This is a genomic window from Sphingobacterium siyangense, from assembly GCF_007830445.1.
GTDB lineage: Bacteria > Bacteroidota > Bacteroidia > Sphingobacteriales > Sphingobacteriaceae > Sphingobacterium > Sphingobacterium siyangense.
In genome coordinates, this window is record NZ_VLKR01000023.1 from 1 (window position 1) to 113,612 (window position 113,612).

Here is a 113,612-nt window from a genome sequence, read left to right on the forward strand (position 1 = left end):
ATAAGATTAAGATAATCGTTACCGCAAGTGCGCATAGAACACTTCTCATTTATCTCAGTTTATATAATTCATAATTGATCTATCTACTGCGTATTACGCTAAAGTAGGACGTATTTTAATATATGATGATCATTTTTTCTTTTTCCATAAAAAATTACACAAAAAAAATTAGAAATATAACATGACAATAAAAAGGCGGTTAAGTGAGTATAACACTTAACCGCCTTCTTGCTTGCTTGCTTGCTTGCTTGCTTGCTTGCTTGCTTGCTTGCTTGCTTGCTTGCTTGCTTGCTTGCTTGCTTGCTTCGTAAAAAATATAGCAGGAGAAAATTAATACCCTACATTTTGCTTCAACGTTCCTTTGCTATTATCGATGACAGCTTGTGGAATTGGCCACAATTCATTTTTTCCAGCTTTGAACGATCTATTTTCAGAGAAAAAACGATCAGTTAACGAAGTATAGGTAACCTTGCCTGTTTTAGGATCCACCGTACCTTTCGACAGCGCGCCATTTACAGGACCGTTCATTACGTCTTTGGCTATTCCCCAACGAATAATATCAAAGCGACGGCGTCCTTCTCCGGCGAATTCTACACGGAGCTCACGACGTACCAATTCACGCAGTTTGCTCTGGCCACTGTATACGGCTTTATCTACTTTTGGCATCTTAGCGCGCTGGCGAACTAGATCGATATTATCATATACGGTATTATCGATAATCCCCAATTCAATCTTTGCTTCCGCATTTAACAAAAGCATTTCGGCATAACGCATCACAATAATGTTGGTACCTACGTTCCAAATGTTCGCATAACTGCTCGGATTTTGGATATATTTTTTATAGTTGTAAGCTGTGCTAGATGCATTATCTGGACCAGATGGATAATCTTCCGATTTCGGATTTAATGGATCGAAATATTTACCATTGTACAGTGCTCCTGGGTAAACAATTGTTGCGCCCAGGCGTGGATCTCTTTTTTCATATGGACTGGCAGGGTCATAAGATTTTGACTCGCCAATAGTCTGTCCATCGGCAGTTTCGTAAGCATCTACCAGACTCTGTGTTGGTACAATAGACCCCCATCCCCCCATTGAATTGGGCAGCATAATACCAAGTGAAGTATATCCTTGAATATTTACCAAATATTCGATATTCATCATGACCTCACTGTTATTTTCATTTGCCTCTTCAAATAAGGTCGCATAATCATCGAATAATTTATAATTAGCCGAAGAAATGATCTCCTGTGTTGTATTGATGACATCCTGGTATTTCTTCTCAAAAGCATAACAGCGCGCCAATAAACCAAGGGCAGCACCTTTGGACATACGGCCGCCACCCTTAGCAAACGACAAATCTGCAGCAGCTTCTTTCAATTCTTTTTCCACAAATTCCAATACTTCCTTTTGCGTATTTGCAGGCACAAACGAATTTTCTGTCGTCAAAGTTTTCGTAATGATAGGCACTCCCCCAAATAAGGTCGCCAAATCAAAATACTTGTATGCTCGTATAACGCGTACCTCGGCGGTCAGCCGCTTCTTCTTTTCAGCATTAACCGGTGATTTTTCAATATTTTCAAGGATGTAATTGGCTCGACGGATATGCTCGTACGTATAGCGTGCCTCTGCATTTCCAGCGTTTGTCGGTGTTGCGGTGCCATTTCCTAAAGCCTGGAATCCTTCCCAAGGGAAATCACTATTGGAGTTATCCGACGTACAGTCCATGTAAAAGATCTGGGTACCGTCTTCCCAAGCAGATCCTTCGGCCAGCTTACCGTCGCTTCCCCTTGTACCGCTGTACAAACCTGTTACAGCAAAATCGGTTTCTGCTTCCGTTTTCCAAAAATTATCGGCATTATAGGCATCCAACGGTTCCTGATCGAGTTTTTGACAAGAGAACAGTAAGGTGGCTACGCTCAATGCAATCGTTATATTTCTAAGTTTCATGATTTTCAATTAAAAGTTTACGTTAAGACCAAACACATTTGTTTTCACCTGTGGGTAGTAATTACCTCTAGAATCCGCTGGCGCCTCCGGATCAAATCCTTTAGCAAATCCGGTAAAAGTCAAGAGATTTTGTCCACTATAGTATACTTTAGCCCCCTTAATACCGATTCTATCCGTAAACGTTTTTGGTAAGGTATAACCGAAGGTGATATTCTTCAAGCGGACATAACTTGCATTCTGGATCCAGAAATCAGAAGGTGTGCCTGAAGGACTATTTTGTGACCAACTGGTCAACGCCCTCGGCATAGATCCGTTTGGATTGGTCTCTGCATTGAAACGATCTGCAAAAATGGTTGTCGGTTTATCCGATCCCGAGATCCCGCCAATGGCTTCGCCCCAAAGATATCCCTGTACTTTAGCCGCACCTTGGAAGAATAGGCTCAGATCAAAGTTTTTATAACTCATATTGGAGGTCAGACCAAAGATAAATTTTGGATCGGGCGAACCTAGATATACACGGTCATTTCCATCGATTTTTTTATCGCCATTCTGATCTTTGTAGATAATATCACCAGCACCTACAGTTCCGTTCACACCTTGAATACCACTGTTTTTATATTCTTCGTCCGAATGATAGATTCCAGCAGTTTCGTAGCCATAAAACGAACGGATTGGTCGTCCCTGCTCATAGATATAGAAAGTTCCATTGACCTGTGGTTCGTCACTGGCCCATTTTTTAATCTGGTTGTTGATATAAGAACCGTTTGCTGCAATGCTATATTTGAAATCTCCGATGCTATTTTGATAATTTACTTGTAGCTCTACCCCATTATTTTGCACTTTTCCTGCATTTTGGTAAGGCGCTGGAAGACCATATAAGTTCGATACAGGCAGTTTTAACAACACCCCATCCGTTTTACGGTCAAAGTATTCAAATACAAAGCCCAGATTATTTTTGAAGTTCAGATCCAAACCAATGTTGGTACTTGTCGTTGACTCCCATTTTAATATTGGATTTGCCGATTCTACGATGGCTCCACCGGAACTAATCTCACCACCAAAAGAATAGTTATAACCAGGAGAAATGGTAAATAAGCCTGGATAATAAGCGTCGGAAGAAGGATATGAATTGTCTGATGTTGCCGCTAATTGTTGGTTTCCTAGTTTACCCCAACCGCCTCTTAATTTCAATTCTGAGATTACATCGGACAAAGAAGATTCTTTAAAGAAATCTTCCTGAGAAATACGCCAGCCGGCTGAGAACGACGGGAATGTACTCCAACGATTGCTTCCCAAGAATCGCGATGTTCCATCACGTCTCACATTGGCTTCCAATAGGTACTTATCCGCAAATGCATAATTGATACGACCGAAGAAAGAGCGTAATATTAGCTTTTTGGCTCCTCCATCGACTTTCATTCCGTCCTTGCTACCCAAATTCAGTTCCGAAAAATCATTATTTAAGAAACCTTGTGCATAAGCACTGGAGTAATCCGCACGGAATGTTTCATCCATAAAACCGCCTAAAACATTGATCTGATGGTTACCAATCTTTTTGTCATAGGTCATCAAGGTTTGAAAAGTCAATCGTTCGGATTGGAAGTTATAAACAGTCAAATTATTCACCCCTTGTTTAGGTCCCAAATCACCATTTGGCGCATAGTATTGGATGTCTTTGACAAATTTGGAAGACATATTGTCAATCGGTTGAAAGCCTACAACCTGTTTGATCTTCAGTCCATCCATAATCTGAAATTCACCGGAGAAATTGACCTGTGTATGTTTATAGGTCATATTATCCTTGGCTTCGAGATCCATCCATGCAATTGGGTTACCATCGCTACCACGACCATATACACCATTACTGTATTTATAAGGAATAAAACTAGGAATACGGTTTACCTGTCTAAAGATCTGCGCCATATCACCGGTATAAGGATTTACAGGTTCGGTGATACGTTGATAATTATACGCCAGTCCTAGATCAAATCGAAGTCTTGAAGATACTTTTGCACCAACATTTGTGCGTAAATTATAACGGTCCGAGCTCGCTACCTTGATAACGCCTTTTTGTCCTAAGTAGCCTCCCGAAGCCATATATTGCACACCTTCTGTTCCACCTGTAACTTGCAAATTATGCGATTGTTGAAAGCCCGATCCCTTGTAGAGCAGTCCTAACCAATCCGTATTGGGATGACCGTCCGGATCAGATCCATTTTTGAAAAGTTCAAGATCCTGCTGGGAAAAACGCTGTGTCTTCCCTTCATTTTTAAGGGCCTCATTTAAGATAACAGCATGGTCATAAGAGTTCATATATTCCGGTAGACGTGTTGGATCCTGAATACCGGCATAGCCTGTATAATTCAATTGCGGCTTGCCACTACCGCCCTTTTTGGTCGTAATCAAGATAACCCCGTTTGCAGCCTTAGAGCCGTAAATTGCTGCACTAGGTCCGTCTTTCAATACCGAAACACTTTCGATATCGTTGGGGTTGATATTATTCATCGAGCTTTCTATTCCATCAACAATAACAAGCGGATTCGCATTATTGATGGTACCCAGCCCACGAATACGGATCGTACCGTTGTCTTTACCGGGCTGTCCTGAATTTTGGGTAATCGTTACACCCGAAAATTTACCCTGGATCGCAGAAGATACATTGGTAACCGGACGATCCTGTAGATCTTTTGACGTGATCGCTTGTACCGCACCGGTTAAATTTACCTTCTTTTGTTTAGCGAATCCCACAACGACCACTTCCTCCAATGCCTCATTATTACTTTCCAGCTGAATTGATAGGGTCGTTCCTGTAACTGTCACTTCTTTGGTTTTGTAGCCAACGCTACTAACAAGCAAAATATCTCCAGCTTTAGCTCGAATTGCAAATGTTCCCTTTGCATCTGTAGATGTCGATACCGATGTTCCTTTGACCGAAACAGTCGCAGACGCAAGAGGACCATCTTCTGCGGTTACTTTCCCGGTAACTTGGTTCTGAGCGACCTCTTTTGCTGTATGTTTAAATGCAATCGGCATTTCTTCGGCCCACAAATTTTGCGAAGACGCAACAAGAAGAGCAATAGCAAGCAGGCTTACCTTTTGGTTACTTGTAAATTTTGAAATCATAATTAAATAGTTAGTAAAATTGAGTCTGTCAGTTTAGTATTAGAGTGACTGGTTCAGTACGTTAAATTAGAGGGATATTTTATGGGAACAAAACAATGGTGTCACGAAATCGATTGCGCAAATAACGCAATCGATTGTCTTTTATTTATTGAAATTCACTTTGTCACTTTTTTAGTATAAAAAACAATGCAACCGGCTGCATCCAAGCTGAAACGCTGTTGTTATATTAAAAACAAATACTTATATGTTCCATTAATACTTTATTAATGAACTATTAATTGGGTTAATTGTAAATAGCTAATGGAAAACAACTATCTATAACAAAAGCGCTGTTGATCGATGATCAACAGCGCTTTTTACTTTTTTACTTTCTGGCGTGATTATGCTGGTAAGCAAGCTATGTTAGTTTCCCCAATTTCGATTTGCTCTATCCCCCATCACAAATTCCAATGTGCCACCTTTCAGCACATCGGCATGGGTCAGCTGTGGAACGTTCAGCGGCTGCCCGTTTAATTTCACCGATTGAATGTATTTGTTTTTTGCAGATGCATTCTTGCCGATAATTACAAAAGACTTGCCATTAGGAAGCTGTATGCTCACTTTCTGAAAAAATGGAGATCCGATGCTGTAGGAAGTCAGACCTGGTGTTACAGGATAGAAGCCCATTTGGGAAAAGACCACAAAAGCAGACATCCCGCCACCGTCTTCATCACCCGGTACCCCCATTAGATCGTTTCTAAACCACTCACCGATCAGTTTATGTATCCGTTTCTGTGTCATCCAAGGTTGTCCGGCGTAATTGTAGAGATAAGGAATATGCAAAGCCGGCTCGTTCGCCATGGAAAATTGTCCAACATTACCTGTATGATCTGGAAGCTGTGCATAAAAATCAAATTTCGACCGACCCAAAGGCTGCTGAAACATCTCATCGAGGTACTTGACAAACAATTCATTTCCCCCCATCAATTTGATCAGATCCGGAATGTTGTGTTGTACATCCCAGCGATAGATCCAGGCATTGTTTTCACCATAATACTCCCGTGCTCCTTGTCCGCCAGAAAACACATAATCAAAAGGCATGATGAAATTTCCCTTGTCATCTTTGGGATGGAAAAATTTGGTCTGTTCGTTGAAAAGATTTCGATAATTGAAAGATTGCTTCATAAAGAGATCATAATCAGCCTGAATACCCAATTCTTGAGCAAGCTGTGCCAAGCACCATAAGTCGTAAGAGGTACCCAAGGTTACAGCGACCGGTTGTCTCCGTTCAAAACCGTTTACTTCTGGTATCGTTTCTTTTTCACCTGGATATAATGCTGGAATATAGCCTTTCTCCTTAAAAAATTCGTCTAATTTCCCCGCGGCTTTTCCCGACCAAGGAGCTAGCGTCTTTTCTGTAATCGCACCTTTTGCTGCCAGATAGGCTTTCTTGATATCAAAATTACGTACTCCTTTGCGGTAAGCATCCAACAAAGTTGCTACACCATGATTGGAATTCATCCGTCTACTATCACCCGTAATCTCAGGGAAAGTAGGTAACCAAGGCTGCTCCATCTGTTCAGACATCCGGACAAAAGAATTGAGGATCAAGGATTCTGTGCCAGGCTCTAACAGTACCCGCAATGGATGATGTGCCCGGTAGGAGTCCCAGATCCAGTCATCGGTAAAAAAAGGTTTGCCCTCGTCCTGATGGACCTTACCGTCGAACGCACTATAATAACGGCCATCCTCAGAAATATTGACTGGCCTTTCGTAGGTGCGGTATAAGGAGGTATAAAACACATGTTTATTGGACTCATTGTCGCCTTCCACGGCAATTTTACCTAAAGCGTCGTTCCATATTTTACGGCCTTTTTCAGCCAGCTTCTTTTGATCAAAGTCGCTGATTTCACGCTTTAAATTGGCTTTTGCCTGTGCGACATCGATAAATGAAACACCATATTTCATGCGCAAGCTAGTCCCTGCCTGATTGAACTCCAATACCATACACGAATTCTTACCAACAGCTTCTGTTGCATTTTCAAGTTGTTGGCCTTGCAGTCGCTTTACCGCAACAGGCTTGGATTCGGGAATAGCATAAATATACACATGCGTTCCATTACCAATATCCTGTGTACCCGAAAGTCCCTGTCCGTCCCATTGAAGTTTTCCTTCCTGCGAGTTGAACTGAAGATATTTTGTAGAAGTTGTTGGAAACGTAAAGGTATACATCCCCGACTGATGCGACAGCGCATAGTCTACCTGAATATTCTCCTGATCCAACAGCACCGAATAGGCATACGGATGTATTTCCTCCTGATCGTAACTATACAGTTGTACCGGTTTCAAACTGCCTGGCAATTTCACCATGGGACTAAGATTGAATGCCGATTTTCCACGATGGCTGGTAACGATAAGCGGCAGACCGAACAGACGGTCTGACGTATAGTCTCCACGCTCAGGATAAACGCGCAAAAGGCTGTTTGGCAAGTGGACCGTTGGGTAGGTTGGCACCAATAAATGGCTGATGTTTCCCATATAAGGATTGACATAGTCAACATAATCTTTCGTCATTTTAGCTTGGGAAAAACCTTTTAGCATATTGACCGAAAGAAGAGAACAACAACATATTGTGCGTAACAATGTATTGGTTTTACGTTTGATATTCTTCGTTAGCATTTTAAACAATTAAGTATTTGATGGTTTAAGGGCGAAACAGTTGTTCCGCCCCCTAAAGTTAATTTTTTTTGGCAACATATTGTCTTCGCGCCCATCGATTATTTGGGACCTGTCAATAAATCAGTCTGCTTTACCTTCTTGATACTGCCGTCCTTGTTGTACTCCAAGCGGTCTACGCAGATGGAATGAAGCCCATCGTTGAATTCGCCATTTTTTTGTGACAATTCACTGTGATGGTAAAAAGCATACCATTTACCTTTGAACTGCAAGATAAATGTTGATTGATGTAGTGCGTAAAAAAAACGCTACGCTTTACGACTTAATTTGGATGTTGAACGATTATCCCTATATTCGACAAGCCAATCCCATAGGGAACTTGTGCGATATAAACCAATTTATCAATAGCAGGACATCATGAACATCCTAAAACCTTATTTACTTATCCTTCTCCTACCATTTATTTATTTTGACAGCCTTGCACAGTCCGCAACGAAGAGTATCGATCTTTCCACCTATGGTGTTGTTCCCAACACGGGCACAAATAGTACGGCATTGGTCAATAAAGCTATTCAATCCATCTTCAGCAAGATTGGCAAGAAACAACCTATTATTTTAAAATTCAAAAAGGGACGTTATGACTTTCATCCAGAAGGGGCGCTAACCCGCGAATACTACATCTCCAATCACGATCAGGACAACCCCAAAACCGTAGGTATGGCATTTGAAAATTGCGACAACATCACAATTGATGGACAAGGATCAGACTTTATCTATCATGGACGCATGTTACCTATCGCATTGATCGAGAATAAAAACCTCACGTTGAAAAATATCCACATCGATTTTGAGCGCCCTCAGATCTGCCAGGTCAAGATTTTACAAAACGATACAATCAACGGTACAATTACTTATCAAACTGCACCTTGGGTAACCTATACGATCAAAGACAGCATATTTTACAATACCGGTGAAGGCTGGCAACTGAGACCGACATCGGGGATTGCCTTTGAAGAAAAGACCAAACGGATAGTCTATAATACAAGCGATATCCGCGTGGGCACAACCAAAGTGAAAGAGCTCTCTCAGGGTATTATTCAAGCGCAGCAATGGAAGAACAGCAAGCTTATACCGGGTACCGTCGTTGCCATGCGCGCGGGATTTCGTCCCAGTCCGGGCGTATTTGTCCATAAAGGAAAAAATATACGACTTGAAAATATCGCCGTCCATTACGCCGAAGGCATGGGTTTGCTAGCTCAATTAACGGACAACATCACATTGGAAGGTTTCCGAATTGCACTTCGCAGCGATCAGGATCCGCGTTATTTTACAGCTCAGGCCGACGCAACACATTTTTCGGGTTGCAAGGGTGTTATTGTATCGAAGAATGGACTGTATGAAAATATGATGGATGATGCCATCAATATCCATGGCACCTACCTGAAGATCACCAAACGACTAGACGACAAAACATTGATCGGTCGTTATATGCACGATCAATCCTACGGATTTGACTGGGGCTACCAGGGGGATACGGTCCAATTTATCCGATCCAGTACAATGGAACTCTGGGACCAGAAAAATAAGATCCAATCCATTAGCGTTTTACGCGAGAAAGCCTCAGATCCAATCCGCGAATTCATGATTACATTAAGTAATGCTTTGGACCCAGCTATTGACCCAACAAAAATGGATATTGGCATCGAAAACCTCACATGGACGCCACGTGTGCTATTTAGCGGGAATACCATACGCCACAATCGAGCACGAGGTGCTTTATTCAGCACGCCAAAAAAGACCCTGGTAGAAAACAACCGCTTTGATCATACTTCAGGTACAGCTATTCTCCTGTGTGGCGATGCCAATGGTTGGTACGAAACGGGTAGCTGCCACGATATTCAAATCCGGAACAATACTTTTATCAATGCCTTGACCAATATGTTCCAATTTACCAATGCGATTATATCGATCTATCCAGAAATTCCGGATTTAAAAAATCAGCAGAAATACTTCCATAGCCATATCGTCATCGAAGACAACCGCTTTGAAACCTTCGATAAGCCTATTCTTTATGCCAAATCAGTCAATGGATTGGTCTTTCGCAACAACCAAATCAAGACCAATAAGGAATACCCTGCTTTTCATTGGAATAAAAAGCCCTTATTTTTTGAACGTGTCGCAAATAGCAGTATTTCAAACAATACGGTAAATGGCAAACAAAGTGATTTACAAAGTTTAGATCAATAGCAAATCCCGATATTCAAACTATAAACTGTCCCTATGTTATTTCGCAAAAACAATTTATCATTCACCCTTGTGGTATTATTTATGGGTATGTATGTAGGAGGTCATGCGCAAACTGTCAACCGAACTAAAGTTAAGCAGAAGCACCAATCGGTATCCACAACAGAACGCCCCAATATTGTCGTGTTTTTTGTGGATGACCTCGGTTGGCAGGACATGTCCGAACCATTTTACAAGGTCAAAACGCCGATCAACGAAAAGTTTCATACCCCCTATCTGGAAACATTGGCCAAAGAAGCCATTAAATTTACCAATGCGTATGCAACACCGGTGTGCACACCTTCCCGAGTGAGCTTTCTGACCGGCTTAAATGCTGCTCATCATCGTGTCACCAATTGGACCCATCCCAAGGCTGACACCCCGACCGATAGCAGAGATGAATTGTTGAATCCACCGGATTGGAATATCAACGGACTAAGCCCTGTGCCCAATATACCACATACGATATATGCTACTCCATTTCCAAGCATCCTTAAGGCCAATGGTTACTATACCATTCATGTGGGTAAAGCACATTGGGGATCTGCCGGAACTCCTGGTGCCAGCCCTTTAAATTTGGGCTTTATGGTCAATATTGCAGGACACTCCGCTGGGCACCCACAAAACTACTATGGCGAGCAGAATTACGGTAACCTTCCTGGCAAAGCAGGTTATCAGGCAGTTCCCGACCTTATGGAATATCATGGCACATCCACATTTCTAACGGAAGCCTTAACCCGGGAGGCGCTGAAGGCACTGGAGGAGCCTATACGCCGTAAGGAGCCTTTTTTCCTTAATTTTTCCAACTATGCGGTGCATGTCCCGATCCAACCCGATCCACGTTTTGTGCAAAAATACCTCGATCGTGGCTTAGATTCCACTGAAGCAGCTTATGCTTCACTGGTCGAAGGTTATGACAAAAGTGTGGGTGATATCGTTCAATTTCTTAAAGACAAAAACCTATACGATAACACCGTCATTATTTTCCTTAGCGACAATGGCGGACTTAGCCTCAGCCCAATGCGCTCCGGACCAAGCCATACACAGAACCTACCATTAAAAGCTGGGAAAGGGTCGGTTTACGAAGGTGGAATCCGGGTTCCTCTGTTGATCAAACAGGCCAAGCAGCACTCTGCAAGCACAGATGCTACCCCTGTTATGGTCGAAGATCTCTTTCCAACGATTCTCAGTTTAGCCAAAATAGATCGCTATCGGCTCGTACAGGAAAAACCAGATGGAAAAAATCTTTTGCCATTAATGGAAGGTAATAGGTCCGACAATTGGAACAGCCGTCCATTGGTATGGAATATCCCCAACAAGTGGACAGTGCCAGACGGCCCTGGAATCAACTTTTTCTCGGCAATAAGACAAGGTGATTATAAGTTGCTTTACGATATGAAAAATGGGAAGCTTGAACTTTATAACCTCCAGCAAGATATCGGTGAGCTCAACAATCTTGCCCCAAAAATGAAAGGAAAAACCAGCGAGCTCAGCAAGTTACTTTCGGATATGCTCCGCACGTGGAAGGCTCAGTTACCGACCTACAAAGCTACAGGACAGCAGATCCCCTATCCTGATCAAATAAGATAACCCAAGTCCAATGATAAACAGCAGATTTTTAAAATTGACCGAAAGCTCTGCTGTTTATTATTGAGCCATACAGCAGATAAATTTGAGCTACCAGCAAAAACAGATCTATCTCAGCAGTCATACCTTTGTTGTATTACAACAAGCAGATGACAACAAGAAACAACAGCAATAAGTGGCTTCGGTTTTTGAAAAGAACAATCTTAGGACTGACTGTTTTCATCGCTCTTATCGCACTATATATGATGCATCCACAATTCGGCAAAAGACCCTCGGGTGAAAGACTTCAACGCATACAGCTATCGAAACAGTTTAAAGACGGAAAATTCCAGAATAGCAGCCCTACACCACAGCTCACGCAGCCCTGGACCGTAGCCCTATACGATTATTTTTTTAAGCGCTCGAACGAAACAAGTCCCAAATACACTATACCAACAGTGGATATCGACTGGGAAAAGTTGTTAAGTCAGCCTCATGGGCTTGTTTGGTTTGGTCACTCCTCTTATTTCCTTCGTCTCGATGGTAAGAACATACTCGTCGATCCTGTCCTTAGTGGCAGTGCTTCCCCTATTCCAGGAAGTGTAAAAGCGTTTAAAGGAGCCGATGTCTCTACCGTATCTGCTCTACCGCCGATTGACTATCTATTTATATCACATGACCATTATGATCACATGGATTATAAGACGTTAAAGGCACTACAACCCCGGGTTGGAAAAGTCATTGTTGGCCTTGGTGTTGGCTCCCATCTTGAATATTGGGGATATCGTCCTGAGCAGATCATCGAAAAAGATTGGTGGGACGAAATCAACTTGGATGATGGTTTCAGTGTAACAGTTGCGCCTGCCAGGCATTTTTCAGGCCGCAGTATATTTACAGCCAATACATTATGGGCATCCTATGTCCTCCAGACACCTTCCATGCGACTCTATTTAGGCGGGGACAGCGGATACGATAGCCATTTCAAAGAGATAGGCAATCAATTGGGTCCTTTTGACCTGGCTATACTGGAAAACGGCCAATACGACCTCAGCTGGAAACATATTCACATGATGCCGGAGGAGGTTGTCCAAGCGGCACATGATCTCAAAGCTACCTTACTGTTTCCGGTTCATTCGTCCAAGTTTGTATTGGCCAATCATGCCTGGAATGAACCTTTAGAACGCATTTCTAAGGAAGCAACACAACAACAACAGCCTTTGCTTACCCCCATAATCGGCCAGGTCATCGACCTCGATCAGCCCCCTTTACCACCTAGTTATTGGTGGCGGAAATAATTTTAAGCAACGGAATTGATAGTCGCTGGTGTTATGCCAAACTTCTCCTTGAAAGAAGCATAGAAATGAGAAAGGTTTTCAAAACCCAGATCAAGATAAAAATCTGCAGGTTTTTGTCGCTTATTTTCAATTAGATAATAAGCCTCAGAAAGACGTCTTTCTTGTAGCCATTTTCGGGGAGACGTCTGGAATATTTTCTCAAAATCACGTTTAAAGCTTGCTAAACTACGCCCTGTTAGTTTCGCAAAGTTTTCTAAAGGTACATTGTACCGATAGTTTTTAACCATAAATTGTTCGAGATCAATTTTATGCGGCTCCGAAAAGTCAAAAAGCAGGTCTTTTAACTGTGGATAGCTTTCCAACAACAAAGTGATCAACTCGTAGATCTTGATATTTTCCATCTGCGGGCTCACTCGGTCGGTGGCTTCCGCATAGGGGGTCAATGACTCAAAATAACTTTTTATAAACAGGTTACTTTCCAGTACAACATTGGACTCACCCTGATACTTTTTGTCCGAACTGAGGTGATGGTCCATCGCGTATTGCTTCAGCCGATCAGCCCGCAGGAATACTGAAACAGATTTGTAAACATTATTTTTCGCGGGATATTTAAAAGCTTTGGCCAGTTGGTTTCTACGGGCAACCACAATCTGCCCTTCTGTCGCCACCAATTTTCCTTTCTGATGGTCCAGATGTGTTTCACCAGATAGCTGAAAAAAAACGACATGTTCGGGAATGAACTGTTCGTGCCCAAATGCTTTCTCGACATAACAGGAATACAAAAAGGCATTCCCAAAATCTTTCTCTTCCATGCTCAATACGATTTATTTTAAACGGCTCTGCGATTATGGGTACCGATAGCTAAAATCAGTCCCAGCCTAAAGGTAGCAAATATCTCATACCTTTTGCAAAGTCTAGTTGTCCGAAAGCTCAAAATATAGTTGGTACACAGCTCAAATCAAATCGCAAAAAAAACTCAACGCATAGTCACCTATGTGTTTCAATATGGTTCCATTCGAACTGCCCATTACTTCTTTGCAGCAAGGCGCTTACGTATAATACTGACAAATTCGGGTGAAACCCCCAGGTAGGATGCAATATAGTATTGCGGTACCCTTTGGGAGATAGTCGGGTATAGTTCAATAAATTCGAGATAGCGATCGGCGGCTGGTTTGGCCATTGTATGGATCAGCCTATTTTGCAGAACAGCGAGCCGACGTTGCACCAACATACGAAAAACTCGCTCAAACTTTGGAACAGTCTCTAATAATCTCTCTTTCGTCTCTGGTGTTAACATCAAAAACTCACTGTCTTCTAATGTTTCCATGTATAAACTGGATGGTGTATGATAATGAAATGAAGCAATATCACTAATCCACCAATCTTCGACAGCAAATGCCAGCGTTACTTCAAAACCATTTTCATCCAGATAATAAATCCGGACACACCCTTTTTGAAGATATCCTTCAAACTGACAAATTTCCCCCTCCCCCAATAGCATTGTTTTTTTGGGAACCTTCTTTGTTATCAGTAAACCAGTAAACTGTTCGGTTTCTTCGGCTGTCAAAGTAATGCACTTGGACACATTTTTAAGAATATTTTCGTATAATATAGGATTTCTTTAAATAGATCCGGTCGTCAAACGCCTTCATTTTCGTGTAAAATATAACCCGCTCCATAGATACTTTCGATATGAAGTTTGCGATCCATCTGCAGCAATTTACGAAGTCGGGAGATAAAAACCTCTAGACTCTTACCGTTAAAAAAATCCGTATTACCCCAAAACTGCAACAGGAGATCTTTTTTATTGACCAATAGATTTTTATGAAGGACCAGATGTCGCAGCAACTCAGCTTCACGGACTGTGAGCTTTTGTATGTTTCCCATTCCATCATGCAAACTATAGCGTTCCATGTTGAGCAACAGACAACCGATAGCGAGTTCGATTTCCGGATTTGTCTGCACTTCGGGCGCATTTGCCACGGTCAATAAATTGCGAATCTTGAGCAGTATTTCGTCCATGTCAAAAGGTTTCGCAATGTAATCAACAGCGCCCAGACTAAGTCCTCTGAGTCGCGATGTGCGTTCATGAAGTGCTGTCAAAAAGAAAATAGGTTGCCCAGGATTCAATTGTATCATTTGTTGCGCCAGGTCAAAACCATTACCATCGGGCAACTGCACATCAATAATTAGTAATTTGACGGCACAGGACTGAAAAGCCGTCCAGCCTCCTTGCGCCGTGCTTTCCCAGCGTACCCTCAAGCCTTTGTATCGCAAATAACGTGAGAAAACTTCGCCCAAATCAGGTTCGTCTTCAATCAAAAGGATGTCAATCTTATCTTTTGCCATTGAATGCCACATTACTCATGTAAATATAAAAAATTGTACCGGAACCAGACTTACTGCCTGCTACACGGATCGTCCAACCCAGCCTATCCAAATAAGATTTGACATAGTAAAGCCCCAGTCCCAGTCCGGGTTTATTACCGGATAGTTCCCCCCTATAAAATGCTGTAAATATCGCTTCCTGATCTGCAGCGGCGATTCCAACTCCATTATCCACTATTTTGAGGTTATAATGATGATATTGCTGCTCCCAGCTAAACTGAATCGTCTTCTTACTATTATCGTTAAATTTTATCGCATTGGATACCAGGTTATCTAAGATTGAGAAATAATAATCTTCATCGAGATTCATCGCTACATCGGCAGCTAAAGGTTCATATTGAATTTCAATTTCACCCCGGTAGCGCAAATGAAGTTCTTTCAGTATTTGCTGTGTCAGCCGATCAATAGAAACGGATACAATTTTCGCCTCTTGTTCCTGTAATGCCACAGATCCCATGACCTGTTCAAAATAAGCTTTGAGCCGTTTGGCTTGCCTTTCTACGATGCGCCCAAGTTGTGCCACCTCCTTATCGTCTTTTCCTGTTTCACGATCGATCAAACTATGTGCACTGATCAAAATTGTCGTCAGTGGCGTATTAAATTCATGGCGCATATGATTTAGAAAACTCGTTTTCAGGTCTGCCAATTTACGCTGGTTGATCCAATTACGATAGGTTCGATAACTCAATAATACGATCACAACAATACAAGCTAAGGAGAGTAAAAACACGGGCAACATACGTTGGAAAATGCGCCAATCCCTATTTTCATAATCAACATACAGGCTATAGGTAAAACGATAAGGAATGGGATTCTTGTCGCTAACAGACAGTTGGAATACCCTATTATTATTTGTTCCGCGCTTGAGTGTTCCACTGATTAAACCTGCGCGATCATCGGCAGCTAACGTATAGAAAGTCGTCCAGGCACGGTCTCCTGCATTATATATTTCTAATTTATCAAAATGGAATAGGTAAACAAGTGTCGTATCGAGCCCTTGCTGATATACGATCCGACGAAAAATACTGTCTAACGACTGCTGCCTCCGCATCTGATCGAGAAAGCCATTCATACAATGGTTACCGTACTGGTCTACGTCTGCGGACTTATTTATTTTTTTTTCATACCATTTCGGCAAACAGGGTACCAATGTTGTCTGGAATATGGCATCTCCCCCAGGGAATATCTTATCATCCATAATAACAGCTCCATAAGCATTCTGGATCCGGTTGAGCTGTCCAATCTGATAATTCTTGTCTTCAAGCTTATACGTATTGAAGATCAGAAAACCGATCAGCCCTGTTAAGATCAAGAAGCTTGTTCCGAATGCCCAAGGATATATATTTTTACCGGTACTCTTCATGGTTTAAAAATAACATCAATTTGTCGAATCAAGATAGCTATTAGGCTTTTATTAGGCTTTCGTTAGGTTTCCATTAGGCTTAAATAACACAACCTTGACCTATCTTTACAACATAACAACTTCATAAATTATGTCCAAAATTTCACAGCCCCTACTTTACTGCCTATCCTTTCTTTTACTGGGCAACACGCTATTGGCACAATCCAGTTTTTCAAAGAAGGTCCTTGAGCAGAGCCAGCTCGACTTTGTCAATCTTGGATTCGGTATGTTCATCCACTATGGCATGCCTACTTTTATGGAACAAGACTGGTCCGATCCTAATGCCGCGCTTGAACTGTTCAAATCTCCGAGGCTCAACGCCGATCAATGGGCCAAAGCTGCCAAGTCGGCCAACATGAGCTATGGTTGCCTAACCACTAAGCACCATAGTGGCTTTCCGATCTGGAATACCAAAACAACAGATTATAATGTAATGAACACGCCTTTACATCGTGATGTTGTTAAAGAATTTACGGATGCCTTCCGCAAAAATGGTTTGCGTGTTATGCTGTATTATTCCATTTTGGATATGCATCAAGGCATACGTCCACATACCATTACGAAAGCACATATCCAATTGATCAAAGATCAGTTGACCGAATTACTGACTCAATACGGCGAAATCGACGCCTTGGTCATCGATGGATGGGACGCCCCTTGGTCGCGAATTTCGTACGATGACGTTCCTTTCGATGACATCTACTATCTTGTCAAGTCACTCCAACCGAAATGTTTGTTGATGGATCTCAATTCGGCAAAATATCCAGGTGATGCGTTGTTTTACACCGATATCAAATCGTACGAACAAGGCGCAGGTCAATTTATCTCCAAGGAACATAACAAATTGCCGGCAATGGCCTGTCTTCCCTTACAGCAAAATTGGTTCTGGAAAACATCGTTTCCGAACACCCCAGTTAAAAACGTCAATGAATTGGTCGAGAAATTTGTAATTCCTTACAACAACGCCTATTGCAACTTTATGCTCAATGTAGCACCCAATAGTGATGGTCTGATGGATCAAAATGCACTTGATGCACTGAAGACAATCGGTACATTATACAAAAATAAACCCAACTACAGCTCATTACCAAGTTACCAGGCACCAATAGTCGACCACAATATGGCCAAGCAGGTACCTTCCTACAGTAGCTGGAGCGAAGATATGAACATTATGGATTTTGCCAACGACGATAACTTTGGCAGTGCCTGGGTCTCCAATCCGGCAGTCAAAGGTGAAGTATGGTATGAATTGGATTTTGAACGTAGTAAAGCTTTCAATAGTGTTGTTATTACCGAAGGAAAAGACAATCCTTCACAGTATCACTTATCCTATCTGAAAGATGGAAAATGGCATCCTATCGCGGTTACAGCCGTACAACAGGGCCGCATCAAGATCTTCCGCTTTGATGAAGTACTGGGACAAAAATTACGCTTCAGCATTAAACCTGAAAAAGGCCATGCCGTCGTAAACGAAATCGGCGTTTACCAAGAAAGACGTTAACAAACCAAAAAAAACTTCAATCAAACAGCCCCCTTAGTAGTAAAAACGGCTCCTTGCAATGCAAGAAGCCGTTTTTACGAGGACTAATAAATTAAATTCCTATTTACTCCAACCTGGGTTTTGTGTCAGATTTCCGTTCAGCACAATCGCTGCAGACGGAATTGGGTAAAGGTATTGCTTGTTATTGTCATCCCAAGTACGCTTCACAGCTTTAAACCATTCCAGGTGATTGTCCGAAGTCATTGTCTGGAAATTGGTACTTTTACCCCCTATAGCCACCTTGGCTACTCCTGCAGGAACAGTTATCGAAGGAGCTGATTTACTTCCATCATAGAACACGACATCTGGCGTTCCATTGTGGTCGATATCAATCAGCTTATCTAAAGCAGGGATATAAATTCCCGTCCAAGGCAAATTTGCCATAAGCGGTCCAAGTTTCCATCGCTTCAAATCATTGAAACGGAAACCCTCCAGAGCTAATTCCACCTGTCTTTCCCGACGTATTTCTAAAAGCACGGGGCTATTGACTTCGGGGAAGAAGGTATTTTTCAAGTAGGTATCCACTTTGGTTGGCAGTGTATTCGTTCCACTTGTTATTCCTGCCCTTGAACGTAATGCTCCAATAGTTTTCGACCAATCCGCATCATTGAACGTACCTAGTTCCTGTTTCGCTTCAGCATAATTTAATAGTATTTCAGCATAACGCATTAAAGGAACTGCATTAGTATTGTAACCGCCATTGTCGTAATAGGGATCGTCTAAAGTATACTTGATCGGTTGATACCCCGTATAAGTAAAACTTGCAAAATTTGGGGGAGCAGGCTGTCCATTACGGGAATATCCTGGCGTCCGGATCAACTGCGCCAAGCGCAAGTCGCGATTTTGACACTCCTCATAGAATTCCTCAGTCTGAAAGTTCGGTCTATCCGTATAAGGAGTACCGTCAACATTCAAAAAACTATTGATAAAAGGCCTTACCAAACTTAAACGTGGACCGTAGGTTGCTGATGTCCACCACCAGTTGGCGTCGTTCAAAAGCGCAAGATCTTTACTGAAAGTTACGGCCAACATAACCTCTTTTGTCACTGGAGTATTACTGGTAAACAACTGTCGCTGTGATGTTTTAGGGTCTGCGGAGATATTAAGCCCATAAGGACCATTTTCCATTAAAATCTTGCCAGCGTCTACCGCCATCTGGAAAAATACTTCCGGCTGTGTAGCCAAATTGAGCTTTTGGTATTTACGAAATGTTCCTTCGAACAGCGCGATTCGCGTCTTCAAACCCAGTGCTGTCCATTTATTAACCGTACTACCGTCGCCCGCCGTATTTGTGATATTGGCGTAGGCAAAGTCCAGATCTTCCATGATGTGCTTCATGACCACTTCGCGCGAATCCCGTGGTGCTTTAAGAATATCCGTCTCATCAACAGCCAAAGGGTGATCTACCCAAGGCACATCGCCAAAACGAACTACTTTCTCATAATAGAACCAAGCTCTGAAAAAGCGGGCTAAGCCGATATAATTATTTTTGATGGCATCGCTCAATTTGGGACTATTACATTTAGCTATCAATTGGTTGATATTACGCAGGGTAGTCCAGGACCACCCCGAACTGATCTCAGCACTGTAAGCGCCGCCGACCATAAAATCATTGAGGCTATTTACGGCCGAATAGTCAGCCATAGCGTCACCTTTATAAGCGTCACTACCAGAGGTAATATTCCGATAGAATGAGTTGCTGTAATTTTTTAATCCACTTTCGCTCCCGAAGATATCCTCCTCGGTGGCACCTGCCTTCGGCAGCTCGTTTAGTTCACAGGAGGAGAACAAAAGCGCAACAATAGGTATATAAAATAATTTTTTCATGATAATAAAAAACTATAAGCCAATAGATAAATTAAAACTAACACTCTTCATAATCGGATAGTTAAATCCGTCGCCAGAACCCGTTCCGATCTCCGGATCAGATTTGCCCAGATTACCGACATCGAGATCCTTCGTTTTTTTGTAAAGAGGCGACCAGGTCCATAAGTTTTCGCCCGAAAGTCCAGCCCGAAGACTACTAATTTTTAACCTGTTGGTTACAGATTTAGGAAAACTATATCCGATCTGTATATTTTTCATCCGTATATAGGCAACGTTCTGAAGATATCTTGTCTGTGGCGTTGTTTTGATAGATTCATTGTACCCAGCATAACGAGGAAAATAACCGTTTGGATTGTCTTCAGTCCAATAATTGTTGAGGTGCCATTCCGGCAAGTTGTTGTAAGGTCGATTGTATTGTCCCCAAAAAATAGATTCATTGCTCGGGTACCAATTCTGCTTACCTACACCCTGGAAGAAAGACGAGAAATAAATACCTTGCCAATCCAGATTAAGGTTAAAACTATAGATATATCGTGGATCGGCATTACCGATTACAGTTCTGTCACCATGGCTATAAATCGTATTATTTCCATAATCAATTACACCATCACCATTTAGATCCGCAAAACGTACGTCACCTGGATATATTGTACCATTGTTTGACGATTTGATCAATTTTTGTTTTGCAGCACCATCAATTTCCGCCTGATTCTGAAATAAACCCTGCGTTACATAGCCCCATATTTCACCGATTCGCTGACCTTCATAATACGATCCATCTTTGATTAAACCCTCCTTATTTTCGTAACGGTCTATATTGGATCTATAATCAGCCAAAGTACCCCTTACGGACCAATTGAAAGGACTACCGTTCAGATCGAATCTATCCTTATAAGTCAAGCTCACTTCAAAACCTTTTGTGGTCATGTCAGCATAGTTCCCTTTCGGCGACTCCGCACCAAAGATATCAGGCAAAGCTACACCTAAGGTATACATATTTAAGGTCTTGCGTTGATAGATATCGCCCGTAAAAGTCAGTTTTCCATTTAAAGACGATAGATCAAGACCTAAGTTTGCTGTGCGCGCTGTTTCCCAAGTTAAGTTATCCGGGATCACCTTAGGCACCGAAGTATATGCCGGCTTCTGTCCGTTCAATACCCGATCCATAATCTTGATCTCGTAAATATCCAAATAGGAATACGGATCGACATTACCATTACCCAATGAGCCATAGGACGCTCTTAGCTTTAGATCAGAAAGTGCTCTTTTGTCCACCTGGAAGAATGGCTCTTCAGAAATACGCCAGCCTACGGATGCGGAAGGGAATAGTCCCCATCGTTGGTTTGTCGGAAATTTGGACGAACCATCGTAGCGGCCATTGAATTCAAAAAGGTAACGGTCCTTGAAAATATAATTGGCACGCATAAATACCCCGACATTACGGTACTTGTTATATCCCGCTGTCGCTGTGGTATTCTGCCCTACTGCGAGGTTGATATTTTCAACATCATCATTGAGTAGACCTGTTTTGGTAATATAGGTTGAATTGTAGGTACGCTGCTCATAATTGTATCCGAGCAAACCTTTAAAATAATGATCGCCAATTGTGCGTTCATATTCACTGTAGAGATTTCCAAACAAGTAACGGTAGCGTTGGTCTACTTGATAAATATTGTCGTTCATACTTGTTTCCAACCGCAACATCTTTCCCTCCTGTGTGCTATACGGAACAGGTACACGGACTCTTACCGAATTAAAATCGCGATTTCTAAAAGTCAGATCCCCTTTAACGCGGAACGTGTTGTTGAAAAACTTAGTCTCGAAAGAAGTTGTGTTGCGGAGATCCTGATTTGCCGTATTCGTACCATTTTTACCGTAGATAAAATCCCCTACTGTATAGGCTGCAGAGAAGCTCATAGATCCATCAGGGTTAAAGATCGGCGAAGAAGGGTGTCCCTCATCGGCAATATTGCGCCAGATATTTCCACCTTCGCCAGCAGTCGATGGGTCTCTGTATTTGGCATAATTAAAATCGATGTTATTGCTTATCCGTAACCAGTCGGTGACCTGAAGTCCCGCTTTTGCACGTGTATTATAGGTCTTATATTTATCACTGTTGTAGCGGTACATGCCATTGTAGTCGTAAGCACGTCCAGAAATATAGTAATCCATTTTTTCTGAATTACCACTGATGGACAGGTTGTGATCCTGGACAAACGTATTGTCCTTGATCAACGTACCGTAATAATCTTCATTACCGTAGTATACATAATTACCTTTATCGTCGACAGTGACCTGTTCGGTAATGCCCTGTTCTTTTCTTCTCTTAAATTCTTCCAGCCAATCTGTTGTAAAGATCTGTGTCTTGTTGAGCTTGCTCGGAATCGATGAATAATTGTTCCAGGCATTATAGGCTGTAAAGAAATGCGAAGCATATTCGTAACCATCTGTCACGAATTTAGGCAAGGTTACAGGTTTTTGAAAAGAGCCACTTCCTGAATAGTTGATCGAAGTTTTTCCGGACTTGGCACGTTTCGTTGTAACCAAAACTACCCCGAAGGTACCGCGGGAGCCGTAAATCGCAGATGAAGCCGCATCTTTGAGTGTAGTTACACTTTCAATATCATTGGGATTGATCGCCGAAAGGTCACCCTCGACACCATCAATAAGCACAAGTGCACTTCCACCCTGACCAATGGAAGTTGTCCCACGGATATTGAAACTTGGTGCACGATTGGGCTTACCATCTGCTGGGGTTACATTCAAGTTGGGAATTACACCTTGGAGCATCTGGCTTGCATTACCCAGTACGCGTCCCTCAAAAGCTTCCGATCCCACTTGGTCTACTGCACCGGTAAGATTCACTTTTTTCTGCGTACCATAACCGACCACCACAACTTCCTCCAGTTCGGTATCTTTAGATTCCATGATGATATCGATCTGCCCTGCCGTCACGCTGACGATCTTTTCACTATAGCCTATCCCTGTCAATTTGAGTCTTTGCCCTATAGTGGCTTCAATCGTGAACTGACCCGCTACATTCGTTGAGGTTGTTTTTTGGCTGGTTAAATTGGTAATGGTAATTCCGGACAAGGTTGTTCCGTTTTTGTCTTTCACCACCCCTTTCACGGTAGATTGAACTGCAATACTGTGCACCTCTTGATTCAATTTGACATAATCGCGCTCTACATTAGCCCAAGTGGGGTATGAGAGACCCAATGCCATACTGATTAGTAATGTTTTTTGCATTTTTAGTCTGGTTTAGAATTTTGCTTCAAAGTTGATGCTTTGACTTGGTTTATAATTTACCGTAATGTTAACAAATATTTAATTAATATCAACAACATTACTACCTAAACAGGTTTAGCACACCATTAAATAATCAAAATTTATCTTTTATGTAACATAAATTATAAAAACAAGTATTGACACACCTAAAATTTAATCCATTCAATTCAAAAACCTAAAGTCCCCTTTTTCATAATCCAGAAATACGTTAATGGACCGCGAAGGGATTCCGCAAGATCCATTGTTTAGTACATTTTTTCTTTCCCGTTTTTCTTGAACTAGTTCAATGAACAGCTAGACACTGGAAAGATGGAAATACTTCAAAAACTTTTTACACCGATTTGGGCAATACGGACAATAACATTGCCATACTGGATTTTTTGCTGGCTGTCTGGCAGGAGCCTATTTAGGTAAAGAACTTGGGTTAAGCTCAATTGCATTTGCCGGAATAGCAATGCTCATCTGTCACTTTCTTTCCAGCCCAAGCGACCAATAGATATAGTTCTAAGATAGGATAACAAAAAGATGCTGTCCTGATCGTATATCAAGGCAGCATCTTTTGTTATCGCTTTTTAGTGTATGCGTTTATTTTCCGCTAATAAAAGCCAAAATATCCTTATTAATGGTCTCCGCTTCTGTAGTAGGCATTCCATGTGGAAAACCGGGATAGGTAATTAAAGTACCATTTTGGACTAACTTAGCCGCTCTTCTACCCGTTATATCAATCGGTACGATCTGATCATCTTCACCATGCAATACTAAGACAGGAATCTCGACTTTTTTAAGTTCTTCTGTAAAATCAGTTTCAGAGAACGCTTTGATACAATCATAGTGTGCCTTAATACCGCCCATCATACCTTGCCGCCACCAGTTGTCCATCACGCCTTGCTGTACATTCGCTCCATCGCGGTTATAGCCATAAAAAGCGAGGGTAAAATCTTGAAAATACTGTTGTCTGCGTGTTGCCGTATTCAATCTTATTTCGTCAAAAACCTCCATTGGTACACCATCGGGATTTGTAGCACTCTTAGCCATGGTCGGGGTAACCGCACTGATCAATACAGCTTTTGAAACCCGAGAAGTACTGTGATTGGTTATGTAGCGAACGACCTCGCCACCACCTGTTGAGTGACCAATATGGATGGCATCTTTTAAATCCAATGCTTCTACCAATTGTGCAATATCCGACGCATAGGTATCCATCTCATTTCCCGTTGCCGTCTGTGTCGAGCGACCATGACCCCGGCGATCGTGTGCGATCACACGGTATCCTTTTTCGAGGAAGTACATCAACTGCGCGTCCCAATCGTCGCTGGATAAAGGCCAACCATGATGAAATACGATCGGTTGTCCTGTTCCCCAGTCCTTGTAATAAATTTCTGTTCCGTCTTGAACTTTGAATGTTGCCATGATGAATAGTTTAAGAATTTTATTGTTTACATGATATGTTAATTGGATTGCAATTCATAGTCCAACAAACATATACAACTGTATTTAAGTATATTAAAAAATTAAAAGTCAATTTAAAAACAACGATATTTCGTTATTTATACAACAGATTCATTCGTTTTTACGATATGATCTATTATCCTGCAAGAGACTTCTCGTCGTGTGCTCACCTGTGTTTAAATAGTATTCATATATTCAGTTTTCACCTAATATTTGAACCAAATCTTCCGCTCCACCGTCAAATTTCTGTCCATTAACAAAAAATGTCGGTGTCCCATTAACGCCGCTCAGCATACCACTTTCAAAATCGCCATCCACGCGATCCTGCAACGCTTCGTCCTGCAAATCAGATTTGAACTTCGACATGTCCAAATCCAGTTGCTCGGCGATATCCAGCAGCAATCTTTCGCTCAGCAAGTTTTGGTTTTCAAAAATGGCATCATGCATCTCCCAAAATTTCCCTTGCAGTGCTGCAGCCTCCGCCGCCAATGCTGCGGGTTTTGCATAGGGGTGCATCTCCGAAAGCGGAAAATTGCGGAATACAAACCTGATCTGGCTTCCCAGTTCGGCCATCATTTCTTTTATAATTGGATGAGCTGCACCACAATGCGGACATTGGTAATCCCCATATTCAACAATGGTCAGATCGGCCTGGCCATTTCCCAATATATGGTCAGCATTGCTGACCTTCGGTTTCAATGACATAATTATTTTGATTTAAGATTCTCCAATGCTTCGATGATACCGTCTGCACCCGGATTGACCGCAGTCGGAGACAGATAACTCCAAGCGATAACGCCCTCCTTATCAATCACAAAAAGTGCGCGCTTGCACTCCCCTTCCTCTTCATCGTAAACACCATACTTCTTGGCGACCTCGCCTTTAGCTTCAAAATCGGCTAAAAGTGGAAAATGCAGCTTTCGGGATTGCGCAAAGGCCATATGGCACCATTTGCTGTCAACGGAGATACCCATAATCTCCGCATCATATTTCTTGAAATATTTGAGCATTTCATTATATAAGGCCATCTGATCGCTACATACCGGACTCCAATCTGCCGGATAAAATGCCAAGATCACATTATGCCCCTTGAATTCTGATAAGCTAATTTTTTGATCGGGTGTCGCATACAAGGTAAAATCAGGGGCAACATCATTTTTGTTTAACATATCAACGTCTTTAAAGTTTAACTACCATTCATGCTGCACAACCTTAAAATAGATCTGCATCACCTTTAAATAAAGCACTTAAAAGCAAAAATTGTTTTAAAGAAAAAATAGCTTATCCACGATCTGACTACAAGATCCGTTGATCTGCCTACCTCCAAAATCGGTGGATCGGCCATCTTTGTATCATCAATTTATTTAAAAACAAAAAAACATGAAATCACAAAAGGTATGGTTCATCACTGGCGCTTCCAAAGGGCAAGGTCTCAGTCTCGAACATCCACAGTCGTTCAGTAAGCTCTTCAAAAAGAATGTCCAACAAAGCCCTTAGAGTTTAGGCAACTTTTCAGTAGATTATTTATCTTTATTCCGCGTAATATCCCGCTACGCCAATGCCAATCGTCCAAAAGAACTTTGACTTTTTAAGGTCCTCCAGCAGCATATCCGCATTGTCTTCGTATTCGCCATCGGCTTTGATTTCCTCAATCTCCTCCTGAACATCCTCTTCAGTAATCTGTCTCCAGACACCAACAGAGCTATTTAAAAATGTATAGCAATATCCCGCTTCGGCATCATCAACCTCACCCGCATTTTTATCACGCAGGATACTTACAAGTTCGGTCGCTTCGACCTGAAACGGATTAACACCATAGATACTGATTTCAGTTTTTTCTGGATAGGGTCCATTGATGCTTTCTATAAATTCCAATGTTCCCTGATCATTAAAATCAAGTCTCAATTCGAGTTCATCATAATAATATTGGTCGTCCAGCGCATCTGAAGGAGCACCAAGTACATTTTGAACTTCAGCACGGCCCGCACCGAGATTAACCTGACCAATACCTTCAATTTGAATCCCAACACGTGGGACTAGTTCGATCTTTTTCATCCGTATTCAGTAAATTATAAAAAGGATACCTGCATAAATAACACTTGAAGATCCGTTATCGTTTTATCCAATGATGAACATAGCTACAGCTTTATGCTGACATAAATTTACACTAATTCCCATTAAATAATTATTAACATTTTTAACTTTTCTTACGATCCTTAGCGCACATGATAATTCGCATACTCAGCCAATTATGACTAACTTTAGGAATGCATCAAAAATCGACGATTATGCAACAGACGCTAGCGACATTAGACAGTTATATCCAAAATCTAAGACCTGAACTGTATACCTATCTACAATCCCCGTTATCGGCAGAAGATTTTAGGGCCCTTGAACAGAAATATGATATTGAAATACCTCATGATCTTAAAGCACTCTATCGCTGGAAAAATGGGCAGCGCAATACAAGTTATGAAGCCTTTGTTAACAATTCGACTTTCATCCCACTAGAAGAGGCGCTGGATACAGCGCAGGAATTGACCAATATGATTGGTATGGACTTTGAAATCGAAAACTGGTGGAATGAACGTTGGATCCCTATATTCCACAACGGCGGTGGAAGTTATATCTGCTATGATCTAGGTGGCATCTTTACCGGACAGGCAGGTCAATTGATTGAATACTGGAATAAAGAAAATGACCGGAATGTTATTGCACCTAACCTCGAAGGTTTTTTAGGGCTACTTAACGACTATTATGCCCATACGCCTAAAGAAAAATTCGATGATTTTTTTAGCCTAGATACCACAGGCGAATATCCCAAACGGTTTAAGGTGGACTAACAGAAACTCATCGCCCTCATTTTTTTCTCTCGATGAATTTTTAAATTTATTATACCTTTTCCCGCTGTTTCTCTTTGGAACCACAGGATAAAAACAGCGTCAACATACAATAAAGAGTAACAAAAATTAAATAAATCCTTAGCTTCATCATACTATTGGTCTTTACACTAAACCGAAGAAAACAATAAATGCTGATTTCAAATGACAGCATCAACAAGATGCCAACCATAATGGAGATGCAAAATTTCATCCAGTTCCACACATTAATAAGTTAAAATCAAAAGATATACTGTTTTTATAGAAGGTAAAATAGGAATTTAAACGAATAGATAATAACTTTGGACAGATAACACACCGTCCGTTATACGAATCAGGCCTTCATGAAATCGAAAAAAGTAAATACTTGCGACCACTCCTGCCTTATGTGCCGTTATGTCCTACAAGACTGGCTTGGACAAATCGACCTGCACCGAACAAATATCAGATTGAAAAAAGGCGAGCAGTTTATTACCGAAGGGCAATCGGTTCGGGGTATTTATTTTGTCCAGTCTGGACTTGTCAAAGTTCACCGCAATCTTGGAGATAAGGAAACCATTGTTCGTTTTGCAAAAAAAGGAGATATCGTAGGCCATCGCGGTATCAGTACTGAACAAACCGTCTATCCCATTTCGGCAACTACCTTGGATGTCACGCAGCTCTGCTTCGTGGAACTGCCATTTTTTCTGTCCACGCTACGCATAAATCCCGAATTGAGCTATCGGCTGATGTTATTTTTTGCCGACGAACTACATCTTTCTGAGCAAAAAATGACCAACCTGACACAGCTTCCTGTTAAAAACCGGCTTGCTTGGAGCTTATTGTTACTCTACCGTATTTTTGGCGAGGAAAACATAGACGGATATATCGGTCTCACCTTGAGTAAAAAAGATCTTTCATCCTATGTAGGTACTACTTACGAGACCGTCTACCGCATGCTAGGTGAACTTATCGATCTAGAGGCGATAGCGATGGACAAAAAAAATATCTTTATTAAAAACTTCCAGCTTTTGCATGATCTTTCGGAAGAAAATATGGGGAGTGAAACAGCCTAAGACGGCTAACGACTCCCCAATCCATATACTTCCCTAAAAATACATCACACTAAAATTTATAGCCTAAACCGACCCCCAAACGCCACTTGCCATCAGCAGTACCCGTTTTCGCCGCGTAAAATGCGGGCAGCTGAATAGCAATATGCCGGAATACGGCCGTCAGACCAAAGCCTAGAGACGGGGTGACCCAGGAATTCTTTGGCTTCCCTGCTTCAACCTTATCTTCTTTAAGTTTTAAGCTCGGCAATAAACCCAACAACAGGCAACTTTTCGGGCTGAATATATATTTCACCGCTGGTCCAGTACAATTGATATAAGCACCATGATCAGCGTATCCTGCCACGACAATTCCCTCAAACAAACTCCCTTTGACTGTTTTTTCCTGACTGTAAGACTCCATGCTAATAGCTAACAATAGAAGTAACATGAATAATTGTTTTATCTGATGCATAAAAATCTAGTTTTGTGAAGTCGACACTTTTTCTTTTTGATGATAGGTATAATAGATAGCCATCCCTGTAAACAGCAATCCGCCGACAATATTTCCAGCTGTTACAATCAGCTGATTGCACAGCCACCAGTCGGAGATAGTCACTTTTGCACCGAACATCATCCCGGCAGGAATCACAAACATATTGACCACTGCGTGCTCATAGCCTAATGCAAAGAATATAAAGATCGGAATACCTGCAGCCAGTATTTTGCCAAGAGTAGACTTAGACGTCATGGACATCACCACCCCCATACAGACCATCCAATTACACAAAATAGCTTTAACAAAAGCCGAAAACAAGCCTGCTGCACCATGGGCGCTGTATCCAAGCGTTTTCTTTTCGCTGATCAGGATCAGGCTCTGTTCGATGTTTCCGAGCTGGCTCGAATGTCCAGTTTCTGTACTAGCAGCCCAAAATAAAATCGCAAAGAGGACACTTCCAAGCAAGTTACCTAGAAAAACCCAGAGTAAATTATTGGCCATAGCCTTAAAATTGATTTTACCTTCAAACCAGGCTAAAGGTACGAGAGAGAAGCTGCCTGTCACCAATTCCAAACCGAGGATGACGATAATAACAAACCCTACAGGAAAAACGAATGCACCGACTAATCCCAATCCTGTCTGCGAAGTGGCCAAAAGTGCGAGTGTAACAGAAATTGCCAATAAGGCACCTGACAATGCTCCCCGTATCAGTAGATCTTTGACCGGAAGCGAAGATTTGTAGATAGCGGTGTTCATCATGGCACCAGCTACCTCTTTAGGGCTAATATAATCCATCGTATTTTTGTTTTAAAAGGTTTTAGATTCAATTATTTTTATTTCTCCTAAGCAGTCATCCCAATAAAAACACTTCCGTTTTCCACCTTCACAGGATAAGTCTTAATGGCACATTCGTCACCCGAAAGACATTCGCCTGTATCCAACGCAAAGGTTTTCTTATGGAACGGACAGGCGACTTTAGGCGTTTCACCCAAAGAGCCCAGCATGCCGCGGCTTAAAATCATCTGCCGTTTATGCGGACATTCATTTTGTGTGGCATACCACTCATTGCGGCGGGCGAAATAAAACAGCGCCACCTGTTCGTTATTCAATTTAAGACAGACTCCACCATTTTCAATAGCATCTTCTATCCGACAAGCCTTCAGCCATTTCATGTCAATTTGCGTATTCATATGATTTCAATTAAAAGGTTTAGCGATTTTATATTTAATAGGTACTGACGTTCCAATCAGCAGCTTTTTTTTGTCCGCGAAAGCTGTCAAAGCGAACAGTTTCATCCTTCTCTTCGGGTGCATTAACAAAGTGGACAAAGCGTTTGCGAATTTCCGGATTCTCCACTGCTACCTTCCATTCACAGCGATAACTATCGACAAGCAGCTGCATATCCTGCTCCCAGGCCTCCCCCATACCCAGGCCATCCTCTACCACAACATTCCTTAAATAATCTATTCCGCCTTCCATTTTATTGAGCCAGGTAGCAGTCCGGGTCAGCGGATCCGCAGTGCGGATATAAAACATCAGGAAACGGTCAATGTAACGGATACAGGTTTCACTATCGATATCCGATGCAAGCAGCAAAGCATGCTGCGGCTTACTTCCGCCATTACCGCACACATAGAGGTTCCAGCCTTTTTCCGTCGCAATAATTCCAAAATCCTTACTCTGCGCCTCGGCACATTCGCGGATACAACCACTAACAGCCGACTTTATCTTATGTGGAGCACGAAGACCACGGTAACGTTCCTCTATCCGTATCGCAAAAGAAACACTATCGTGCAGCCCAAACCGACACCAGGTACTGCCCACACAGCTTTTGACAGTCCGTAGTGCCTTGCCATAAGCATGTCCGCTTTCAAAGCCGGCAGCAATAAGTTCTTCCCAGATAAACGGCAGATCATTGAGATGTGCACCAAATAGGTCAATGCGCTGTCCGCCCGTAATTTTTGTGTATAGGCTGTACTTCTTAGCGACTTCCCCGATAACAATCAGTTTATCTGGGGTAATTTCACCTCCCGGAATGCGCGGAACAACTGAATAGGTCCCACCCTTCTGTATATTGGCCAAATAACGGTCATTACTATCCTGAGCCACATCATTACCCTTGCCAAGAATCATTTCGTTCCAAAGGCTCGCTAGCAAGGAAGACACCAGCGGTTTACAGACTTCGCAGCCATGTCCGCGGCCTAGCGCATCCAATACATGATCGTAACTTTTCAGCTCATGGATCTTGATCAGGTCATATAGTTCCTGGCGGCTCAGATCGAAATGTTCACAAATGGTACTCCGGATATATTTCCCTTGCTGTTTCATCGTATAATTGACCAGGTCCTTGACCATCGGCACGCAGCCGCCACATCCCGATCCAGCCTTGGTACATTTCTTTACCGCATCTGCATTTTCACAATGACCAGTTATCACAGCATCACAGATCTGTGCTTTAGTGACACCTTCGCAACTGCAAATCAATGCCGCATCAGGAAGAGCCTCCAGACCAGCAGAAGCCGACTTACTTTCGCTCTGCTGGCCCAAAAGAAGGAGTTCAGGGTGTTCCGCCAACGGCAGGCTATTATTGACCATCTGAAGCAACATGTTGTAACTTGCCGCTTCCCCGACAAGTATCCCACCCAGCAGACGCGTTCCATCTTTACTTACGTTCAATCGTTTATAAATACCTTTATTACGATCCTCCAATAAGATCGTGCGTGCATAAGGCTCACTGATAAAAGCGTCTCCAAAACTAGCCACATCAACTCCCATCAGTTTCAGTTTGGTGCTCATGTCAAATCCCTTAAAGGATTTCTCTTCCCCCACAATATGAGATGCCGCAATTTCAGCCATTTCATAGCCCGGTGCTACCAGACCATAGATCATATCATTCACTAAGGCACACTCACCGATAGCATAAACTACAGGATCAGAAGTCTGCATCTGCGCATTAACCAATATTCCGCCCCTTTCACCAACATCCAGTCCAATTTTCTTGGCCAGCTCATCACGGGGACGTATACCTGCTGAAATCACCAATAAATCCGTCTCTATCGACGAACCATCCTGAAAAGCAATCCCCGTCAGGCGATCATCCCCCAGCAATTGGCTTGTCGACTTTTGCAATAAACAGGTCAAGCCTAGTTCTGACAACTTTTGTTGCAACAACATACTGGCGCTATCATCAATCTGACGCGGCATCAGGCGTTGGGCAAATTCGATCACGGCAGTCTCTTCCAGACCAAGATCCACCATTGCTTTCGCAGCTTCGAGTCCCAAAAGTCCACCGCCCATTACTGTACCACGCTTCGCTTTTGCCGCATAAGCTTTGATCAGATCCAGATCTTCGATGGTACGATATAGAAATACCCCTTCCTTTTCAATGCCCGGAATCGGTGGAACAAAAGGAGCAGAACCAGTCGCAAAAACCAGATAGTCATAATTGACTGTGATACCTTTTTGAGATTCCACTTCTTTTTTTAATCGATTTACAGCAACAATTGGATCATCTAAATGAATTTTTACATTATTTTCCAAATACCACTCATTTTTTAACAAGAAAAGCTCGTCAATAGACGAAATTTTGAAGTAATCTGTCAAATGAACACGATCATAAGCTCGTATCGGCTCTTCTGAAAACACAATTATTTCCAGATCGTTTATTTTCTGCTTTAATTTTTCACAAAACTTATTACCGACCATACCATTACCAACAATAACAACCTTTTTTCTTTCCATAACTGCTATTTTTTATGATAAAAATTCAATTTAATATTTTAACAACACTAATTTATGCAATAAAAAATTAAAAAATCAAAATAAATATGATTTTAGTAATATTTTTTCAATAAAAAACTGTAAATAATTGTAGTTTTTATGATTTATATCAAATTTTTTAATAGATTTACATATAATTCAACAACAAAAACAACAATAACATGGAAAAATTAAGCACAACATCGTTATTTATTGTAGGATCTGGCCCTGGAGACCCCGAATTACTCACCCTGAAAGCATATAAAGCAATAGAAAATGCACAAGTGATCTTATATGACAACTTAATTAATAAAGAAATCCTTCAAATAGCAGATAAAAACTGTTTAAAACACTATGTCGGCAAGCATCCTTACGGAAAATACGTGCCCCAGGAAGAAATCAATAGGCTCATCCTTCACTATTGCGAAAGATACGAAAGAGTGGTACGGCTTAAAGGTGGCGATCCCTATCTTTTTGGGCGCGGCTTTGAAGAATGGCTTACCGTACAAAACAGATCAATTAACATGACCTACATTCCGGGCATCAGCAGCATGCAAGGCGCCGGCCTCAATGATATTCCGCTGACACATCGTGGTGTAAGTGAAGGCGTATGGGCATTAACAGGTATGAAAAAGGACGGATCCCTATCTGCCGATCTGGCCCTGGCAGTTCAGAGCAGATCTACTGTAGTCATCTATATGGGAATGCGTAAGCTCGATGAAATAGCACGCACCTATGTTTTGCACAGCAAAGGAGAAACAGCCGCAGCAATTATACAACATGCGAGCTTGCCGCAACAAAGACAGGTGCGTTGCAAAGTCAAGGATCTCGTCAGAATAAGCAAGGAGCATCAGATAGGGCATCCTGCTATCATTATCATCGGCGACGTAGTGGATCTGCAGCAAACATTGACAGTTGCTGCCGAACAGCGGCGCATTATTTAGGATCGATTATAGCGTTACTTGAAATATAAGTAAAGCCTATTATTATCCACTTTATTGCCGGACTAAAACAGACAAAGGTCATCAATACCTGCGAAGACTTTAATATTATTATTATTTGGAAGCTTTATATCATCTACCAAATCTCGTCAGATTTGTCGCTGTCAATTGGCTAGACAATCTGCAGGTCCATATTTCTAAAGAGATTCAATTCGGAATCATTTGAGTCCAGGTCGGTGATCAATGCCGTGAGCGAATCTATTGGACACACCCTAAACAGTTCACCTTGATATAGCTTATTCTGGCTGGCTAAGGCTATTGTTTTCTTTGCACATTGAACCATCATCTTTTTGGTTTCTCCATCTGCAGCTGACGCCGCCGAAACACCGAGCTCAGGATCTACAGCACAAGTTCCCATGATAAAGATATCGGCATTATACTTAGCAACTTCCATACAGGTTGTGATGCCTGAAGTTACAGCCAGATCGGGTTCAAAATGACCACCCAAAAAAATAAGTTCCACATTTTTGAACTTCTCGAGCAGTGGCACGATGGAAAAATTATTTGTAACCATCCGAACCCGGATATCCAATGGCATAGCATTCACTACGGCCCGCGTCGTGGTGCCACCATCCACAAAAAGAGTCATGCCATCTTTCAGAAACGGCTGTACTTTTAATGCGATAATATCTTTTTCTTTGGTCAGAAACGATTGCCTATCCTGGAAAGTCAGTGGATCTTTTTCTCGCAGTATAGCACCGCCCCTGGTCTTGGAAAGCAAGCCGTTCCGATAGAGAAGGTCTATATCGCGGCGGATGGTATCTTCCGATACCGCCAACAACACCGCCAGCTCTTCAAATTTCACCTTCCTCCGGACCGCTAATTCGCGGAGGATTATCTCAAAACGTTCTTCTTTTAACATGCGATTACTTCCTGATTTTATAGATAAGAGCTACCACTAGAAAAAGCAAAGCTATTGTTTCGAAAGCAATGATCAAAGAAAAATGCTGCGCAATAGCCCCCAAAAGCGCGGGGCCCGCCAGCTGACCGGCATAACCCATTGTTGAGATAACCGGAATGGCTACCGTCGGCGAAAGTCCTTCAATCCGTCCACCCTCGCTAAAAAATACAGGTACAATATTGGCGGCTCCCAGTCCCAAAAGGACAAATCCAATGAGCGTTAGCGATAACCAAGGACTACACACTACGATCAAAATGCCCAACGAAGCCAACAAGCTACCACCTATCACCACAACCTTACTATTCAGTTTACTTACTAATCGGTCTCCCTGCAATCTCATGACCGCCATCGCAACGGAGAATGCCGCATATCCAATTCCCGTAAACTCAGGAGATACCCCTTTGTGATCCCGCAAGAAAATCGCACTCCAGTCCAACATCGCTCCCTCAGACAAAAAGGCAATGAAACACATCAGCCCAAGTATCAGCACACTCCACCTAAACCATTGAAATCCTTTTTTTGAGACCTGAGTTTCATCAATAGGGGAAAACTGGACAATGATTTCTTTTTCCTTTTGGTAGCTCAGCAACTTTCGATATTGTAAGATCAGTAGCAGTATTAAAAGAATGGCTATGGTAACTGCTGCATAAATAGGAACTAACCCCATCTTTATCAGAAAACCCAAGCCGATCGATCCAAATAGCCCTCCAACACTGAACAGTCCATGTAAAGATGACATTATCGGTTTACCTATTGCATTTTGAACCTGCACACCATGTGCATTCATGGCCACATCTATACCACCTATACTGCAGCCAAATATAAAAAGAACACAGGCCATCAAATAGCTATTGGTTACCATCAACAGTACAGGGAGCACTACGGCAGCTATCAAACCTGAAATCAAAATCACTTGTCTGCTCCCAACTTTCCCGATGAAAAACCCGGAAAGCGGCATCGTTAATAGTGCACCACCTCCCAAACATAACAGTAAAAGCCCCAGTTCTCCGTCATTCAGACCAAGACGGTCGTATTGATATTACTACTGCCGCGGCTGATAGGAGCCTGAACAAAGGCTATACCCATCTGGCCATTAGCGTCGGTGGAAAGGATGCTGTCGATAATCTGACCGAGCAATTACGGTCGGATGGTTATATCGTCGAAAGCGAGCCGCGTACTACGGGGGATGGTTATTATGAAAGTGTCGTGCTTGATCCGGAGGGAAATCCGATAGAAATTGTAGCTTAAATAGTTCAAAAAAGTAAAGCATCCCGGACACTATCAGGATGCTTTACCTTATTCTGTATGAAAAGTAAACCTAAAAGGCTCTTATAAGAACTTCCATTAGGATTTTCTTATGGCAGGATCGATCCAGTAATAGTCATGGTTGGTATGAGCGAAAAACTCCATCGGCGTAACATGGCAATCAATGGTATCGCTAAGCCCGTCGTCGGTATAAGTGACCACATCTTCGGATGGCATCACCATCCCGCTCATAATGGCTCCATAGTCCAGGCAGTGAAGATCAGATATCAGTACATTGATTGTGTGAGCCAGCGTCCATTTTTCCATTTCTTCCTTGCTAACACGTTTCACACGCTCGGCCAAAAACCGGGCTTCCTCCAGCTCTTTTTCGACACTGTCCGGAAAAAAAAGCAACAGGAAGGCTTCATACTTATCAAATTCTTTATTTCGGATTGCTTCATTTCGCAGAAACAGCTTCTCGCCCATCTGTCCGTACTGATCGGCATATTTTTTCAGTTCCATTTCGGCTAGTTCCTTATCCGACCATTGCTGCAATTCTGAAAGTGCATGGACCTCGGTACCATGGCCATCACACTGATTGAGATACGCCCAAATATCGCCCTGTACGACTTTGGGCTTCCTGTGCTCCAGCACATTGTATCCTTGCGCTACCCATGCTTCTATTTGTTCCCTTCTCATCTTAAGCTGTTTTTTAAAAATAAACAACAGCGCAGCTGCAATGGTTTTCTTTTTTCTATTTGAGATTTCTGGCTTTCAGTTCCGCATCCACCGCTTTTTCATTCTTTCCAAAATATTTAAAGAACAAAATGGCCAATATCAATGGGAAAATTGTAGGCCAGGTTAAACCGGCTACGAATATACTGTAGGCAGCGATCCCCAAACAAAAGCCAATAATTGATGCATTGATTATTTTCGTGGGTTTAGCTTTCTTTTTGAGAACCAACAACTCTTCATTGCTCAGTTCATTTAATTTCTTTTCTTCCATCTGGTCTGTACTTTTATAGGTTAGTTATTTTATATGTTTGATGCGAATATAATTATTTAAATGAGCAATAAAAAAACACAAAAGGTTGGAAATTAGCAAAAGAATAGCGCAAAAAAATAAAAAAGGTCGGATGAAAATGGAACACCCGACCTTTTAACTAAGTTACTCCTTACATGGATACCTATAGGACAACAGCCGCAGACATATGGTTTGTTTTTTACAATTTTGTATCAACTTCTGTTCAACCAGTCTTCACCCAATCAGCTCTTGCATGTACTTTTCAAAGCCCATGCAACCAATATAGGCTGAAAAAATAAACGGGCAAGCCGCTTTCCATCCGTATCCAATCCAAAGCCGTCGCGATGGTCTTTATATTGAGCAATATTTCCGGGAAACACAGCTGCAAAAAACGCTGCTGCGATTTTTCCAACGTTCGATCGATGTTTAGCAGGTGCGAAAATCAGTGTAGCACCCAAAGCAATTTCCGCAATACCGGAATATACAACAGTATCATCTTTGGAGATCGGAACCCAGTCCGGCACCTGAGCCTGAAATTCCTTGCGGGCGAAGGACAGATGTCCAATACCGGCTACCACCAAAAAGGTACCTAGACCAACTCGTGCAATCTTCTGCATAGGTGAATTATTCATAATCTTTTACTTAGAGGACATCATTCCACTCGAAATAGTTTGTCCAACGCTGCGGATTATTTCACCTAAAAAATATATATTTGATTAAATAAAATTAACCATATCATGCACTATTATCCCTTAAATATACACAAATACATTATTTTCCTCCTTTTTACGTCCCTTGTGATTCATGCAAAAGCACAAGAAACAATTGTCACTTATATAAAGAAAAATCGTGGTATTACTGCTATAAAAGATTCAGCCGCTTACACAAACATTATTCGTTTAACAGCAAATGAATTGGGGCTTTACGAGGTAAACGATTACTATCCAAATGGCAATTTAAAAAGACATGGCTGGACAAAAGTAGCTGACCCACGAAGATTATATCTGGAAGGCATTATTGAAAGTTATTACAACAATGGCAACCTAGCGGTATCAGCCGGATATAAAGACAATAAACTGAGCGATACTGTAAAAAGATACCACGAAAATGGTCTTTTAAGAGAAATTAGATTTTTCTCCAGTTCTGAAGCCAGTCCCAACGAATTTCTTTTTCAGGACCAGCATAGCCGACTAATCTATTATGCTGATTCAACAGGCCGAAAGCAGGTCGAAAATGGAAATGGCACGTTCGAATTTAAAAACAATATAAATACTGAAAAAGGTGTATATGTTGATGGATTACGTCAAGGACATTGGGAAGGTACTTTAAAAAAAGGAAAGATCAAGTTTGAAGAATGGTATGAAAAAGGTGTGTTAAGCAAGGGAACCAGCACAGATAGTATGGGCAATGTGCATCCCTATACACGTCGAGATGTCCAACCGGAATACCCTGGCGGGATAAAAAACCTTATGATCTTTATTGCCCAGAATTATAAATATCCCAAAGAAGCTTTAAATGCAAAAGTATCAGGACAACTTCTCATCAGTTTTGTCATTGAAAAAAATGGTCTGGCGAATGAATTTGAAGTGATTAATGACCTCGGGTATGGAACAGCAGCAAATGGTATAGCAGTACTGAAGAAAGCCGAAAAATGGGCTCCGGGTTATCAATACGGTATGCCTGTACGTGTGCAGTTTACCATTCCAATCCGTTTACATACAGGTCCCGCTCCAAATTAGCCCTGATCATAATCGTCTGGACTGCATCTGCTTCAATACGGCCTTCATTTTTTCCTGATAGAGCTTATTTGACTTCGATAATTTCACAGCTCTCTGTTGTTCTTCTTCTGCCTGCGCATAAAAGCCAACCCGATACAACAATAAAGCCATCGTATAACGGAATGCTGGCACATCAGGTTTGAGATCTATTGTTTTCTTTTGCCAACGGATCGCATCAAATATAACCGAAGGATCATTTCTCTCAAAGGCCAAGATCTGTTTAGCACCATAATTCAAATTATTTGCCAGGTCATCCTGATAATATTTACGTCCTTTACCAACCAACGATTTGAACTCCGCATTTTGTGCACTGTCCAACACAAGTTGATTTCCTGAAAAATTGATCTTTCGATCTTGCGCAAAATCCATTCGAGACAAGGAATCGGGGTCCACCTTATAAAATGATTGTTCATAATAATTCCTTGCCATCCGGACGTAAGACAGACTATCTTTCATTAGCCTTTTATACTCCAAGGGATAATAACCTTGGGAATTGGAAGCGCGCAAATAATTAGATGTCCATGTCGTATAGGCAAAATAACCAACGTTTTGAGCTAATGAAAAGTTTCTCTTGTCAAGCGATTCGCGAAATGTCCGCTGAATAATTCTATTGTTTATTTTTTTACGAACGGGCAATGGCAACGAGGAATACAGACTATCCACCATTTTACTATTGGTACGTGCCAATAAATAAGATTTACTATTATATACAGGGCCACAGCTCAATAAAAAAACAACCGTCTCAAAATTATTCAATTGCTCTATCGTCAGCTGTGCTATATAGTCACTCAACAGTTGCTGGTCTGTATATTGATCAAATGTCTGATTATAGCGGAGTATTTTGTTCAGCAAGGACTGCTGACGGATCCCCTTTCGATATTCTGCTATAAGCTTACCGAGAGTTTCAGCTTTTGCAAGCGTATTTGCCGAGTCTATGAGTCTTTCCAGCTCATCTCCCCCATCAACCGCCTTGTCTATTCGTAAAATAGGAATCCCATCTTTATCAGTAACAAGGTACATCGGTTTGTTCAAATAGAAAGCCCGTTGCAACGGATGGTCAAATTCATCCCGATCCACCTGAACAATTCCCGACACAAACTGCGTACTGAGGATATCTTTTGCTTTTTTTGAAACAGAGCCTCTAAAAGGAATAAACTGATCGTCCCGTTGATGAACCACCAAGAACATCGGCTTATTTTCCTTTGCTGCGCGCTCCAGCAGCTGTAAATAATCTTCTTTTTGCGGAAATGTCTGCTGCTGTGCTATTGCAGGGTAAACAAACACCCAACACAAAAATATGAATACAGCAGATTGGAACTTGAAATGATTCATTATCTATGAAAATTAACTAGCAATAACTTATGATATAATTTATAGAACTGGATAAAAGTTTCAATTCTTCTATTCAAGAGACATCGAATTGGGAGGCCAAGCGAACAATTAAATAGCAAAAATGAATGTATAAAGCTAATAAAATACAGGCAAAAAACCACAACGAATTTAACTCTATATATAAAAAATTAATAAAAAAAGAAAGCTCTGCAATAGCAGTTCCCGTAAGCCACTAGACAAATACCGATAAAAAAAGCTTTGATAGCTAAACAGCGGCCGATCTACGAAGAGCAGGCCGTCGGCCTGGGAACGGGCTATCTCATGAAATTTAATTTTAAAGGAGAGCTTATTGCTCAACTTCGTTTAGGAAAAGATAGCGTTTATCATCCCGGGGGGATAGATTTTGATGGTCAATATATTTGGATCCCAGTCTGTGAATATCGTCCCCACGGCAGGTCGCTGATTTACAGAATAGATCCGACTACCATGGAAGCGAAGGTTGAATTTACGGTAGACGATGCCATTGGAGCCCTTGTTTGCGATCGAGATCGACATGAACTCGTTGGTTTCAATTGGGATGCTATGCAGTTTTATACGTGGAAACAACAATTGCTCGATCGTGGTAAATGGCATTTAAAATCAATCTCTAACAATAATCAGCATTTTATTCATTTTCAGGATGGACAATATGTGGGTCAAGGTTTGATGATTTGCTCCGGGGTCAACAGTTTTTTGAAAGATCCCCACGCAAAGGAGCGCATCGTAATCGGGGGCATTCAATTAATGGATATTCATACCTATCAGAGCACCTATACCCTGCCAATCCACTTAAGAAGTAAAACAGGTCGCATTATGACAAGTAATCCTTTTTACACCGATGTCGTTGACGGAAAGGTCTGCCTGTACTTTGTGCCCGATGATGATCAATCCACACTTTACATGTATGAGATAACTAATTCCAAATCATGAATTGCTCTGGGAGTCGCTATGGCTGAAATTGATATCAGACAAATACAAAAGAAATTAATTCGATGGTACACAAATTTGGTACTAAAACATTTATCAATAGTCTCTGGAATGTCGATAAACTGGTTTTGAATGATCCAGCTGAATTTGGCAAAGTGCATCAGAACGGGGCAAATATAGTCCAAGCAGATTATCCTGAATTATTACTCAGACACCTTCGTTTACATAAACTTCACCAATAGATTACAATTTATCCGGAAGTCTATCGTCCATACTAAAAATAAAAAACCACCCTTATTATGACTTTCGTTCCGTGAGGCAATAGCTGCTCAGATCAGCTCGTTTTATTACGAATAAATAACCCCCGAGTCATATTATTATTTTATTTGACCAACTCAAAAAAAATAATTTAAATTTATTACAACACAAAAATGTTCATTACAAAATTCAAATCCATATGGAAAATATTTTGATTTATATCGTTGATTCGACAGAGAAATCAATCGCGGTAAACCACACATTAGCCGATCTCGACCGCAATAGTGACATTCGTATTTATGAGTCTATAACCATCCGAAAAACAGATCAGGGTGGTTTTGACGTACTGAAAGACGCGACAGAAGAGGGCGGCTGGAAAACACTCGGCGGAGGTGCCATCGGTGCATTGATCGGTATTGTGGGCGGTCCACTAGGTTTATTGCTGGGCGGACTTACCGGAACATTTATCGGGGCGACGATGGATACCGAAGAATTTGTTGTGTCGACCGATTTTATTGATCAGGTCAATAATAGCTTGCAAGTGGGGGAAATAGCAGTGATTACTGTTGTTGACGAAACAAGCCCAGATTTCGTGGATACAGCTTTGCAACCCTTGGAAGGACGATCCTTCCGGACGAGTGTTGATGAGGCCTATGATCATTATCAGGAACGCGTAGAAAAGGCGGCTTCCGAAGAACACGCAGCGGAAAAAGCCAAACGGGAAGCCAAGAAAGCCGAACGGAAAGAAAAACGTGCGGAACTCCGCGAGAGTGTCAAGAAAAAGATTTCAGACTGGTGGGACAAACTTTAATTTAAGCATCTTTAACTTCAAGCAGCTTCGGCTAACGATAAGGGCTGCTTGGAGTTTGGGAAAAATCGCCAAAACTCCACCCCTAGCAAAACGGCGTTTGAAGTAAGCGACAAAAAGACAAAAAACGCAAGGATCGTAGTGAACAGGCGAATAAATAAACCGCTTGATACAGATACTCAAAAGGACAGGACCAACTCACAGGGTGGTAAACAGAAGATTTAGACTTTTGAAGAACGTTGCACTACTTTTGGTTTTACCCCGAAATGCTTCTTAAAACTTGCTGAGAAATGCGCAGGATTGTTATAGCCTAAAAAGCGTGAAATTTCATTTATAGGCCGGTCTCCTTGTGTAAGTAAGCTCCTAGCTTTTTGCATTCTCACCTTGGTCAAATGCCCATAAATGGTTGTACCATAGCAGAGCTTGAAATATTTCTTTAAATAGTTTTCATTCGTTCCTAATTCAGCAGACAATTGCGATAAAGATGGCGGATCGGTCAAACTATTTTCTACTATTCTTTTTGCTTCCGCCATCAGTTTTTTCATTTCCGTACTAAGGCTATTATCCGTTCGAGACACCGTATTACCAAGTTTATGCTGGTCAAATGTTCGCGCCAATAACTCCATGAGTTTACCAAAACAAAATAAGGATTCCATTCCTGATCAAGCTCCGAATTGAGCAACTCGGTTATAATCCTTTTCTGCTGTACACTGATCAAAGCCGAATTGTCAAACAGGATGCCCGATCGCGACGATTCTAAAAGCATATGAAGTTTGGCCAGAAAAGGGCTTTCCTGCGTCAAAAATGACTCGAATAAGGAGACCGGAATATTGACTTCAACAAAACTTTCTGCAGGATGTTATACTGCCGCGCTTTGGAGCAGTTTACACCATCAACCCACAGATCAATCTATATGGAACTTACGTAAAAGGCTATAATCCGCAGACAGCTTCGGCACTGGCAAACCCTAATGCCGGAGGTCCATTTGATCCACTCGAAAATGACATGACCGAATTTGGATTAAAAACAGCCTGGTTGGACGGAAAACTCCAGGCAAGTACAGCTATCTATCAGATCAATCAGAAGAATACGCTTTACCCCGCCCCCACTGCCGACAATGCAGATTTAATGGAACAAATCGGAAAAGAAAGATCGAAAGGGATAGAGTTTGATATTCAGGGTCAAATTCTCCCGCACTGGAGCGTTATTGCCTCCTATGCCTACAATGATGCAAAGATTACCGAAGGTGGAAATAATGAAGAACTGAACAGACAAAAACCAAATGCGCCTCAAAATACGGCAAACATCTGGACCAGATTCTCCATTCCTTCCGGAAAAGCAAAAGGCTTGGGAATCGGCGTCGGGGCCAATTATGTGGATAAGCGAAACCTTTCCCTTAACCAGAACCAGACCATCCCATCCTACAGTTTACTGAACGCAGCATTATATTATACCATTGGAAAAGTACAATTGCAGGCCAACTTTAATAATATCACCAATAAAACCCATTGGGTAGGTGGTTACGATTATATCCGTCTATTTCCAGGTGCACTACGTAATTTACTATTTACACTAGGCTATACCTTTTAAGCATGACTTTAAAAAAGATGATCTTGTTTTTACACCGCTGGATCGGATTATTGTCCGGTCTGGTGGTTTTTATCGTAAGCATTACAGGCGCTATTTATGTATTTGAAAAGGAACTATTTGCCCTATTTCATCCAAGTTATGTAACGGTAACGGCACAGAAAGGCAAGAAAATACTTCCCCTTTCCGTCTTAAAGGCAAATGCGCAGCGTGTCACCGATCATACCATTACCATTATCCGTGTTCCTGCTACAGATGATCAACGACAAGTTCATCTATTTGAAGCACTTAAGCGCCGTCCAAAGAACGATGTCGGGGGTGTATTTGTAAATAAAGAAATCATCTATTGGGACCGTATTTTCGTAGATCCCTACAGCGGCCGCGTTTTAGGAAAAATAGACGTTGAGACAAACTTCTTCTGGATTGTAAGGCAGATCCACCAATTCCTTTATCTCCGGCGCGACGTAGGGAGCGCAATCGTAGGGAGCAGCGTCCTGCTGTTTATCATTACACTAATTTCGGGGCTTTTCCTTTGGTGGCCAAAAAATCGGAAGGTAGCTGTAAAGCGGTTAAAAATAGATTTCAGCGCGAAGTGGAAACGTCTCAACTATGATCTTCATCAAGTACTTGGCTTTTATGCATTTTTGTTCGCGATTGTCATCGCATCAACCGGTTTGGTTTGGTCCTTCAAGTGGTGGGAAACTAGCATCTACTGGCTTATGGACGGTAAGCGGCCCAATACGAAAATAGAAGAACCAAAAATTCAAGGCAGCCCAGTGACAGAATCACGTGTAGCACTTTTAGACCTGATATGGTCTGACGTTCTGAAAAAGGACAGTACACATCAGGGCGTTTTGATCAATTTGGTTCCCGAAACTACTCAAGCTAATGTAAATATCTATACGAAAGGAAATACCTGGTGGTCGGCCTCCGATGCCTATGCCTATGATCTTCGGAATGGGAGTGCATACTACAAACGCCTACAAAATGATAAAACACTGGGCATGAAATGGCGAAACTCCAATTACGATATTCATGTCGGAAAAATAGCCGGGTCTACAGGCATGTGGATCGCTTTTGTAACAAGTTTAATCTGTGCCTCTCTGCCGGTAACAGGTTTCTACATTTGGTACGGTAGAAAATTTAAAAAGAAAAAATCACGCTTATAGCACACAGGTTTACAGCCCTCTGGGCAAATAGTTAACGTTCTGCTGTTCAAAAAATTATTTATATTTTACGTCGACTTCATCATAAACTTTTTTCTCAAAATATCCCGCTTATGCTTCACACGATATAACCGCTTGAAACAGAAGTTCCGTCTAAATAACACGACTACCCTTAAAGAATTTCTAAGAAGACTACTGCAAACAACAGAAAGAAGTTTTTTCACCCCGAACGGGTATAAAGTATGTAAAAAATATAAAAATTATACCCGATACAGTATAATTTAAGAATATTTACTATATTTATATCAGATAGGGTATAATTATGGATTCATTACGCGTGTTTGTAAAACAGAAACGAAAAGAATTAAAGCTAACACAGGAAGATTTAGCTGCGAATGCTGGAGTCGGCTTAAGGTTTGTGCGTGACCTCGAGCAGGGAAAAAAAACATTACGTTTAGACAAAATAAATGACATATTGGCGTTATTCGGTAAAGAAGTTGGTGTAATTGATCAAATTAAAGAGTGATGGCACGCGAAGCAAAAATATACTTTCATGATGACTTGGCAGGATATCTCATTGAGACAGATCATGGTTATTCATTTAGTTATGATAAGAATTATCTAAAAAAAACTGATCCACAACCTATCAGTCTAACTTTACCGATTTCCGAAAACACGTATTATAGCAATATATTATTTCCGTTCTTTGATGGATTAATTCCTGAAGGATGGTTATTGGAAATCGGTGAAAAGCATTGGAAAATCAATCCCAGAGATCGTTTTGCGCTGTTGATAAACCTATGTCGAGACACTATAGGAGCAGTTTCTGTTTATCCGATGGAGGCGGAAAACGATGGCTAATTGTTTGTTTTGCTATAAACCAGTTGAAACAGGAGACTATCATACAGCATGTTCAAGAGTGTTTTTTGGAACAACTCAAGTTCCCTATTTGGAGTTGGACCAGGAAAAATTGAAAAAATTAGGCGAAGTTACTGTAGCTGAGCGATTGGCAATAACTGGCGTACAGCCAAAAATATCACTCAGTCTAAATGGAGAAAAGGGCAGTAAGCGACTTACCTTAGTTGGTCTTTCGGGAGATTATATCCTGAAACCTCAATCAAAAGAATATCTACTCATGCCAGAAGTAGAAGATCTAACGATGCACCTCGCAGCGTTATTTAAGATAGAAACAGCAAAACACGCATTAATACGAACTTCCACAGGAGAACTGGCCTACATTACAAAACGATTTGACCGTAAGAAGGGCAAAAAAATCCACGTTGAAGATTTATGTCAATTATCGCAGCTTATGACCGAGCAAAAATACAATAGCTCTTATGAACGCGTAGGAAAAATCATCAAGCAATTTGCTTCCAACACCGGATTAGATGCAATCAAATATTTTAGGCTCGTACTGTTTAGCTTTTTAACTGGAAATAACGACATGCATCTCAAGAATTTTTCACTCATGCATACGAATCATGGTGTTTTATTATCTCCAGCATATGATCTCATCAATGTTAACTTAATCTATCCAAAAGATAAGGAAGATATGGCTCTCACATTGGGTGGTCGTAAACGAAAAATAAAACGTTCAGATTTTAACCAGCTTGCGCAAAGTTTGGGAATTCCTGAACTGGTCAGAGACAATATATATTCCTTATTCACGACAATAGGCACCATACCGATATCTTTAGAAAACTAAATAATTTCTTTCTTGATATTTTCATCCGTTTTAGGATGTGCCATGATTTCAGCTGTATTGCGCAACCATATTTGATTGGCAAAATGTAGATTCAAAAACTGTTGTGGCCTACCCGTACTATCTGCAAATTGACTCGGCAATAAGGTAGAAGAATTACTTGCAAAAATCGTTTTGTCAGCAGCCAATTGCGCTGCCTGTTTGTAAAAATCCTTTTTTATTTGGATTTCTTCTGGAATAGCTTCAATAAGCAAATCGGCATCTTTAAGCGCTTCCTCCAGATTACTCGTATAGCTCAAATGCTCCTTTGCCGCTGCTATTTGCGCATCGGTAGCTTGAATATCGATACGATAATTTTTTGCTAAATCATCAAATTTTGATTTTGCTCTATTTACAATCTCCGCATTGATGTCATAAACGGTAACATCAAAACCGTGAAAAGCAGTCTGAAAAGCGATTTGATAACCCAAAACACCACTACCCGCTACGGTGATTTTTTTATTGAATTCATTTGTACGACAATTAAAGTTTATAAAAATTAGGGTCAAAGGCTTCTTGCAAATTCGTTGGCTCTCTTCTTTTTTTATGATTAAGATCGTGCCTTGCCGTGGAAGAAGTGACGTATGCCGATTGCCTTGCTCTTTGCAAATTGCCTATAGGCGCATTTTCTTCCAACGTGCGGAATGGTGTAAAAGATAAATTTTCCATCACATCAAAATTGCCATCTACAGGAACCTGTTGTTTCGGAATTCTAATTTTTGCAACCGTTTGAAAAGGCGATAATTCCTGCGACCATTCTTCGGTCAGATCATTAATCGGCATCTTTTTTAGGTCTTTGCACAACTGAATTTGCAATTCAAAAGTCAAATCGTTTTTCGCAATTTCTTTGATAATCCCCTTGCGGTAAGGCCAATCGGCACTATCTATATCAATATCTTTTTCGGTAATAAGATTTTGAGTTTCGACAGTAGGTGCAATTCGAATTTTCGCCATATAATCGCCATGACGAACAGCACCCATACTGTAAAATTCATACAAAAAACTGTTTATAGAAGGGATTTTTTCAAATGTTTTTAAAGCGCCCAATTCCTTTAATGCTTCAAAATTTGGGAAAGCTTTTTTGTTTTCAGTCACCCATAAAGTGGCAAATTCCAACTTACCCAAAGCACCTCTTTCAAAGAAATCGTTTAGCTGTAAAAATAACTTCGAAATAAACACATAATGTGCTGCCGTGTTGCAGAAAAACACTGGATTATTAATCAAATTATAATCAACATTAGGTGAATCTTCCTCACCCGGAGCTAATTTTTTACCTTTAATACCAAAAATTTTCAACGCAAAACCCTGTGCATTTCCGCTTAATTTATCGGGCAACACACGAGATGATCCGTTCGAAAACCGCACGACAGCTTCGTATTTTCCAGCTTGCTTATAAATGCCTTGAGCCAGTTCTTCGGGTAGATTGGTTAAAATTTCAACCTCTGCTTTTAGTGCGGCATAGCCATTGGCATGCGCATCACGCGTATGGTGTGCTATTTTACTAATCTCAGGCGTATTTCTGATATAATCTTGAATATCTTTATTAATCTTAGCTATATATTTGTCAAAATTCGCAGGAATTTCTTCTAAATCATAGCTGTATTTTATATTTTCGCTCATGCTTACATTTTTAGCTGTTACAATTCACTGATCCATTTTAGAGCGGAAATACTCGGAATAAAACAATATTCACCACCTTTTACTAAGTTGAACGTTTGCAAACCACGGTATCTTTTCACCAATGGATCGGCAGGCATCGTAAACAATCCCTCTTTATCCTGAACGCCAATCATTGGGTCTTTTTCGGTTCCCAAATTCTGAGAATTCCCATCATTTGCCCATTGTTTTTGCAAAAATTCAAGCGTTCCCATCGCATCAGCACTGATACCCATGAAATATTGACCCCGCTCTTTGCCATCATCCTTGGTAACTTCTGGTGGAACAATGTCCCCAAAAGTCACACTACGTCGAATAATGCGGTGCAGACGCTCATCTTCCAACACAAATGATTTGGAATCTCTAGGATTCATTCTTCGGATATGCGAACTGAAAGGACATTTTTTACCATCTTCATCCCCTTTGAAAGAGAAATGATTGTTCTTGTTCATATCCTCACCAAGCTCTTTATCGTCTTTATCCGCCGACAAAACCAGCGGAGCACCACTTCGCCAACGTCCCACCATTTTCGCAGCCAAAAGTTCGCCCTCTTCGGCAGAATTGGTATTTTCTTGAATGTATTTATTGAAATCGGCAACTTGACTTTGGTATTTTCTAAAAATCATAAACGAGCTGTTCTTGCCCAAAACATCGGGTTGCGGATACGGTTTCGTAATGTCGCCTTCGCCAGGGTAGCCCAACACAAATTCGCCAGCTTTCAAGGGTCTATCAAAACCTGGAGGAACATCAATACCGCTGCCTTCAATTTCGGGATTGCTGATGCCATCGCGGAATCCAAAGACATTTTTCACTTCTTCGGTCGCCCCAAAATCGTGACTAATTAAAACCTGAACGCCAGAACTATCGTGTAATTTGGATTTAAACTCTTCAAATTTTGCCTTCCAATCGGTTTTGTTATTGGCAATAATAGCTGCCGCAATATGGATGTTGGCATTTTTGAAATCCCTCTCCCAATTTTTAGGATCATTAACCCCGATATCATTTAAAAAACCAGCCCTTTTAGCCATTCCTTCCTTGAAAGATTCAGGAAAAGAATCCAAAGAATCTTTGGGAAGGCCAATTTTCTCCAATCCTTTATAGGTGAAGGTAATAGAAACCGAAGAGCCGTCATTTTGATCCCAATTTTCTGCTGAATTCACCAAAGGAATTAGGTTTTTCAACGTCTGTTTTGCGTTAGTCGCATCTTTAATCTCCAAAAGAGCCACTGTACCGTAATAAGGAATTGGTCTGCTTCGGAGTACCAAAGCCTGAATTTCTTCTAATGCTATATTGACTTTATCCCTATTGAAAATTCTTTTTAAGAAATCTATTGCCATAATGAATCTATTTAGTAGGGTTATTTTTCAATTTTGTTCGCGTCGTCAATAGCTTTATTTAGACCAGTGATGATTTTGTCGTTTCTGCGAATATCATTCACCGTTAAGTGCGGAACCCCCACATACCAACCTGTAGCCGTGATTTGTTTGCTTAAAATAAAATCTTTAATCGTAGGATCTTTGATACCCGGCCAGCCTTCGATATTCCCAAAAATAATGTCCATCAACTGTGGAATTTTTGTAGCGAAGTCGTTGATATAAGCATCCCAATCGCCGTCATAAGCGGTACAGAAAAGAATTTTTTTATCATCATCGAACAATACAATTCTCAAATCGTGAAGCGTACCTACTTTGGTTGCTCCTTTCAGGTTTCCGTTGGCAATTTCCATGATTTTACGCAGGTTGTCTGCACCTCCTGGTTTCAAATCTGCCATAGCGGTAAGCTCTGAAACACGACCCGAACGCAATCCTTTTCTACCTGCCGAAGTGGTAGAATGATCGTAACCATCTTCAATTCCTTCGGATAAATTTGCTTTAATAAGCTCTGCTGTAAGTTTTAAATTATCAAATAGTGACATAATATGAGTGTTTTTAATTTATAAATTCATTCTTGCTGATTGATTTGAAATGACACGAATAGATTTCTCATTTCAGCTTAGGATGCTTTTAAATTCTATACATTAACAATAAGAAAACACATATATAATGTAGTTGATCTTGTTTTTGTACATATCTAATTTCATATATTATAGACCTTAGTAGCATTAAAACAACGTAGTTAAGAAATTGTTTTTTGTGATTAAAATATATCTACATATGTGACTTAATACAAAGCGCTTTGTCCTTTTATTTTGTAGTCATGTAGTCACGTGTTTTTTAAAACTTTTCAATTACAATGAAAAATCGGAGAAAATACTCAACAAACAATTCACCTCATTAGCTCCTCTTATTGCATACTCAAGGTTTAGTTGACTATCATGCCTAAAATAAGGCTCAATATAAAATAAAAGGACACAAATGATATATTCAATGATTAATAATAAAAACCCAAACGATACAATTCGCACACCTCTTTTCATATTTTGTTAAGCTAGTCTACTATAAATCACTTTCATACTTGTTCCTCTCTCAGAAATCATACTCACATTAAATGATCCAGAATTAAAGAATGAAGTGTTTTTTTTGGCCTTTTTTTTACTGAAGCAAATATATAACTTTATTTACTTGGAAATAAAAATTGTAACCATTACTGAAGATCTAGCTCAATTCACCAACAAATAATTATATTCTCCATAGTTGATAATATAATATACCAGTTGGCGATCCTAACCGCTTCAGCAGATTGGACGATTGATATGGCAAAATTAGCGATAAGCACATGAAAAACTTCGACAGAAACGGAAACGAGTACAAAATGAAACCCCAATTAGGAACCTATGTTCCTTTGGTTGCTATATTTTCTATTATGACCCTAGTTGGGTTCATCAAAATGCCGGAATCCCCTTTCAAATGGTGGATGCTGGGAGTTGTCGTAATCTTGATGATTTCCCTGCTTAGAGCCTATTTTATCATTGACATGGACAGAAGGGAAATGCGCGTCCGCAAGGGACTTTTAGGCAAAGAGGTGACTGTTCCGCTGGAAAGCCTACAGGGATTTACAATCCATAAACTCAAGCAGTACGGCCTCATCACCGTGAGCGTATCGCTTCACGCCCGTTATCGAAATGAAGATGGTAAAGAAAAAAAGGTGGAGCTCGCACAGCACTATTTTACAAAACCGATACAGCGGATATGTAATGAGATCGACGAAATCATCGCTGAAGAGAATAATCGGTGATCCGCTTATCCATAATCCTTAAGCCTGTTGAAACGACACTCTTTCGATTATGCCCGATTTAAGAATCCTAAAACGACAATTTCTACATGTACTGAAACGCGGAACAGGTGAAGCATATCTGATTGTAAAAGAGCATCCTGAAATTGACTTTTCAAATCAAATTATACAAGGCGCATTAAACATTTTCGCCTATGACGGACAGTCTGAAGGTGACCGGGCAACTTATATTTTTGAGATTATTTCTATTTCAAAACAAAAAGACAAAATCCGTAAAGCCGTTTTGCAGGGCTTGGCAAAAGAACAGGATGACACCTGGAATCTGACACATTTGTTTGCCCTGGCAAAACTTTACGCGCAGCAAAATGACACCGAGGCAAAACAAGCTATTTATGACCGGTTTTTAAACAATCCGATCGTCGGCGCTGATTGGGTCGGCGCTCATGAAACACTAGAACTTGATGGACTAAACGGCTTATTTTACGTAGCCGAGAAATTTGGAAAACACATTGAACAACACCCTGACGATTGGCAAGACGATGGCATCATTCGGCATTTTCAAGCAGAAAACCAAAGCATACAGGTTGCTGAAGAACTTAAAAAGAAAGCCCAAACCAATAAGTTCATTCGATTTTACCTTGACAACATACAGCGAACAGAAATAAACCAGAAAACACAGCGGACAAAACCCCAAAAATACAAAGACATCATTGATGAAGTGTTAAATAGCAAAGCCCGGATTTCTTTTGCAAGAATGAGAAAGCTAACAGAAGAAGAGATAAACACCATTGCAAAGCATCTTTTGAAAGAAACGGACCAGGGAAATATTGAACGCCTTTTGGATATTTTTGACTTTCACAAATTTCCTTATGATAGCCAATTCATTTTAGACTTTGCTAAACAAAAGGGAACAGGCAAAAACAGCATAGCTGAAAATGCCCTTAATGCACTAAAACATCTAAAAAGCAAAGCCATTAGAGACTTTGCTCTGGAGAAAATACAAACAGCCAAAAATCCGATTGACTATTTAGAACTGCTGATTTCTAATTACAGAAGTGGCGACTCGAAGCTACTGACCGAAATCGCCGAAAAGGCAAAAAATGAACACGAAATTGAGCGATTGGCAGGGATATACACAGCTATTTTCAAAAAAAACAACACCAAATCCTGTAAAAATCCCCTTGAAATCCTGTATAGCAAAATGAATTGTGCGCTTCACAGAAAAGATATCATAGAAGTCCTGCTGCATAACAACGTTCTCTCCGACACGATAGAAAAAGAACTTCACTATGACTGCAACCTGGAAACAAGGATGATAGCTCTTCAAGCTGGGTTGCAGCATCCTAGTGACCGTAATTTCTGATTAAATTCTCCAGCACCTTATTGTTCAAAGCCGTGGAGCACTTAGATATTATTATCTTTTTTCTTGAAAACAGTTCATTTGGCTCAACTAGGCTATAAATCCCTATATAATCATCAAACTGCAAAAATTTATTATTGATAAAGCAATAGTAACTTATAGACATGAGCTGTGATTTAGCATATCCATCTTTAAGTCTCCAACCACTATTTTCCTTGGTGAACTATTCGAGTAGAAAATCTTCTAAATTATGACTTTTATAATAATTAGCTACTTTGGAATCCAATAAAAAACAATCAGCGCTACTTAAAATACGCGTATCATCTACCTCTATTTTTTGGTTCAAAGCTAAATCCAAAAACTTTTCATAAGACAAGTTTTTCGGATTTTCACGATGAATTCCCCACAATGCAGGTTCATTAATCATAGCGACTTTGCCATTATTGCATCGAACAAAAAAGTCAAAATCAAATCTTGAGGGCGTTGTTCTGTCATCATAAGCCATTTCATAAATTATCCTTGAATCAATGCGCTTTGTATTCTTATTTCTAGAACAAGAGCTTAAAACGATGAACGCTATCAATATAAATTTTAACATATTTATTCAGATCATTCCGGATCAATCCCAACTATTTTCCTATTGCTAAGTTTGCTATTATCTGATTAATTTCTTGTTGTTCTTCAACAATCTCCGGATCAATCTGGATAACAGTGTCAATAGTGTAACTGCAATAAACTACTTTATTATCATCTGCAAAAATCCAATTAAAAAAAATTAACGCTTCGCCGCTATTTTCCGATGACGAGATATAATAAAGATAATATAAATCAAATGACTTGGATAATTAAATTTTGTCCACCCTCGGTTGGAAACAAATGATTATACTTCATAGCGGTTAATTTACAAAATTCTCTACACTTCCGATCATCAGATTCAAGGAGCCTTTTTCTACTGAGTTGTCGCATTAAGGTCGTTAGAACTCCTTCCTTATCTCCTCCGCAAACTTATTACCCTTTTCGGAATAAACAGCATGGAAAATGCAATGATGACCGTATTTGGACTTAGGAAAATGAAAAAGTCAACAGTTAAAAAAGCCACATCTCCCGACGTGGCCTTCACTTAAATAAACATAAACATATGAACCATCACCTAATCTAGCGGTTCCAACTAACTCTTATTTCACATTCACATTAAATGTAAACGTCGCCTGCACGGTTTTCGCTCCTTCGTACGTATACACCAGTGCCTGCTTAATGGTATATTTCTTTCCAGCTGCCAGAGCTCCCGGATATTGTCCGATGGAGAACGTTATCGTACTGGCGTTAAATTCCGAAAACAGGCCCGCACTGGCGCCCCAATTGGTGACTGCCCCAGCTGCAGTAAACCAATGCCCATAACCTGTGGCCGTATTGTTGGGATTTAAACTTCCATTTGGTTCCACGGCATAGAACTTAATTTTTCCGCTGCTCATCAAACCCGCCAGGTCTGCCGAAGGTATGGCCAAGGCCTCCCCTAGCTGCGCTGCATTGACGCTTACTTGCGTACCCGAATACCCTGTAGCATCTGCCGGGAAGCTCAGGTCATAATTCAATGCGATATCTTTGGGCTGACTGCTCACCTCATTGTATCCTGTAGCTGTTGTACCCTGAATTTTGATTTCGTAAGGCCATTGCTCATCATTGCTGTCGTCATCATCCCAGGCATGTGGCTGGTAAACAGAGGGGGCACCTGTGACAACAAACCAGAGGTTGCTGCAATTGGCCGGAACAGTAAACGCTACCGTATTCTCCGAGCCCTCCGTCCGATCACCATATACCCGCGTGCCGTCTTTCAATAATGCCACATAACCATAGCGCCATCCGGCACGGCTGGCATCCACCGGATTGAATCCAGCAGCATTCGGCAGTCCCTTAAAAGCTACCGAAACCTGGGTTCCCGCAGCCGGAACTTCCAGCGGAATCACATTGTACCCCGTAGTGCCCGGACAACGATCATAGGCAACGCGAAGACTACCGTTGGATTGACGCGTAAATTTGGTCGTCAGCTTACCGATATAATTCTTCCCATACTCCCGGATGCTGTTCAGGTCCCAGGTCACAAAGTGGGCCGCCGCATCATAGATTTCATTGTTGAACTGCTTCACATCGATACCCGTTATACGCATATAAGCCTGCACCGGATCTTCGGGTTTTAAAGCTTCGCGCCAGATGCGGCCAATCATATCGATCCCATGTTTGCTGGTCCAATACCAATGGATGAAATAGCTGGCATAACGATATTTCTCGTGATGAATATGACGATGATAATTTTCGGTATAGACGGGAAAATCGGCTCCCGAAAATGCCTGTGCGGGATAGGTTTGGTAGGCCTGCCATTGCGCGGTCTGCTCCCAGAACCCGTTGCCGCTGGTTCCGCCGTAGCCGTAACGAAATCCATGTCCGCCTTTCAGATCGGCAAATACCTGATATTGAAAACTGTGCCCGATCTCGTGCGCAATTACAGAACCCACCGGTTTACAGGTCGCCGGATTAATCCACAGTGCCCCTATTGTATCGTCGTAACCGCCACCATACGCCATCCATTCTGTCGTATAATGCACAAAAATCATCATTTTGTATTTATCCAGATTGGATCGGTTCACTTTGCGTTCTGCAAACTTCAGCGTGCCGACGTTCAATGCGTAGAACTGTTCGGCCTTGGCCAAAAGATCATCAATATCGACGCGATATTCTTCAGGTACGGTGTTCGCATTGGGATCGTTCTTCCCGTAGCTTGCCCCCCAGAACACAATAAAATGCTCCGACTGACGGCTCCGCGAATAGGACCATTTGCTCCCTTTATCGTTATAATCCATGCCTTCAAATTCTTTGGGCTTATAAATCTTCAAAGAATCTGTTCCCACAGTAACGGGCGGCGTGGTGACCTCTTCCTCGACAGGAAGCGCTACTTCTTTTTTGCTGCATCCCTGCGAAAGGAAAACAAGTGCTGAAATCAGCGTCAGCAGGACTTTATGCAATACTATACTTTTCATCATTTGAGCGTTTAATAGGTAGAGATCAACTATGTGTAATGGTCAAAAAACGGAAGCGAACGGTATAGGTACCACTTCGGTAGAATTTGATGGTCGATACGGGGTTAAGATTACGTCCCAGCGTAGTCGCCGTACCTACAATGCGGTAATAAGAAATGGGATCACCCGACCAAAATTCTGTGCCTACATAAGTACCGTTCATGATGGGATACACCAGACCCGAAACATCTGGATAGCGATACACCAAGCCCGTATCGGTAACTTCCTCCGGATAGTAAGGCGACCAATTTTTGAATGTCGGCCGGTCCCCACGTTTGATGACCTCGCCTTTTTTAGGATTGAAGGGCTTGCCGTTTTTATCTTCCCATTGGTATACAATTTTGTTTTCTCCTTCCGCCTGATGCTCTACGACGATCTCATAGTCTGTATACGGTAGAAAATTGGATTCGGCCCCGTAGTCCGAACTCGTGCACGACTTAAATAAAATATCTTCCTTCTTAGCACCGATGACATTAAAGTCCAGTATATTCTTAAATTTTTTCTGTCCGGCGACATTGCTCACCTCCACATCGATCGTGTATTGTCCCGGGGTCACAAATTGCGTCGCCTGTGTAAAACCCACGCGACCACCGGTCGCATTGAGCATCATCGGTGGATATTTAGCTTTGCCGATCTTGGCATTCAACAGATCCAGGGTGGTATCCCGCCAGGTGATCTCCGCCAGGTAGGTGGATATCTCATGCTCTTTTGAAAATTCTGTTGAGAGCTCGCCGGTTTCCTTATTTCTTACCGCAAGCAGATTCACGGTCAGCGGGGTTGTGCTTCCATTGGCAACAATGGCATCCGTGTACACCACTGCCCCCTGATTGACCTGCAGATTCTCCACATTATAGCGTATATTTTCACTTAAATAGCCTATTTGATCACTCTTGCAGGAATCCAATAGCCCGAGGGATAAACCTGCTAAGCCGATTATAAAACTTCGTTTTTTCATCTGTTTTATTTTTTCATGTGTGACGAAACCATCCGGTTGATTCAGCACTGCCGCGGAATCCATCCAGCTAGTTTCATAATTTATTTGATCTTAATGTTGAATACAAAAACAGCATTCAAATCACCCTTTGTTTTCGACTTGTACACGAGGGATTGTCGTACCGTATAGGTACTACCCACCGTTGTTTGCCCTGGATATTGCAGTATATTAAAGGTCATCGTTGAGGTTGCCAGCTCAGATACAATGCGTGCATCGGCACCCCACGAACAGGTCTGCCCTTTGGCATCGAACCAGTGTCCTGGTGCGTTCGCGGTACTGTTTGCATTTAAGTTACCATCAGGCTGCACGGCATAATAGGTGATGTCCTTGCCTACCAATGCGGATATTGCCCCACTCTCTACGCCATAAAAGCGTGCTAAACGCGGAAGCAAAACGTCTACTGTGGTGCCAGTATAACCGGCGGCATCGTATTTAATGCTCAGGTCGTAGGTAAAAGTCAGTGTAGCACCAGTTTCTACAATTTTAGGCCCCGTGAGGATCCGCGGCACAAAATCGCCGATAAACGTATGTGTATTGGCCAATACATTCAGCGTTGTTCCTGAAGCCATTTTTATCCCGGTTGTCTGACAATATACTCGCATATCCGCCTGATCATCTTCTTTGACCGTCACAATACCGTCTGGACTGATCTGATCGGCCTCGCCACGCACTTTCACGTAGTACAGGTAATAAACGGGCTGTGAGGACCAGGCTGCTTTGGGCTGCTTTTGCTTATGATAGAAAAATCCACCCACATTGGCCGCATTGCTGATCGTCGTATACGCTGTGCTGGCCGTTTCCAAATTGTAAGGGGCATCGTTGTAGATGTATGCCCTGACCGAATCTACAGGGATTTCGTTGAGAAACTGGTCAAAAGAATACTGTGCATTTTCGTCCACATACTTTACAGAGTCTGCCTTCTGTTTATAATAACGGTTGACCGAATAATCCGAAGGCGCCCAAAAGGTTTTCGCCTTGTTGATTTCGTCTTTGAGTTTAAAATGGTCAATCACCAGCAGCAAGGTATCAAACATACCATTGGGATGGGCGGCCAGGTAGTCGTAAGTAGACAGATTCACTTCCGCTGTATGGAGACCGTCATCCGTCAGATAAGCCGCTTTCTTGCAGCCCACCACTGTCAGTCCAAAGGCCAACAGCAACGCAAAACGATATAAGGTTTTCATTTTTTTCAAGTTTAATGGTTTACATATTGACAGTTCCCCAGTAGGACGTCTGATTAAGCAACGGATTGGCTGCGAGCAATGTTGGGTCAAACGGCCAAAAATATTTCTTCGCATTAAATTGCGCCTGGTTCATTTTACTTTCTGGGAATTTATAGACATTAAAATGCTTATATAGCCTAATGAGGTCGTAATACCGATGGCCTTCCAAAAATAGCTCGCGCGCCCTTTCATCAAATATCGCCTCAATAAGTGGCTCCTCGCTTTTATAGGCAGGCAGTCCTGCTTGCGTCCGGATTTCATTTAAGATGGTTTCTGCTTCACTATTCTTCCCTATCGCCGCCAACCCTTCCGCCATGAGGAGCTTGATATCTGAAAACCGAAAAATGATGATGTTATTTTTAAATACCGCATTCGCATTGGATGTATTATTGGAAAACTTGACGTTCGCATATTTCGTACATAGCGCATAGCTACTGTTATAAGCAATATCAAACACACTTTTAAACCGTTTGTCATTGTCGTCTTTAAATAGCGTTTTAATATAATCCGGACTGATTCTTAACAGCGGATCAGTTAAAGGCCGAAAGTAAGGCCCTGCCAGCGAAAAGTATCCAATTCCTGAGTTTGTACCCTCATTTTCTCCGTTTTGCGAGATTTCAAAAATACCTTCATTAGATTTTCCCTGATAAATACCGCGATAGTTCAGGCTATCCCTACCCACAAAAGAATATTGGCCGCTTTCCAATACCGATTTCGCCGCATCGATACATTCAGCATATTCGCCTCTCCAGGCACTGAGATGCGCCTGAAGCGCAAGTGCAGCTCCCGTATTCCCACGCAGCGCAAAATCATCTTGGTCGATATTGTCCCATTGGAGCAAAGTCAATGCTTTGGATAGATCAGCCTGGCTCTGATCCAGCACATCGCTCTCTTTGCTTGCCGCAAGATTTACGGCACTGATTGGCAGTACGGATTCTGTTATAATTGGGACAGTACCCCAAACCCTCGCCATATAGAAATAGGCAAATGCACGTACAAAATAAGCCTCACCGATATAATAATCCCGAACAGACAGGTTATCAAAGGCATTTTCGTCCATCTTGGGCAGTCTTTGGATTACACGGTTTGCCTGGTCGATGGCCTGATAGAAGATATCATAGCGCCGTAGCTGATAGGCAGGCCGACCAGTTTCCAGAGCTGCAACCGGCGTATTGAGCTGCATATTGACAATCGGCGTAAATTCTGGATTGGTCGAAGAATTAATTTCGTCCGTGAGCAAATCCCCATACACATAGAAAGCCATGCCACTACCTTGGTTCAAGGCCTTACGCAAAAGCGCATACATGGCGTTGGTTGCGCTATTGGCATCTTCCTGTGTTTTCCAGAAGTTTTCATCTGTTGCCGAACTGACAGGCTCAATATCCAGGAACTTGGAACAGCCCGAAGCGAGGTACATGAAAGCACTCAGCATTAAAAACAATATTTTTCTTTTCATCTGTAAATAATTTTAAACCACCGTTATCCGATGGTACTGACATGATTAAAATGTAACATCCAAGCCTATAGTCCATTTCTTGGGGATTGGATACCCATTGCCCGTTGAATAACCGTTGGCTTCCACAGCTTCCGGGTCTGGCACCGAAGACCAAGCTTTGACAGCCACATTATCCACCACCCCGTAAATGCGAAGCATTTTCAATTTAAGTTTCTTGATCATCGCCTGCGAAAAGGTGTAGCTCAGCTGAATATTTTTCAAGCGTACAAAACTGGCATTTTCCACAAAAGTGCTATTGGCAATGTGCCAATTGTCTACCGTATTGCGAAACAAGTTTGGGTATTTGGTCTGATCCCCTTCTTTCATCCAGAAATCACTGGGTTTAAAATCTCCCGCGATCGCGGAGTTGGTTCCCCAGGTATTGTACAGGGCAGACGATCCCGCATCCTGCAATTTATCCGACAGGTAACCATTCCACAAGGAGCGTCCGAAAACAAAGCTCACCAAGGTAGACAAGCTAAAATTCTTGTAGGAGAACTGGTTGATAAATCCACCTACGAAGTCAGGGTTTGGATTTCCCATATCAATTTTATCGTTGTAATCGATGATGTAGTCGCCATTGACATCCCTTCGGCGCGGATCACCAGCCTGATAAAGGACCGATTGATTAAAATGAGCTATTCGTCTTCCCGTCAGCGGGTCGATAGGCACATCCGCATTGGTCGCATATACCCCGTCCACATCCCATACTTTAAATGGAAAAATAGGCTGACCAACATTCAAGGCACGTTGCATCCAAGGTGGTCCCACCTGTATTTCCTTTCCGCCGTCAGGAAGACTAGTGACATAATTTTTATTATAAGCCATATTGAAATTAGTGGTCCACTGGAATGCCGACTCAGGAGCCATATTGCGGGAGATGATCGTCATTTCCACGCCACTGTTTCGCACACTGATAAAATTGTTGGAGACCGTGCTATATCCCGAAGTAGCGGGCATCATCAGGTCGTATACCAACTCTTTGGAATCGCGTACATAAAAATCAGCAGTCACCGTAACCCGATCGCGCAGCAGGTTCATATCGAATCCGGCATTAAACTGGGGCGAGCGCTCCCATCTGATGGTCGGTGATGTCGCCGCCGCCGCATAATTTGGCGATACCGCGGGCTTACCATTATATGAAAGTACCGAACCAGCGATACCATTTTCCAACACCGCTCCCGCATAGGATGCATCAAAAGTCAAACCCGTGTAGCGTGCGTAGTATGAGCCCGGATCACGTCCCGTTATCCCGTAGCTACCCCGTACTTTAAAAAAAGATATCGCATTTTTGATTCCCTGAAAGAAAGGTTCTTCCGAAAGCACCCAGCCGGCAGATATAGAAGGGAAAATCCCCCATCGGTTGTCCTTACTGTAGCGAGAAGACGCATCCATGCGGTAACTCGCAGAAAGCAGGTATTTATCCTTATAATCATATCCAAAGCGGCCGAACAAGGATACCCGCGATCGTTCGCTGATGGAAGTCGTCGCATATAGATCCGGTCCTGAGGGGATACCGGTTACGGTTTTCACATAATTGCCATTGTCGTTATAACCATACATATAGTTTTCGTTGGAAGTATTGCGTTCCATACCGGTACCCAAAACGGCACTAAAATTATGGGTATTCTGAATGCTCTTGATGTAATTAAAATAAGTTTCCCATTCCCAGCGCTTATTTTGATTCACCCAGTTCTGCGCAAAGTTTCTGTATCCCGTAAGCAATTGAGGACGAAACAGATCACGCGTATTGTTATTCACATTAAAAGAAAACTGCGAGCGCAAGGTCAGGCCATTGATCAAAAACTTTTTGAGTGTCCCGGCAAAGTTTCCATTCAGGCTAAAGGAATTATCCCGATCCATCATCCCATCGTAGCGCCCCGTATAGATCTGTTGGTCTACGTCCGTTATCTGGTAGAAAGAAGAAGGAAATCCCCAGGTATTAAATGGATATTTCTGATCGTCTCCCGAACCATGTTTCGCTTTTGTAAACCCTGCGAACAAGTTGGTCTCAAACTGGAAATTGTCGGTAGGATTGGCCTGCAACATCAGGCGTGGCGTCAGGTTTTCATTTTCAAAGCCCATCATTACCCCTTGCTCATAATAACGCTGCGCCGAGAAACGATATAAAAATTTCTCCATGGTGGCCCCGATACTCACATTCACATTGTTGATATTGGCCGACTGCAGAAAAAGCCCCTGCCAATCGGTATTATTGTTAAATGCCGGATTTAAACTATCCGTCAACATGGGGCTAATCGATCCATTGTTAAACCAGTCATACGATCCCCCCTGATACAGCAAATTCATTTTCAGCCTGCGCTCCGCAGCTCCCACGGTGATAGGCTTCATCGCCGGACGGCTGGAGACCCCGTTGTATGCGGAGATCCGTATTTCGGGTTTACCATGCGCCGGGCGTTTGGTTTTGATGATAATGACCCCATTTGCGGCACGAGCGCCATAAATAGCCGATGCCGAGGCGTCTTTCAGGATATCGACAGATTCAATATCATTGGGATTAATGGCCTGCAGCGGGCTTGCGTTACCGTAGGCAGAGCGGATATCACTCACATCGTAGATAATATTGTCGATCACATACAGCGGTGCCTGCAACTGGTTGTCTGCTAATCCCAGGTTGCTTGTTCCACGAATATTAACAATGTTATTGGTTCCAGGTTCACCCGAAGTACTCAACACCGTTAGTCCGGCAACACGGCCCTGTAACATGGCATCAAAAGTCGCATAAGGCGTATTTTCAAAATCCTTACCTTTTACGGTAGAAATAGCCCCCGTCGTCTTTCGACGCTGCACATCCTGATAGCCCATGACGACCACCTCATCCAGTCCCGTCCCATCTTCCTTCATGGTGATCTGAAGCGTATTTTCGCCATCGCGCAGCTGTTTTTCCTGCCGCACATAACCAACGGAACTAAAAATCAAGGTTGGATTTGCCGATTTAAGCTGCAAGCTGAATTTCCCATCAGCATCTGTCTTTGAAGCATTCCTGATGCCTTTCTCTAAAATACTCAGATCAGACAGCGGCATACCCTTTTCGTCTTTAACGATCCCCGTGACCGTTCTCTGTTGTTGCGCATACAGCTGTTGACATACGAACAGCAGCAACATAAAAATACCCGTTAAGCATTTTTTTGGAAGATTTTCATGCATAGTCATAATTTCGTTAAGCAGGTTTTCAGTTTAACACACTATCATTTAAACATTTACCTCGTCAGACAAATGCCTTCCCTTTTTTTAGAAAAGGGATGTTCCAGCATGTTAAAAATTGATTAGTTATACTTTCTGTAACAAAAATAGTACTTCGAAATAGCGGTTTTCGGTCAGATCTTATCCACTCATTCTAGCATTTTAACAAAAGAAAAAGAAGCTTTCGGGCGCGGTATAGGGTTTCGAAAAATGGCATTAAACAGCTATTCCGTCTAACCATAACAGCGGTATTTACCTGCAATAGTTAGACGGATATAAAGGAGAGCGGAAAATGGACAGGAAAATGGGGAACTTCTAAAACACCTCACTAATCGTACAGATAGTTTCTGTAGTTCCGGACATATATTTTAGGCGATATTCCCAAGATATTCCGAAAAACGCGATTGAAGTTAGTGATGCTATTGAAGCCAGCATCATACGCTATTAAAGATATCGAATCGTGCCTACCTAAACCCAATAATTTACAAGCTTCCCGGATACGCAATTCATTCAGATAGGCTACAAACGTCTTTCCGGTACAATTTTTAAAATATCGGCAAAAAGCATGCGGCGTAAGGTTTGCCTTTTCAGCTATCTCATCCAAGCTGATATCCTCTTTAAAATGCTCTTCCAAAAATTTACATAATTTTTCAATGCGGAAAGGTTTCGTTAACTCGTTTTTGGGCGATTGTACGCCAGAAAGTGGTTCCAGTTCAGCGAATACCTTACTCAGTGATTTTAACAAGTAGAAAAAATTCACGAGTTGATCCAGGAAGTCAGACTTTTGCAGTATTTCAATCAGATAACTTACCTGTGGCAGATGTTTCGTCGGAACTTTAAATCCCCGCTGACATTTATTCAGAAAATCGAGCAGATTTCGAAGTTCGGGCATCATTGACATCGGAGACAATGCGCCATTTGTACTAAAAAAGCAAGAAACAGACCGCACAAATCCGCCCGCGATAAAACTTTTAAAAACATGGGCCTGATTTGCTCCCAGAAGAAAAATGTCACCGGGCTGAAAATCATGTACATTATCGTCGACGAATAGTTGGCCGATACCCTCTTTAATCCAAATTAATTGGTATTCTTCGTGACGATGCATATACGGATAAAATTTATCCAGTACATCTTCTTGAATATAAATAGATCTATCCTGAGGAGCAGGAACTTTAAATTGAACTGGCTTCATAACAATTTAGATTTAAATAAATGTCTATATGACATTAAATATACATCAGCCAATCTAGTCTTACAATACCGAAATAGAAGTGGTTAAAATTAGGCTATAAAAAGTTATAATATGCACAGAAATAGGAGCAAATCAACACATGTTTTTTACTGGATCAAGAGGTTTTATAATCCAAACAACTGATAACAAACCTATTGAGCACTGTAACAACACTATTTCCCCCTGTTCAATACATTTCGGATATAAATCAATAATTCCGAACATACATAGACCATAAACACAAATATCAGGATGATTTGCGCGGCATCATTCCAAAAAGCTAATTTATCTATCATATTTTGGTCTATTTTTAAGTCTAACACTATTTCTCGCAATCTTAACACAGAAATAAATGATCAAAATTATATGAAGGAGCAGGCTGGCAGGTGTTAGTATAACTCCATAACCAGCCTCGTACCTGACTTCGGTATTCATTCGTGGATTATCTACACCTATTCCACCGTAGGGTATAGCTGTTTTATAATTGTAATTTTTTAGATGAACTAGCGAATCATAGTATTTAACATACTGCAATGAATCAGAATTTTCAGTTTCTTTTATATCCATTTTTAAGAAATTACCTTCGTACACAATTAAATAGTTGTAGTTTCCTTATTTTTTCAATTTCCATACACAGTCCATGGTACTAATATATGTTTTACAATAACTGGAACTACCCAAATTAAAAAATGAAGCGGTTTTTTATGGCTTTTTTTTACTGAAGCAAATTTATAACTTTATTTGCTAAGAAAATTACAGATACGCATCATTTATGGAAACATCAAGGACAATTCATAACCAGATAGAGGTCAAAAAGTCGTATCAGCAGATGAAAAAAATCAGTATTACTAAATTAGAGATAAGCACATGAAAAATTTCGAAAGAAACGGTAACGAGTACAAAATGAAACCTCAGTTAGGCACCTATGTTCCTTTGGTCGCTATATTTTCCATTATGGCAATTGTAGGTTTTGTCAAAATGCCGGAGTCTTCTTTTAAATGGTGGATGCTGGGTATTGTTGTCATTTTAATGATTTCCCTGCTGAGAGCTTATTTTATCATTGATATGGACAGACGGGAAATGCGCGTACGCAAAGGTCTTTTTGGCAGAGAGGTGACCTTTCCGCTGGAAAGCATACAAGGTTTTACGATCCACAAACTCAAACAATACGGCTTTATCACCGTCAGCGTATCGCTTCTTGCACGTTACCGAAATGAAAACGGCAAGGAAAAAAAAGCACAGCTGGCACAAAGCTACTTTACAAAACCAATACAGCGAATCTACGATGAGATAGAAGAGATTATCGGTGAAGGTTGAGTTTTAAAATCAATGATGCTTTTTTTTAATTATTTTATTCTTTGCGGCACTTTCAACGACGTGGAATCTTCTTCGATCTCGTAAATAATCTTCAGGATGCCCCCTTTATCTAGACATTTCTCTGTCCTGGATATTTCTGGCTCCAATTCCGAGATTTCAAATAATTTATAAGACTCTAAACCATACAATTCTGGTAAATTACCATGCTCAATATGTTCTAAATAATAAATTACACTGCAAATCTCTCTTTTATGATGTTTTGCAAAATCGGACATCGATACTTGAAATAACTTCTTAAAATCTTGTTGTATACCCACATTATCAGCGATAAAAAAAGAAGCAATATACATTTTGATAGCCTTTTGGTCTTGCTTATTTGCTATTACCCTATCACTGATTACGATATTAACCTCCTTATCAAGTTTGTTATATTCAATAGCGACATCTCCTTCCCCATCTTTTAGAACATAAACCTCTTTTTGATTTTGCCCTAACAAAAACAAAAAACTACTTATTAAAATCAGGACTTTCATCTCACTTATAACCGTTATTAAGAATAATATCTTTCGTTATTTATACGAACTTGATTCCTCAACTCCACACATCCGCTGCCTTTACTATCTATTATCTTCACACCTTGATATTCATCTACACTATTCTTTGGTTCAAAACCGAGTCATCCCCCCGGTAAGTATCTTTATCTTGGCCAACAAGATACCTTTTGCTTCCCTATTATTGTCTTTTAAATATTTCATTGGCGTCAACAAGTGTATAAATCCCTATGTAATCATCATACTGCAAAAATTTATTATTGATAAAGCAATATAGTTGGAAGGTGATGTTCTTCAGCTTCCACCGCTATTATGATAAAAGGGATTTTCTACACCTTTCAAAAAACATATATAACATCAGCCACCACCTATAAAGAACAACATGGCAGTTACTAGATCATTTATAAACACAATTATTTCTTTTAATACAGACCCCTCAGCAAACGAAGCCAATCGGACAATAGAAAAACTTGAATTCAAATTACAGGATCAACATTTCAGTCGGAATACAGACTTCTGGCTTAAAATTAGTAATTCAGCGCCGAAATTTCTAAATTTAATCGCTGATGACCGACCCAATAAATATAAAACGACAATTTCTAAATGCGCTGAAACGCGGAACAGGTGAGGCATATCTGATCATAAAGGACAATCCGAAAATTGACTTTTCGAATCAAATTATAAAAGGTGCCTTAAATATTTTCGCTTATGATGGACAGTGTGAAGGCGACCGGGCAACTTATATTTTTGAGATTATTTCCATTTCAAAAAAGAAAGACAAAATCCGTAAAGCCGTTTTGCAAGGTTTAGCGACAGAACACGACGACACTTGGAATTTGACGCATCTCTTTGCCCTGGCGAAACTCTATGCGCAGCAAAATGACACGGAAGCAAAAGAAGCGATATACAACCGGTTTTTAAACAATCCGATTGAAGGTTCTGATTGGGTGGGAGCATCGGAAATATTAGAACTTGACGGACTAGAAGGCTTATTTTACGTTGCCGAGAAATTTGGAAAATACATTGAACAAAATCCTGACGACTGGCAAGACGATGGGATAATTACGCGTTTTCAAGCAGAAAACCAAAACATACAGGTTGCTGAAGAACTTAAAAAGAAAGCCCGGACCAATAAGTTCATCCATATTTACCTTGACAACATACAGCGAACAGAAATAAACCTGAAAGCCCAGCGGACAAAACCCCAACAATACAACGACATCGTTGATGAAGTTTTAAATAGTAAGCCCTGTATTTCTTTTGCAAGAATCAGAAAGCTAACAGAAGAAGAGATAAACACTATCGCAAAGCATCTTTTGAAAGAAACAGACTCGGCAAATATCGAATGCCTTTTGGATATTTTTGACTTTCACAAATTTCCTTACGATAGTCAATTCATTTTAGACTTTGCTAAACACAAGCGAACAAGTAAAAACAGCATAGCTGAAAATGCAATTCACGCGCTCAAACATCTAAAAAGCAAAGCTATTAGAGACTTTGCCTTGAACAAAATACAATCCTCCAAAAATCCGATTGACTATTTAGAATTGCTAATTCTCAATTACAAACGTACCGACTCGAAGCTGCTAGCCGACATCGCAGAAAAGGCAAAAAATGTACACAAAATTGAGCGATTAGCAGGAATATACACCGACATTTTCAAAGAAAATAAGACAAAAGCCTGTAAAAAACCACTTGAGATTCTGTATAGCAAAATGAATTGTGCGCTTCACAGAAAAGGGATAGTAGAAATCCTACTGGATAACAACGTTCTGTCCGATAAAATAAGAAAAGAACTTAAATTTGACTGTGATCTGGAAACACGGAAATTAACGAATTAAAAATATCAATTTGCTACCTCGCTCCCAACTCTTCGGCCAGCGCCTGTAAGTTTTGGTCAGCTTCTTCAAATCGGTTGAGTTCAATCGCATTGGATTCGGTAACAGCTTCGAGCAGGGCACGTCCCTCCTTAAAATCCATATAAGCCATGACGGTATCGCCACCCCACATCCAATCGAAAATCAGGGCAAAACCATCCAAAGCATAGCCCTCCAGCTGCTTTAAAAGAGCTAGCATCGGCAATATTTCTTGATAGTTTTCACTGAAATTCAGCACGGTGAATCTCCACCGTTGTTTTTCCTCGTCATAATGCTCCTTAGCACCATAAAATCGGTCCTTGAGCAGATTATCGAATACTTCACGAATGCGCGCTTGAGAATAACTTGGAATAACGTCCAAAGCTGTTTTACCATACATCTGCCGGCTCGCCCACCATCGCGACCAGTTATCATCATTGTTCGGGGAAATTGGCTGTACAGCAAAAAACTCGCCCAATCTCACTTTTTCTATTTGAATGCTTATGTAAAGGCTATCCAGTTCCATATCAAACTCATTTAAAATTTTTCACCTGTGTAAAGATCTTTTAATAGCAGATTCTCGAATTGACCAATACCTGAAAACATAATATTAATTCCCATGACACGCCCAATGGACTTGTTATAATTGGTAGCATATACCTCATGATTATTAATCAATAAGCTAACCCTTTTATTGACAACACGGAGTGTCAATGACCCTCCTTGTGTAAAATCATGTCCAAAAGCACGAAGGTCATTTTGCTCGCCGTGTTTCTTATTTTCAGAAAACTGATATCTTGTCCATACCGTACATTCTGGTTTGAAGATATTAAAACGATGCTGATCTAATTCTCCATATATGTTAACATCGATCTGCGAACAACGGACGCCAGTTCGATTTTCCGAAGTATGCAATTGAAACGAAAGTTCATAATTATCCCCATTTATATGGGTTGGTTTTATATTAGAAAAAGAGATAAAAAATGTCCTTAAGGTATCCACTCCCGCTTTAAAAGCATCGACAGCTGATACGGCTATTGCCTGTTGCTTATTTGTTATGTTAGGAGTAGCAATTGGATACACTCGGACGGTATCAAATTGATTAGTTCCTGTTACAGACCATCCCTTCGTCTGAAGATACACATACCCCGTATCAATTGCCTTGTTTTTATGCATCAACTTGGGGTAATACCTTCCAGGCATCTGATAGTAATGGCTAAGCATAGAACTCAAAAAAGGTTTCATTGGCCTGCCGTCACCAAATTCAATGGAAAAATTCCTTAAAGAATCTTGTAAAGATTCCTTAGATTTTAATTTAAAAATTGCAGAATGCGGTGTAATTCCTGTTGGATTAAGGCATGACAATGTAACTCCTGCAAACAATTTGTCCTGTTTACCGGTCGGTTTCATTATGATCAAGGTCAATATAAAAGCCAATGCCAAGAAAACCGAAGACATCAACCACATTGCCCGATTTTTTTTTTGCAAATCCGGCATATCATCCCTACTTGCGATCTTTGGCAAATCCAATTCCGGTTTATTACCATCTCGATTTTCAAAAGCTTCCCAATCGCTATAACCAACAAATTGAGCAAGCGCATCGCGGGTCGCTTTTTGGGGAAAGTAGCGTTCCGAAGTTTTAAACTTGCCAAAGATCCTTTTGAGCGTACTTTCACTCAGACGAATTTTTGTTTTTCTTGCAAGCAGCCTGCTCAGGTTTATATAATCGCCATTCGTCCATTCAGCGATCTGCTTCTCGCCGATCATATCGGCTATCAATTGACAACAGACATCAAGATTTTGAAAAAATGAGGAGTTTACGGCTTGTTCAGATTGGCTTTTCATTACTAATAACTGGTTATCTTTTAACATGTTAAACTGTTCAAAAATTTGAACAGCACTTTGAACAGGACAAGATTATGATCTGTCGTGAAACCCTTCATAATTTTACTAAACCAAACAAAACTTAAATCAGGTTGGTAAGTAACAATCTTTTTAAAAGTTAACCAAAGATAAACAAAAACATAAATTAGATGAAAAGAAAACTACTACTATTGGCGATGTTTTTGGGCCTGCAATACGCAGCATTGGCCCAAAATAAGAAGGTTTCGGGCAAGGTAATTGACGCTTTGACCCAGCAGGTGCTGTCGGGTGTCAGTATCACAGCTGAGGGGGCCAGGAGCGGAACGAGCAGCGATAAAAATGGTCTTTTTAGCTTGGAAATACCCCAGACTACATCAACTATACGTGCAAGCTATATAGGTTATCAAGAGCAGAACATTCCAGTTACCGGACAAGCTCTATTGATCGCATTGAAAAGTCAACAAAATGAATTAAGCGAAGTCGTAGTAGTGGGTTACGGTACGCAAAAGAAGAAAGATGTCACCGGATCGATTTCCACCATCGGTTCCAAAGATGTAGGTGGAAGGCAGACGGTACAAGTTTCCGAAGCTTTACAAGGTGCTGTACCCGGCGTTTCGGTGACTCGATCGAATGGCGCTCCAGGAGCCGGATCAAGTATCTTGATTCGTGGTATTACTTCGCTGAACAACAACTCGCCCCTCATTATTGTCGACGGAGTGCCTGTGAGCAATATCGACAATATCAATCCCAATGACGTAGAAAATATCAGTGTTTTAAAGGATGCATCTTCGGCTTCCATCTATGGTTCAAGAGGGGCTGCTGGCGTTATACTGGTGACGACCAAACGGGGGAAAAATGGAAAAAGTAGCTTAGACTATACGTTCGAATATGGTTTTCAAAAAGCAACGGCCATGCCGGAGTATGTTGGCATACAGGATTATTTCCGCTATTTCAATGAAAGATCGAGAAATGACGGTGGCACAAACATCCGAACAGATGAATTTATCGACACCTACTTGGACAACAACGCCAAAGATCCAGATGCTTTTCCCAACACAAATTGGCAAGACGTCGTTTTTCACAAAAACTATGCACCACGAAAACGTCATGATCTGGTGTTGACCAGCGGAACCGAAAAATTGAAAACAAAAGCCTCATTTGGCTATTCAAATTCAGATGCGCTATACGACAATTATAATTACGAACGATTTCTTTTCCGCCTGAATAACGACCTGCAGATCAGCTCAACGCTGTCAGCCAATGTGGATCTAGCCTATAAACGTACCAATATCAAAACACCAACTTACAACCCTATTTATGATGCCCGCATTTTCCCTTCGTTTTATGACGATTATTATGCCGATGGGAGATTTGCTCCGGGCAAGGAAGGTCTTAATCCCATTGCTAATGTACTGGAAGGCGGTACGTCCGCTGAAAAACTCAATCAGCTCCAAGGTCGTGTCGGTTTAAACTACAAACCGTTCAAGGGCTTGCTATTATCGGCGCTTGTCTCCCCAACATTTGACTTTGATAAAAGTAAGACCTACAATAAACAAATAAAGTACTACGATAAAGAAGACCCTGCCCGACAAATCTATGTGCGCGGCGCCTCGACAACCTTATCCGAATCACGAACCGAGCGCTATGCCATCAATGGACAATTACTTGCCAATTATACGACAAGCATAGCCGATGATCATCATGTGGATGCGCTTCTAGGGTATGAGGAAAATTATGACAATACCGAAAATCTAGGAGCCGCTCGCGATGGATTTCCGTTATTGGGCTACCCCTATCTTGATGCTGGCAGCACACAGCTGTGGAGCAATTCTGGAAATGCCCGCGAGGCCGGCCTACATTCCTACTTTTCACGTATACAATACAATTACAAAAACAAATACTACTTGCAGGGTAATATCCGGATTGACCAGTCTTCCCGTTTTGCGAAGAAATATAGAACCGCAACCTTTCCATCATTTTCTGGCGGTTGGGTATTGAGCGAAGAAAAATTTATGAAAGGTCTTAACTGGATCAATTTCCTGCGTTTTCGTGGCGGCTGGGGACGCGCCGGAAACGAGCGTATTGGCGATTATCCATATCAAGCCAACCTGACGACGACAACCGCATTAATCTATCAAAATGGTGTTGTTGTCCCTGTTGTAGGTGCAGGCCAACAAGTCTATGCCATCCCCGATATCAGCTGGGAGACCACACAAAGTACCGATTTAGGCCTAGACGCCGCGCTTTTCAGCAACAAATTAAATATTGCAGCAACCTATTACCGCAAAAAAACATTTGACATCTTACTACCTTTGGATATTCCACTATATGTGGGCTATGACAAACCCAATCAAAATGCAGGGACACTCGCTGTAAATGGATGGGAACTTGAGGCGACCTGGAAATCAAAAATTGGTCAGCTGGGCTATAGTATTGCAGTCAATGCGTCCGACGCAAAAAGTAAAATTGGAGACCTGAAAGGCACGCAGACCCTCGGTGATCAGCTCATCCGGGAAGGTAGTGAGTATAACGAATGGTTTGGCTACCGCTACGATGGTATTTTCCAAAGTATAGACGAGGTAACTGCCGGGCCCGTCGCCAATGCATCCACGAAACCCGGTGACTTTCGCTATGTGGACACCAATGGTGATGGAAAAATCACACCGGACGATAAGGTTACTTTAGGCGGAGCATTACCCCGTTATCAGTACGGCGGTAATATCCGACTGGATTACAAAGGATTTGACTTTGCTTTGGTATTTCAAGGTGTAGGAAAAAAATTAACAAGACGGACTTCAGAGTCCATTCAACCATTTTTGAGCGCTTTTGGAAATGTCCCTATAGAAATGGTCGGTAAGTTTTGGAGTACCAACAATACCGAAGAACAAAATCTAGCGGCATTCTATCCACGTCTATCCAACAACTCCAACCCACAAAATTATGCGCTATCGGACCACTGGCTGATGAACGGCTCCTATTTTCGCTTGAAAAACCTGACGCTAGGATATACGCTTACACAAAATTTTATCAGTAAAGCAGGCATTCAATCATTGCGAATCTTCGCCTCCGCAAATGACCTGTTTTCGCTCAGTCATTTTCCGAAGTACATTGACCCGGAGGCGGGAAATTTTTCCTATCCTATTGTAACGACCTACATGTTTGGCGCGAGCGTTAGTTTTTAGCAGAAACAAATTCTTATAGCATTATAAAACGTAAAACACGATGAGAAAGATATTCATTTTTATGACATTAGGCCTAATGTCATGCAATAAACTCGATTTAAACCCTTTGACAGGGCCATCTACAAGCACCTTTTATGCCAATCAGGCTGAGCTTGAATTAGCGGTAAACGATTTGTACCGATCTGTCTTTTGGGAGAATGACAACGAGCTCTTTAGCGATAACGAATGGCATCGTGCACAGTTGACCAATGCTGTCATCGGTGGGACGATGAATGCAGATGATGCAGCTGTACAAACCTTTTGGCTCAACAGCTACAAAGCTATTGCCAGAGTGTGCTCCTTTTTGGAAAATAAAGACCGGGCTGCGGGCAATACACCTGCTGCTGTACTTACACGGCTTGAAGCCGAAATGAGATTGATCCGCGCTTACCAGTACGTAAGACTTGTTACGCACTTTGGAGATGTTCCCCTAATTACCAAAACACTATCGTTGGAAGAAGCCGGCACCATCACCAGGACCGATCAAACGACAATAGCCGACTTTATCTTTTCGGAACTGGATTTTGCAGCCACGAACCTTCCTGCTAGCTATCTCAATTCCGATATCAAAAGGCTGACCAAGGGAGTCGCTTTTGCGATCAAAGCAAGGGCGGCGCTTTATATGGGAAAATACGATCTTGCGCGCGATGCCGCACAGGAAGTCATGACTCTAGCAAAAGCGGGAACTTACGCACTCAACCCCAGTTTCCGAGATTTATTCTTAAAAGCCGGTGAGAGCAGCAAAGAACTTATCTTAAGCTTTCCGAGAGATCAGGCGCAGAAAGTATTTAATGGTTCAGAATATGTCAAGGATTTTATTTCCAGGACAGCTGGCGGATATGGTGCCGACATACCAACTAGGGATGTCGTGGATGCTTTTGAATGTACGGATGGTCTGCCGATCGATGAGTCTCCACAATACAATCCACTCGACCCTTTTAAAAATAGGGATCCTCGTTTAAGATCAACTGTCGTCGAGTTTAATACCTATTGGCTTGGAAACAATTATACACCCCATCCCGATTCACTGCAGGTATGGAGCAACAAACTTGGCCGCAAAGTGACGAATAATGACAGCCGGGCGGTGGCGCAGTTTGCCAGTTACACAGGCTTCCTTTGGAAAAAAGGTATCGACCAGACTTGGCCTGACCGGTTGGTAGAAGATCAAGATGTCTACATTATCCGTTATGCCGAGATGCTATTGACCTACGCCGAGGCGAAGATCGAACGCAACGAAATCGACGCCACTGTATTGGATGCACTCAATCAGGTGCGCGCCAGAGCCTATGGTGTATCCGTGACACAGACCACGGACTACCCTGCGGTGACAACCATGATGCAAGCCGACTTAAGAAAAATTGTCCGTCGGGAAAGACGGGTCGAATTTGTTCGCGAAGGACTCCGATACATGGACTTGATCCGATGGAAAATAGCCGAAAAAGCACTCGCAAGACCTGTGATAGGCTTACCAGACCCTCAAGCCCAAAACAGGTCAAAATGGCCTTTTCCAGGAACTACCCCGATTGATGATGATGGTATCGCAGACTACAGCATCTTCGGCACGGACGTCAAAATCCTTAACGAACGTAAATTTGATAAAAGTAGACAGTACCTATGGCCAATTCCTGCGATCGAACGGCGCCAAAATCCCAATATCGAACAGAACCCAAATTATTAATCCCCGATTAACATACATATGAAATTAAGATCAATGTTACAGCAGAGCGCACTAGTAAGCACATTCCTATTTTTATGCGCCAATGTGGAAGCGCAAAACAAGCCACTGAAAGTCAGTGGCGTTTACCCCCATCTAGCGACCTTCAATGAAGGTTGGCCCAAAACTGAACAGGAAAAGAAGAAAGGTGGTCAGGGCTATGAAAATGGTATTGGCGCTATCACTCCCTGGGCAGGGAAGCTTTGGATGGTCACTTATTCACCCCATGAGCCCCATGGTAGTGCTGACAAGCTCTACAGCATAGATAAAAATCTTCAGGTGACGATTCATCCCGAGAGTATAGGCGGAACACCGGCAAACCGGATGATTCACCGCGAATCCAATCAATTGATCACCAGCAGTTATTTTATTGATGATAAGGGCAAAGTACGAGTCATACCTTTCTCGGTCATGCCCGGACGGATGACCGCTACCGCAAGGCATCTTTCCGATCCAAACAACATGGTCTATTTTTACGATATGGAAGGGATGCTGTACGAAGTGAACGTAAACACCCTATCCGTAAATAAGCTCTTTCACAAACCCGTTCCGGGCTGGCATGGTAAAGGTGCCTATACAGCGCAAAACAGGCTTGTAGTGGCCAATAATGGCGAAGAAGCGGTATTTAAGATCGGTAAAGAGATGCTCAAGGCAGGCGATCTACCACAAAATGAAGAAGACAAAGGTGTATTGGCCAGCTGGGACGGAAAAAAATGGGAAATCATCGAACGAAGACAGTTTACAGACGTCACTGGCCCCGGAGGTATCTATGGAAGTCCTGACGATAAAACCCCACTGTGGAGCATTGGCTGGGATAAACGTTCGGTCATACTCAAACTACTTGACAATGGACAGTGGTACACCTATAGATTGCCAAAAGCAGCCCATACCTACGACCATCGTGGCGGCTGGTATACCGAATGGCCTCGTATCCGTGAGGTCGGCAACGGCAAAATGCTGATGGACATGCATGCCATGCTATACGATTTCCCCAAGACATTTTCTAAAGCACATAGTGGAGGTATTCGTCCAGTCAATACCCACTTGCGTTACATTCCTGATTTCTGTAGCTGGAACGACCAGATCGTGATTGCTACAGATGAGACCACCGTACTCGAAAATCCATTGGCCGGACGCTCTCAATCCAATTTGTGGTTCGGGCAATGGAACGATCTCCAAACCTGGGGAAGCCCCACTGGCTGGGGAGGTCCCTGGATGAAAGACCAGGTGAAGGCCAATATCCCCTCTGACCCCTATCTAATCAATGGTTTCGATCAAAAGGTACTTCACCTGAACACCAATAAAGAAGCCATGCTGACCATTCAAATTGATATAAATGGAAATAATGAATGGAAGGATTACAAAACGCTTACCTTGAAGGCCAATGTTTATCAGTATTACCTCTTACCAACGGGCCTGAAAGCGAACTGGATACGCTTTAAAGTAAACAAAGATTGTCGTGCAACTGCGTTTATGCACTTTACAGGGAAACCACAAACGTCCGACCCAGCTATGTTCAAGTCGCTCTCTGACATCAACAGCGCGGAAGCAATTCATAGCAATATCATCCGACCGGCCAATTTCAATAAGAACCTTCAGGTTTTGCAAACCGATAGCCACACATATGCTGAGATCACGGAAAATCTAACAGCAGCCTCAAGTGTGGCCGATAGCAGTGCCCAGCTTCTTCGTCTTGGACAGTTTGCCAAGAGTTACACCAGTGATTCAGCTTCAATCATCATAAAAGATGCTACTGGAACCTTTCGTATCCCTAAAGGTTCCAGCAATTACGAGCATTTTGCATATCGGGACAAAAGAGAAATTGAATCCGAAAGATTCATGCTTAATATCAGCGGAACCTTTTATGAAGTCGGACGGGAAAGTGGTTTTCTCGCATTGCGACCAGTCACCACCCACAATAAGAAAATTATCGATTTCTGTACCTGGAGAGGATTGTTAGTATTTAGTGGTGCCCGTAAAAACGCTCAACCCGATGGTCAGTATTTTGGAGATCGCAACAATGGTCTGTGGTACGGCGCTGTGGACGATATGTGGAAAATGGGCAAACCCCGTGGCGAAGGCGGTGTCTGGAAAAATACAGCAGTCAAAGCACATAGCCCTTCCCTACCTTACCTTATGACGGGCTATGACCAAAAATCCGTTAAGCTGAGTGCAGATAGAAATACAAATATCACCTTGGAGGTAGACTATGACCTGACAGGTTTTAGCACCTATGAGACCATCCATATTCCTGCCGGCACAACTGTCGAACACAAATTTCCAAAAGGCTTCAGTGCGCATTGGGTCAGAGCGATTTCGGATCGTGAATGTCAGGCTACAGTATGGTTTAGCTATCAATAAAATAGGCACACCATGTTAAAGGAAAAAAAAGCCATTCATTACCTCCTCAGCGCTCCCGTAATAGTTGCTGCACTGGGGTATTTCGTCGATATTTACGACCTGCTGCTTTTTGGAATTGTCAGGATCCCGAGTCTTACAGACTTGGGTCTTGACGAACAAGGGCTTTCGGAAGAGGGCGCCAGCATCCTCAATTGGCAGATGTGCGGCCTGCTACTCGGTGGAGTAGTTTGGGGTGTGCTGGGAGATAAAAAAGGGCGCCTTTCGGTGCTCTTTGGTTCTATCATTACCTACTCTATTGCCAACTTTGCCTGTGGATTTGTGCAGGATGTCACAACTTACAAACTCTTTCGATTTGTCGCCGGTATCGGTTTGGCCGGCGAACTCGGTGCAGGAATCACCCTAGTTTCCGAGAGCTTACCTAAAAAGCTACGTGCCATAGGCACTTCCGTTGTTGCAGGAGTTGGTTTGCTTGGTGCCGTAGCCGCCTATTTCACGGTCGAACTTTTTAGCTGGCGATATGCCTACTTTGCCGGAGGTGGCCTAGGATTATTATTATTGATTCTACGCATTGGCGTATTCGAATCAGGACTGTACAAATCCATGAAAGGTTTTGATGGGCTTCAAAAAGGTAATATTATTTCCTTCTTTACCAATAAGGACCGGCTGAAACTCTATCTCAAATGCATCGGAATCGGCCTTCCGACCTGGTATATCATCGGTATTTTGACCACATTTAGTAATGAGTTTGGCAAAGCAATGCATATAGCCGAGCCGATCAAACCTGGCCTCAGTGTCATGTGGTGTTATGTTGGATTGGCCCTGGGAGATTTTTTGAGCGGTTTCATTAGCTATTACCTCTCTTCGCGCCGCCGTGCCATTGCATTATTCATGATATTCACCCTGGCGGGAAGCCTGATTTATCTGTATGGTGGTATACAAAGCGCCACAGGACTATATATCATGTGTGGCTGGCTTGGTTTTGGAATTGGCTATTGGGCGATGTTTGTCACCATAGCCGCCGAACAATTTGGTACAAACATCCGGGCTACTGCGGCGACGACGATACCAAATATCGTACGTGGTACAGTCATTGGCATGACGACCTTATACGCTTTCTTAAAGCCATTTGTTTTTGAACTCCATGCTGCTGCAATAGTTGGTATCATTTGTTTCGCGATCGGTTTTTATTGCATCAATACTGTTCCTGAAACACATGATAAGGATCTGAATTTTATCGAGCCCGAATAAACGGGCTATACGATAAAAGCGGGCTATTTGCTTAGAAATAGCCCGCTCAATACCTATGGACAAATTTGATCCGTGTTTGAAAGAAGAACATCGTTCACCGCAAAAACCGGCTCTACCTTCCTGACAGTTTAATCTTTCCATCGCCATCAAAATCCGTATTATCCATCGCTCTTTTTAGATTCAACTGCTTCAATGATAAGCCTTCCTGCAATGTCAAGTCCGTCGCTTTTACCCGAAATAATGGATAAGATAAGGGTTTTTCGCCCCATTCGAGTACAAAATGGTATCCATCCACGATCTTTTGATAATCATCGGTCTTAATGATCAAAATATTGTGAAAGGTTTGCTCTGGTCTAGCAGCATCGCTATCTTTAGAAATGCCCCTTGCTTTGTAGGTGGCGACAAACTTATAATAGTGATATTTGCCATTTACCGGATTAAACACCAATTCTCTACTGTTATTTTCCTTGATCAAGTCCGCAAACGAATTTTCAAAATCATCCAGCATTTTATAGTTAAAATCCGTATTGATCTTATTGGTGACCAATATATAGTTTTTTTCATCTTTGGTCGCTAGATTGTCTTTCGCTTGATTTTGCGCAGCGGCCGAATAACAAGAGAACCAGACCAAGAGTAGTACTATTAAATATCTCATGAATCTAATTTATTAAAATTTGAGGAGTATTTCCGGAGCTGGCCAGCAAACATTCTTTTTTCCCATCTGTAGGTGACACAAACGGTGTACTTTTACACTATTCCAACAAATAGCTCCAATCGCTTATCACTGACGAAATATCCCAAGCCAATTAATCACTTTTACAGCGGCGGAAATTATGTCTATTCCTTCTCAAACCAACGCTTGAAGTCCGCAGCATGATAACGGCTGACAAATATATCTTCTTGCTGCTCAAAATCAGGTTTCAGTTCGATCGCCAATATACTATTTTCTAAAGCACGATATTCTTTAATGATACTCCGATTAACGATATAACGCCTGTACATCAGATAATATTGATCATGGTCGAGTACTTTCATCAATGTTTCGAGGCTATAGTTGTGCGTATACTCCTTACTACTCGTCAAGGTCAGCAGCTTTTTATCATTTGCAGAGCTTTTGATAAATGCAATGCCGTCAAGTGCGACATAGTTATCTTCATAACCATACTTAACGCCGAGACAAGGCGCGAGCTTGACCGAATCGGAAAGGTTCTCGCTCCTCTCGTCCTCCAATTTTAGTTGCAGTGCTTCATAGTTGACAATCATTTCCTTGAGCGCAGTCCGCTCCATTTCTGCCTCTAGGTATTGATCCTTCACAAATCGGGCAAATCGCATGACGTAGATCACCAGAAATAGCAGATTTAAAATGAAAATAAACAAAAACAGAAACCTAAATTCGTTGCGCATGTAAGGAATGAGTGCGCCCCAGCCTTTTGCGTTTAAGGGTAAAAATACCAGCATCACAAAAAGCACGGTAAGCAAAGCAGGCAGTATCACTCCATAGCCAATTTGCCTAATCAGACGAGGCTTAAAATCCGTCAGCCAGGATAGTCTCCTATCCATATACCGATTAAAAACATGTGCTCCCCAAAGGACACACATAACGATCAGCGAAGAAAGAAACCAATAGAGATAAAATTTTGGCGCTGAATACCGTGCGTCAAAAACAAGAAACTTGCTTGGTGAATAGAAAAAGTTACCCAACAGAATAGCCAAAAATAATTGGAGCCTGAGTGGTAGGTAGTTGACGTGAACCTCGGAATGAAATGTCTCAATAAGTTTTTTAGTTTGCATAAAGTTCTCTTGGTTAAGGCAAACTAAAATAACTAATTTCCCAAATAATAAATTAAAATAGCGCTGCAGGATTCCGTCAAAATTTACGGAATCCTGCTTTATTTTGCCTTTCTATTTGAATGTATACCACCATTCATGCTATAATCTCATTTTTACATAAGACACAAAAAACCGCCTTAAACAGCCTCAAAGCGATATTCTAGTTCAATCTCACTTACCATTCGTCGGTTTTTTCAACTTTTCACCTTGTCTTCGACGAAAGACCTTCCTAATTTTACAATAACGCAATTAATTATTGGATAGACAGCTACATCCAGGCCATTAGGCAAAAGCCATACGACTATAGACCAATAAAAAATGATTATGAGAAAATTAAGAATAACCTACGGACGGTCCTATCAAAACACTCCAATAGAACAATGTTTCTATTGCGAACGACATTTGAGCAGTCATCACAACTGGACCAACCTGCAGCGGTGCAATGACCTATTACGTCCATCGACAAGAATGAGTGGAAATAAGATTAGCGTTATTGTATGTCACACCTGCAAAAGAGCCAAATTGCAACTTGAACCCGAAGAGTTTATCGAAATACTGCAGGAGTGCTTTGACACCCAACAAGATTTTAAATATATAGATGTATCGCGGATCCAGATGGTCATCAAAAATCTTATTTACATCCTGGATTGTCTGGAGCCTGATCTCAACGGACGGAATCTCACGGTCGTCAAAAGAACGGACTTGGAAAAACCAATATTGAAATATCAGGTTGTGACCAGCGTTCAGTCTATTCAATCAAATACAGCACAAATTGATACTACGCTGACCTGTTATTACTGCAATAGACCATTGGACGCCTCGCGGAAAGATCCCGATCGTCAGATCACCCGGGATCATGTACGCCCTATATCCAAACACCCCGAATCGAGACAGATTGTATTCAGCTGTCACCTATGCAACAACAGCAAGGCGAATGATGAGCCAGAAATTTTTGTGGCAAAACTAAAAATCGCGCATTATCACGAACAGAACTATAAAAAAATACCCAATCATCTACTGAGCACCATGATTGTCAATCTACAAGATTTGATCAAAAAGTCCCTCAAATCTTTTGCCCCATACCCAGCGCTAGACATCTTACATCACTACGACCTTTCACTTCTGCGACAGCAGCTTCATGGTAAAAAGCGGCAACTTTGGCTCGACCGTATTGACGACTACGCTCTGCTGGAATTACTTTTACTGTGCCTCGGTACTCGAAACAAGCGATCAAGTGAGGGCTTGGCTCATGATGCGGCTTTTTTTAATATCCCACTCTGGCGAGAGCGACTGGAACTGGCATTGGAAATCGGATGGATATCGGCGTTCTACCGCATCGATACGATCGATTTTCACGCGCTGATGGAGGAGCAAGAGTTTGATCAATTTTATATTCTAAGCGATCGGGGCCGGGCGGCCCTACAGCTGGAGACAGTCTGTAGTCAACAACAAAAAAAGTAAACATGATCCGATCATTAAACCAATTGGAAGACGCAATCCATGCGTATGGCATACTGCAAGATAGTGGATCTGGAAGCACTATCCCTAGCGATGAATCCATTATAGTTGCTTGCGAAGCCCTGATCCGCGATTCGGAACAGCTGTATATCAGCCATGCAAAATCAGGTATGGCCCGGGAGTCCTTTCGACGCTATTACACCAAATTCAGGCTCCTTTTCGATAAATTATATAAGTACAAATCCTATCAGCCAGATCATACCGTTGCAAAAATTCATGAAGGTATCTGGCAGAGTATTCACCATTTTAAAGAACATATGAATCCAATGGAAGAGCTCTCCCTATACGATCAGCAGCTGCTCAAGGAGAGCAGTCTCGAAAAACTCGCTAAGCTATCTATGGATTTAAACGCCAAGCAACTGGACGAAGAATATCTTTTAGAAATCAACTATGGACTACACAGTCTGTTTGATGAACATAAGCTGCCGCGGCTACTTTTTTATCATTGTGAATGGCTAGCGACCTTCCTTTCGGCTCTGGAAAGCCTCGCGCAGGATCAGCGTGACAAGCACTATGCGAAGCGCTTTATGGAGTTATTGATCCGCTACAATTTTAATTATCTAGGCCTTCGCAACCGCTGGCACGAGCAGCTCGAACGAAAACTCGCCCCCCTTTCAAAATCAGACCAAATATCCTCGCTATTGCTGCTGGAAAAGGAGATCACACACTACCGCCCCCTCCCCATGAGCAATTATGATGTTGATCAGCCAAATCTCAAGACCATGATGAATGAATATATCGGAGCAGAACTGGATTATCTTGAAAAAATATCGAAACTAGAATCACAGGAAAGAGATACGCGCCAGGAGATTTCTGCTTCTTCCAGCGGAATTCATATGACACTAACAGGAGAAGGAATCACCTGCCTGTTCCACTATTCCAGCAAAGTCGGTCTTTTTAAGGACAAGCATAAGAGTGATGCTGCCGTAGGAGTAGCGCAACATATCGTCACCAAACGTGGTAACCATATTACTGCAAACCAGCTGACAAAATTCAACAAATTTGAACATATATTAAGCCTCTATCTCGTCGAGGACAAACTCAAAGAAATGCTACATTTCATAAAAAAAGATATTGAAGACGTTGAGCTAAGAAAATAATTCAAAAAAACACCTGCTTTATTACCTTTAAAAAAGCCTTTTTAGAAAAACTTGGGGGATTCCAGTTTATCCCCCTCCTACCCTCGGTCTAAGAGATAACCTCCTGAAGGCGAAAAGGCCGAATACCTAACATGAGGTCATTGTGAGTCCGATATTCTGTTCAACTGTGTCATTAAAAAAAATAACTGTCCCTTATCCCCTATTCTATTTCTAACAATCTCTTGAGGCGTTTTAAAAGCCGATTTCTTTCAAAAATCCTTCTACATGGAATGAAGTGATGTTGTCCTTACTTTGCTTTCAGACTTACACAGTATAACAATGAAAGCGAAAAAGATTATATATCAGATCATCCTTATTACACTGATGGCACTTTGGATCCCGATCAGCCTGGACAAGTTTATGAACTATGAACTATTCAAGTCTGCGATGATACAGCAGCCATTTAGTGATCAGCTAGGTGAGTCCTTAGCCTATATCTTGCCAGCACTTGAGCTTGCTGTGGGGTTACTTTTTATCCTACCAAAGACAAGGTTATGGGCATTTAGTCTGTCATCGTTGTTGATGGTAGCTTTTGTAGCCTACGTAAGCTTAGCTGTCCTAAAAGTATGGGGCAAAATTCCCTGCGGTTGCGGGCTCGTATTCCATCAATTGGGCTGGGTGTCCCATCTCTGGCTGAATATCGGATTTTTACTGATTAGCCTGCTCGGCTTAGCGCTTGAGCTATATTTTCATAAAAATGAAACTCCAAAAAGTCGAATCTTGAAAAATAGTGCCGACATCGATTTCACCGGTGGACAATCGGTCAATGAAACAAAAGTTCCAGTAGAACTGAAAACCATTCCTAGGTTACAAAAAGAATAGTGTACCAGATCAACAGCGGAACTTGGATTCAAGGCTAATCCGGGTGAAGGGCGCGTCTGCCAAAAGACACTTATGATGGTATTCCGGCGCTGTTGTCGACGGCTACGTACAGAAAACCGACGCATCGAAGGGATAAGAAAGAAATTTAAAAAACTAAAGTAAAGACTTAAAAATTAAAAACATGAAAAATTCAGTAAATTCCATTAAAAAACACGGCTTGGCCGTATTTGCCATGACACTTTTATTAGGTTATGGAGGTTTTAGTTATGCAAAATCAATGTTTGCAACAAACTGGTATTTAATTCAGACTCAAGGAACAAATCCTGATGATGACACCATTGGTGCCGTAACGATGGATCCAAGCCAAGGAGGGGAATGCGAAAGCGAACCGCATCCTGAGCGTTGTACTATCCAGTTACAAAATGACAATAACTTTAATCTAGACGGAGTGCAGGTTTCAGCTGCCAAAGCCCTTCCGGGTGTCTCCGAATTAGATCGCACAAACTACAAATAATCATTAAACTTCAAAAAATGGCCTCATATCTAAACGATATGAGGCCAATTAATTTATCTCGGAAATTGAATAACTTTTGAGTTAACAATAACATTATTGGGCACCAAAAATGTAAATTTCAAGTCTTTTGCCATTAGCGTATACATTTTTCCAGCTAACGTACGATGAAGTTGAATATTACGGTTCTCTATAAAATTAAACCGTCTCAGATCAATCCATCGAAGCCCTCTTATCAGTAGCTGTTTGCGTCTCTCTAGCAATACCAGATCCAACGCCGCGTTTTTTTCCAACCCTTTGTATTCTTGGTAGGTATTCTTTGCAAAACGTGTTACCAACAACTCATTTAACTTATCTAACCCCAATTGTACTTGTCCTGCTCTGATCAAACATTCTGCATAAATCAAATACACTTCATCCAACGCCAAGCCGGTGAATACACTACTGGACCCTACATATGAACCTTTGTAAGAATATAAACCATCCGATTCCAGCTTGAAGAATAAATTTTTCCGAAGATCGTTCTCGGCATAACTTGTTATAAGATCAGCATTTATCCGTCCTTTGGTAGGCGCTACGGATTCGGTTGAATAGCCTTGATCATAGAAAAGAATCTCTGAATTACCTACACCTCTACTTGGGAACGAGTAACGGCTACTTGCCGAAAAGTTTTGATAATTCAATAATTTACCAGCACCGTCGAGTACCGTTTTTGCTGCCTCCAACGCATCATTGTAGCGTCCCATAGCGAGATATACACGAGCCAACATTGCATTAGCAGTACTTTTTGACGGCTGATAAAAATCAGTCGATTCAACACCCAGCAATTGCTGTGCAGCTAAAAGATCTTCCAAAATACTATTATACGTCTCCGATACCGAAGAACGAATCGACACTTCCTGCGGATCGGCGGACTTGCGTAAGGGCAAGCCATAGGCGTTGTGTTCCTCATCCCCTATTGGCGCTGCAAACTCGCTAGCCAGCTGAAAGTTGGCATTAGCCCGATGGAACAATGCCTTTCCTTTAACCTGATCGTACACGTTTGCATTAGCGGCGATACGTTCAATTTTGGAAAGCCCTTCCAAGATAATATGAGCCGACAAAATCCGCTTGTAACCATAATTCCAATCCGGACATTCAGTACCCATAAATCTTTCATCCTGCCAGCGGTAAGCATTCTTTTCACCAAAGGTCGTGAGCAGATCCCAAGCACTTTCACTTAACGTAAATTCCTCGGCAGCGGCCGATCGCATCGAAGCAGCACTGCTTCCACTAAAAAGGCTTACATCGCCTAAAAGCAAGTTAAAATCATCTAAAGATTCTGGGATCACCTGCTTACGATCTCTCTTTATATCTAAAAAATCTGGATTGCATGCTGATGTCAACGCAATAGTCAATCCCAGTATGATTAATTTTTTCATTTTCTTACCATTCTAATTGTACACCAACTGTATAAGTCCGGGGAGCGGGATAAGCTGCTGCAACCGCATCTGGATCCAATCCAACCTTGTTGGCCCTGTAGAGGATGCCAACATTTCGGACATAACCGAATACATTTAATCTTCCCTTTTTGCCCATTGGCAGTTGATAAGATAACCGCACATCCGACAGGCGGATAAAATCACCTTTTTCAATCATCAATTCCGAATTTGTATATAATGCATCGCGATACAGGTCCACGGTAGCAGGTACCGCAGGAACAGTGGTCATCAGTTCGTCACCCGGTGCTTGCCATCGCTTCAAATAGTCCTGATGTCCGATTCCACTATAAAAAAGTTTAAAATAGTCGATTGTATTCCTACGAAAATAAAAACCATTTTTCCATTCGAGATTAGCACTCAATTCAAAACCTTTGTATCCGATATGATGGCGCATAGATCCTTGATAAGGCGGAAAATCGGCACCCATAAATCGGATATCGTCCAAAGTTGCATTTGCAGCATATTTGGCATATTCTTGATCACCATTAGGCGTTATGAGTTGGCCGTTTTCAGTGCTAATGCCGTTAAAATGCCATGCATAAAGCGCGTCTCGGGTATAGCCAACACGTGGTTGTGCATTGCTCACCATCTGGTCCATAGAAAGATTACTATTCGCCATATACTTGGTTATTTTATTTTTTGTCATGCTCCAAAGAAGATTGATATCCCATTTGACCACGCCCTGCAATGCTCTTACAGAGAGGTTGAGGTCGAGCCCATTTGTACGGAGGTTAGCATAATTGATCCTATTATCAATATAGTAACTCGTGCCTTCGGGCGATATACCTGTACTAGGATCCAAATAATTAGGGCCTATCAGATCTTTGCCAGATTTAACGTAGTAATCTACCGATCCCGACACCCTTTGCTGCAGCACAGAGAAATCCAAGCCCAAATTAACTGTAGCCAGTTTTTCCCACCTCAAATTAGGATTTCCTGCACTGGTCAACTTTGCATAAGGTAAGCCAGTCGTCAGATTGGTACTACTGATCCGCATGGATGGATATGCACTGATCGTATTATTAACGTTTCCGCTATAACCATAGGTTGTACGCAGTGTAAGTTTATCCAACCAATTGGCATGATCCCCTAACAGGGGTAGCAACTGTTCGGATAAACCCAAAGACCATAGCGGTACGCCCCGCTGATTAGTTTTCACACCAAAAAGGTTAGAGGCATCCCATCGTACACTTCCGCTAAGTCCATGCGTCCTGTTCAGCAGATAGGTCGCATTGGCAAAGTAAGAGATGAAGCGATCCACAGTAAAGCGTTCTTCAAAAGGGGTCGCCGGTATCACACTTGCGCCATTTGGCCGCATCGTATACTGCTTGCTGTAATCAAGGTTCATCAGGGACGTTCCATTATCCGCACGGTAACCATACAGTCGGTAACCGACATCCCGGCTTAGTGTATTTTGGCTGATCTCTGCTCCTGCCAACGCAACCAATTGGTGTTCAACACTCCATTGGCGCGTATAATCCAGCTGTACCCTGCCATTATGCCCAATGATCTCGCTGTTTTGCCCGTCCTTGATTCCACCAAGTGGGATAATTCTTGTACCATCCGTTTGTGTAAATTGGTTGATCAGATTGCGAACAAAATAACTGTCAGCATCATATAGGTTCTGTTGTTTTACTGCCTGATGTTGATAACGATATTTTACATCAATAGAAAATCCTCTGCCTATTTTATAATTCAAACCGGCACCGAGCGTGAGCTGTTTGGAAAAGGAACTGATATCGCGCCTGTCTCGGTCTACAAGCGGGCTAAATGTCCAATCCAATAGCCCTTCGCTTTCGGCTCTGTCGCGATAGGCGTGGTTAAATTGATAATTGACGCTGGCGGGTGTGCCGTCCGTGTTTTGTAGAAAAACATAAGGTGACAACCCGGAGCCCGATGCTGTTAGCTGCTGTAATCTATAACCATTCTGCTGCTCCTTATCGGCCACGTACCGCAAGTAGGTATTGACTGTTAGTCGGTTACCTAATTTTAAATCGTGATCGATATTGAAGGTCAGTCTTTGGTCGCCATTGCCTATGATCGATTGTGGATTATGGTCGTAGCTTCCTGAAATAAAGTAGCTACTCCGTTCGGCACCTCCTCTAGCCTGAATTGCATAGCGCTGGCTTAGTGCACTTCGGTACAGCAACTTTTTGGCTTCCTGCCGGATATCCTGCTGCAGCATTTGCGCTTTTATCGTTCCAAAATCTTCTACTGCGATCTCCTTGGCGTCACGTTTAAACAACAAACCAACATAATCGGGAATATAAAGAGACTCCATGTTGTAATAATTTCCCTTTCCATATAGGTATTCTTCGAACTCCATCATATCTTTTGCAGGTATAAACTGTCTGTTATAGTGAAGATCAGGCTTTTTTGTCAGCTGCCAATTACTCTGAAAGGAGAATCTGAGCGGAGTACCGAGGTTTCCCTTTTTGCTCGTGAGGACGATAACACCATTCCCCGCCTTAGCTCCCCAGATGGCAGCAGCAGCAGCATCTTTCAGTACTGTTACACTTTCAATATCATTTGGATTGATAGCGTTGATATCTCCCTCATAGGGAAAATTATCTAGTATTATCAAAGGTTCGGTAGAAGATTCAATTGAACTAATGCCCCTCACCCGCAATGCATTGGGGAATTTATTCTCGCCCACACTCAGACTTCGGTCAAACTGCAGACCACTTGTCACACCTTCCAAGCGGTCTAAAATATTACCTGCGGGATTACGCGTGATCGTTTTCTGATCTACAGTCGCAAAAGAGCCTGTTAGCATATTCTTATTGAGTTTGTAATACCCTGTATTTACAATCACCTCATCCAATTGATTGTCGGCGTGACTTAATTGTATCGTTCCTAGGTCCAGAGCCTTTCCAAGTGCCATGGTCATTGGATCGTAGCCCACCATAGTAATCCTGATCTGCTCACTTTTCTTTTTTTCGAAAGAAAAATAACCGGACGAATCTGTTTTCAGCTTTCTTTGATCAGGAGAAGTTGCTATGGTAGCGCCCCGTAGACTTTCACCATGATGACCTATCAGACGACCAAAATATGTCTGTGCCAGCACTACCTGTGATGACACGACAAGGAATAAAAAAATATAAAATTTTCCCACAGCACCTCCCTAATAACCAATAACTAAAACAGGTACACGCTTTTTCTCGATTTCCACCTTTAGCCCATAGGCATCCAAGAAGGCATTTAATTCTTCGGACGTTAATTTGGTCTTGGTGAAATACCATCGCGGCAATTCATATGCATAAGGAAAGTCCTTTACTAAACCTATCCGGTTAAAAGCATTTTCCACATCGATATGATATCCATTTGTTTTGGCAAGCAAAGCCGCTATGACAAGCGACAGCTTATGTTCACTATCTTTTTCCTTGGAGGGATCATATTGTAGGTATTCATCTCCCGTACGTTTCTGGAGCGGCTGGCTGAACAACCTCCTGGTTTCCAAAATGGATTTTTTTGCTTGGATGACCGGATAGCTTATTGGCGGGGTAAGCCCGATGTGCACATTCCAACCTTTCGTCTTTTTCAGATATTCGGCCCAATATTGCTGCAGCAGAGCTAATCCATTTTCCTTTCCCAAGGATTTTGGGATACGCATCTCGTAACTGAACAAATTTTCCTGCGACCAAGCCTCATAAAGCGAATCTAGCGCATAAGGCGATAATCCTGTCGCTTGCTTGGTGTCCAATACCAGGTATTTTCTATCGCTAGCGGTAAGATTATTTTTAACGGCGCCATTATCTATATTATAAAACGGGAAAACCTTATCTTTAAAAATATCATAGAGCAAATAATCCAACTTTTGGTTTATTCCATAAAAAAGCATACTATCTCTCTGCTCTTCAATACCACTAATATTTCTTGCATACTCTTCCACATAGCCTCCGATCTTAAAAAACTTCTTAGTATGCAAAACCGTTGCAGGAGCATTTTCATTAATAAAAAGTGGCTTTGAAAGATCAGCTAATTTTACATTCAATGCATTATACATTTTGGGCATCCCACCATCCAACACATTCTTTAAATTCTCAACGGTGGCATACTTTGCATAAGGCTTAGCAATTACCCGCCCGTCTTTGATCCATACCATGTGCGGAATAGAACGTTTGGGAAAATACTGCATTAAAAAAGTATCCGCATAGATTGTCTGATGGTTCCATTTAAATCGGTCCATCAAATGTTGGAATTTATTTATGGGTTCGTAATTAACGGGTACAATCGTAATTTTGGTTGTATCCAGATCGGGTAGAATTTCATGCAGATGCATAAGCGAGCCCAAGCATGGTCTACACCAACTAGCCCAAAAATCAAGAATAATCAATTTATCCCGATCTGCCTCTAGATTACGTGTAAACGTTTTTTGACTAACCCAGTCGATAAACTTGTTTTGATGTACAAAAAATTCATCAGGTATAGTATCACCAATATATAATGATTTACCATTTGGTATCACCATTGGCCCATCGCCCCCGCTGTCCTTGCGGGGCGTCTGAGCCGATAAACTAAACATAGAAACTAGCAGCGCTGATAAAGCAAGAGCTCTGATGCTCTTCAATACCTTAAAAGAATAATTAGATGACTGGAAAACCAAAGCCAAGCATGTCAGCGGCATGCGAGAAGTGCTTTTATTATCGAATAAATAAACAAGGTATTTTAAAGCTCTATGAGCCATTGAAATACCACCATCAACAAAAGAGTATATAGCATAGGCAATACGCTCACAAAACGTCTTAAAAGCATTAAATTTAGAACAGCACCCCTCTCTTCCATTATGCAAGCCGGCACCCTCTCCTTTTGCCGCCTGTTTTGTCGCACTATCAGACTTATACCCAAGATCCGCTAGTGAGCTACTGACAGCTCGTAACTGTTTAGTACCTCTTTGGTATATCTTTGGTAGCTCTTTAGTACATTCCCAGTACCTTTTTGGTACCCTTTCGGTACACTCCCGGTAGCTTAATGGTGAACTAACAGTACCATTTGTGCCGAGGAATAGACCATTTAAGTACCTACCAATACCTGACCAACTTCTGCCTTTCTCCCAGCGTTGCTCGGGATTTCTTCGGGTGGGCTTCGGGTCTCCCTCGGGAAAAATCAAAGGAACAGCCGAGGAAAATTCGAGGCCTACTGCATGAAAGGCAGAAGTTGGGGCGAAGTTGGTCAGGAAAAAGTCCGAAGAAGGTGACGCTCCTACTCCTCTTCGGATGGCCTTCGGCTCCGCTTCGGGACTTCTTCGGGACATGTTCGAGACATGTTCGGCTACGCTTCGACTCGGCTTCGGCAGGGCTTCGGCTGCGCTTCGAGTCCTACCCGAAGAGCAGCCGAACAACAGTCGAAGCAGTCCCGAAGAAGGGGCGACGTTGGTACGCCGCAGGGTCGAAGGATACTCGAACAATAGCCGAAGGCTGCCCGAAGAACCACCTGTTTTAATTTCATTTTGAACGCTAATCGTATAGCGCTTTTTTAGCAGGATCGCAGTACCTGTAAAGCACGTTTTTCCTTGTCTAATTTTCTTACGCAAATTTTGCGTAATTAGTACTATATCTGTACTTAAGTAGTGCTTCACACGTACTTGAAATATATAGGTTATATAGAGCCTTAAAAAGGCTAAAAATTTCAGGATATTCATAATTAGTTTGTTAGTGGTTATTCAGATAACCGACCGAAAAACTCAGCGACTTTTCTGCTCAATTCTAGCTCTTTTCCGATGTGCTCTTCAGCTTCTGCTGACAGCTGCATTTTACGCAGGTCTATATGGCGATGATTGACGATACAATAAGCTATCAACACCCGATACAAGGCAATTGCAAATTCCTGCATTTCCTCGTCCTTTAGAAGCCTATTTTCTCCTAAGCCACCATCAAGATAAGTACTCAATAGCTGTAGTGTGTTAGCAGAAATAGCGTCTAAGGCATAATGATTCCAGAATGTCTCAATTTCCTTTAAAGGATCGTAATCGACCTTATGGACATCAAAAATCATCAAATCAAAAGCCAATTGCAGCGATAAAATCCTGTTCATTTTTCAGTAAATCTTCGTAACCGAAAGTACATAGCATCCCCTCTCCGATCGAAATCAGCTTTTTATTGGGAGCCTGATGTTACTCAGTTCACATTAGTAATAATTAATTCATTCTGGAAGCCAGAACGCGTTTGAATGAGGGGTCACAAAGGTGTATAATATTGGCGTTACGCGTTCCATGGCAAGAGAAGCCAAATCTTATTTGGCCAAACCAGCCGAGCTACTCGGGGGCTGTGATGATGTTTTTTGATCTTTGTTTTTTGTTCATAACTCGTTTGTTTATAAAAACGAGTCTTTTTGAGGTGAGACAAAAATATATGGGGCCCACCTTCTTCACCTCTCCGAAAAAAGTTTCTGACGCCTTAACGGGATGAAGTACAGTGGAGCCCCATACAATTGCAAATATAGAATATTCCAATAATGTATGGGGATAATAATTCCACTGCCTTACTCCGATGCGTCAGAATGGAGAAGTAAGACTCATTAATTACTATCCAAAAAGAAGGTAGTTCATTCTAAAATCAAAATAAAATGAGTATATTTACCTTAGCTTTTTCAAAATTAACAAACTGACTTATATATTGTTATATAATAATCTTATAATGATATAGATGTAGCCTATAAAATTTTAGCCATGAGTACCGGAACAATATTAAGATCCCTCAGAGACGAACATCGTTGGTCACAGGAATTTGTCGCAAATGAATTAAATATTAGTCAACCTTCTTACTGCAGCCTAGAACAAGACAAAACAAAACTTTCAATAGAACGTGCGACGAAATTGGCTGAATTGTATGATGTTCCAATAGCTATCTTTTCACAGGATAAAGAGTCGATCATAAATTATAACCTCGGGAGAAAAAGTAGAACAATAATCAATTCTAATATCATAAAAGAAAGCTTATCTTTGAAAGAAGAAAATCTATATGAAGAAATCATTGAAGATAAGAATAACCAGATTCAACATCTAAAATCCGAAATTGCGGAATTACGAAAGAATATTAATTTTTTACAAAAGCAATTAGAGAAAGCATTAAATTAAAGAATATTTGAGAAAATTATGGCACAAACCTTACTTGCGGAATTGCGAATAAAAAAACAACTGATCCAAGAAACTGTTGCTGAAGAAGCGAATATCGATATTGAAAGATATAAGGATTTAGAAGCTGGATTAACTTATTTAAAATATGAAGAAGCGGGCTCACTCGGGCAAATTCTTGGAATTAATCCCATCCTTTTACTGGAAAGTGCAAAAACCATCAATTACAATATTGGCGCTTATGCAAGAACTATCTATGCAGAAAAATATTACGAAGGGGAAGAGAAAGAAAGATAATACACTACCTCCACATAATTTGATTGATTTAGCAAACGAGCGCGAAGGCTAAATAATAAAATGCTCTTAGAAAAACTCGTTCAGTAATATGCTGTTAAAACTCAAGCAATTTGGGATTTTAATAAAGGTCGTTGCTGATTTGGAGGAAGAGATTCGGAAATTGAAGGCTGAATTGGCTAATTTGAAAAAGGTGTAATTTATAATATGGAAGATACCTAAGATATGAATCCGACTCATAATCAGCAACATTCTAATAGCCTAATAACTATTATAGATCATAAAAATTAAATATAAAACAAATCGAAGTAGTAAAGTATCGTAGTGAAGCAATGAAACAAATAAAACAAATCATTTCAGAAAACCCAAAATGACCAATCTTCAATTGGTAACTTTAGAAGATTTTTATTACTTTGAGAAGAAGAAAATTATCAATGACACACGAACCAAAATTAGCTGCCTACGTTATTGAACTAAAACCAAGTAACTCATCTATTGAAAATTCAAATCGCCAATTATTTCGGTATAAAATTGGTGATATACTGTCTGAAGATTTGGAGGATTCTTTTATATTTATAGAGATGTGTCGATTATTTATTGCTTCCATTGATACTGACGAAATGTATTCGGACACGGTTAGTAAGAAATGTTTGACAGCAAATCAAATTGATCTTGAGAATGATGATGTAAATACAACTATTAGGTTTCATAGTGAGCAATTTATTATAGAAGGTGTCGTCGAGGGTGGTAAATATGGTAAAAAAAGAAATAAAACTTTTACAGAAAATAAAGCAGTAAAGGATGTTGTCTCCGAAAAAGATGCAATAACGGATGATTTTTATTTCCTTCTCTATTGTCCATTAAGTTCAAAAAAGTCTATCTTACTGCTCCAGTCATATACAGATGACAGCATCGATGCCGTTATGAAGAAGTTCTGGAAAAATTTTTTGAGCTTTCCAACAACCTTTAATCATCCACGAATCAGCAAGTATGTACCAGAAAGAATAATAAATGATTTTAAAAACAGTGCAACAATATCAAATTTCACTTACACTACAGACATGCCCGGCGAAACGCTATTACAGTCAGTATCTCACACAGAAAACCAAAATTTCAAAATTACTATCAAAATTGAACCCACCAAGAACGGAGTAAATATGGAAGATTTGGAAAACATCATTGCACCTATTGAGGAAGCAACATTTAAAAGTTTTCCGCTTGGAATGTTTAATCGTAAAAAAGGCACCCTTAAAGACAGTTCAACTGGAAAAACGACACCCTTTGAATTAGACAACAATTTTGAAATTAAGCCAAGTATTGTTTTATCAAAATATATTAGCATTAATCACGACGAAAGTGATTTTGAAAGAATTAAGGATTATAGCTTTAAAATCTTAGAAGACTTAAAAAAGGAAATATTCTTACAAAATGCAGTTCACGAGCGTTAAAAAAATACTATTCCCTCTTATAAAGGGAGGTCAGCAATGGCAAGGTATCGATATAAATGGACATGAAATTAAACCGAAATTTTACTTTAGTAATGTTCAGTGGGTTTTAATCTTAATCAGTATTTTAACATTATTAAAACTCAAAACAGGACTTTCCAAAGAAATGATTGGGTATGTAATTTCAGCATTTGCTATCTCAGTCTCTTTATTTATGTCTCTTCTTATCAGTATCTTTGATAAATTCGAGAATACTGATTTATCAACTAAAGGAAAAACCGAAGACGATTTAATCCGGTTGGTGCAAAAGAAAAACTTTTTCAAAAGATTTATCTCCGTTACAAGTTACTTGGTCGTATTGTCAATCTTTATAATTTTGATATGTAGTTTAAATTACATCTTCAATTTAACTGACAACATCGACTCTCATCAATTTACGTTCAATTTTGAAAAAATAGATATATCGTTAACCCTAAAAAATAGCCTTATAGTTTGCTATCGGATAATACTCAATTATTTTTTGCTCAATTATCTACTACTTACGCTTTTTGTAGCTAGCAGCGCATATGAATACTATATTTCAGAAATTGATAAACACAAAATTTTATAATCTCAAAAGAATAAAAGCATCATTGCTGATCGTACACCGCTGTCTTCGACTCGAAACCCATCTTCAAAAGAGTACCTAGTCTCGCAATATCAAAGCACCGCCATTTTTTCATCGTTTAGGTCGCAAGTGAAAACCTTATCGCTCGTCGCCTGACGCTGCGTCGCTGAACTGCTCAGTCCGCAGACTGCCGGAGCACGCCCCCTAAACTGTAGAATTATTTGCTTTTCTGAAACGAGAGTATAAATAGAATTGTTACCTCGTAAAATACGTCATCATAATTTTCATTGACTTAGACAAATAAACCTCATTACAGAATCTGCGACCGCCTCAGCGAGTGGAACAGGAACTCCGTTGCCTATCATTTTAAATTTTTTTGAAATTGGCAAAGATGGTGGCAAAATATATGTATCCGGCACTCCTTGTATCCTCAATGCCTCACGAACAGATAAGCGCCTATTCATATACGGGTGTAAGTGAACTTCATTGTTCCCATAGCAAGTAGTGGGGCTATATTTAAAACGGTGAAGACGCTTAAAAGACGGTCTATTTGTTTCTCCTTCTTCAATAGCTCGCAATGTATCTTCATGTACACGTAAGTTAAAATACTCATTGGCATTCGGTGTCAAATTTATTTGCTGTTCAGAAACCAGGCAGCTTTCTACGCAAAGTTCTATTGGTGTACCTTTAGGGGCAATTAAAGGGGTGCCAAATTTAGTCTTTTCTCCCCATTGATATTTCTTTAACGCATCCTGATATTTTTCATTTACTGGAAAAGGGAACCATTTATCAAAAGAAGCTTTTCCAATGTCTTTTTTATCAAGAAGCTCTTTTCTAATTCCAATAAAGAAAACACGCTCTCGGTGTTGGGGAACACCAAAATCCAATGAGTTTAATTTCTCATGATCAATGTAATATTCTTTTTCAACCCCCTTTAGCAATGTTTGTAGAAACGCCTTATTTTCCTTTCTTTTTGTTAAACCTGTGACGTTTTCCATTACAAAAAACGTTGGTTTTAATTCTAAAATTTTATCAAAAAAGACAATAGTAAGTTTACCTCTTTCTCCTTCAAATCCTTTTCGAGAACCATTTATACTAAAGTCTTGACAAGGTGGACCACCTATAATCCCAAAATGCTTAGGCTTTCCATTGGGGAATGCTTCTTCAATTATCTCTTTATATCCAATTTCTGTAATTGACTTTGTATTGAATATTTCTGCCTTTATCTTATTTCCTCTCGATTTTCGCCATGAAGTGATTCCCGCAGAATGAAGTTGAGCAAATATTTTATCAAATTCATTTGTCCAAACAATCTCGAAACCAACTTTCTCAAACCCCATATCCATGAATCCACCCCCAGAATAAAATGAGAGAATAGGAATTTTTTGTGCAATATTTTTATTCATAAATCATAGTCGTGTCGGTAGCTGAGTAAATAAATTCTGCCACCTCCTTTCTCAAATTATAAATGCTTATCTTTTTATTAGAGCCCATAAAATAATCAAACCCATCGGCATTGAAGTTTTTGATTGTAACCAGTCTTTTCCCGGTGTGCAAAAATACACTCATTTTCCCGTTTTTGAACTTTTTAACATCTTTAATCTCTCCCATCACATCATTTAATGAAAAATCCTTTTCAAGTTTTCGCAAAAAGAAAGAGCAAGCAGGCCTAAATAAACAATATTTACAATTTTCTTCTTTGGGAGTTGCTGAAAATGCCCCAGTTCTGACACTATCATTAGTCGTAATTAAAAGACGTTTGGCCTCTTCAAAAACTGACTTACATTCTTCTTCTGTAAACTCGACAGAAAACTTTTGCTTTGTTAAATTAACTAAACTCAAACTAGTAGGAAACTTGCTTGTATTTTCAAAATATAAGTAGGCGTAAAGTTTCAGTTGTTCTTTGTACCCACTTTTTATATCAGCAAAGACCCCTCCTTTACCGTCTAGATAGTCTTCTATTATTGCTCCGGTTTTAAAATCAACAATCTCTATACTATTGCTCTTTTTAATTATTAGATCAACCTTGCCACCAATCAATTTATCATTTGATTCAAGCCACTTTTCTGAATAGAATTTTGTACTTTTCCAACTTGTTGATTGTTCGGTTTTACTTCTCAAATGTTTTTTTAGTTGAGCTTTCTTTAGTCCAATATTCTTTACCTTAATTTTTACTGGGACAAGAAAACTAAAGCCATTTTTCATCAAATCGTCTTCAAGTTCTTTTATTTTCTTTTCAAACTCTTCATTAAAATCATCTTCATTTTTGATTACTCCTTTTAAAATCAGTTCTAATACTTTATGGAATACGATTCCAAAATGGGCATTAACTGAAATAGGAAGCAACGGTTTGTTATCAAATGCTTCTGTTAATAAGGACTTGTAAGCACAATTTTTCATGGAGTAAAATTGGCTTGGAGAAATCCTTTTGATTTCTTTAAAATTAATTTCCTCAATTTTATTTATCATTTTATCACTAATCTTTCATAACACCAACCTGGTCTACGGTGTAAGTTGAATGTGTCAATTACGCTAATATTACCGCCATTTTGAGCGACATATTCGTCAATATCAGCTTTAGTATCTGCCAACCAATTTGCTTCTCTAATATTTTTTAAATCCCAAAAAGGGTGGACAATCATTATTACATTTCGTTGATTTCTTCCAAATTTGATAATTGGCAAACCATTTATCTCTGATGTGTTTGGGAAACCAAAACTTTGAGCAAAACTATCTCGTAACTTTACAGCAAATGATAGCCAATCTCGTAATTCAATAAAATCGAAATTCCCATCCGTCCCGCACACAAAATTTGAATCGAACATTACACGGATCATTGACAAACCTAAACGCCAATCAAGTAAACTATGATAATTCATATTCCGATAAACTTTCAAGCAGTCGTAACAAGCATCATTACACTTTTCTTTGTGAGACTGTGAGTGTATCTTTCCTAAATAACTATTTGCGTTACTTGGGTTAATTACCTCTGAAAGAAAGCTTTCAAAATTATTGTACAAATGTCTTACGAAGCCCGAGCCATTTGGCAATTCATCAGTCAAAATAATCTCCGCAATTTTTCTGTTTGTTCCGTCTTCAAGCAATTTCATTGAAATATCAGCAATCTCAATTTCTGTTGGATCCACGTCGAGCTTATCGGCTAAAATTCTTTGTAGCAAAAATGCTGCGGAATAATATCCTGAACGCACTCCATTGCTTTGTGCTTTAACGTATGGCAAATCTGTTTCGATAAAAAACATATTTAAGTCAAGCTCTAACGGAACAGATGATGCTACTATTCTTAATATCTCTGTGTTTTTATTACTTGCTAAAGCGATCTGTTCTTCAACACTTCCTTTAATTTGAGTAACAGACATTGAATATCCATTATTTCTCGGAACGTTTACTGAAAATTCATCTAATAACCATTGATTATTAAAACTAAACCCATTAGAATTAAAAGGGAAACTATTATTTGTATTGTAAAGTTTACCTCTAAAGAATCTGTCTGAATTTGTATTTATTCGCCAAGTAACATCATTATCGGAAATTGAAACTAAAGCATTATTAACCGCTTCTGTGTTTGTTGGACTAATTTTTTCGGCAAAAATCGGCGGTCTTGATAATAGAAAATCAGAATCATCTTTTGTGTCACTTCCTGCTGAAAGATTTGTTCTATAGGCCCTTGGAGACTTTAGTTTGATAGGCTGTTGATATTTATTAGGATTGTCTTCGCCACAATTTTGGCAAGCGTCAAGTTGATTTTCTAATTCTACCTTTCGTTGTTCAGAATAAGTTTCGAAAAATCCACAAGCTCTACAACGTACAAACCAACGATTAAGGGAAAAAGGGAGTTGATTATTTGTTTCAACATTTGCTACAATTTGATTGCCATGTCTTCGGGTATTGATAAATTCACTCGTAAAACCAATTACTTGATGAATTGCTTTATCTTTTGTTTTTTGCGCTCCTGGTGCAAATTCATAAATAGCCATTGCTTGTGCCCGATCTATTGAAAGTTGTTCAAGATGTTTATTGATTCCGTGATAAAGATTTTTTACTGTTGTCGGCATGCCGAACATTGGCAAAATTCCACCTTCAGCAAGTTTTTCAGAAATATCACTTGTTGCAATTTCTTCATTATTAATTATACTCTGAGCTTTTTCAATTAAACCATTTTTAGTAGTGGTGTCAGCAACCCAATTTATAAACTCTTCTCTCTTATTTTGGAGCTGAGGTGTTAGCAAAGCATCAACAGTTGTCGCAATAGCAGTTCTATTATCATTTATCCAATCAATGATCTCGGATTTGTAATTGTCCCAACTAGCAACTGAACCGAATTCACCATGCACACTTGATTTTTCATCAGAAATAATATCAATTGCTTTTTCAACATATGATTTACGCAAAATTTCTTTTGCAAGTAAACGCTTAAAAATCCTCTCTTGCCCCATCGTCAAAAATGGTGTTGGTGGTGCATCTCCAGTTATTTTTTGGGGATTTGCAAAATAAAATTCATCATGGCTCCTACCTCTGCAAAAAGTTAAAATAACAGAGTAAGCTTGCCCTCTACGACCTGCCCGACCAACTCTTTGCTGATAGTTAAAACGTTGTGGGGGCATATTCCCTAACATAACGGCTTGTAATGCTCCTATATCAACACCAACTTCAAGCGTCGTTGTCACGCTCAATAGGTCGATTGTTTTAACTCGCCTATTTCCCTCATCTGGCAAAATGATATTTCTAAAATGTCTTTGCCTTTCAAATTGATTATCTGTTTGCCCTGTAAGTTCTTCACAATGCAAACGAATTGGTGGACGTTGTTGTTTGATAGCGTTATACGAAAGATAATTTTCTTTCCAAACATCATCACAAATTCTATCAGGCTCAGTTTTTAACGCAGAAACAGAATGGGTACAAATACCACCACTAAAATGTAAATGTGGTCGGCTTCCTCTTGGGCTTGTCCAGATAGGGTCGATGGGGCCTGCTATTTTGATAAAAAGATTTTCAATTTGAATACCTGTATCTCCCCTTAGCAAGCCACTTGTTGAAAGTACATTAAAAACAGCTTCACCTATTTCGCTTTCTTGTCTTGAGAATCTATTAGCAACTGCTCGAACATATTTTTTAACCTGTCTGGGAAGATTGTTGTATTGGATAAAATTAAAGGGATCTGAATCTTCTACTTTGTTATGTTTGTATTTGTCTCCTAAAATTCGAATTATAGAGTTTACGATTTCTAGAAAATTTGATTTTGGAATAGTGAGCGTCTTCGCTTGCGTTGCGATAACTTCCAAATTTGGATCTATGCTCACATACCCCAAGGCGGAAGATTCAAAAGAATAAAACAACGAACCGAAGAACATTGAAGCAAGCTCGGTGAAAGAACCTTCCTTTAGAGCGTTAATATAAGTTTGGTCTGCGCCTGCCGCCCACTGAAAACTTGAAAAATCAATAAGATCATACCAAGGAGCAAAATCATTATTGTTTAACAATATTGTCTGCAATGCAATATTATTGCCACCCGGATTTATTCCTAAATCAACAAATTTCTTTATCAAAGGAGCTAGATTTACAGAATTAGTAATATCGACCAAATCTCGTGCACTGACAACTAAAGAACGAAACTCATTTAATTTTACAGCTGCCTCTTGTCTTTCTCGTAATTTATTCGTGTTAGTTCCGTTATAATTTGCGTTATCAATGAGGTATTCAATTTCGTCGAAAATAACGGGAACTTGCTCTTTAAATTCTTTTTGCTTTTCTACATTGTTGTTATCAAAAACATTTATGATTTGAGAACGCAACATCAAATTTTCATGTAATTCGTTCACCAAAATTTCTCGGATTAAATCTGTAAAATGATTTCTTTCTATACCGTTAGCAATTTGTGCAGCATCTTCACGGCTATCGGAAAACACGACTAATTTTCTCTCTGCTTCTGTACTCGGAAGTTGATACATCAACTCTTTAGCAAACATTTGGGTCGTTTTGCCAAAACCAGTTCTAAAACCACGTATTGATGAAGTTATTCGCTTATTCCAATCTTGTCTTCGTTTTTGATGATTTATACCGCAACTCGGACAAACACTAGGCAATGCTTTATGTGTTTCATTTGTAGAAATATTTCCATTGACATCAGGTAATGCAATATCACGATTGGAATTGTTTGTTGTGATAGAAAATAGATATCCTTTAATCCATTGTGTCGGTTCTTCATCCGCTTTTACATGCTGGAAATTTATGTCGCCAGAAATACAGTTCAAAGACGCCTCTATCCACTTAGCTCTAAAATCGATTTGTTTAATATTATTTAATGCGGGTTGTCTCCAATAATTTTGAGGTATTCCTGATTCTGCGTCATGCGGAACAAATTCCTGATTACCGCTGGGCCAAAAAACTGCGTACTCTTGATAGCTTCTTTTTTCCACTAACTTCGCCGGTGTTTTTTCTGGAATACCTTCAATGTTTGGACTGATTGGAAGTAATTCAAATGCATTATTATTCGCAACCAGTCTGCTTCCCCCGTAAAATGTTGTCCCACAATTATCACAATAGAGTAATTCCAAAACACGATTTCCTTTTTCCGAATTTATTCTTGTAGTAGAATAAAGTTTTCCAACTGTTCTTTCCCCATCAAAATATTCCTCTCTAATATCATCAGATTTTATAGAAGCCCAGAGCCCCTCAATGTTTCGGAAAAAGTAATGAAATCTAAAGCGGGGTAACCTTCTTTCATCAGGAATTGCTTTTGTAATAGTCTCAAATTTTTTTTCATCTAACATTGCTCTTACAATCAGCAACCCAGACAAAGCCTTTTCTAAATATTCTTTATTAGCAGTATTTTCAAAAATTATTTCCGCAAAATATTTTCCATTTTCATCATCGCCATTTGCCCGTATTGAACAAAGCGCCTTGTAATCTTGGCAAGGTGAAAATAATCTTTCTTTCAATTGAAAGGCGGGGTTGACAATTATTGAAAGTAATTTTAAAATCCCATTTTCAGTCGTTGTGATACTAAATGTATTTGCAAGTTCTTCAGCTGCGGTTTCGCAAATAGATATAAAACTTCTGTCCCTAATATTTCCTTTTATTTCGGCATATTTTTCTGCAATCATTCTAAAGGGGCTGATAGGAAGTTTTCTTCCGCTTTCGGGAAAGGGAGCTATCGGATTATTTTTTCCTTCGATAATTTTGAATGGTTTTTCCGTTCCAAAAAAATCTCTCAAAAATTGTCTACTTTCTTGACCTTCTTTGGTGTCCTCCCTTGATTCTAATGACGCGCTTGAAGCAAGGATACGCAACTGTGGATGATTTGGGTTTAATCCCAAACGATTAAGAACAAGTTTTAGCAAATAAGCAACTTCTGTTCCCTGTGTTCCTCTATATAAATGCAACTCGTCAATGACTAAATGAAAAATATTGTATGCACTTTCTTCTAACCATTCTTTCGTTTTATCAAAAATCCCATTGTCAATATCGCGCATAAGCATTATACTCAACATCGAATAGTTGGTAATCATAATGTCGGGTGGTGAAACTTGCATATCAAAACGACTCCGCATTTCTACACCATCCAAGCGTTGGAAAAAGGATTTCAGATCTTTGGCTTCATCACTTGTTTTTCCTGTTTGTTCAATATATTGAGATACGCGATTTGAATCCAGTTCAATTTGTCGTAATTGATCTTTGAGTTGATTTACCTTTGTTATGTTAATTGCAAAAGTTCCGTCTTCTTTTATTTTTCTCAGCTCCCCGGCAACAGGTGAACTCCCATTATATCTTCCAAAATAAATTGCATTTCCGTCGGCATGTTCATTTAACCAATTTCGTGTATCGTCAGAATCCAATGCTTTTCGTAGACGGGTCATTTGGTCTTCCACTAAAGCATTCATCGGATATAAGATCAATGCTCTTACACCTGCTCTTCTTGTTTCGTGTTGACGTTGTCTTACCGCACTACTTAATGTAAAGTTCGAATTATTTACAATCTCTCTTGCTGAAAGCCCTCCATCCTCTCTCCACCAATTGTTTACGCTTTCTACTTTTTCATTTGGCCTTTGCCAATTGGCAAGTTCCTTTGAAAATTGAGCAAACAATGGAAGCAAAAACGATTCTGTTTTTCCAGAACCTGTACCAGAAGTGATAATACAATTGTTACCGAGCAACGCTTGTTTTAGCATTTCCGCTTGGTGAGAATGCAAAGGGAAATTTCCCACAAGGCCAGTATTTACAAGTCCCTTAAATGTAAAAAGTTCTCTTTCATTCAAGGCATTTCCTAAATCTTCAATAGTTAAATCATTTACCTTTTTTCCGCTTGAAACATAATCGGGCAAAGGTTCAATCCATGGTTTACGATAAAGCACCTTGTCATTATTCAATAAATCGTATCGTTCTTTTTCAACGCCTGTAAATTTTGTCGCAAATGCCGTCTTTATATAACGAATAAAATTTTCTTTTATAGTTTCAAATGAACCAATTGGGTCTTTCATAATATTTTATTTATTGGTGTTTGGTTTAATTTTAACCTAAATAAATTCTGAGTAAAAATACTTATTACGTTCTCATATACTCTATATTTCCTACCATCAATTTCCTTGAAATCAGGAGCTAACCCACTTAGTAGCATAATGGCTTCCGATAATAATCTTGGTAATGGTGTCTCAATCGGGATAGCAACTTTATTATTTGAGCTGTCAAATAATATCACATTTTTATTGAAATGCTTTAAGGCAATAAATCTACCCCAGTTCATATCAACTTGATAGCACTTATTATCTTTCCAAAGTTTAAATTGATAAGTATATTCATTCAATTTATATTTGACCAATGAAAACGATCTATCAAAAGTTGATGTTTCACTTTTATTAAACGTTAAAGTTTCCGGGTCGAAAACGTATCTTGCCCAATCATAATCATTTTCATCAATTTCCTGTAATGTATTTTCATAATCAACTATGTTTGCCGAAAAATCTTGTAACGCAACTTGTGGAAAATAATCCGAGGTAAATTTTATATTCAACTCCGCAGCTAATGCCTTAAGACCCTTTTCTCCATAATTATCATACTCTTGTTGAAATGATCTTATGGTGATTACATCCGGCAAAAGTAGCCTTTCATTTGAAGAAAATTGCTTTGTTGTTTCAACCTGCAAATTATATTTAGAAGCAGTATCTATAATTTTTTCTACCAAAGCAGAATCTCTCGCCCCAATAAGCAAAACTTTTCTCCCTTTTGCCGTTGGTATAAAAACAAACTGTGCAGGGCTCATAACGATACTTTTGTTTTCATAATCATAATCAAGTATTCCAATAAAATCATAAAAGCTCAATGATGCTCTCTTCAACTTCGTAAGATTAATAGCTGTATTTCCTGATTGTTCAGAAAACAGTTTGGAATAATAAAACTCAAACGCTTTGAAAAAAGCTTCGGTAGTAAGTATATTTTTTAACGCCAAGAAATCGCAAAACCTGTTTCCACAATGATTATTAAATATTGTTGTTGATATATTTGCTCGAACTTCTTGTATCTGTGGCGTGAAAATCCAACTAGCAGGATAAAAAACTCTTTGACTTGATTTTTTAGGAGTGACAATATTATTACCTAAACAATATTGCTCTGAGTCTATTATCTTATTTCTTCCAAAAGAATCACGCATAGGTAGTTTGGTACCATCCACTTTCATCGCTGCATTACCTGTTGATATGATACTATATGCAAGTTCGTTCCCCGAAAAATTTTCATCTTCAACTTTAATATAAAAATCTGAGTCAAGAAAAAGATCTGTCGGTAATAACCAACGATTGTTTTGGGTTTGTTTTTTTGAAAGAAACCTTTTTTCCGTCTCCCCACTATATTGCAAATAAACTCTTTCACTTCCTTCTGAATTTACAATTTCAATTTCTGGCAAAAAGTCATTAATGTAAGTCCTAAAATCCACCCTTAGTCCATTAACTAATTCAATTCTCTTTTCTGAGTGGAGTGTAAGAATTGGGATTTTAGAAAGCCCGCATATAGGATTACGAAGCCAAAACAAAGAATAACCTTGAGGTAAACCATCAAGCTCTTCTTCTTTAAAATCAATACCTCGAAAGGTTCCTCCCCATTCTTTTATTATTTCTCGTTTGTTGTTCCGACATAATAAATACATTTGTTCTGTCTTTGAAAGAATATGAGTTTCTATCCAAAAATCATTGCTTAATTGGAATATTCCTGCATTTATAAAGAGTCTGACATCAAGGTCGGGAAATTTTGCGATCCACTTATTGAAATTATCTGTAAGTTCAAGTCTTTCCTTAAATTCAAACAGAAGCGTTTTTGACCAGCCATTGATTTCATACAAGTTTTCGTGCTGGCCAAATTTCAAATCCTCAGGGTAGTCATTTAACGAGTACATCCTATATGTAAATTTGATTTCCTCTTCGTTCCTATTTACTTTAAATTGAAGAAATAGAGGTGCTATTGTGTAGTTTCTTTTCTTCTTCAATATGAGTCCATCTTGTTCTTCTATTTCTTCATGTGTTTCTCCTGTCCATTTTTTGTAATTATTCAGTATGGTTTGAATAATAGATCTTGATAATTCATCGTATTTCTTCAAAAAATCCAATGTATTTTTAGGAATTAATGTTGTTGAACTGCTTATTATCATTCCTTGCAAGGAATAAGTGTCATAAGTGAAATTTGGAACCAATCCTATAGATTCAAATAATTCTGGAAGGCGATTTAAAATCCTAGGAGGTAAAACACATTGAGAGAAAATTTTGCCTACATAAACCCAATTTTTATTTGTAAAAGGAACAACGTTAAAAAAACCTAAGTCGCCATTATTTTCAACATTAGCCCAATGCGCCAGATTTTCCCACAAATCATTAATTTGATTGATGCTAAAATCATTCGTTCCAATGTTTTGATTAATTCCAAGACTTTGTAGAAAAGAATTAAGTCTCCCATAATAATTGTTAGCGCTTCGCCGATTATCATCAACCTCTTCAATAAGCGGAAGAACAAAGAAAATCAAGTACGAAATATATGGCGGATATAGAACAGGAATATCTTCTATTGTAGCTGGCGTACCGTCTAACTTGCTCTTTCCAACAAGATTGTTTTTAGAATATGTATACCTTGATCTTAAAACTATATTTCCATTTGATCCCGGTAAACCAAGCTTAATTGATTTAACAAAATCAGACCAAATTCTCTCATCTGATTCATCAATAAAATATGGTCTTGCCAAAGAGATAATATCATTTTTAGTTAAGTACAAATATATATCTTTACCTGCATTTGCAGGATTAAATAAAAATGCAGATATAATATTATTCCACTCTAAATACTTCATTAAATTTGTATATCTCCTTAAAGTGAGGTCCTATCTGCCTCAATTGTGTATTTGCTGATAATTTATACAGAAAATATCTATGGAGTCTAGGTCCTTCGATAAAATAACAATGACTATTTTTCTCAAATAACCAACTCTATACTTATCATTAGTCTTTAAGATTCACTTAATATACGATAATAAATCATTTTATTTACAAAATGTTAAAATTATCCTTTATTATGCAATATTGCTTCGAGGCTATTATCGCTTCTTACGACAATATAGATTTGAAGTTACTACATTTGAGTGGACAAATAATGTCCATCAAACCCCATGGGAATACCACGTCGTCCAGCTGGTATCTGAAACATCAGAACGCGAAGCACTTCTTAATCACCTCATGTATCTCAATAAAGGTAATCCGATTGGTGGTTTTATTGGCTATTTCTCCTTTAAGCTTATCGAGATCAGCACGGTTTGTCCGGTAGTTGGACAGTCACATAGCTTGCTTTAAAGCCAGTATCAATGAAGCCCCTAGATTCACTGGAGTAAATTCATTGAAATCGTCCGAATATGTTATCGGAAAAGAGTATGATATACCTCAGTTCTTCAATAAGAAATTTGATACGAATGAGGTATGGGATTATTGCGGAGATAATACAAATTCAGATTTAGACACATTGTTAGTGGTATTGTCGTGGGGTGGAATGGATCGTAAGCATGCGAAAAGCCTATTAAATAATCCTGATCCTGTATTAGAGATTGTAAGAAGATTAAGATCCAAAAAGTTTGAATCACGTAAAGAGGCATTCGATTACATACAAGATAAACGGAAACAGGGTCTACTACCGGGTATGGGCATTGGATATTTCACGAAGCTGATCTGTTTCTTACAGCCATCCCTCAAAGGCTATATTATGGATCAATGGTTAGCCAAATCTGTAAATCTACTACTTGGCAGTCCTTTAATACATATTGCTAGCAAAACCTGGGTATCGGACCAAAATACACCCGCTATTTACGAAGACTTTTGTACATATATAGATGGCCTAGCTTCCGAAATTGGAAAATCAGGGTTTGAAACAGAGGAATTCCTATTTTCGATAGGCGGCCGTAAAAAAGGAATGTGGCGCGGGCATGTGGTTCAGCATTATTAATGTTTAAATCATTTCTTGGATTGAATCAAACAGAAATAAGGTAAGAATAATTACCTCACTTCTGTTAGTTTTTTACAAGATGTTCGATTTGACAACTATTTATTAAACGCTAAGAGTTTTATCAACAGCTTCACGAAAATTAGATTTAACAAATGATTCAATCGTAGTTTGTTCCGAAATCCATATCTGAGATTTAACATGAAACCTCACATTTTGATTTTCAATGTTCACAGAAATCCCATCTTTACCACTATATAAATCTCCCTTTTTTATTTCCACTTCATTAAAATCCGTATATAGATCATTAATTCTGTACCCAATGTCTTTAACTACTTTCGCATTTCTTCTTAAATATTCTATATCAGGATCTGTTCCATCCAAAGGAACGACAACTAATGCGTAGTTTGCTTTCTCTTTGGTGGCTTTTTCTGCCTGTAGAGGTGTCATTGCTGCATGTTCTTTTCCTGTAGCCTTTAGTTCTATAAGCCAATCGTTAATTTGGAATCCCTCACGTTCATTACTTTCATTCACTAAATCAGACGATTGATCGGTTAAAATATAGTCACTCCCGATAGGTTTTCTCTCAATATTTACAGAAATTCCTTCGCCACGAAGCTCATTAATATATTTCGCGAAAAGCTTTTCAACCATACTACCGATATTCTGGTTTCGCCCGATTAACCGTCTTTCGTTCAATCGTCTTTCATACTCTCTTTTAATTCCGGGATCATTAAAAATTTCTTGAACAAGCTCAGGATCCGCATCACTAGTGATCATATTGGTTATTGCCTTATCCCAACTTAATCTAAGTTCATCTGATGATAATGTATGTCTTATTAAGTCAGAAACACCAACTCCTAATTTGTTAAGAAAATTCTGTTGCCTATGTCCTCGTATAGCCTTTATTAGCGATTCATCACTTTTCAAAAGCTCAGAAAGATTTTTAGAAGATGGTGTTTCGCTAACAAATTTTACTTCATTCCCTTCACTTTGTGTTTTTACATTAATCCAATTAAGGTTTCGTGCACGGGAAACCCACAGACATTGCCGGAGATAAATTGGCTTTCCCAATTCATCGATAAAAACCTCCTGTTTGTCTTCATCAAAATAATCATCCTGATTTACGCCTTCTATCAATAGAAATTTAAGTCTTTCAAAACTTGATTTTTGCGTCGTATTCCTCGCATAAATATGGCCATCACTAGCAGTTAAATAGGCGAAATCTGAGAATGAGATATTGAATTTATATTTAAGCTGTCCGTCAGCATCTCTAAGCAAATTCATATCATCTTCGTTAACTAGCAAGTACTCCAATAATTTTACTGTTGCATTCTCAGTTTTCTTAACCATTGGTGTGAGATGTATCAAGCCATTATTATTTAGATAAATGTAATCTTCTCTAGCCAAATAATTGTTATAAACATCATTTAAACAGTCTTTATCCCTAACGAGATTCACATATAAAGGAAATATATGCTCAAAAAATAACTTCGGGGTCAATAATAGATGTTCCGACTTAGGAAAAGACTCATAATCAAATACATCCTCTCCTCTCTTGTTACTCCCAGTTAATACCTTCAGATCTTTAATAACGTCTTTTTGCTCCTTATTTATTAACCATTTTAAGAATCTCGCATTTGCTTCCTGATTTGAAATAAGTAACATATCATTTTCGGTAAGTTCGTTTAATGCCGTTTTAAGCTCTTGAATAGCGGAATGAACATGAAATTGTTCGACAATACTAATATTGAATTCAGTAATCTGTCTTGAAAATAATCTTTCAGCAAAACCTATCTCTAAAAGGTTGGAGATCTCAATTAATTCATCATCATTAAATTTATCCCAGCACATTTTTTCAACCTTGGTAAAGAAGAGGGCCTGATTAAGAGCGATCCTCTTATCTAATGGAAAATACCCTCTAATTTTAATAATTAAAGGATAAAATCTATTTAACCATATTTGCCCATCAATTCTCAAAGATTCATTTAGTATCTCAATGCTTCTTTTCTCCTCGATTAGATCTATTAAATTGTTAATACCCCATACTTGTTTTAAATCATATGGATCCAATTGTTTAAGTTCGCCAATACGTTTAGAAACATCCACCCAATTAAATAACTCCGTTTTTAACGGTAGATTACAATTATTAAACTCCATTAACAAACTCCACAAGTTTGTGATGTCCTCAGATTTGTCAGAAAATGGAATAACAATTTCATTTAATTTAATATATTTAGAATTTATATTATTAGATTTTATAAGCTCAATATTAGATAGTAAGTCTATAGCTTCCACTTTTACAAGGTTAAACCATTCGTGGTCTATCCATTTTAGATCTTTCGAATTATAAAAACTAAAAAATTCATGTAAACATCCTATTTCCCTCTTTCTGAAAAGATCAGAAAAACTCAGCAAGCTTTCAGTAAGTGCCTTATAAACGATCTCTTTATTAATAGACTCACTTCCATCTTCTTCGACTTTCTTTAAATAAATACCATCTCGTTCCACCCTTGGATCAAAATTTGTAGAATTGATTATTACGGGAATTCCAATTTCTTCAGTTCCAATTAAAGGGAATGTGTAATATAGACGAGGATAATTGGTTGTTAACGGAAATATTACTTCGCTATCGCCGACGACCTGAGTTAATATACACACGTCAAATTGTTCATTTTGTTGAACATATGCTTTTAAGCCGACACTGTAAATATTGTCAATAGATGTATTAATCTGCCATTCTAAAATACTATCCTCCTCATTATTCTTAATCAATTCTTTTGAAAAGGTTTTAGTATGACCATTTTCTATTACGGTTACAGATTGTATTTGTTCATTAAACAACTGCGTAATTGGGATAAGTTCATCAAGGCAACGAAGTCCTTTCTCTGCCGTATCCTTTCCTTTAATGTCAAGATCATAGGTAAACATAGTTTGAAATTCACTATCTCCCAGATAACTATCTTCCCTAATAGAATGATCAAACTGTTCATTAGAATTAATTTGTAAGCTATAAAAATGCTCGTTATCAATTGCGTCACGATCCAAAAGAAAACTAAAACAACCTTGATGATTAGTAAGCTTGCCAATTATATGCACTTTCTTTGACAACAGATAGGTTGTCATAAATCCAGTCCCGAATCGACCAGTTTTTCCTTCCTTATTATTTTTTGATGAACCTTGGATTATCAAGCTTAGAATATCATCCAATTCAAAGGGATTTCCAGTATGTGAAAAAGAAATCTTGCTATCTGTTATTTCAATTTTCACTTTTATGTTCTGTCCCAAATCGATCGAATCTTTAGCATTTTGAAGCAACTCCCAAAACCAACGTTTTTCATATTCTTCCCGCTCATATTCTCTAGCTTGAATATCTCTATATACGCTATCAGCGTGTCTTATTTCAGCAATCTCCTTGCGTCTATTTTGTATAAAACTTTTCTCTATCATAGTATAAATTAAATAGCTAAATACTTCCAACTATATGTTAGTAAAGAAAATTGATTTCAATATCACTCCTTTAATTAGTTCAATAACTAGCTTCTATGTATAATAATTTAAATGTAATATATGGACATCACCTTCAAGGTACAGAAAATAATTAATTACCCCAAACGATAATGAAAAATAGAATTTAGAGCTTAAATCATTAGCGTCCAAAACGATTAAGAAAATCATATAAAAAAGTGGCGCATTGCGATTTCAAAAAATGTTATATTGAAAACACAACTACGCCACCTCAGCAATGGTAAATATAAACGTTTTCAGTCAACTTCTATCCTTGATAGACCGGGATATTTTTAAAAAGCTTGTATCAAAATACAATAGTGACAAACATCATAAAGGTCTTAACAGTTGGACACATCTGGTGAGCATGCTTTTTTGCCATCTCTCCTGCAGCGATTCTGTCCGGGATATCAGTAACGGTCTTCGGAGTACCACGGGCAACATGAACCATATGGGTATTTCCCGAGCTCCCAGCAAATCGAGCATCTCCTATATGAATGAACACCGCGACCATAAGCTTTTCAAAGACCTTTATTTCGCCCTTTTGGACAATCTTTGGAATAAGGAGCCCAACCAGCGCAGTGAGCTCAGGGCATTGAAGCGTAAGGTCTATCTGATGGATGCCAGCGTGATTCCATTATGTCTGTCGATATTTGACTGGGCTAAATTCCGGAGCAATAAGGGTGCTGCCAAACTGCATACCGTACTTGACTATGATGGATGCCTACCGGTTTTCATGGAGATTACCGATGGTAAGGTACATGAGAGTAAAAAAGCGAACAGCTTTTCTTTCCCCAAGGGCAGCGTTGTGGTTATGGACCGGGGTTATGTCGATTTTAAATGGATGAATATGTTGGACAGCAACGGAAGTTTCTTCGTCACACGGAGCAAAGTAAACATGAAATACAGCGTGGTAAAGAGCTATCAGAGTGATTCGATGGTTGAAAGCGGCATCCTTAAGGATCAGGTGATTACATTGAGCGGGGAGAGCGCAAAACGATATGGGGGAAAGAAACTCAGGCTTGTGCACGTTTTGGACAGCACCACGGGCGATGAATATGAATTCTTGACCAACAATATCCAATGGAAGCCGGCGATGGTAGCGATGATCTATAAACAACGCTGGCAGATCGAATTGCGAAGCAATCATGAATGCAAATAAAAACAAACACAAATGAATAAATCTTTTTCAAACATCTCAAACAGCGTCTTAAGGTCACCAGTTTTGTGGGAACATCGCAGAATGCCGTTCAGATACAGATATGGACTGCCCTGATCGGAATACTTTTATTGAAATATATACAGAAAAAGGTCATCTAAAAGTGGAATCTGTCGAATCTTGTGAGCTTTATACGAATGAACATATTTGTGAAGATTGATTTTTGGCAATGGGCGAACGACCCATTTATCAAGAAAAAATCGCCTGATAAAAACGGACAGTTTGGCGTCTTTTAAAATAAGGGGGGATAGCTAATGGAGGAATCCAAAATAATACGCTTTTGATAAGAAAAATCACATTTTTTCGTAACCTAAATTTTATTTTGGACGGTAGTGAGCTTAAATCGAAAAATAGAGTATTTTGATTTAATAGAAACAAAAAAGCCACATCTCCCAACGTGGCCTTAATAAACATATGATTCACTAGTGGTTTGTAGTCTGCCTGAGCTGGCAAACCACTAGTTATTAGACACTTGTAATCGGTAAGTCAGAATGGTTCTTCGCCAATTTTGATGCACTTATCCAGTTTGTGAAAGGCAGACCTTTCTTCTGAGCAATTCAAAACTCCCCTTACCATACATTTCACGTTTTTTATTCTTTAACCGGTTCACATTTCCTTCCACCAGTCCGTTGGTCCAATCATAAGTTATCGCATTTTTTACTGCCTGAATATCCTTTTCTAATCCATTACAAAAAGTATCTATTCTTTTGCGGCCAATTAATCGGCCATCTTTAATCCAAGTGGATATACTGGAACAAGCTGACCCCTCAAAATTGAATTAGAATTAGGGATGCGTATTGCGTTTAAAGCTGTTATTCAACTGCCATACTGGCTGATGTTGACCCCCTAATTCATTTTTCATTTCATTGCGCTGGAGCATGCTGACCCCTTAGCAAGTAGTTTTTGTTACTTAGTGATCAAACAATTCGGATCACTGATGGCTGGAAAACCAAAACGAATGAGTCAGATAAAGCAATTAATCAGATTGTACCAGAGCGGTAGCGGAATAAAAACAATCGCCCGCATCCTTGGTATGAGCAAGAATACGGTGAAGTCCTATCTTAAAAAGATGGCCGACGGCGGTTTCAATACCGAATGTTAATTCGCATATAAATACCCCCAGCAATTCGCATTAAAATGCCACCACCTTAAACAATTAAGGTTTTACTTGTTGAGAGTATAATAAACTCTCAGCGTTATGTATAAAGTGGCTATGTACAATACGATAAAAACACTTTTGGAACACGGCAAATCTTTGCGGGAGATCTCAAGGGAACTTGGGATGTGCCGCAAGACCGTTTCGCGTATCCAAAAAGCGCTGCTGAATGGAGATTCAGCTCCGAGGCAGCAGTCCCGTTCCAGTGGTCTTGAGGTATTTCATGAACAGATCGAGCATTATCTGGCCAGTGGACTTTC

89 protein-coding genes are annotated in these 113,612 nt (G+C 40.3%); 36 read left to right on the forward strand and 53 right to left on the reverse strand.

The window, feature by feature from the left end; translation table 11 throughout:
* Positions 1 to 330: 330 nt before the first annotated feature.
* The 4 genes from IQ31_RS18765 to IQ31_RS27375 all read right to left on the reverse strand — a co-directional run bounded on the left by IQ31_RS18765 (position 331) and on the right by IQ31_RS27375 (position 7,997).
* Entirely contained in the window at positions 331 to 1,947 is a 1,617-nt protein-coding gene (locus tag IQ31_RS18765; RefSeq protein ID WP_145329202.1) for a RagB/SusD family nutrient uptake outer membrane protein, read from the reverse strand.
* Positions 1,948 to 1,956: 9 nt separating this feature from the next.
* A complete protein-coding gene (locus IQ31_RS18770; protein ID WP_145329204.1) occupies positions 1,957 to 5,070 on the reverse strand; it encodes a SusC/RagA family TonB-linked outer membrane protein in 3,114 nt (1,037 codons plus the stop codon).
* Between the two features lie 402 nt (positions 5,071 to 5,472).
* A complete protein-coding gene (locus tag IQ31_RS18775) occupies positions 5,473 to 7,728 on the reverse strand; it encodes a GH92 family glycosyl hydrolase (RefSeq protein ID WP_145329206.1) in 2,256 nt (751 codons plus the stop codon).
* A gap of 98 nt (positions 7,729 to 7,826) precedes the next feature.
* Complete coding sequence (locus tag IQ31_RS27375; RefSeq protein ID WP_158638917.1) at positions 7,827 to 7,997, reverse strand: hypothetical protein; 171 nt, start codon at positions 7,995 to 7,997, stop codon at positions 7,827 to 7,829.
* A gap of 145 nt (positions 7,998 to 8,142) precedes the next feature.
* Here IQ31_RS27375 and IQ31_RS18780 point away from each other — a divergent pair, with 145 nt between their 5' ends.
* The 3 genes from IQ31_RS18780 (at position 8,143) to IQ31_RS18790 (ending at position 12,869) form a co-directional block, all read left to right on the forward strand.
* Complete coding sequence (locus IQ31_RS18780; RefSeq protein ID WP_145329208.1) at positions 8,143 to 9,972, forward strand: right-handed parallel beta-helix repeat-containing protein; 1,830 nt, start codon at positions 8,143 to 8,145, stop codon at positions 9,970 to 9,972.
* A gap of 33 nt (positions 9,973 to 10,005) precedes the next feature.
* Complete coding sequence (locus IQ31_RS18785; RefSeq protein WP_244294532.1) at positions 10,006 to 11,598, forward strand: sulfatase; 1,593 nt, start codon at positions 10,006 to 10,008, stop codon at positions 11,596 to 11,598.
* A 146-nt stretch (positions 11,599 to 11,744) separates the two neighbouring features.
* Positions 11,745 to 12,869, forward strand: coding sequence for an MBL fold metallo-hydrolase (locus tag IQ31_RS18790; protein WP_145329211.1), 1,125 nt, complete (start codon positions 11,745 to 11,747; stop codon positions 12,867 to 12,869).
* Positions 12,870 to 12,871: 2 nt separating this feature from the next.
* On the opposite strand, the gene IQ31_RS18795 is transcribed toward IQ31_RS18790, so the two are convergent.
* The 4 genes from IQ31_RS18795 to IQ31_RS18810 form a co-directional block, all read right to left on the reverse strand.
* Positions 12,872 to 13,681, reverse strand: coding sequence for a helix-turn-helix domain-containing protein (locus IQ31_RS18795; RefSeq protein ID WP_145329213.1), 810 nt, complete (start codon positions 13,679 to 13,681; stop codon positions 12,872 to 12,874).
* A 215-nt stretch (positions 13,682 to 13,896) separates the two neighbouring features.
* Positions 13,897 to 14,454 carry a Crp/Fnr family transcriptional regulator gene (locus tag IQ31_RS18800; RefSeq protein ID WP_244294533.1) on the reverse strand — a complete coding sequence of 186 codons (558 nt, stop codon included), beginning with the start codon at positions 14,452 to 14,454 and terminating at the stop codon, positions 13,897 to 13,899.
* Between the two features lie 53 nt (positions 14,455 to 14,507).
* Positions 14,508 to 15,218 (reverse strand): response regulator transcription factor, encoded by a 711-nt coding sequence (locus IQ31_RS18805; protein ID WP_158638919.1) that lies wholly within the window; start codon positions 15,216 to 15,218, stop codon positions 14,508 to 14,510.
* The gene (locus IQ31_RS18810) at positions 15,205 to 16,620 is read right to left on the reverse strand and encodes a sensor histidine kinase (protein ID WP_145329219.1); all 1,416 of its coding nucleotides are present in this window, start codon (positions 16,618 to 16,620) and stop codon (positions 15,205 to 15,207) included. The genes IQ31_RS18805 and IQ31_RS18810 overlap by 14 nt, the downstream gene beginning before the upstream one ends.
* Before the next feature lie 130 nt (positions 16,621 to 16,750).
* Here IQ31_RS18810 and IQ31_RS18815 point away from each other — a divergent pair, with 130 nt between their 5' ends.
* The gene (locus IQ31_RS18815) at positions 16,751 to 18,160 is read left to right on the forward strand and encodes an alpha-L-fucosidase (protein WP_145329221.1); all 1,410 of its coding nucleotides are present in this window, start codon (positions 16,751 to 16,753) and stop codon (positions 18,158 to 18,160) included.
* 99 nt (positions 18,161 to 18,259) lie between these two features.
* Here IQ31_RS18815 and IQ31_RS18820 read toward each other — a convergent pair whose 3' ends face one another.
* The 6 genes from IQ31_RS18820 to IQ31_RS18845 form a co-directional block, all read right to left on the reverse strand.
* The gene (locus IQ31_RS18820) at positions 18,260 to 20,026 is read right to left on the reverse strand and encodes a RagB/SusD family nutrient uptake outer membrane protein (protein ID WP_070567448.1); all 1,767 of its coding nucleotides are present in this window, start codon (positions 20,024 to 20,026) and stop codon (positions 18,260 to 18,262) included.
* Between the two features lie 12 nt (positions 20,027 to 20,038).
* Positions 20,039 to 23,275, reverse strand: coding sequence for a SusC/RagA family TonB-linked outer membrane protein (locus IQ31_RS18825; protein WP_145329223.1), 3,237 nt, complete (start codon positions 23,273 to 23,275; stop codon positions 20,039 to 20,041).
* 624 nt (positions 23,276 to 23,899) lie between these two features.
* Complete coding sequence (locus tag IQ31_RS18830; protein WP_145329225.1) at positions 23,900 to 24,724, reverse strand: alpha/beta fold hydrolase; 825 nt, start codon at positions 24,722 to 24,724, stop codon at positions 23,900 to 23,902.
* A 234-nt stretch (positions 24,725 to 24,958) separates the two neighbouring features.
* On the reverse strand, positions 24,959 to 25,468 hold the full coding sequence (locus tag IQ31_RS18835) for a DsbA family protein (protein ID WP_088160608.1): 510 nt from the start codon (positions 25,466 to 25,468) through the stop codon (positions 24,959 to 24,961).
* A gap of 2 nt (positions 25,469 to 25,470) precedes the next feature.
* Positions 25,471 to 25,932, reverse strand: a complete 462-nt coding sequence (locus IQ31_RS18840) for a redoxin domain-containing protein (RefSeq protein ID WP_088160607.1) — start codon at positions 25,930 to 25,932, stop codon at positions 25,471 to 25,473.
* Between the two features lie 361 nt (positions 25,933 to 26,293).
* Complete coding sequence (locus IQ31_RS18845; RefSeq protein ID WP_145329227.1) at positions 26,294 to 26,818, reverse strand: hypothetical protein; 525 nt, start codon at positions 26,816 to 26,818, stop codon at positions 26,294 to 26,296.
* Between the two features lie 233 nt (positions 26,819 to 27,051).
* Between IQ31_RS18845 and IQ31_RS18850 the strand changes: the two genes are divergently transcribed.
* Both IQ31_RS18850 and IQ31_RS18855 read left to right on the forward strand, forming a co-directional pair.
* Positions 27,052 to 27,606, forward strand: coding sequence for an SMI1/KNR4 family protein (locus IQ31_RS18850; RefSeq protein WP_088163473.1), 555 nt, complete (start codon positions 27,052 to 27,054; stop codon positions 27,604 to 27,606).
* Between the two features lie 380 nt (positions 27,607 to 27,986).
* Positions 27,987 to 28,697: a Crp/Fnr family transcriptional regulator gene (locus tag IQ31_RS18855; protein ID WP_145329229.1), complete on the forward strand. Its 711-nt coding sequence runs from the start codon at positions 27,987 to 27,989 to the stop codon at positions 28,695 to 28,697.
* Positions 28,698 to 28,746: 49 nt separating this feature from the next.
* On the opposite strand, the gene IQ31_RS18860 is transcribed toward IQ31_RS18855, so the two are convergent.
* Genes IQ31_RS18860 through nirB form a run of 4 tightly spaced genes read right to left on the reverse strand, consistent with a single transcriptional unit; the run spans position 28,747 to position 32,913 of the window.
* The gene (locus tag IQ31_RS18860) at positions 28,747 to 29,124 is read right to left on the reverse strand and encodes a hypothetical protein (protein ID WP_232475702.1); all 378 of its coding nucleotides are present in this window, start codon (positions 29,122 to 29,124) and stop codon (positions 28,747 to 28,749) included.
* Between the two features lie 30 nt (positions 29,125 to 29,154).
* Positions 29,155 to 29,967 (reverse strand): formate/nitrite transporter family protein, encoded by an 813-nt coding sequence (locus tag IQ31_RS18865; protein ID WP_070567490.1) that lies wholly within the window; start codon positions 29,965 to 29,967, stop codon positions 29,155 to 29,157.
* A gap of 47 nt (positions 29,968 to 30,014) precedes the next feature.
* The gene (gene nirD / locus IQ31_RS18870; RefSeq protein ID WP_070567492.1) at positions 30,015 to 30,362 is read right to left on the reverse strand and encodes a nitrite reductase small subunit NirD; all 348 of its coding nucleotides are present in this window, start codon (positions 30,360 to 30,362) and stop codon (positions 30,015 to 30,017) included.
* A 34-nt stretch (positions 30,363 to 30,396) separates the two neighbouring features.
* On the reverse strand, positions 30,397 to 32,913 hold the full coding sequence (gene nirB, locus IQ31_RS18875) for a nitrite reductase large subunit NirB (protein ID WP_083296018.1): 2,517 nt from the start codon (positions 32,911 to 32,913) through the stop codon (positions 30,397 to 30,399).
* A gap of 200 nt (positions 32,914 to 33,113) precedes the next feature.
* Here nirB and cobA point away from each other — a divergent pair, with 200 nt between their 5' ends.
* On the forward strand, positions 33,114 to 33,875 hold the full coding sequence (gene cobA, locus IQ31_RS18880) for a uroporphyrinogen-III C-methyltransferase (protein ID WP_070567494.1): 762 nt from the start codon (positions 33,114 to 33,116) through the stop codon (positions 33,873 to 33,875).
* Positions 33,876 to 34,044: 169 nt separating this feature from the next.
* Here cobA and IQ31_RS18885 read toward each other — a convergent pair whose 3' ends face one another.
* Together IQ31_RS18885 and IQ31_RS18890 are read right to left on the reverse strand one after the other, a co-directional pair.
* Positions 34,045 to 34,794: a DeoR/GlpR family DNA-binding transcription regulator gene (locus tag IQ31_RS18885; protein ID WP_070567496.1), complete on the reverse strand. Its 750-nt coding sequence runs from the start codon at positions 34,792 to 34,794 to the stop codon at positions 34,045 to 34,047.
* Between the two features lie 4 nt (positions 34,795 to 34,798).
* Positions 34,799 to 35,815, reverse strand: coding sequence for an MFS transporter (locus IQ31_RS18890; RefSeq protein WP_244294534.1), 1,017 nt, complete (start codon positions 35,813 to 35,815; stop codon positions 34,799 to 34,801).
* Between IQ31_RS18890 and IQ31_RS18895 the strand changes: the two genes are divergently transcribed.
* Positions 35,800 to 36,081 carry a VOC family protein gene (locus IQ31_RS18895; protein ID WP_232475700.1) on the forward strand — a complete coding sequence of 94 codons (282 nt, stop codon included), beginning with the start codon at positions 35,800 to 35,802 and terminating at the stop codon, positions 36,079 to 36,081. The genes IQ31_RS18890 and IQ31_RS18895 overlap by 16 nt on opposite strands.
* Before the next feature lie 96 nt (positions 36,082 to 36,177).
* On the opposite strand, the gene IQ31_RS18900 is transcribed toward IQ31_RS18895, so the two are convergent.
* The 3 genes from IQ31_RS18900 to IQ31_RS18910 form a co-directional block, all read right to left on the reverse strand.
* The gene (locus IQ31_RS18900) at positions 36,178 to 36,777 is read right to left on the reverse strand and encodes a hypothetical protein (protein WP_145329235.1); all 600 of its coding nucleotides are present in this window, start codon (positions 36,775 to 36,777) and stop codon (positions 36,178 to 36,180) included.
* A 55-nt stretch (positions 36,778 to 36,832) separates the two neighbouring features.
* Entirely contained in the window at positions 36,833 to 37,084 is a 252-nt protein-coding gene (locus IQ31_RS18905) for a hypothetical protein (protein WP_070567504.1), read from the reverse strand.
* 260 nt (positions 37,085 to 37,344) lie between these two features.
* Complete coding sequence (locus tag IQ31_RS18910; RefSeq protein ID WP_070567506.1) at positions 37,345 to 37,734, reverse strand: DoxX family protein; 390 nt, start codon at positions 37,732 to 37,734, stop codon at positions 37,345 to 37,347.
* 105 nt (positions 37,735 to 37,839) lie between these two features.
* Here IQ31_RS18910 and IQ31_RS18915 point away from each other — a divergent pair, with 105 nt between their 5' ends.
* A complete protein-coding gene (locus IQ31_RS18915) occupies positions 37,840 to 38,841 on the forward strand; it encodes an energy transducer TonB (RefSeq protein ID WP_070567508.1) in 1,002 nt (333 codons plus the stop codon).
* 6 nt (positions 38,842 to 38,847) lie between these two features.
* On the opposite strand, the gene IQ31_RS18920 is transcribed toward IQ31_RS18915, so the two are convergent.
* Positions 38,848 to 40,212, reverse strand: coding sequence for a tetratricopeptide repeat protein (locus IQ31_RS18920; RefSeq protein WP_070567511.1), 1,365 nt, complete (start codon positions 40,210 to 40,212; stop codon positions 38,848 to 38,850).
* Positions 40,213 to 40,470: 258 nt separating this feature from the next.
* Between IQ31_RS18920 and IQ31_RS18925 the strand changes: the two genes are divergently transcribed.
* The 3 genes from IQ31_RS18925 to IQ31_RS18930 all read left to right on the forward strand — a co-directional run bounded on the left by IQ31_RS18925 (position 40,471) and on the right by IQ31_RS18930 (position 42,247).
* Positions 40,471 to 41,181: a DUF6454 family protein gene (locus IQ31_RS18925; RefSeq protein WP_070567514.1), complete on the forward strand. Its 711-nt coding sequence runs from the start codon at positions 40,471 to 40,473 to the stop codon at positions 41,179 to 41,181.
* A gap of 62 nt (positions 41,182 to 41,243) precedes the next feature.
* Positions 41,244 to 41,420, forward strand: coding sequence for a hypothetical protein (locus tag IQ31_RS27380; RefSeq protein WP_157698392.1), 177 nt, complete (start codon positions 41,244 to 41,246; stop codon positions 41,418 to 41,420).
* 215 nt (positions 41,421 to 41,635) lie between these two features.
* Positions 41,636 to 42,247 (forward strand): DUF1269 domain-containing protein, encoded by a 612-nt coding sequence (locus tag IQ31_RS18930; RefSeq protein WP_070567516.1) that lies wholly within the window; start codon positions 41,636 to 41,638, stop codon positions 42,245 to 42,247.
* Positions 42,248 to 42,465: 218 nt separating this feature from the next.
* Here IQ31_RS18930 and IQ31_RS18935 read toward each other — a convergent pair whose 3' ends face one another.
* Entirely contained in the window at positions 42,466 to 42,870 is a 405-nt protein-coding gene (locus IQ31_RS18935) for a helix-turn-helix domain-containing protein (protein WP_158638921.1), read from the reverse strand.
* A gap of 238 nt (positions 42,871 to 43,108) precedes the next feature.
* Between IQ31_RS18935 and IQ31_RS18940 the strand changes: the two genes are divergently transcribed.
* The 5 genes from IQ31_RS18940 to IQ31_RS18960 all read left to right on the forward strand — a co-directional run bounded on the left by IQ31_RS18940 (position 43,109) and on the right by IQ31_RS18960 (position 46,702).
* Positions 43,109 to 43,834, forward strand: coding sequence for a TonB-dependent siderophore receptor (locus IQ31_RS18940; protein ID WP_280176861.1), 726 nt, complete (start codon positions 43,109 to 43,111; stop codon positions 43,832 to 43,834).
* Positions 43,835 to 43,836: 2 nt separating this feature from the next.
* Positions 43,837 to 45,000 (forward strand): PepSY-associated TM helix domain-containing protein, encoded by a 1,164-nt coding sequence (locus tag IQ31_RS18945; RefSeq protein ID WP_070567522.1) that lies wholly within the window; start codon positions 43,837 to 43,839, stop codon positions 44,998 to 45,000.
* A gap of 319 nt (positions 45,001 to 45,319) precedes the next feature.
* Entirely contained in the window at positions 45,320 to 45,523 is a 204-nt protein-coding gene (locus IQ31_RS18950) for a type II toxin-antitoxin system Y4mF family antitoxin (RefSeq protein WP_070567525.1), read from the forward strand.
* Positions 45,523 to 45,858 carry a HipA N-terminal domain-containing protein gene (locus IQ31_RS18955; protein ID WP_070567527.1) on the forward strand — a complete coding sequence of 112 codons (336 nt, stop codon included), beginning with the start codon at positions 45,523 to 45,525 and terminating at the stop codon, positions 45,856 to 45,858. The genes IQ31_RS18950 and IQ31_RS18955 overlap by 1 nt, the downstream gene beginning before the upstream one ends.
* Positions 45,851 to 46,702, forward strand: coding sequence for a HipA domain-containing protein (locus IQ31_RS18960; RefSeq protein ID WP_083296020.1), 852 nt, complete (start codon positions 45,851 to 45,853; stop codon positions 46,700 to 46,702). The genes IQ31_RS18955 and IQ31_RS18960 overlap by 8 nt, the downstream gene beginning before the upstream one ends.
* Here the strand turns inward: IQ31_RS18960 and IQ31_RS18965 are convergent.
* From IQ31_RS18965 to IQ31_RS18980, 4 genes are read right to left on the reverse strand one after another with little or no spacing between them, the layout of a single operon-like run.
* Positions 46,699 to 47,247, reverse strand: coding sequence for a 3-hydroxyacyl-CoA dehydrogenase NAD-binding domain-containing protein (locus IQ31_RS18965; protein ID WP_070567529.1), 549 nt, complete (start codon positions 47,245 to 47,247; stop codon positions 46,699 to 46,701). The genes IQ31_RS18960 and IQ31_RS18965 overlap by 4 nt on opposite strands.
* Positions 47,222 to 48,358 carry a catalase family protein gene (locus IQ31_RS18970; protein WP_070567531.1) on the reverse strand — a complete coding sequence of 379 codons (1,137 nt, stop codon included), beginning with the start codon at positions 48,356 to 48,358 and terminating at the stop codon, positions 47,222 to 47,224. The genes IQ31_RS18965 and IQ31_RS18970 overlap by 26 nt, the downstream gene beginning before the upstream one ends.
* A 17-nt stretch (positions 48,359 to 48,375) precedes the next feature.
* Complete coding sequence (locus tag IQ31_RS18975) at positions 48,376 to 49,731, reverse strand: Dyp-type peroxidase (RefSeq protein ID WP_070567533.1); 1,356 nt, start codon at positions 49,729 to 49,731, stop codon at positions 48,376 to 48,378.
* A 20-nt stretch (positions 49,732 to 49,751) separates the two neighbouring features.
* Positions 49,752 to 50,309: a hypothetical protein gene (locus IQ31_RS18980; RefSeq protein ID WP_070567536.1), complete on the reverse strand. Its 558-nt coding sequence runs from the start codon at positions 50,307 to 50,309 to the stop codon at positions 49,752 to 49,754.
* Between the two features lie 800 nt (positions 50,310 to 51,109).
* On the opposite strand from IQ31_RS18980, the gene IQ31_RS18985 reads away from it, so the two are divergent.
* Together IQ31_RS18985 and IQ31_RS18990 are read left to right on the forward strand one after the other, a co-directional pair.
* Complete coding sequence (locus IQ31_RS18985; RefSeq protein WP_070567538.1) at positions 51,110 to 51,568, forward strand: hypothetical protein; 459 nt, start codon at positions 51,110 to 51,112, stop codon at positions 51,566 to 51,568.
* Between the two features lie 49 nt (positions 51,569 to 51,617).
* Positions 51,618 to 52,928, forward strand: a complete 1,311-nt coding sequence (locus IQ31_RS18990; protein ID WP_070567540.1) for a hypothetical protein — start codon at positions 51,618 to 51,620, stop codon at positions 52,926 to 52,928.
* A gap of 220 nt (positions 52,929 to 53,148) precedes the next feature.
* Here IQ31_RS18990 and IQ31_RS18995 read toward each other — a convergent pair whose 3' ends face one another.
* The 9 genes from IQ31_RS18995 to IQ31_RS27685 all read right to left on the reverse strand — a co-directional run bounded on the left by IQ31_RS18995 (position 53,149) and on the right by IQ31_RS27685 (position 64,710).
* On the reverse strand, positions 53,149 to 53,523 hold the full coding sequence (locus IQ31_RS18995; RefSeq protein ID WP_145329237.1) for a hypothetical protein: 375 nt from the start codon (positions 53,521 to 53,523) through the stop codon (positions 53,149 to 53,151).
* 577 nt (positions 53,524 to 54,100) lie between these two features.
* Positions 54,101 to 55,960: a DUF4859 domain-containing protein gene (locus IQ31_RS19000; protein WP_244294535.1), complete on the reverse strand. Its 1,860-nt coding sequence runs from the start codon at positions 55,958 to 55,960 to the stop codon at positions 54,101 to 54,103.
* 22 nt (positions 55,961 to 55,982) lie between these two features.
* Positions 55,983 to 56,951, reverse strand: coding sequence for a hypothetical protein (locus tag IQ31_RS19005; RefSeq protein WP_145329239.1), 969 nt, complete (start codon positions 56,949 to 56,951; stop codon positions 55,983 to 55,985).
* Positions 56,952 to 57,031: 80 nt separating this feature from the next.
* Positions 57,032 to 58,174, reverse strand: a complete 1,143-nt coding sequence (locus tag IQ31_RS19010) for a DUF4859 domain-containing protein (RefSeq protein ID WP_158638923.1) — start codon at positions 58,172 to 58,174, stop codon at positions 57,032 to 57,034.
* 19 nt (positions 58,175 to 58,193) lie between these two features.
* On the reverse strand, positions 58,194 to 59,669 hold the full coding sequence (locus IQ31_RS19015) for a RagB/SusD family nutrient uptake outer membrane protein (protein ID WP_145329243.1): 1,476 nt from the start codon (positions 59,667 to 59,669) through the stop codon (positions 58,194 to 58,196).
* 45 nt (positions 59,670 to 59,714) lie between these two features.
* Positions 59,715 to 62,876, reverse strand: coding sequence for a SusC/RagA family TonB-linked outer membrane protein (locus tag IQ31_RS19020; RefSeq protein WP_158638924.1), 3,162 nt, complete (start codon positions 62,874 to 62,876; stop codon positions 59,715 to 59,717).
* A gap of 364 nt (positions 62,877 to 63,240) precedes the next feature.
* Positions 63,241 to 64,104 carry an AraC family transcriptional regulator gene (locus IQ31_RS19025; protein WP_145329248.1) on the reverse strand — a complete coding sequence of 288 codons (864 nt, stop codon included), beginning with the start codon at positions 64,102 to 64,104 and terminating at the stop codon, positions 63,241 to 63,243.
* A gap of 212 nt (positions 64,105 to 64,316) precedes the next feature.
* Positions 64,317 to 64,439, reverse strand: a complete 123-nt coding sequence (locus IQ31_RS28095; RefSeq protein ID WP_280176860.1) for a hypothetical protein — start codon at positions 64,437 to 64,439, stop codon at positions 64,317 to 64,319.
* Entirely contained in the window at positions 64,429 to 64,710 is a 282-nt protein-coding gene (locus IQ31_RS27685; RefSeq protein WP_145329250.1) for a hypothetical protein, read from the reverse strand. Before IQ31_RS27685 ends, IQ31_RS28095 begins: the two co-directional genes overlap by 11 nt.
* A gap of 300 nt (positions 64,711 to 65,010) precedes the next feature.
* Here IQ31_RS27685 and IQ31_RS19035 point away from each other — a divergent pair, with 300 nt between their 5' ends.
* On the forward strand, positions 65,011 to 65,460 hold the full coding sequence (locus tag IQ31_RS19035; protein WP_145329252.1) for a hypothetical protein: 450 nt from the start codon (positions 65,011 to 65,013) through the stop codon (positions 65,458 to 65,460).
* A 29-nt stretch (positions 65,461 to 65,489) separates the two neighbouring features.
* Here IQ31_RS19035 and IQ31_RS19040 read toward each other — a convergent pair whose 3' ends face one another.
* Complete coding sequence (locus IQ31_RS19040) at positions 65,490 to 65,993, reverse strand: hypothetical protein (protein WP_145329254.1); 504 nt, start codon at positions 65,991 to 65,993, stop codon at positions 65,490 to 65,492.
* Between the two features lie 584 nt (positions 65,994 to 66,577).
* Between IQ31_RS19040 and IQ31_RS19045 the strand changes: the two genes are divergently transcribed.
* On the forward strand, positions 66,578 to 67,852 hold the full coding sequence (locus IQ31_RS19045; protein WP_145329256.1) for a hypothetical protein: 1,275 nt from the start codon (positions 66,578 to 66,580) through the stop codon (positions 67,850 to 67,852).
* 13 nt (positions 67,853 to 67,865) lie between these two features.
* Here IQ31_RS19045 and IQ31_RS19050 read toward each other — a convergent pair whose 3' ends face one another.
* The gene (locus IQ31_RS19050) at positions 67,866 to 68,393 is read right to left on the reverse strand and encodes a hypothetical protein (protein ID WP_145329258.1); all 528 of its coding nucleotides are present in this window, start codon (positions 68,391 to 68,393) and stop codon (positions 67,866 to 67,868) included.
* A gap of 11 nt (positions 68,394 to 68,404) precedes the next feature.
* Entirely contained in the window at positions 68,405 to 69,739 is a 1,335-nt protein-coding gene (locus IQ31_RS19055; protein WP_145329260.1) for a hypothetical protein, read from the reverse strand.
* Positions 69,740 to 69,900: 161 nt separating this feature from the next.
* Between IQ31_RS19055 and IQ31_RS19060 the strand changes: the two genes are divergently transcribed.
* From IQ31_RS19060 to IQ31_RS19075, 4 genes are read left to right on the forward strand one after another with little or no spacing between them, the layout of a single operon-like run.
* Positions 69,901 to 72,912 carry a SusC/RagA family TonB-linked outer membrane protein gene (locus tag IQ31_RS19060; protein WP_145329262.1) on the forward strand — a complete coding sequence of 1,004 codons (3,012 nt, stop codon included), beginning with the start codon at positions 69,901 to 69,903 and terminating at the stop codon, positions 72,910 to 72,912.
* A gap of 40 nt (positions 72,913 to 72,952) precedes the next feature.
* Entirely contained in the window at positions 72,953 to 74,629 is a 1,677-nt protein-coding gene (locus tag IQ31_RS19065) for a RagB/SusD family nutrient uptake outer membrane protein (RefSeq protein WP_145329264.1), read from the forward strand.
* 18 nt (positions 74,630 to 74,647) lie between these two features.
* A complete protein-coding gene (locus tag IQ31_RS19070) occupies positions 74,648 to 77,026 on the forward strand; it encodes a hypothetical protein (protein ID WP_145329266.1) in 2,379 nt (792 codons plus the stop codon).
* A gap of 12 nt (positions 77,027 to 77,038) precedes the next feature.
* Entirely contained in the window at positions 77,039 to 78,274 is a 1,236-nt protein-coding gene (locus tag IQ31_RS19075) for an MFS transporter (RefSeq protein ID WP_145329268.1), read from the forward strand.
* 112 nt (positions 78,275 to 78,386) lie between these two features.
* On the opposite strand, the gene IQ31_RS19080 is transcribed toward IQ31_RS19075, so the two are convergent.
* Both IQ31_RS19080 and IQ31_RS19085 read right to left on the reverse strand, forming a co-directional pair.
* On the reverse strand, positions 78,387 to 78,929 hold the full coding sequence (locus IQ31_RS19080; protein WP_145329270.1) for a hypothetical protein: 543 nt from the start codon (positions 78,927 to 78,929) through the stop codon (positions 78,387 to 78,389).
* Positions 78,930 to 79,111: 182 nt separating this feature from the next.
* A complete protein-coding gene (locus tag IQ31_RS19085; RefSeq protein WP_145329272.1) occupies positions 79,112 to 80,065 on the reverse strand; it encodes a LytTR family DNA-binding domain-containing protein in 954 nt (317 codons plus the stop codon).
* A gap of 363 nt (positions 80,066 to 80,428) precedes the next feature.
* Between IQ31_RS19085 and IQ31_RS19090 the strand changes: the two genes are divergently transcribed.
* From IQ31_RS19090 to IQ31_RS19105, 4 genes are all read left to right on the forward strand, one after another.
* Positions 80,429 to 81,565 (forward strand): HNH endonuclease, encoded by a 1,137-nt coding sequence (locus tag IQ31_RS19090; RefSeq protein WP_145329274.1) that lies wholly within the window; start codon positions 80,429 to 80,431, stop codon positions 81,563 to 81,565.
* A 2-nt stretch (positions 81,566 to 81,567) separates the two neighbouring features.
* Positions 81,568 to 82,722 (forward strand): hypothetical protein, encoded by a 1,155-nt coding sequence (locus IQ31_RS19095; RefSeq protein WP_145329276.1) that lies wholly within the window; start codon positions 81,568 to 81,570, stop codon positions 82,720 to 82,722.
* 318 nt (positions 82,723 to 83,040) lie between these two features.
* Positions 83,041 to 83,583, forward strand: coding sequence for a MauE/DoxX family redox-associated membrane protein (locus IQ31_RS19100; RefSeq protein ID WP_145329278.1), 543 nt, complete (start codon positions 83,041 to 83,043; stop codon positions 83,581 to 83,583).
* Between the two features lie 181 nt (positions 83,584 to 83,764).
* Positions 83,765 to 84,097 (forward strand): hypothetical protein, encoded by a 333-nt coding sequence (locus tag IQ31_RS19105; RefSeq protein WP_145329280.1) that lies wholly within the window; start codon positions 83,765 to 83,767, stop codon positions 84,095 to 84,097.
* 53 nt (positions 84,098 to 84,150) lie between these two features.
* Here the strand turns inward: IQ31_RS19105 and IQ31_RS19110 are convergent, their stop codons facing one another.
* From IQ31_RS19110 to IQ31_RS19125, 4 genes are all read right to left on the reverse strand, one after another.
* Positions 84,151 to 85,515 carry a RagB/SusD family nutrient uptake outer membrane protein gene (locus IQ31_RS19110; protein ID WP_145329282.1) on the reverse strand — a complete coding sequence of 455 codons (1,365 nt, stop codon included), beginning with the start codon at positions 85,513 to 85,515 and terminating at the stop codon, positions 84,151 to 84,153.
* 4 nt (positions 85,516 to 85,519) lie between these two features.
* Positions 85,520 to 88,657 carry a SusC/RagA family TonB-linked outer membrane protein gene (locus IQ31_RS19115; RefSeq protein ID WP_158638925.1) on the reverse strand — a complete coding sequence of 1,046 codons (3,138 nt, stop codon included), beginning with the start codon at positions 88,655 to 88,657 and terminating at the stop codon, positions 85,520 to 85,522.
* A gap of 42 nt (positions 88,658 to 88,699) precedes the next feature.
* Complete coding sequence (locus IQ31_RS19120; RefSeq protein WP_145329286.1) at positions 88,700 to 91,108, reverse strand: TlpA family protein disulfide reductase; 2,409 nt, start codon at positions 91,106 to 91,108, stop codon at positions 88,700 to 88,702.
* A gap of 125 nt (positions 91,109 to 91,233) precedes the next feature.
* Positions 91,234 to 91,608 carry a hypothetical protein gene (locus tag IQ31_RS19125; RefSeq protein ID WP_145329288.1) on the reverse strand — a complete coding sequence of 125 codons (375 nt, stop codon included), beginning with the start codon at positions 91,606 to 91,608 and terminating at the stop codon, positions 91,234 to 91,236.
* A 634-nt stretch (positions 91,609 to 92,242) separates the two neighbouring features.
* Here IQ31_RS19125 and IQ31_RS19130 point away from each other — a divergent pair.
* The 3 genes from IQ31_RS19130 to IQ31_RS19140 all read left to right on the forward strand — a co-directional run bounded on the left by IQ31_RS19130 (position 92,243) and on the right by IQ31_RS19140 (position 94,389).
* Positions 92,243 to 92,650: a helix-turn-helix domain-containing protein gene (locus IQ31_RS19130; RefSeq protein ID WP_145329290.1), complete on the forward strand. Its 408-nt coding sequence runs from the start codon at positions 92,243 to 92,245 to the stop codon at positions 92,648 to 92,650.
* A gap of 18 nt (positions 92,651 to 92,668) precedes the next feature.
* Positions 92,669 to 92,944: an XRE family transcriptional regulator gene (locus IQ31_RS19135; RefSeq protein WP_145329293.1), complete on the forward strand. Its 276-nt coding sequence runs from the start codon at positions 92,669 to 92,671 to the stop codon at positions 92,942 to 92,944.
* A 410-nt stretch (positions 92,945 to 93,354) separates the two neighbouring features.
* A complete protein-coding gene (locus tag IQ31_RS19140) occupies positions 93,355 to 94,389 on the forward strand; it encodes a hypothetical protein (RefSeq protein ID WP_145329296.1) in 1,035 nt (344 codons plus the stop codon).
* Positions 94,390 to 95,277: 888 nt separating this feature from the next.
* Here the strand turns inward: IQ31_RS19140 and IQ31_RS19145 are convergent.
* The 4 genes from IQ31_RS19145 to IQ31_RS19160 are packed head-to-tail and all read right to left on the reverse strand — an operon-like array spanning position 95,278 to position 106,334.
* A complete protein-coding gene (locus tag IQ31_RS19145) occupies positions 95,278 to 96,399 on the reverse strand; it encodes a DNA cytosine methyltransferase (protein ID WP_145329299.1) in 1,122 nt (373 codons plus the stop codon).
* The gene (locus IQ31_RS19150; protein ID WP_145329302.1) at positions 96,392 to 97,462 is read right to left on the reverse strand and encodes a PD-(D/E)XK nuclease family protein; all 1,071 of its coding nucleotides are present in this window, start codon (positions 97,460 to 97,462) and stop codon (positions 96,392 to 96,394) included. Before IQ31_RS19150 ends, IQ31_RS19145 begins: the two co-directional genes overlap by 8 nt.
* Complete coding sequence (locus IQ31_RS19155) at positions 97,459 to 103,488, reverse strand: DEAD/DEAH box helicase (protein ID WP_145329305.1); 6,030 nt, start codon at positions 103,486 to 103,488, stop codon at positions 97,459 to 97,461. Before IQ31_RS19155 ends, IQ31_RS19150 begins: the two co-directional genes overlap by 4 nt.
* Entirely contained in the window at positions 103,485 to 106,334 is a 2,850-nt protein-coding gene (locus tag IQ31_RS19160; protein WP_145329308.1) for a hypothetical protein, read from the reverse strand. The genes IQ31_RS19155 and IQ31_RS19160 overlap by 4 nt, the downstream gene beginning before the upstream one ends.
* Before the next feature lie 539 nt (positions 106,335 to 106,873).
* Here IQ31_RS19160 and IQ31_RS19165 point away from each other — a divergent pair.
* Positions 106,874 to 107,473: an 8-oxoguanine DNA glycosylase OGG fold protein gene (locus tag IQ31_RS19165; RefSeq protein ID WP_145329311.1), complete on the forward strand. Its 600-nt coding sequence runs from the start codon at positions 106,874 to 106,876 to the stop codon at positions 107,471 to 107,473.
* A 102-nt stretch (positions 107,474 to 107,575) separates the two neighbouring features.
* Here the strand turns inward: IQ31_RS19165 and IQ31_RS19170 are convergent, their stop codons facing one another.
* Positions 107,576 to 110,920, reverse strand: coding sequence for a sacsin N-terminal ATP-binding-like domain-containing protein (locus IQ31_RS19170; RefSeq protein ID WP_145329314.1), 3,345 nt, complete (start codon positions 110,918 to 110,920; stop codon positions 107,576 to 107,578).
* A gap of 295 nt (positions 110,921 to 111,215) precedes the next feature.
* On the opposite strand from IQ31_RS19170, the gene IQ31_RS19175 reads away from it, so the two are divergent.
* Positions 111,216 to 112,139 (forward strand): IS4 family transposase, encoded by a 924-nt coding sequence (locus tag IQ31_RS19175; RefSeq protein ID WP_208734318.1) that lies wholly within the window; start codon positions 111,216 to 111,218, stop codon positions 112,137 to 112,139.
* A gap of 574 nt (positions 112,140 to 112,713) precedes the next feature.
* Here IQ31_RS19175 and IQ31_RS28260 read toward each other — a convergent pair.
* Complete coding sequence (locus IQ31_RS28260; protein ID WP_145329326.1) at positions 112,714 to 112,944, reverse strand: transposase; 231 nt, start codon at positions 112,942 to 112,944, stop codon at positions 112,714 to 112,716.
* A 210-nt stretch (positions 112,945 to 113,154) separates the two neighbouring features.
* Here IQ31_RS28260 and IQ31_RS19185 point away from each other — a divergent pair, with 210 nt between their 5' ends.
* Positions 113,155 to 113,298 carry a helix-turn-helix domain-containing protein gene (locus tag IQ31_RS19185; RefSeq protein WP_244294536.1) on the forward strand — a complete coding sequence of 48 codons (144 nt, stop codon included), beginning with the start codon at positions 113,155 to 113,157 and terminating at the stop codon, positions 113,296 to 113,298.
* Between the two features lie 96 nt (positions 113,299 to 113,394).
* Positions 113,395 to 113,612, forward strand: a 218-nt coding sequence (locus tag IQ31_RS19190; RefSeq protein ID WP_145329317.1) for a helix-turn-helix domain-containing protein, incomplete at its 3' end; no start/stop codon positions are given.

Excerpts from the sequence above, each read along its gene's own strand:
- IQ31_RS19005 (WP_145329239.1), bottom strand. The coding sequence starts at position 56,951 with ATGAAAAAACGAAGTTTTATAATCGGCTTAGCAGGTTTATCCCTCGGG.
- IQ31_RS19125 (WP_145329288.1), bottom strand. The coding sequence starts at position 91,608 with ATGAACAGGATTTTATCGCTGCAATTGGCTTTTGATTTGATGATTTTT.
- IQ31_RS18970 (WP_070567531.1), bottom strand. The coding sequence starts at position 48,358 with ATGAGCGAAAATATAAAATACAGCTATGATTTAGAAGAAATTCCTGCG.
- IQ31_RS19040 (WP_145329254.1), bottom strand. The coding sequence starts at position 65,993 with ATGAAAGTCCTGATTTTAATAAGTAGTTTTTTGTTTTTGTTAGGGCAA.
- IQ31_RS19110 (WP_145329282.1), bottom strand. The coding sequence starts at position 85,515 with ATGAAAAAATTAATCATACTGGGATTGACTATTGCGTTGACATCAGCA.
- IQ31_RS19035 (WP_145329252.1), top strand. The coding sequence starts at position 65,011 with ATGAAAAATTTCGAAAGAAACGGTAACGAGTACAAAATGAAACCTCAG.
- IQ31_RS18930 (WP_070567516.1), top strand. The coding sequence starts at position 41,636 with ATGGAAAATATTTTGATTTATATCGTTGATTCGACAGAGAAATCAATC.
- IQ31_RS18955 (WP_070567527.1), top strand. The coding sequence starts at position 45,523 with ATGGCACGCGAAGCAAAAATATACTTTCATGATGACTTGGCAGGATAT.
- IQ31_RS19050 (WP_145329258.1), bottom strand. The coding sequence starts at position 68,393 with ATGGAACTGGATAGCCTTTACATAAGCATTCAAATAGAAAAAGTGAGA.
- IQ31_RS19170 (WP_145329314.1), bottom strand. The coding sequence starts at position 110,920 with ATGATAGAGAAAAGTTTTATACAAAATAGACGCAAGGAGATTGCTGAA.
- IQ31_RS18915 (WP_070567508.1), top strand. The coding sequence starts at position 37,840 with ATGCACTATTATCCCTTAAATATACACAAATACATTATTTTCCTCCTT.
- IQ31_RS18980 (WP_070567536.1), bottom strand. The coding sequence starts at position 50,309 with ATGTCACTATTTGATAATTTAAAACTTACAGCAGAGCTTATTAAAGCA.
- IQ31_RS18900 (WP_145329235.1), bottom strand. The coding sequence starts at position 36,777 with ATGAGAAGGGAACAAATAGAAGCATGGGTAGCGCAAGGATACAATGTG.
- IQ31_RS19100 (WP_145329278.1), top strand. The coding sequence starts at position 83,041 with ATGAAAGCGAAAAAGATTATATATCAGATCATCCTTATTACACTGATG.
- IQ31_RS18825 (WP_145329223.1), bottom strand. The coding sequence starts at position 23,275 with ATGCAAAAAACATTACTAATCAGTATGGCATTGGGTCTCTCATACCCC.
- IQ31_RS27380 (WP_157698392.1), top strand. The coding sequence starts at position 41,244 with ATGGTACACAAATTTGGTACTAAAACATTTATCAATAGTCTCTGGAAT.
- IQ31_RS18835 (WP_088160608.1), bottom strand. The coding sequence starts at position 25,468 with ATGTCATTGAAACCGAAGGTCAGCAATGCTGACCATATATTGGGAAAT.
- IQ31_RS18785 (WP_244294532.1), top strand. The coding sequence starts at position 10,006 with ATGTTATTTCGCAAAAACAATTTATCATTCACCCTTGTGGTATTATTT.
- IQ31_RS18945 (WP_070567522.1), top strand. The coding sequence starts at position 43,837 with ATGACTTTAAAAAAGATGATCTTGTTTTTACACCGCTGGATCGGATTA.
- IQ31_RS18810 (WP_145329219.1), bottom strand. The coding sequence starts at position 16,620 with ATGAAGAGTACCGGTAAAAATATATATCCTTGGGCATTCGGAACAAGC.
- IQ31_RS18865 (WP_070567490.1), bottom strand. The coding sequence starts at position 29,967 with ATGGATTATATTAGCCCTAAAGAGGTAGCTGGTGCCATGATGAACACC.
- IQ31_RS19145 (WP_145329299.1), bottom strand. The coding sequence starts at position 96,399 with ATGAATAAAAATATTGCACAAAAAATTCCTATTCTCTCATTTTATTCT.
- IQ31_RS18910 (WP_070567506.1), bottom strand. The coding sequence starts at position 37,734 with ATGAATAATTCACCTATGCAGAAGATTGCACGAGTTGGTCTAGGTACC.
- IQ31_RS19130 (WP_145329290.1), top strand. The coding sequence starts at position 92,243 with ATGAGTACCGGAACAATATTAAGATCCCTCAGAGACGAACATCGTTGG.
- IQ31_RS18860 (WP_232475702.1), bottom strand. The coding sequence starts at position 29,124 with ATGTTACTTCTATTGTTAGCTATTAGCATGGAGTCTTACAGTCAGGAA.
- IQ31_RS18935 (WP_158638921.1), bottom strand. The coding sequence starts at position 42,870 with ATGGAGTTATTGGCGCGAACATTTGACCAGCATAAACTTGGTAATACG.
- IQ31_RS18765 (WP_145329202.1), bottom strand. The coding sequence starts at position 1,947 with ATGAAACTTAGAAATATAACGATTGCATTGAGCGTAGCCACCTTACTG.
- IQ31_RS18770 (WP_145329204.1), bottom strand. The coding sequence starts at position 5,070 with ATGATTTCAAAATTTACAAGTAACCAAAAGGTAAGCCTGCTTGCTATT.
- IQ31_RS18960 (WP_083296020.1), top strand. The coding sequence starts at position 45,851 with ATGGCTAATTGTTTGTTTTGCTATAAACCAGTTGAAACAGGAGACTAT.
- IQ31_RS19000 (WP_244294535.1), bottom strand. The coding sequence starts at position 55,960 with ATGATGAAAAGTATAGTATTGCATAAAGTCCTGCTGACGCTGATTTCA.
- IQ31_RS18805 (WP_158638919.1), bottom strand. The coding sequence starts at position 15,218 with ATGGCAAAAGATAAGATTGACATCCTTTTGATTGAAGACGAACCTGAT.
- IQ31_RS18985 (WP_070567538.1), top strand. The coding sequence starts at position 51,110 with ATGAAAAACTTCGACAGAAACGGAAACGAGTACAAAATGAAACCCCAA.
- IQ31_RS19185 (WP_244294536.1), top strand. The coding sequence starts at position 113,155 with ATGAGTCAGATAAAGCAATTAATCAGATTGTACCAGAGCGGTAGCGGA.
- IQ31_RS18790 (WP_145329211.1), top strand. The coding sequence starts at position 11,745 with ATGACAACAAGAAACAACAGCAATAAGTGGCTTCGGTTTTTGAAAAGA.
- nirB (WP_083296018.1), bottom strand. The coding sequence starts at position 32,913 with ATGGAAAGAAAAAAGGTTGTTATTGTTGGTAATGGTATGGTCGGTAAT.
- IQ31_RS19155 (WP_145329305.1), bottom strand. The coding sequence starts at position 103,488 with ATGAAAGACCCAATTGGTTCATTTGAAACTATAAAAGAAAATTTTATT.
- IQ31_RS19160 (WP_145329308.1), bottom strand. The coding sequence starts at position 106,334 with ATGAAGTATTTAGAGTGGAATAATATTATATCTGCATTTTTATTTAAT.
- IQ31_RS18990 (WP_070567540.1), top strand. The coding sequence starts at position 51,618 with ATGCCCGATTTAAGAATCCTAAAACGACAATTTCTACATGTACTGAAA.
- IQ31_RS18975 (WP_070567533.1), bottom strand. The coding sequence starts at position 49,731 with ATGGCAATAGATTTCTTAAAAAGAATTTTCAATAGGGATAAAGTCAAT.
- IQ31_RS19055 (WP_145329260.1), bottom strand. The coding sequence starts at position 69,739 with ATGTTAAAAGATAACCAGTTATTAGTAATGAAAAGCCAATCTGAACAA.
- IQ31_RS18920 (WP_070567511.1), bottom strand. The coding sequence starts at position 40,212 with ATGAATCATTTCAAGTTCCAATCTGCTGTATTCATATTTTTGTGTTGG.
- IQ31_RS19105 (WP_145329280.1), top strand. The coding sequence starts at position 83,765 with ATGAAAAATTCAGTAAATTCCATTAAAAAACACGGCTTGGCCGTATTT.
- IQ31_RS18905 (WP_070567504.1), bottom strand. The coding sequence starts at position 37,084 with ATGGAAGAAAAGAAATTAAATGAACTGAGCAATGAAGAGTTGTTGGTT.
- nirD (WP_070567492.1), bottom strand. The coding sequence starts at position 30,362 with ATGAATACGCAAATTGACATGAAATGGCTGAAGGCTTGTCGGATAGAA.
- IQ31_RS18840 (WP_088160607.1), bottom strand. The coding sequence starts at position 25,932 with ATGTTAAACAAAAATGATGTTGCCCCTGATTTTACCTTGTATGCGACA.
- IQ31_RS18855 (WP_145329229.1), top strand. The coding sequence starts at position 27,987 with ATGAAATCGAAAAAAGTAAATACTTGCGACCACTCCTGCCTTATGTGC.
- IQ31_RS18885 (WP_070567496.1), bottom strand. The coding sequence starts at position 34,794 with ATGTTAAAAGAAGAACGTTTTGAGATAATCCTCCGCGAATTAGCGGTC.
- IQ31_RS19020 (WP_158638924.1), bottom strand. The coding sequence starts at position 62,876 with ATGCATGAAAATCTTCCAAAAAAATGCTTAACGGGTATTTTTATGTTG.
- IQ31_RS18995 (WP_145329237.1), bottom strand. The coding sequence starts at position 53,523 with ATGTTAAAATTTATATTGATAGCGTTCATCGTTTTAAGCTCTTGTTCT.
- IQ31_RS18845 (WP_145329227.1), bottom strand. The coding sequence starts at position 26,818 with ATGAAAAAGATCGAACTAGTCCCACGTGTTGGGATTCAAATTGAAGGT.
- IQ31_RS18950 (WP_070567525.1), top strand. The coding sequence starts at position 45,320 with ATGGATTCATTACGCGTGTTTGTAAAACAGAAACGAAAAGAATTAAAG.
- IQ31_RS18850 (WP_088163473.1), top strand. The coding sequence starts at position 27,052 with ATGCAACAGACGCTAGCGACATTAGACAGTTATATCCAAAATCTAAGA.
- IQ31_RS18815 (WP_145329221.1), top strand. The coding sequence starts at position 16,751 with ATGTCCAAAATTTCACAGCCCCTACTTTACTGCCTATCCTTTCTTTTA.
- IQ31_RS19135 (WP_145329293.1), top strand. The coding sequence starts at position 92,669 with ATGGCACAAACCTTACTTGCGGAATTGCGAATAAAAAAACAACTGATC.
- IQ31_RS19025 (WP_145329248.1), bottom strand. The coding sequence starts at position 64,104 with ATGAAGCCAGTTCAATTTAAAGTTCCTGCTCCTCAGGATAGATCTATT.
- cobA (WP_070567494.1), top strand. The coding sequence starts at position 33,114 with ATGGAAAAATTAAGCACAACATCGTTATTTATTGTAGGATCTGGCCCT.
- IQ31_RS19085 (WP_145329272.1), bottom strand. The coding sequence starts at position 80,065 with ATGCAAACTAAAAAACTTATTGAGACATTTCATTCCGAGGTTCACGTC.
- IQ31_RS27685 (WP_145329250.1), bottom strand. The coding sequence starts at position 64,710 with ATGGATATAAAAGAAACTGAAAATTCTGATTCATTGCAGTATGTTAAA.
- IQ31_RS28095 (WP_280176860.1), bottom strand. The coding sequence starts at position 64,439 with ATGATAGATAAATTAGCTTTTTGGAATGATGCCGCGCAAATCATCCTG.
- IQ31_RS19090 (WP_145329274.1), top strand. The coding sequence starts at position 80,429 with ATGAGAAAATTAAGAATAACCTACGGACGGTCCTATCAAAACACTCCA.
- IQ31_RS19065 (WP_145329264.1), top strand. The coding sequence starts at position 72,953 with ATGAGAAAGATATTCATTTTTATGACATTAGGCCTAATGTCATGCAAT.
- IQ31_RS19150 (WP_145329302.1), bottom strand. The coding sequence starts at position 97,462 with ATGATAAATAAAATTGAGGAAATTAATTTTAAAGAAATCAAAAGGATT.
- IQ31_RS19070 (WP_145329266.1), top strand. The coding sequence starts at position 74,648 with ATGAAATTAAGATCAATGTTACAGCAGAGCGCACTAGTAAGCACATTC.
- IQ31_RS19095 (WP_145329276.1), top strand. The coding sequence starts at position 81,568 with ATGATCCGATCATTAAACCAATTGGAAGACGCAATCCATGCGTATGGC.
- IQ31_RS18795 (WP_145329213.1), bottom strand. The coding sequence starts at position 13,681 with ATGGAAGAGAAAGATTTTGGGAATGCCTTTTTGTATTCCTGTTATGTC.
- IQ31_RS19045 (WP_145329256.1), top strand. The coding sequence starts at position 66,578 with ATGACCGACCCAATAAATATAAAACGACAATTTCTAAATGCGCTGAAA.
- IQ31_RS19015 (WP_145329243.1), bottom strand. The coding sequence starts at position 59,669 with ATGAAAAGAAAAATATTGTTTTTAATGCTGAGTGCTTTCATGTACCTC.
- IQ31_RS19075 (WP_145329268.1), top strand. The coding sequence starts at position 77,039 with ATGTTAAAGGAAAAAAAAGCCATTCATTACCTCCTCAGCGCTCCCGTA.
- IQ31_RS19010 (WP_158638923.1), bottom strand. The coding sequence starts at position 58,174 with ATGAAAACCTTATATCGTTTTGCGTTGCTGTTGGCCTTTGGACTGACA.
- IQ31_RS18775 (WP_145329206.1), bottom strand. The coding sequence starts at position 7,728 with ATGCTAACGAAGAATATCAAACGTAAAACCAATACATTGTTACGCACA.
- IQ31_RS19080 (WP_145329270.1), bottom strand. The coding sequence starts at position 78,929 with ATGAGATATTTAATAGTACTACTCTTGGTCTGGTTCTCTTGTTATTCG.
- IQ31_RS18780 (WP_145329208.1), top strand. The coding sequence starts at position 8,143 with ATGAACATCCTAAAACCTTATTTACTTATCCTTCTCCTACCATTTATT.
- IQ31_RS19175 (WP_208734318.1), top strand. The coding sequence starts at position 111,216 with ATGGTAAATATAAACGTTTTCAGTCAACTTCTATCCTTGATAGACCGG.
- IQ31_RS18830 (WP_145329225.1), bottom strand. The coding sequence starts at position 24,724 with ATGGCAACATTCAAAGTTCAAGACGGAACAGAAATTTATTACAAGGAC.
- IQ31_RS18820 (WP_070567448.1), bottom strand. The coding sequence starts at position 20,026 with ATGAAAAAATTATTTTATATACCTATTGTTGCGCTTTTGTTCTCCTCC.
- IQ31_RS19060 (WP_145329262.1), top strand. The coding sequence starts at position 69,901 with ATGAAAAGAAAACTACTACTATTGGCGATGTTTTTGGGCCTGCAATAC.